99 protein-coding genes, 3 pseudogenes and 3 riboswitches (2 of these 105 cut by a window edge) are annotated in these 115,343 nt (G+C 34.7%); of the genes and pseudogenes, 19 read left to right on the forward strand and 83 right to left on the reverse strand.

Features of this window, described 5'->3' with window-relative positions; all coding sequences use genetic code 11:
- The 8 genes and pseudogenes from NST60_RS02860 to NST60_RS02895 form a co-directional block, all read right to left on the reverse strand.
- On the reverse strand, positions 1-2,076 hold the 5' portion of the coding sequence (locus NST60_RS02860; protein ID WP_341098117.1) for an SH3 domain-containing protein. 921 nt of this gene lie to the left of the window's left edge; only the first 2,076 of its 2,997 coding nucleotides appear in the window; the start codon lies at positions 2,074-2,076; its stop codon lies off the left edge, out of view.
- A gap of 391 nt (positions 2,077-2,467) precedes the next feature.
- Entirely contained in the window at positions 2,468-3,466 is a 999-nt protein-coding gene (locus NST60_RS02865) for an asparaginase (protein ID WP_224427846.1), read from the reverse strand.
- A gap of 216 nt (positions 3,467-3,682) precedes the next feature.
- On the reverse strand, positions 3,683-4,168 hold the full coding sequence (locus NST60_RS02870; protein WP_224427847.1) for a nitroreductase family protein: 486 nt from the start codon (positions 4,166-4,168) through the stop codon (positions 3,683-3,685).
- A 145-nt stretch (positions 4,169-4,313) separates the two neighbouring features.
- Positions 4,314-5,498 carry a Ger(x)C family spore germination protein gene (locus NST60_RS02875; protein WP_224427848.1) on the reverse strand — a complete coding sequence of 395 codons (1,185 nt, stop codon included), beginning with the start codon at positions 5,496-5,498 and terminating at the stop codon, positions 4,314-4,316.
- A gap of 180 nt (positions 5,499-5,678) precedes the next feature.
- Positions 5,679-5,917: pseudogene (locus tag NST60_RS02880) on the reverse strand (amino acid permease); the annotation flags it as partial.
- 275 nt (positions 5,918-6,192) lie between these two features.
- Positions 6,193-7,377, reverse strand: a complete 1,185-nt coding sequence (locus NST60_RS02885; RefSeq protein ID WP_016200871.1) for an NAD(P)/FAD-dependent oxidoreductase — start codon at positions 7,375-7,377, stop codon at positions 6,193-6,195.
- A 113-nt stretch (positions 7,378-7,490) separates the two neighbouring features.
- A complete protein-coding gene (locus NST60_RS02890; RefSeq protein ID WP_016200870.1) occupies positions 7,491-7,919 on the reverse strand; it encodes a DUF1641 domain-containing protein in 429 nt (142 codons plus the stop codon).
- Between the two features lie 520 nt (positions 7,920-8,439).
- Positions 8,440-9,684, reverse strand: a complete 1,245-nt coding sequence (locus tag NST60_RS02895; RefSeq protein WP_224427849.1) for an ATP-binding protein — start codon at positions 9,682-9,684, stop codon at positions 8,440-8,442.
- 232 nt (positions 9,685-9,916) lie between these two features.
- On the opposite strand from NST60_RS02895, the gene NST60_RS02900 reads away from it, so the two are divergent.
- On the forward strand, positions 9,917-11,260 hold the full coding sequence (locus NST60_RS02900; RefSeq protein ID WP_016200868.1) for an amino acid permease: 1,344 nt from the start codon (positions 9,917-9,919) through the stop codon (positions 11,258-11,260).
- A gap of 93 nt (positions 11,261-11,353) precedes the next feature.
- Here the strand turns inward: NST60_RS02900 and NST60_RS02905 are convergent, their stop codons facing one another.
- Positions 11,354-12,262 carry a TetR/AcrR family transcriptional regulator gene (locus NST60_RS02905; protein ID WP_016200867.1) on the reverse strand — a complete coding sequence of 303 codons (909 nt, stop codon included), beginning with the start codon at positions 12,260-12,262 and terminating at the stop codon, positions 11,354-11,356.
- A 276-nt stretch (positions 12,263-12,538) separates the two neighbouring features.
- Here NST60_RS02905 and NST60_RS02910 point away from each other — a divergent pair, with 276 nt between their 5' ends.
- Positions 12,539-14,071 (forward strand): DHA2 family efflux MFS transporter permease subunit, encoded by a 1,533-nt coding sequence (locus NST60_RS02910; RefSeq protein WP_016200866.1) that lies wholly within the window; start codon positions 12,539-12,541, stop codon positions 14,069-14,071.
- Positions 14,072-14,131: 60 nt separating this feature from the next.
- Here the strand turns inward: NST60_RS02910 and NST60_RS02915 are convergent, their stop codons facing one another.
- A complete protein-coding gene (locus tag NST60_RS02915) occupies positions 14,132-15,172 on the reverse strand; it encodes a 2,3-butanediol dehydrogenase (RefSeq protein ID WP_016200865.1) in 1,041 nt (346 codons plus the stop codon).
- 201 nt (positions 15,173-15,373) lie between these two features.
- Between NST60_RS02915 and NST60_RS02920 the strand changes: the two genes are divergently transcribed.
- Positions 15,374-16,261: a LysR family transcriptional regulator gene (locus tag NST60_RS02920; protein ID WP_101730122.1), complete on the forward strand. Its 888-nt coding sequence runs from the start codon at positions 15,374-15,376 to the stop codon at positions 16,259-16,261.
- A gap of 55 nt (positions 16,262-16,316) precedes the next feature.
- Here the strand turns inward: NST60_RS02920 and NST60_RS02925 are convergent, their stop codons facing one another.
- From NST60_RS02925 to NST60_RS02970, 10 genes and pseudogenes are all read right to left on the reverse strand, one after another.
- A complete protein-coding gene (locus NST60_RS02925; RefSeq protein ID WP_341098119.1) occupies positions 16,317-16,922 on the reverse strand; it encodes a VanZ family protein in 606 nt (201 codons plus the stop codon).
- Between the two features lie 16 nt (positions 16,923-16,938).
- Positions 16,939-17,226 carry an FtsW/RodA/SpoVE family cell cycle protein gene (locus tag NST60_RS02930; protein ID WP_084668570.1) on the reverse strand — a complete coding sequence of 96 codons (288 nt, stop codon included), beginning with the start codon at positions 17,224-17,226 and terminating at the stop codon, positions 16,939-16,941.
- Positions 17,227-17,292: 66 nt separating this feature from the next.
- Positions 17,293-18,573: an MDR family MFS transporter gene (locus NST60_RS02935; RefSeq protein WP_040342430.1), complete on the reverse strand. Its 1,281-nt coding sequence runs from the start codon at positions 18,571-18,573 to the stop codon at positions 17,293-17,295.
- Between the two features lie 203 nt (positions 18,574-18,776).
- Positions 18,777-19,421 carry an SGNH/GDSL hydrolase family protein gene (locus NST60_RS02940; RefSeq protein WP_016200861.1) on the reverse strand — a complete coding sequence of 215 codons (645 nt, stop codon included), beginning with the start codon at positions 19,419-19,421 and terminating at the stop codon, positions 18,777-18,779.
- Positions 19,422-19,692: 271 nt separating this feature from the next.
- On the reverse strand, positions 19,693-20,781 hold the full coding sequence (locus tag NST60_RS02945) for a metal ABC transporter substrate-binding protein (RefSeq protein ID WP_016200860.1): 1,089 nt from the start codon (positions 20,779-20,781) through the stop codon (positions 19,693-19,695).
- An 18-nt stretch (positions 20,782-20,799) separates the two neighbouring features.
- Positions 20,800-20,949, reverse strand: a pseudogene (rpmG, locus tag NST60_RS02950) (50S ribosomal protein L33).
- Between the two features lie 455 nt (positions 20,950-21,404).
- Positions 21,405-22,454 carry a Gfo/Idh/MocA family protein gene (locus tag NST60_RS02955; RefSeq protein WP_016200858.1) on the reverse strand — a complete coding sequence of 350 codons (1,050 nt, stop codon included), beginning with the start codon at positions 22,452-22,454 and terminating at the stop codon, positions 21,405-21,407.
- A gap of 59 nt (positions 22,455-22,513) precedes the next feature.
- Positions 22,514-23,482, reverse strand: a complete 969-nt coding sequence (locus tag NST60_RS02960) for a sugar phosphate isomerase/epimerase family protein (protein ID WP_016200857.1) — start codon at positions 23,480-23,482, stop codon at positions 22,514-22,516.
- A gap of 47 nt (positions 23,483-23,529) precedes the next feature.
- A complete protein-coding gene (locus tag NST60_RS02965) occupies positions 23,530-24,555 on the reverse strand; it encodes a Gfo/Idh/MocA family protein (protein WP_341098121.1) in 1,026 nt (341 codons plus the stop codon).
- Between the two features lie 20 nt (positions 24,556-24,575).
- Positions 24,576-25,292 carry a ThuA domain-containing protein gene (locus tag NST60_RS02970; RefSeq protein ID WP_016200855.1) on the reverse strand — a complete coding sequence of 239 codons (717 nt, stop codon included), beginning with the start codon at positions 25,290-25,292 and terminating at the stop codon, positions 24,576-24,578.
- A gap of 185 nt (positions 25,293-25,477) precedes the next feature.
- On the opposite strand from NST60_RS02970, the gene NST60_RS02975 reads away from it, so the two are divergent.
- From NST60_RS02975 to NST60_RS02995, 5 genes are all read left to right on the forward strand, one after another.
- The gene (locus NST60_RS02975) at positions 25,478-26,389 is read left to right on the forward strand and encodes a helix-turn-helix domain-containing protein (RefSeq protein WP_101730581.1); all 912 of its coding nucleotides are present in this window, start codon (positions 25,478-25,480) and stop codon (positions 26,387-26,389) included.
- Positions 26,390-26,627: 238 nt separating this feature from the next.
- Entirely contained in the window at positions 26,628-28,616 is a 1,989-nt protein-coding gene (locus NST60_RS02980) for a methyl-accepting chemotaxis protein (RefSeq protein ID WP_341098122.1), read from the forward strand.
- Between the two features lie 131 nt (positions 28,617-28,747).
- Positions 28,748-29,623 (forward strand): dipicolinate synthase subunit DpsA, encoded by an 876-nt coding sequence (gene dpsA, locus NST60_RS02985; protein WP_016200852.1) that lies wholly within the window; start codon positions 28,748-28,750, stop codon positions 29,621-29,623.
- Between the two features lie 129 nt (positions 29,624-29,752).
- Positions 29,753-30,595: an SPFH domain-containing protein gene (locus NST60_RS02990; protein WP_169188295.1), complete on the forward strand. Its 843-nt coding sequence runs from the start codon at positions 29,753-29,755 to the stop codon at positions 30,593-30,595.
- Between the two features lie 12 nt (positions 30,596-30,607).
- Positions 30,608-30,772, forward strand: a complete 165-nt coding sequence (locus NST60_RS02995) for a toxin-antitoxin system HicB family antitoxin (protein WP_341098123.1) — start codon at positions 30,608-30,610, stop codon at positions 30,770-30,772.
- Positions 30,773-30,863: 91 nt separating this feature from the next.
- Here NST60_RS02995 and NST60_RS03000 read toward each other — a convergent pair whose 3' ends face one another.
- From NST60_RS03000 to NST60_RS03085, 18 genes are all read right to left on the reverse strand, one after another.
- Positions 30,864-34,046 carry a DEAD/DEAH box helicase gene (locus tag NST60_RS03000; RefSeq protein ID WP_341098124.1) on the reverse strand — a complete coding sequence of 1,061 codons (3,183 nt, stop codon included), beginning with the start codon at positions 34,044-34,046 and terminating at the stop codon, positions 30,864-30,866.
- Between the two features lie 396 nt (positions 34,047-34,442).
- Positions 34,443-35,408, reverse strand: coding sequence for a S8 family peptidase (locus NST60_RS03005; RefSeq protein WP_016200848.1), 966 nt, complete (start codon positions 35,406-35,408; stop codon positions 34,443-34,445).
- Positions 35,409-35,833: 425 nt separating this feature from the next.
- Positions 35,834-36,724, reverse strand: coding sequence for a CPBP family intramembrane glutamic endopeptidase (locus NST60_RS03010; protein ID WP_016200847.1), 891 nt, complete (start codon positions 36,722-36,724; stop codon positions 35,834-35,836).
- Positions 36,725-36,755: 31 nt separating this feature from the next.
- Positions 36,756-37,766, reverse strand: a complete 1,011-nt coding sequence (locus tag NST60_RS03015; protein WP_016200846.1) for an asparaginase — start codon at positions 37,764-37,766, stop codon at positions 36,756-36,758.
- A gap of 22 nt (positions 37,767-37,788) precedes the next feature.
- A complete protein-coding gene (locus NST60_RS03020) occupies positions 37,789-38,553 on the reverse strand; it encodes a GNAT family N-acetyltransferase (RefSeq protein ID WP_101730131.1) in 765 nt (254 codons plus the stop codon).
- A 177-nt stretch (positions 38,554-38,730) separates the two neighbouring features.
- Positions 38,731-39,156: an ATP-binding protein gene (locus NST60_RS03025; protein ID WP_016200845.1), complete on the reverse strand. Its 426-nt coding sequence runs from the start codon at positions 39,154-39,156 to the stop codon at positions 38,731-38,733.
- Positions 39,157-39,335: 179 nt separating this feature from the next.
- A riboswitch (cyclic di-GMP riboswitch) is annotated at positions 39,336-39,418 on the reverse strand.
- Between the two features lie 316 nt (positions 39,419-39,734).
- The gene (locus NST60_RS03030) at positions 39,735-40,871 is read right to left on the reverse strand and encodes a glycoside hydrolase family 88 protein (protein ID WP_016200844.1); all 1,137 of its coding nucleotides are present in this window, start codon (positions 40,869-40,871) and stop codon (positions 39,735-39,737) included.
- A gap of 337 nt (positions 40,872-41,208) precedes the next feature.
- The gene (rhaM, locus tag NST60_RS03035; protein WP_224428355.1) at positions 41,209-41,523 is read right to left on the reverse strand and encodes an L-rhamnose mutarotase; all 315 of its coding nucleotides are present in this window, start codon (positions 41,521-41,523) and stop codon (positions 41,209-41,211) included.
- Positions 41,524-42,106: 583 nt separating this feature from the next.
- Complete coding sequence (locus tag NST60_RS03040) at positions 42,107-43,159, reverse strand: aldose epimerase family protein (RefSeq protein WP_224428354.1); 1,053 nt, start codon at positions 43,157-43,159, stop codon at positions 42,107-42,109.
- Positions 43,160-43,421: 262 nt separating this feature from the next.
- Entirely contained in the window at positions 43,422-45,047 is a 1,626-nt protein-coding gene (locus NST60_RS03045; protein WP_101730136.1) for a glycoside hydrolase family 13 protein, read from the reverse strand.
- Positions 45,048-45,112: 65 nt separating this feature from the next.
- Positions 45,113-46,120 (reverse strand): LacI family DNA-binding transcriptional regulator, encoded by a 1,008-nt coding sequence (locus NST60_RS03050; protein WP_224428353.1) that lies wholly within the window; start codon positions 46,118-46,120, stop codon positions 45,113-45,115.
- 122 nt (positions 46,121-46,242) lie between these two features.
- Positions 46,243-47,553 (reverse strand): DUF4179 domain-containing protein, encoded by a 1,311-nt coding sequence (locus NST60_RS03055; protein ID WP_169188292.1) that lies wholly within the window; start codon positions 47,551-47,553, stop codon positions 46,243-46,245.
- Entirely contained in the window at positions 47,546-48,064 is a 519-nt protein-coding gene (locus NST60_RS03060) for a sigma-70 family RNA polymerase sigma factor (protein ID WP_101730138.1), read from the reverse strand. Before NST60_RS03060 ends, NST60_RS03055 begins: the two co-directional genes overlap by 8 nt.
- A 163-nt stretch (positions 48,065-48,227) precedes the next feature.
- Positions 48,228-49,721 carry an aldehyde dehydrogenase family protein gene (locus NST60_RS03065; protein WP_169188291.1) on the reverse strand — a complete coding sequence of 498 codons (1,494 nt, stop codon included), beginning with the start codon at positions 49,719-49,721 and terminating at the stop codon, positions 48,228-48,230.
- 580 nt (positions 49,722-50,301) lie between these two features.
- Positions 50,302-52,893, reverse strand: coding sequence for an ABC transporter permease (locus tag NST60_RS03070; RefSeq protein ID WP_224428558.1), 2,592 nt, complete (start codon positions 52,891-52,893; stop codon positions 50,302-50,304).
- Complete coding sequence (locus tag NST60_RS03075) at positions 52,890-53,573, reverse strand: ABC transporter ATP-binding protein (protein WP_169188289.1); 684 nt, start codon at positions 53,571-53,573, stop codon at positions 52,890-52,892. Before NST60_RS03075 ends, NST60_RS03070 begins: the two co-directional genes overlap by 4 nt.
- A gap of 789 nt (positions 53,574-54,362) precedes the next feature.
- Positions 54,363-54,803, reverse strand: a complete 441-nt coding sequence (locus NST60_RS03080; RefSeq protein WP_169188288.1) for a hypothetical protein — start codon at positions 54,801-54,803, stop codon at positions 54,363-54,365.
- Positions 54,793-56,361 (reverse strand): hypothetical protein, encoded by a 1,569-nt coding sequence (locus tag NST60_RS03085; RefSeq protein ID WP_341098131.1) that lies wholly within the window; start codon positions 56,359-56,361, stop codon positions 54,793-54,795. Before NST60_RS03085 ends, NST60_RS03080 begins: the two co-directional genes overlap by 11 nt.
- A 436-nt stretch (positions 56,362-56,797) precedes the next feature.
- Here NST60_RS03085 and NST60_RS03090 point away from each other — a divergent pair, with 436 nt between their 5' ends.
- Positions 56,798-57,160: a DUF3888 domain-containing protein gene (locus NST60_RS03090; RefSeq protein WP_169188285.1), complete on the forward strand. Its 363-nt coding sequence runs from the start codon at positions 56,798-56,800 to the stop codon at positions 57,158-57,160.
- Positions 57,161-58,060: 900 nt separating this feature from the next.
- Here NST60_RS03090 and NST60_RS03095 read toward each other — a convergent pair.
- Together NST60_RS03095 and NST60_RS03100 are read right to left on the reverse strand one after the other, a co-directional pair.
- On the reverse strand, positions 58,061-59,065 hold the full coding sequence (locus tag NST60_RS03095) for a sensor histidine kinase (RefSeq protein ID WP_341098132.1): 1,005 nt from the start codon (positions 59,063-59,065) through the stop codon (positions 58,061-58,063).
- A gap of 1 nt (position 59,066) precedes the next feature.
- Positions 59,067-59,750, reverse strand: a complete 684-nt coding sequence (locus NST60_RS03100) for a response regulator transcription factor (protein WP_341098133.1) — start codon at positions 59,748-59,750, stop codon at positions 59,067-59,069.
- Between the two features lie 188 nt (positions 59,751-59,938).
- Between NST60_RS03100 and NST60_RS03105 the strand changes: the two genes are divergently transcribed.
- Entirely contained in the window at positions 59,939-60,973 is a 1,035-nt protein-coding gene (locus NST60_RS03105) for a DUF3231 family protein (protein ID WP_341098135.1), read from the forward strand.
- 103 nt (positions 60,974-61,076) lie between these two features.
- Here the strand turns inward: NST60_RS03105 and NST60_RS03110 are convergent.
- From NST60_RS03110 to NST60_RS03135, 6 genes and pseudogenes are all read right to left on the reverse strand, one after another.
- A pseudogene (locus NST60_RS03110) lies at positions 61,077-61,598 on the reverse strand (polysaccharide deacetylase family protein); the annotation flags it as partial.
- A gap of 112 nt (positions 61,599-61,710) precedes the next feature.
- Positions 61,711-61,875 (reverse strand): YozQ family protein, encoded by a 165-nt coding sequence (locus NST60_RS03115; protein ID WP_016200829.1) that lies wholly within the window; start codon positions 61,873-61,875, stop codon positions 61,711-61,713.
- Between the two features lie 87 nt (positions 61,876-61,962).
- Complete coding sequence (locus NST60_RS03120) at positions 61,963-62,745, reverse strand: ABC transporter permease (protein WP_254414895.1); 783 nt, start codon at positions 62,743-62,745, stop codon at positions 61,963-61,965.
- Positions 62,746-62,751: 6 nt separating this feature from the next.
- Positions 62,752-63,555, reverse strand: coding sequence for an ABC transporter permease (locus NST60_RS03125; RefSeq protein ID WP_040342407.1), 804 nt, complete (start codon positions 63,553-63,555; stop codon positions 62,752-62,754).
- A 5-nt stretch (positions 63,556-63,560) separates the two neighbouring features.
- Positions 63,561-64,538: an ABC transporter ATP-binding protein gene (locus NST60_RS03130; protein WP_016200826.1), complete on the reverse strand. Its 978-nt coding sequence runs from the start codon at positions 64,536-64,538 to the stop codon at positions 63,561-63,563.
- A gap of 641 nt (positions 64,539-65,179) precedes the next feature.
- Entirely contained in the window at positions 65,180-66,535 is a 1,356-nt protein-coding gene (locus tag NST60_RS03135) for an amino acid permease (protein WP_101730142.1), read from the reverse strand.
- Between the two features lie 347 nt (positions 66,536-66,882).
- Between NST60_RS03135 and NST60_RS03140 the strand changes: the two genes are divergently transcribed.
- The gene (locus tag NST60_RS03140) at positions 66,883-67,839 is read left to right on the forward strand and encodes a ribose-phosphate diphosphokinase (protein WP_101730143.1); all 957 of its coding nucleotides are present in this window, start codon (positions 66,883-66,885) and stop codon (positions 67,837-67,839) included.
- 149 nt (positions 67,840-67,988) lie between these two features.
- Here NST60_RS03140 and NST60_RS03145 read toward each other — a convergent pair whose 3' ends face one another.
- The 3 genes from NST60_RS03145 to NST60_RS03155 form a co-directional block, all read right to left on the reverse strand.
- Positions 67,989-69,188 carry a phosphoglycerate dehydrogenase gene (locus NST60_RS03145; RefSeq protein ID WP_101730144.1) on the reverse strand — a complete coding sequence of 400 codons (1,200 nt, stop codon included), beginning with the start codon at positions 69,186-69,188 and terminating at the stop codon, positions 67,989-67,991.
- Positions 69,189-69,300: 112 nt separating this feature from the next.
- Positions 69,301-69,380, reverse strand: a riboswitch (ZMP/ZTP riboswitch).
- Positions 69,381-69,472: 92 nt separating this feature from the next.
- Entirely contained in the window at positions 69,473-70,087 is a 615-nt protein-coding gene (gene nadD / locus NST60_RS03150) for a nicotinate (nicotinamide) nucleotide adenylyltransferase (RefSeq protein WP_016200821.1), read from the reverse strand.
- 22 nt (positions 70,088-70,109) lie between these two features.
- Positions 70,110-71,561, reverse strand: a complete 1,452-nt coding sequence (locus NST60_RS03155; RefSeq protein WP_016200820.1) for a nicotinate phosphoribosyltransferase — start codon at positions 71,559-71,561, stop codon at positions 70,110-70,112.
- A gap of 409 nt (positions 71,562-71,970) precedes the next feature.
- On the opposite strand from NST60_RS03155, the gene NST60_RS03160 reads away from it, so the two are divergent.
- Positions 71,971-73,086: an IS4 family transposase gene (locus NST60_RS03160; protein WP_100525938.1), complete on the forward strand. Its 1,116-nt coding sequence runs from the start codon at positions 71,971-71,973 to the stop codon at positions 73,084-73,086.
- Positions 73,087-73,478: 392 nt separating this feature from the next.
- Here the strand turns inward: NST60_RS03160 and truA are convergent, their stop codons facing one another.
- Positions 73,479-74,216: a tRNA pseudouridine(38-40) synthase TruA gene (gene truA / locus NST60_RS03165; RefSeq protein WP_101730145.1), complete on the reverse strand. Its 738-nt coding sequence runs from the start codon at positions 74,214-74,216 to the stop codon at positions 73,479-73,481.
- Positions 74,217-74,537: 321 nt separating this feature from the next.
- On the opposite strand from truA, the gene NST60_RS03170 reads away from it, so the two are divergent.
- Entirely contained in the window at positions 74,538-74,927 is a 390-nt protein-coding gene (locus NST60_RS03170) for an SET domain-containing protein (protein WP_016200818.1), read from the forward strand.
- Between the two features lie 329 nt (positions 74,928-75,256).
- Here the strand turns inward: NST60_RS03170 and NST60_RS03175 are convergent, their stop codons facing one another.
- The 6 genes from NST60_RS03175 to NST60_RS03200 form a co-directional block, all read right to left on the reverse strand.
- Positions 75,257-76,774 (reverse strand): glycine betaine uptake BCCT transporter, encoded by a 1,518-nt coding sequence (locus NST60_RS03175; RefSeq protein ID WP_169188279.1) that lies wholly within the window; start codon positions 76,772-76,774, stop codon positions 75,257-75,259.
- A gap of 97 nt (positions 76,775-76,871) precedes the next feature.
- Complete coding sequence (locus NST60_RS03180) at positions 76,872-77,936, reverse strand: Gfo/Idh/MocA family protein (protein WP_169188278.1); 1,065 nt, start codon at positions 77,934-77,936, stop codon at positions 76,872-76,874.
- Positions 77,936-78,577, reverse strand: coding sequence for a YesL family protein (locus NST60_RS03185; protein WP_016200814.1), 642 nt, complete (start codon positions 78,575-78,577; stop codon positions 77,936-77,938). The genes NST60_RS03180 and NST60_RS03185 overlap by 1 nt, the downstream gene beginning before the upstream one ends.
- 163 nt (positions 78,578-78,740) lie before the next feature.
- Positions 78,741-80,282: an extracellular solute-binding protein gene (locus NST60_RS03190; RefSeq protein ID WP_169188277.1), complete on the reverse strand. Its 1,542-nt coding sequence runs from the start codon at positions 80,280-80,282 to the stop codon at positions 78,741-78,743.
- 17 nt (positions 80,283-80,299) lie between these two features.
- Positions 80,300-81,220 (reverse strand): carbohydrate ABC transporter permease, encoded by a 921-nt coding sequence (locus NST60_RS03195; protein ID WP_235678810.1) that lies wholly within the window; start codon positions 81,218-81,220, stop codon positions 80,300-80,302.
- A gap of 16 nt (positions 81,221-81,236) precedes the next feature.
- Positions 81,237-82,199 (reverse strand): ABC transporter permease, encoded by a 963-nt coding sequence (locus tag NST60_RS03200; RefSeq protein WP_205835594.1) that lies wholly within the window; start codon positions 82,197-82,199, stop codon positions 81,237-81,239.
- Between the two features lie 238 nt (positions 82,200-82,437).
- Between NST60_RS03200 and NST60_RS03205 the strand changes: the two genes are divergently transcribed.
- Positions 82,438-84,144, forward strand: coding sequence for a sensor histidine kinase (locus NST60_RS03205; RefSeq protein WP_341098142.1), 1,707 nt, complete (start codon positions 82,438-82,440; stop codon positions 84,142-84,144).
- Between the two features lie 3 nt (positions 84,145-84,147).
- The gene (locus tag NST60_RS03210) at positions 84,148-85,770 is read left to right on the forward strand and encodes a response regulator transcription factor (protein WP_341098143.1); all 1,623 of its coding nucleotides are present in this window, start codon (positions 84,148-84,150) and stop codon (positions 85,768-85,770) included.
- 24 nt (positions 85,771-85,794) lie between these two features.
- Here the strand turns inward: NST60_RS03210 and NST60_RS03215 are convergent, their stop codons facing one another.
- The 3 genes from NST60_RS03215 to NST60_RS03225 form a co-directional block, all read right to left on the reverse strand.
- Positions 85,795-86,319: an NADPH-dependent FMN reductase gene (locus tag NST60_RS03215; RefSeq protein ID WP_016200809.1), complete on the reverse strand. Its 525-nt coding sequence runs from the start codon at positions 86,317-86,319 to the stop codon at positions 85,795-85,797.
- Between the two features lie 54 nt (positions 86,320-86,373).
- Positions 86,374-86,988, reverse strand: a complete 615-nt coding sequence (locus NST60_RS03220; protein ID WP_101730150.1) for a superoxide dismutase — start codon at positions 86,986-86,988, stop codon at positions 86,374-86,376.
- Positions 86,989-87,494: 506 nt separating this feature from the next.
- Positions 87,495-88,724 carry an IS110 family transposase gene (locus tag NST60_RS03225; RefSeq protein ID WP_100525939.1) on the reverse strand — a complete coding sequence of 410 codons (1,230 nt, stop codon included), beginning with the start codon at positions 88,722-88,724 and terminating at the stop codon, positions 87,495-87,497.
- A gap of 388 nt (positions 88,725-89,112) precedes the next feature.
- Here NST60_RS03225 and NST60_RS03230 point away from each other — a divergent pair, with 388 nt between their 5' ends.
- On the forward strand, positions 89,113-89,769 hold the full coding sequence (locus NST60_RS03230) for a helix-turn-helix transcriptional regulator (protein WP_016200806.1): 657 nt from the start codon (positions 89,113-89,115) through the stop codon (positions 89,767-89,769).
- 91 nt (positions 89,770-89,860) lie between these two features.
- Here the strand turns inward: NST60_RS03230 and NST60_RS03235 are convergent, their stop codons facing one another.
- The gene (locus tag NST60_RS03235; RefSeq protein ID WP_016200805.1) at positions 89,861-90,106 is read right to left on the reverse strand and encodes a DUF1450 domain-containing protein; all 246 of its coding nucleotides are present in this window, start codon (positions 90,104-90,106) and stop codon (positions 89,861-89,863) included.
- 627 nt (positions 90,107-90,733) lie between these two features.
- On the reverse strand, positions 90,734-91,213 hold the full coding sequence (locus NST60_RS03240) for a methylated-DNA--[protein]-cysteine S-methyltransferase (protein ID WP_341098146.1): 480 nt from the start codon (positions 91,211-91,213) through the stop codon (positions 90,734-90,736).
- 193 nt (positions 91,214-91,406) lie between these two features.
- On the opposite strand from NST60_RS03240, the gene NST60_RS03245 reads away from it, so the two are divergent.
- On the forward strand, positions 91,407-92,798 hold the full coding sequence (locus NST60_RS03245; RefSeq protein ID WP_016200803.1) for an L-cystine transporter: 1,392 nt from the start codon (positions 91,407-91,409) through the stop codon (positions 92,796-92,798).
- 46 nt (positions 92,799-92,844) lie between these two features.
- On the opposite strand, the gene NST60_RS03250 is transcribed toward NST60_RS03245, so the two are convergent.
- From NST60_RS03250 to NST60_RS03295, 11 genes are all read right to left on the reverse strand, one after another.
- Positions 92,845-93,537, reverse strand: coding sequence for a hypothetical protein (locus NST60_RS03250; RefSeq protein WP_341098148.1), 693 nt, complete (start codon positions 93,535-93,537; stop codon positions 92,845-92,847).
- A complete protein-coding gene (locus tag NST60_RS26725) occupies positions 93,527-93,664 on the reverse strand; it encodes a sigma factor-like helix-turn-helix DNA-binding protein (protein WP_445304404.1) in 138 nt (45 codons plus the stop codon). Before NST60_RS26725 ends, NST60_RS03250 begins: the two co-directional genes overlap by 11 nt.
- 56 nt (positions 93,665-93,720) lie before the next feature.
- Complete coding sequence (gene folE, locus NST60_RS03255) at positions 93,721-94,284, reverse strand: GTP cyclohydrolase I FolE (RefSeq protein WP_169188272.1); 564 nt, start codon at positions 94,282-94,284, stop codon at positions 93,721-93,723.
- Between the two features lie 32 nt (positions 94,285-94,316).
- Positions 94,317-95,045, reverse strand: a complete 729-nt coding sequence (gene queE, locus NST60_RS03260) for a 7-carboxy-7-deazaguanine synthase QueE (RefSeq protein WP_254414887.1) — start codon at positions 95,043-95,045, stop codon at positions 94,317-94,319.
- Positions 95,038-95,520: a 6-carboxytetrahydropterin synthase QueD gene (gene queD, locus NST60_RS03265; protein WP_254414886.1), complete on the reverse strand. Its 483-nt coding sequence runs from the start codon at positions 95,518-95,520 to the stop codon at positions 95,038-95,040. The genes queE and queD overlap by 8 nt, the downstream gene beginning before the upstream one ends.
- Before the next feature lie 4 nt (positions 95,521-95,524).
- Positions 95,525-96,202 carry a 7-cyano-7-deazaguanine synthase QueC gene (queC, locus tag NST60_RS03270; protein ID WP_263479765.1) on the reverse strand — a complete coding sequence of 226 codons (678 nt, stop codon included), beginning with the start codon at positions 96,200-96,202 and terminating at the stop codon, positions 95,525-95,527.
- A 35-nt stretch (positions 96,203-96,237) separates the two neighbouring features.
- Positions 96,238-96,280: riboswitch (PreQ1 riboswitch) on the reverse strand.
- Between the two features lie 107 nt (positions 96,281-96,387).
- Positions 96,388-97,278, reverse strand: coding sequence for a CPBP family intramembrane glutamic endopeptidase (locus NST60_RS03275; RefSeq protein WP_341098150.1), 891 nt, complete (start codon positions 97,276-97,278; stop codon positions 96,388-96,390).
- A gap of 166 nt (positions 97,279-97,444) precedes the next feature.
- The gene (locus NST60_RS03280; protein WP_016200795.1) at positions 97,445-98,299 is read right to left on the reverse strand and encodes a GNAT family N-acetyltransferase; all 855 of its coding nucleotides are present in this window, start codon (positions 98,297-98,299) and stop codon (positions 97,445-97,447) included.
- Between the two features lie 186 nt (positions 98,300-98,485).
- Positions 98,486-99,184 carry an SDR family oxidoreductase gene (locus tag NST60_RS03285; RefSeq protein ID WP_016200794.1) on the reverse strand — a complete coding sequence of 233 codons (699 nt, stop codon included), beginning with the start codon at positions 99,182-99,184 and terminating at the stop codon, positions 98,486-98,488.
- Between the two features lie 57 nt (positions 99,185-99,241).
- Positions 99,242-99,616 (reverse strand): hypothetical protein, encoded by a 375-nt coding sequence (locus NST60_RS03290; RefSeq protein ID WP_016200793.1) that lies wholly within the window; start codon positions 99,614-99,616, stop codon positions 99,242-99,244.
- 288 nt (positions 99,617-99,904) lie between these two features.
- Positions 99,905-101,350: an amidase family protein gene (locus NST60_RS03295; protein WP_224427532.1), complete on the reverse strand. Its 1,446-nt coding sequence runs from the start codon at positions 101,348-101,350 to the stop codon at positions 99,905-99,907.
- A 124-nt stretch (positions 101,351-101,474) separates the two neighbouring features.
- On the opposite strand from NST60_RS03295, the gene NST60_RS03300 reads away from it, so the two are divergent.
- Positions 101,475-101,948 (forward strand): GNAT family N-acetyltransferase, encoded by a 474-nt coding sequence (locus tag NST60_RS03300; RefSeq protein WP_169188268.1) that lies wholly within the window; start codon positions 101,475-101,477, stop codon positions 101,946-101,948.
- 279 nt (positions 101,949-102,227) lie between these two features.
- On the opposite strand, the gene NST60_RS03305 is transcribed toward NST60_RS03300, so the two are convergent.
- The 4 genes from NST60_RS03305 to NST60_RS03320 form a co-directional block, all read right to left on the reverse strand.
- Positions 102,228-102,962 (reverse strand): MBL fold metallo-hydrolase, encoded by a 735-nt coding sequence (locus NST60_RS03305; protein ID WP_169188267.1) that lies wholly within the window; start codon positions 102,960-102,962, stop codon positions 102,228-102,230.
- A 40-nt stretch (positions 102,963-103,002) separates the two neighbouring features.
- Positions 103,003-105,369, reverse strand: a complete 2,367-nt coding sequence (locus NST60_RS03310; protein WP_224427531.1) for a polyprenyl synthetase family protein — start codon at positions 105,367-105,369, stop codon at positions 103,003-103,005.
- 302 nt (positions 105,370-105,671) lie between these two features.
- Positions 105,672-106,457, reverse strand: a complete 786-nt coding sequence (locus tag NST60_RS03315) for an MFS transporter (RefSeq protein ID WP_341098154.1) — start codon at positions 106,455-106,457, stop codon at positions 105,672-105,674.
- The gene (locus NST60_RS03320; RefSeq protein ID WP_341098155.1) at positions 106,442-106,963 is read right to left on the reverse strand and encodes an MFS transporter; all 522 of its coding nucleotides are present in this window, start codon (positions 106,961-106,963) and stop codon (positions 106,442-106,444) included. The genes NST60_RS03315 and NST60_RS03320 overlap by 16 nt, the downstream gene beginning before the upstream one ends.
- Positions 106,964-107,083: 120 nt before the next feature.
- Between NST60_RS03320 and NST60_RS03325 the strand changes: the two genes are divergently transcribed.
- Complete coding sequence (locus NST60_RS03325; protein WP_169188264.1) at positions 107,084-108,328, forward strand: helix-turn-helix domain-containing protein; 1,245 nt, start codon at positions 107,084-107,086, stop codon at positions 108,326-108,328.
- Between the two features lie 100 nt (positions 108,329-108,428).
- Here the strand turns inward: NST60_RS03325 and NST60_RS03330 are convergent, their stop codons facing one another.
- From NST60_RS03330 to NST60_RS03360, 7 genes are all read right to left on the reverse strand, one after another.
- A complete protein-coding gene (locus NST60_RS03330) occupies positions 108,429-109,274 on the reverse strand; it encodes a glycerophosphodiester phosphodiesterase (protein WP_016200785.1) in 846 nt (281 codons plus the stop codon).
- A complete protein-coding gene (locus NST60_RS03335; RefSeq protein ID WP_016200784.1) occupies positions 109,267-110,028 on the reverse strand; it encodes a glycerophosphodiester phosphodiesterase in 762 nt (253 codons plus the stop codon). Before NST60_RS03335 ends, NST60_RS03330 begins: the two co-directional genes overlap by 8 nt.
- A 70-nt stretch (positions 110,029-110,098) precedes the next feature.
- A complete protein-coding gene (locus NST60_RS03340; RefSeq protein ID WP_169188262.1) occupies positions 110,099-111,436 on the reverse strand; it encodes an ABC transporter substrate-binding protein in 1,338 nt (445 codons plus the stop codon).
- Between the two features lie 59 nt (positions 111,437-111,495).
- Entirely contained in the window at positions 111,496-112,314 is an 819-nt protein-coding gene (locus NST60_RS03345; protein ID WP_169188261.1) for a carbohydrate ABC transporter permease, read from the reverse strand.
- Entirely contained in the window at positions 112,311-113,249 is a 939-nt protein-coding gene (locus tag NST60_RS03350; protein WP_169188260.1) for a carbohydrate ABC transporter permease, read from the reverse strand. The genes NST60_RS03345 and NST60_RS03350 overlap by 4 nt, the downstream gene beginning before the upstream one ends.
- Positions 113,246-114,358, reverse strand: a complete 1,113-nt coding sequence (locus NST60_RS03355; RefSeq protein WP_169188259.1) for an ABC transporter ATP-binding protein — start codon at positions 114,356-114,358, stop codon at positions 113,246-113,248. The genes NST60_RS03350 and NST60_RS03355 overlap by 4 nt, the downstream gene beginning before the upstream one ends.
- A 629-nt stretch (positions 114,359-114,987) precedes the next feature.
- On the reverse strand, positions 114,988-115,343 hold the 3' portion of the coding sequence (locus tag NST60_RS03360; protein ID WP_016200779.1) for a pyridoxamine 5'-phosphate oxidase family protein. Its footprint extends 127 nt past the window's final position; the window shows 356 of its 483 coding nt (coding positions 128-483); its start codon lies off the right edge, out of view — the gene reads right to left on this strand; the stop codon is at positions 114,988-114,990.

A 115,343-nucleotide genomic window follows, 5' to 3' on the forward strand; every position in this document is an offset into this window, starting at 1 on the left:
ATTCTTATTTATCGTTGCATTAGAGGTTCCATTGCCTTTTGTAGATAAAAATTCAGTACTTACATAGCCTTCTAAATTATTAACTTTTATTTTAGACCAACCATTTTCTTCTGATTGTACAATTACTACCGTTCCAGCCGAAAGCTTGCTAAGAATTGTACCGCTTGTTGATGGTGTAGATCTTAAATTTAAACTAGATCCCGGTTGAACATTAACAATTTTTTCTACGAGTGTTGGTGTTTCTTCTGGCTGTTCCCCATCGTTTTTGTCTGTTTCCTTTTCCGGCGTATCAGGAGCAGATGTAGAAATACTTGTTAAATATTCACTGCTTACATAGCCTTCTATGTTATTTGTTTTAATTTGAGACCAGCCATTTTTTTCTGACAATACTGTTACTATTGTCCCTGCAGCTAATTTACCTTTAATCGTTCCGCTTGTGGAAGCTGTCGATCTTACATTTAAATTAGAACCAGATTGCACATTGACTTTCTTTTCTACTGTTGGTGTTTTTTCTGGCTGCTTTTCTTCATCTTTTTGGCCTGTTTCTTTTTCTGGCGTAGTCGGTGTAGAAACGCTTGTTAAATACTCGCTACTTACATAGCCTTCTAAATTATTGGTCTTGATTTGAGACCAGCCATTTTTCTCCGACAATACTGTTACTACTGTCCCTGCAGTTAGTTTGCCTTTAATCGTTCCGCTTGTGGAAGCTGTCGATCTTACATTTAAATTAGAACCAGATTGCACATTGACTTTCTTTTCTACTGTTGGTGTTTTTTCTGGCTGCTTTTCTTCATCTTTTTGGCCTGTTTCTTTTTCTGGCGTAGTCGGTGTAGAAACGCTTGTTAAATACTCGCTACTTACATAGCCTTCTAAATTATTGGTCTTGATTTGAGACCAGCCATTTTTCTCCGACAATACTGTTACTACTGTCCCTGCAGCTAATTTACCTTTAATCGTTCCGCTTGTGGAAGCTGTCGATCTTACATTTAAATTAGAACCAGATTGCACATTGACTTTCTTACTGATTTGCGTTGTAGCTTTGTCCGTTGTGCTTTTCCCACTATCTTTTTCGGTTCCTGGATTATTGTTCGTTGTATTATCAGTTATTTTCTTATCAGACAAATAACTATTGCTTACATAGCCTGTCTTCCCTGATACTGTTACTTTATCCCAACCATTTGCACTTGAAAGAACACTTACTGCAGTCCCTCTAGAAAGCTTTGTTACAATAGAACTAGTTGTATTTGCATCCTTTCTAACATTTAAAGAAGAATTTTTATCAACATTTACATACTTCGTTGTTGTTTCTTTATTAGTACTTGTATTTGTTTCTTTCGCTTGTTCTGTACTAACACTTGATTTCTTTTCTGCAAGATATTGCGTTGCTACATATCCTTGTTTTCCATACACTTCTACTTTTGCCCAACCATTCGTTTCAGAATAAACGGTTACCGGTACATCCTTTGCCAATTTAACAATAATAGAAGCGGAATTTGATGGACTATTTCTTAAGTTCAAACTCGAACCAGCAGTGACATTTACGTATTTAGTTACTTTTTTTTGTTCATTTGCTACTTCGGTTGTTTTCTTTTCCTCTGTTGGAACAGCTTTTATGTATTCGGATGCTACATATCCTTTTATTCCATTCACTTTTACTTCTGACCAGCCATTCGATTCAGAAACCACTTCTACCTTTGTGCCATTTTTAAGCTTTGTAACCACATTTCCTTTTGTAGAAGCTGATTCTCTAACATTTAAAGTAGAAGAAGGGTCAATGGAAACATATTTGATTGTACTTTCTTGCTTTGATATTAAAAAGCTTGAAGAAACATAGCCAACTTTTCCATTCGCATCCACTTTTGACCAGCCATTTGTTTCGGAAAGGACATTTACTTTTGCTCCAGCTTTTAAAGTTGTTACAATACTTGTACTTACTGATGGACCGCCCCTTACATTTAATACCGATCCTGCATTTACTTCTACATACTTGGTGTTGGAAGCAGCTTGAACCTCTTCCATGAAAAGGGGAGAAGATAATGCTGCTAGAAATACTCCAGGTACTACTACTTTTTTCACTACTACATACCTCCTAGATCTATTATCTCGGTTCATTATTAGGCATTCTTAAAACTATCATCTTATTACTAATAAATACTATTACCCCGATTATGTATTCTTTGATACCTATGATATTATCTATTATTCTACTAGTATATAATCCTTTAGTCACGTTTTTTTATGGGTTTTTAACGTTTCAGGTCAAAAGTTTTAGATAAATTGATAATACATCCATATAAAACACGATAAAAGCTGTTTCTTTAGCCACGTTTATATATTTTCTAAATATTCATATAATAAATCCGAAACAAAATTAGGTAGATAATCCTAATCTAATCAAACCCTAACTAAAAAACCTCCTATCTATCGTAAATCACGATAGAAGGAGGTTTCAACAATAATCAAGCCTTTAATTCTCCCAATCTACTGAAAGGTCATAAGCAATTTGACTTTCCATGCGGTTTTTTATTTCCTCTATCGCTAACTCGCTGCCTAATACCCACATTAATTTAGCAACAATTGCTTCAGTATTCATATCTGCTGATAAAATAACATTGTATTGAGCCACTTTTCTTCCTACTTCGTATAATAACAAGTCTTGCCCTTCTTCCAAACATTGAGTAGATATAACAACAGCAACCCCTTGACTCACCATTTCTTCCATCTTCGGCAATAAACTTCTTTCCTCAAAGGGTAATCCTCCATTACCAAAGCTTTCGATAATAACTCCTTTATAGTGGTGTTTAATAAAGTCAAAGATTTCTGGTTTCGTACCTGGATGTAGTTTTAATAAAAACACATCTGGACATATACTTATATCCACCTTCAAGTCGGTCGTCGGCTTGTCCGGTTTCCATATATAATGAATCTGACCTTCCTCTATTGTCGCGACATAGGGATGATTAATACTAGCAAAAGCATCATAGCTTTTCGTACGCATTTTTACTGCTCTCGTGCCAATAATCACTCGCCCGTCAAAGACAACAAATACGCCACCTATATCTTCTTTAGCAAAGCGAATACTATCCATTACATTTTTCTTAGCATCTGTTTGTTTAAAACTTATCGGGACCTGTGAACCTGTAATTACCACTGGTTTTTTTAGATCTTGCAGCATATAAGAAAGGGCAGCTGAGGTATACGCCAATGTATCCGTACCATGTGTAATGACAAAACCATCGTATTCATGGTAATGCTCCGCAATTGTCTTAGCCATCATGACCCAATGTTCTGGCTGCATATTCGTACTATCTCTATTCATAATGATTTCGCAAGTTACATCCACTTCGAGAATATCATTTTTAAAATATTGAAGGAGCTCTTCTGCAGACAAACCGGGTACTAGCCCTTCCTTTCCTTCTACTGAGGCAATTGTACCCCCGGTTGCAAGTAACAGCAATTTTTTCATTTACAGTCCTCCTAAATGCATTACTCCTTAAAGTATACCACTCGCAATATATACCACGTTATTATATAGACTTATATCAGTTTCCGCAATAAGAGGATTCTATCCAATTTGTGGTCTAAAAGTTAGTTTGTTTAATATCTATTAAATAGAAAAAAGAGGCGTAAGATGTTCTATTACGCCTCTCCTTATATTAAGGAATATTTTCGACTTAATCAGTTAATCTAAATAAGTAATTTTCTCTTCAATTGATGCTCGTTCTTTAGGTGCCATAATTTCGTCAGGATAACCAATTGCCAGGACTCCAGCAACTTCATAGTCTTCACTCACTCCTAATGTTTTACGTCCTAAAGAAGAGGAACCAACAGAACTCCAAAACGTTCCAACTCCTTCATCCCAAGCCTGTAGCATGAAATTTTGAATAAAACAGGATACAGCGGACAAATTTTCATCTCGCTCAATTTGGTTCCTTCCTTTATGGGATAAAACTGCAATTATCTTTGATGCATCTCCGAAGTTTGTTTTATGTTTTAGTTCTGCTCGGGTCTTTTCGCCGACAAAAAGAATCTGCCACGGTTCTGTCATCTTATGGTTCGGAGCAAATCTTGCCCGTTGTAGCCATTCCAAAATAACCCCTTTATCTACCTCTTCAGATGTAAATTTTTTTATTGTTCTTCTACTTGTGATAACCTCAGATATATTCATTTTTACCTCTCCCCTTTTTGTAAAGTCTTATTTCTTTCTATAATAACCCTATTTTTATATTTTTTAAATAATACTATTTCTTACTATTTTATTGATTTATTTTGTACTTTAGCTATAAAGCAGTCCATTATTCAAGTAACTACATTTACTTTATATCATAGCTGTTGTTTCTAAATCCACTTCTCTTTATTTCTACATTTACATGGACGTTTATCTTTGCCTCTTTAAAACCTACATCCCAATTATCTTCATATTGTTTAAAATGCTTGTAATCTTGATCTCTAAATATTTCCCCCAATCCAAATATATCAGTCACATATTCTTTTTGCATTTTTTCAATTAATTGATTAAATTCTTTTTCTAAATAACTATTAGTCAGGTCTTCAAACTCTTCAAATGCTTTTACCTTTGCAACCTTTATTGCTTTATCCGATCCATCTAGCGTAGATTCAGCATGGACATATATATCAATTTGTGGACTGCCGTTTACTTGCCTAGCTTTAATCTTTGTCTTAGAATGAATGATTCGCAAAGCAAAAAATTTTTTTTCATTATATGGAACAGTTAGAGCAGTTCGTTCCAACTTATTTTGAATCCATAATAAAATTCTTGTATCATATAAATCTAGATACCCTTGCAGCTTCCCATATTTAAAAACAGCTAAAGAATCAATTTTTGCAACTGCTCCTGGGGTCGTCGTTTTCAAATTATCCATATTGCCGCCTTTTTCTTTATCACCCTGTATTTTCATTGCTGCTAAAACTGGAACTTGCCCCTGTGATGCGTATGTACGAATAAAATCATTTAATTTAATTCCAGGTGTCCCTCCCCATTCATCTAACATATTATCCAGCTGTGGAAAAATTTTCAAAGAAGAGACTTTTTGATATTCATTCGTTATTCGCAAAAAATCAACTGCTTCTGTGTCTTTAGCTACCACTATATTAAAGTCATCCCTTATTTCTCTATCCCTGTCGAAATAATCCATAAAACTAAGAATTCCCTCTTTGGCAACTTCTTCTCCAATAATAAGCAATCGCATATGTGAAAAAACCAAATGAGTGGATACAGCAATATTGAATTTATGGGTAATTTCTCCAATTGTATCTCCTTCTATGGTATAAACAATCGCAGGGGCTAAGCCTTGAGCGGTTTTCGGATTTAATTCTGTTGCAGAGGTGCTCTCTATGGATAGTTTATATTTATAGTCATCCCCTTTATCAATTGCTATCCCTGTAACAATTGCATTTTGATTTAACTCCGATTGATCCCAACAGCCAGTTAATAAAAAGATGGATAAAATAGATATACTCAATATGTAGCGTTTCATATTTTTACTACTCCCTTAGAATCATCGATAGCTTAATTTTGTCCATCACCGTTTCATGTTATGGTGGATGAGAAAAAAATAGAAAAAGGATAATTTTATCTTTTTCACAATTTACCAATAGCTTATGAAAAAGAATGAAAATTATCCTTTCTATCCTTATAATTCTATTTATTATTTTTTTTAATGGTAAGGAACAGTTGTGGCTATTATATTTCTCTTATATAAAAGATGGGCGTTTATCCACAGACTGGATTGATTGTGTAAAATATTATGCCAACTTTTCTTTGTGATGAATTGCGGAATAAGACCTGTTACATGGATATTTGTGGTCTTCAGCTTTTTCCTCTATCAATAATAAATCTTGCTAGTGGTTTAATTAAACTTCGATAGTGTGAATGGATCGTTACTAATCGGACTTTTACGGACAGTGGATCTCCCAGCTATCTTCCTCGTACACTCATAAGCTTGAGGAGGAGTCTTACTCCCATGAAAATAAACGGTTGTCACCTCGATTTTCATCCTTGTTGGTGAAGTTTGCTTCATGGATGGGATGGCTTTCCGTTAAGAGTGGGATAAAAACGCCGATTGCATATAAGTTGTTCTGTATGTCCACCAAAGAAAATTCAATCCCTAGTTAGAATAAAAAAAGATGAGTACGGTGCTATTGCACCATATCTCATCTTTTTTACTACTATTAATAAGCTAAGCTGAATAGCCCTTTGATATGTGATAAATAACGAATATTACTTGCTTCTTTCATTAAGGAAGCTGGTAATCCCTTTAATGGAGTTGAGCTTCCACCAACGATTGCTACTCCATCTTTTCTACCAAGGCTTGCAAGTGTACCAGAGTTAATTGGATCAAATGTATCTAATGCTTTGTTTTCAAGGTAAGCATATAAATTATAACCAATCAATTCTCCCATTTGCCAAGCAATTTGAGCAGTCGGTGGTGCTGGACGACCATCTCCATCAGCAGGGAAGTATACTGCACTATCACCTGCTACAAATACATCAGGGTGAGAAGTGGATTGTAAGAATTCATTAACAGTTGCGCGACCACGGTTTACTTCCAATCCAGAAACACCAACAAGTGGATTTCCTTGTACTCCGCCAGTCCATACAAATGTATTAGCAATAATTTGTTGACCATCTTTTAGATCAATTACATTGCCTGAAACATTTGTTACTGGTAAGCCAGTTAAGAAAGTTACGCCACGTCTTTCCAAGCTTTTTGTAGCACGTTCGATTAAGTCTTCTGGTAAAACCGGAAGAATTTTCGGACCAGCTTCTACTAATAGCAATTTAATATCACGGAAATCAACGCCATATTTTCTTGTTAATCCTGGTAGGATATCTGCAAGTTCACCAACAAGTTCTACACCTGTTAGTCCGCCGCCACCGATTAAAATAGTAGCATCTTCTTGTTTTCTTGATTTTGCATATTCACGAATTCGCTCTTCTACATGATTGTAGATTTTGTTTGCATCATCTGCAGATTTAAGAACCATACTGTTCTCTTCAAGCCCTGGAATACCAAAGTATGCAGTTACACTTCCTAAAGCTACAACTAATGCATCATAAGTTAATTTAGATCCATCGCCTAAAACAACTTCTTTTGTATCCACATTGAAAGAATCAACGGAAGCAATTTTCAAATCAATATCTTTTCCTTTAAATAATTTTTCTAGTGGCATAGCAACTGCTTTTTCAGAAACATTACCTGCTGCTAAACGGTGCAATTCAGTGATAATTTGATGTGTTGGGTATTTATTAATAACGGTAACTGTCGCTTCCGCTTTACTGTAAAATTTACGAACATTTAAAGCTGCTAATAGGCCACCGTATCCAGCACCTAAAATAACGATATGTTTTGACATAGTAAATCCTCCGTCCTTATTACATTTAAAAGTATTGGCAGGCTCCCTGTCAGTTTGACAAAACAAACTCCTTTTGAAATGGCATTTCTGACTAGGCAAGACTACTTGAAAGATTATTTATTATTACGTTCTGACATAATTTGAAGATAGCTCTGTAAAAAACGGAACATCTTTTGTGCTTGTGGGTCTTTTAACATTTTCATCAACCCGAATACACCGATTGTTTCATTGCTTGCATCTGCACGATCTTTTGCTTCAATTGTAGCTGAAGCCATTCCCTTAACGGAATGAATAACTGGCTCGAACATTTCAGTCGTTGCGCCAACAATATCGCTTTTAAATACTTGGTCTTGTGATAATGATTGAACAACATCATACGTTTTAGATAAACCATTAACCATTTCAGTTAACTTTGGTAATTGCTCGATTAATGTTGTCAATGATTCTTGTACCTCAGGCTTTAACAACTGATCCAATAGGTCTTGATTTGATGTTGCAGTCAGTTGTTGCTCAGCATTTGTTTGGGCAGTAGTTTCTGACATAACTGATTCTCCTTTACTATAAGCTCTTCGCTTAAATGTTATTAACAAATTTTTTGTGATTGAGTGCACAAAAATTTGCGAAAGATAATTTTTACCAACTCTAGTTAAAATGAATGAAGGTATGTACAAATACAAATACAAATACTCTATCATGCTCTTCTTTCTATCAGTAGAAGAGGATGTACAACCTCTCCATCATTAAACTCCTTTAATATAATACCACTTTTTGAATAAAAATAAATGTAAGTTTGACAAAAAAATAGAGTTTTTTTAAACAAAAGTGAAGTTTATCACGAATATAGAGTTTAACGTCACAAAATAATCAAAATAAACAATAACTCAAAATATTTCTATTTTTTTACTCTCTCATACTATTATGCTAAAAAAACATGCTATTATTCTTTCCCACTTTATTAACATTCTTCATATACCTTCTAATTTCCTGTAAGCGTTTTTATTTTCTTCAAAAAAAATGTATGGACGGTATTGTTTATACTCTATCCATACATGTTATATATTATTATTTACTTAAGATTGGTAAATAAACAGAACACGTAGTTCCTTTGTTCATTTTGCTTTTCATCTCTATTTTCCCATTCAAATGATGTACAATATTAAAACAAACCATCGTACCAATTCCAGTTCCTTGTGTTTTCGTTGAATAAAAAGGGGTACCTAATCTGTTCAGCTCCTCTTCCGTCATCCCTTTTCCATTGTCTGCAATATTTATTTTTACATAATTCTCTGTGGTTTTTTCAGAAACAATCACTTCACCTTTTCCCTCGATTGCTTCAATAGCATTCTTAATTATATTAATAAATACTTGTAAAATTTCATCTTGCCCTGCTTCAATAATACATTCTGTTTGAACTTGATTATAAATTTTCACATTATTCAAAAGCGCATAGGGACTCATAAGCTCTTCAACTTTTTTTATAAGCTTACCTAGATTGATCTGTTCTTTTGTCCCTTCATTCGTCCGAGCCAGTGATAAATAATCATTAATTATCTTTTCTGCCCGCACCAATTCGGATGACATAAGCATAAGCATATCTTTTTGCTTCTCCGTAATATTAGATGCTTCCTTTAATAAATGAGTATATCCTTTAACAACAGTTAACGGATTTCTTATTTCATGAGCAACTGATGCAGCCATTTCTCCTATCAACCTTATTCGTTCCGTTTGTTGCATTTGTTCCTTCTTGCGCTCTTGATAAGAGAGTGACTCTATTAGATAGACAGCAATACTTAATGTAACAATATGAGATAAGTATAAATAAATAACAAATGTCCAGGTCAGCTTATTCGTAAAAAATGAAGTAGCAATTAAATCGATGCTTATTGGGACAAGCGATATTAAACAAGCAATCATTATTTTTTTTCCATAGGATTCTGCTTGCTTGTACTTCTTTATAGCTACGTACAGAATAGGTAAAGTGAGTAAAACAATGATAAGCATAACTATTAGGCCCTCATTGTACCCAATCATATATCGATAAATTGCCATCACTATCGTTGTTAATAATCCAGCCGGAAATCCTCCATACAAAAAAGCAACTAACCAAGGAATTGTCCTTAAATCATATATATGACCTGGAGCTATCTCTAAAGGAAAAGACATGGCTAAAATTAATATGATGGAACAATATACACTTGTAAAAAGAACTGTATTCTTAGTTTTCATTTTATGGAAATAATAATAATAAATAAAAATTGGTACAACATTCAATAATAAAACAAATAAGTAATTGTCAAATCTAATCATTTTTTCTCCTCTATTAAAATGAAAATCCTCACCTTATCTAAGTTACCATCTTTTCTCAATTATTTCATCAGGAAATATTTTTTTCCTTTTAGAAAAGAATTTTGGAATAGATATTGTTTCATTACGGGTTATAAGTGAAACAAATAATTGCTGAAAAAGCTGACATACTAATAGTGGTTAACAGCTCTTAATCTTTTGTAATCCCCTATCATTATTTAAAGAGGAGAAAACAATGACAAATAAAAAAGCAAACTCAAAATCAGAAGATCTTAAGTGGTGGCAACTATCATTAATTGGTGTAGGTTGTACGATTGGTACGGGCTATTTTCTTGGTTCTAGTCTAGGAATAAAGGAAACAGGCCCCTCCATTGTTTTTACATTTATCTTAGCTGCTATCGGTACGTATATTGTTTTTAACCAATTAGCAAAAATGACTGCAAAGGATCCACAAGAAGGATCGTTCTGTTACTATGCAAACAAAGCATTTGGTCCATGGGCTGGCTTTAGTTGTGGGTGGAATTATTGGTTTTCTAATATTCTAATCATGGGAAGCCAATTAACAGCGCTTTCCCTTTTATCTCAATTTTGGTTTCCCAAAATACCATTATGGGTGTTTGCCTGTATTTATGCAGTTCTTTCCTTATTTGTTGTCTTTCTAGGAACAAAAGGCTTCGATCGTGTAGAAAATTATTTGGCCATTATTAAAACAGCAGCCATCATTATGTTTATCGGTTTAGCTGCCGCTGCTGTTTTTGGGTGGATTCATGGTGGAAACGGTGATGTCTCCATTCCTCGTTCCATGGATGACATCTTTCCAAAAGGCTATAAAGGCTTCTGGATTTCATTATTATTCGCATTTTACGCTTATGGCGGAATTGAAGTCATTGGATTAATGGCGATGCAGCTGAAGGATAAAAAAGATGCACCGAAAGCCGGCACCAATATGCTTATTATTCTTGTAATTATTTATGTACTTTCATTAGGATTAGCGACAATTTTAGCTCCGCTAGATCAATTTTCGGAAAAAGAAAGTCCGTTCGTAACTGCGTTATCGGACTATCATTTAAACTTTTTCCCCCATGTTTTTAATGGCGCTATCATAATCGCTGGATTTTCCACAATGACAGCAGCTCTGTTTGGAGTAACTAGCCTTTTAGTGACAATGGCAAAAGGTGGAGATGCCCCCAAAATATTTACAAAAAAGCTAAAAAAATTCAATCAGTTACCTCTTCCTTCCTTTATTCTCGGAGGAGTTGGACTCTTTGCCTCTGTCATTGCAGCACTATTATTGCCTGGGAAAATATTCGAATATATTACAACAGCAGCCGGAATTCTTCTATTATATAACTGGACTTTCATCCTCCTTTCTTCCTTTAAAGTACTTCAAGGAAATTTGTGGGATAAATTAAAGGCGTCCTTTGGTATATTGCTCATCGCCATCGCAGTAGCAGGTACTATTATAGAAAAAGCAGTACGAATCGGCTTTTTTGTTAGTTTAGCATTTGTTTTGATCATTGCAGCTGCCACATTTTTTATGCGACATAAATTAGGTAAAAATAAACCAAGTTGTTCGTAATAGGAGCATTGTTTATTCCTTAACTGCGTTAAGCTTGCAAACCAAAACGGGAAAAGTCAGTTAACACTTTGACTTTTCCCTTATCCGTAGGTATTAACGATTCTGTTTGGAGAATACTTTCTCAATTCTTGCCGCAAGTGTAACCACTGTTTCGGTAAATGGCGTATCTTTCACTTCCAGCGATAAGGATTTCAATGTACTTTCTAAAATAAAATACCTAGGATATCTCATCTCTATTTCTTCTTCAATAAACTCTAACAATTGATCCATTTTTTCTTGAGTTTGAAAAAATTCTTCAGCTCTTTTTAAATCTGCTTTCAATTTATAAAGCAAACAAAGAATTTCCTTTTTTCCAGAATCATGATCTTTTAATGATTGTACATTAATCAAATTGTAAAGCGTCTCTGGCTTTAAAAGAACATCCTTAGAATGAGATAATTGTTTTACCATCTCTAAAATTCGATTTACACAATACTGAACAATTTGATGAATATTGGCGTGCTCCTGATAAACTAAGCTATGCATATAAATAGTAGAATGAATCATTCCCATTAACAGGATGGAGCAATCTACTAAATAGTTTCTGCTTGTTGGTCCACAAACATCCATTAACCGATTGTACACCCAGTTTAACTCATGCACTCTTCTGTTTTTTATATAGCCTTTCAATTCTTCATCATTTGTAAAAAGAATTTCTTCAAATAAAGAAATTATCTTATATTGGTTATTTGTCTTAATTAGCATTTCTATTTGTTTTATAAATAGAACACTATCAGCTTTATCCTGCCCTATAAGCAATTGTTTCCTTTGCCATTCCAATTCTGTATAAATGTTTTTGAAAATAGAAATTAACAATTCATTTTTACTGGAAAAGTAATTATAAAAAGTCCCCTTTGAAATATTACTTGCAGCTAGTATATCTTGAATCGATGTGTGCTGAAATCCATTTTCAATAAATAATTCATGCGCTTTATCCATAACATGCTTTTTACGTTTGTTCATTTAACCACCTTGATAATAAATTTAGACTGCTGGTTCAATTTATATACTAGGTTATTTAGAGAAGAATTACAATCATTTCTCTTTAAGATATGGTGGTAAAACATTGTTTTAATAAGGTTTTTTTCAATTAAATAAAAGCGAATTGTAAAGAAATTATTTTTTATTTAGGGATTCTAAACATTTTTATTGCAATATTTATACTACAGGTATATTATTATTTAGGCTTAGATCCAATGGATAAAAAGAACGTAGAGTTCATAGGGAGGAATTGTTTTAATGAACACAAATGCAACATCGAATGAAAAAAAACCGCCATATGGCATTATCGTTATTTTAATGGCGGGTGCCTTTGTCGCATTTCTAAATTCAACACTATTAAATATTGCTTTACCATCTATTAGTGCAGACTTCAAGGTTGATCCTTCGGTTGGTCAATGGCTTGTTACAGGATATATGCTTGTAAATGGAATTATGATTCCAACCTCTGCATTTTTAATTCAAAAATACTCGACAAGAAGATTATTTATTACAGCAATGTCTCTATTTGTAGCCGGTACATTAATGGCTGGAATAGCACATTCCTTCCCAATTTTGTTGCTTTCTCGAATGATACAGGCTTCTGGTTCATCCATTATGATGCCTGTTTTAATGAACTTTTTGTTGACTAGCTTTCCAATAGAAAGACGCGGGAGTGCAATGGGGATTTTTGGTCTTATTATGACATTTGCTCCAGCAATTGGTCCTACTTTATCAGGATATATCGTGGAACATTATGAATGGAGAATGTTGTTCTATGTTGTATCGCCTTTTGCTATCATGGTCTTAGTCTTAGCAATTTTCAAACTTAAAGATAAAAAAGAAAAAACAGATATTCATATCGACCGCCTATCTGTCCTTTTATCAAGCTTAGGGTTCGGTGGATTACTATACGGATTTAGTTCTGCTGGAACAAAGGGATGGAGTAGCATTCATGTATATGGAACTTTAATTATTGGTCTAATAGCGCTAATTTTCTTTGTGCTTCGTCAATTAAAAATGACTGCTCCCATGCTTGAGTTCCGAATCTTCAAGTATCCATTATTTTCTTTGTCAGCGATCATTACGGTTGTAGTAAACATTGCACTATTCTCTGCAATGCTACTTATGCCAATGTATATTCAAACAGTTAGAGGTATCTCACCTTTCCATTCGGGTCTATTATTATTACCTGGTGCGATTATCATGGGGATCATGTCTCCGATTACGGGCAGGCTTTTTGATAAATATGGTGCAAGAACACTAGCCTTAGTAGGTTTAGCACTTACGGCTTTCACAACTTATATGTTTAGTCAATTATCCATGACCACAACTATTACTACACTTGTGATTATCTATTCCTTACGTATGTTTGGTATGTCTATGGTTATGATGCCAATTATGACAAATGGATTAAATGAATTACCATCTAGAATGAATCCTCATGGTACAGCTTTAAATAATACGTTGTCTCAGGTTTCAGGTGCGATAGGTTCTGCAGTGATGATAACCATCATGTCTCAACGTACAAAAACACATGGTGAGGAATTAGCGCAAGAAGCAATGCAAAAAATGAGTAATACAACTACTCAACCAAGCCCAGAAGCAATTGCAACCATGCAAGAGCAGCTTGGAATGAAAGCAATGCTTGAGGGAATTAATGATGCATTTCTTATTTCCGTTGGTATCGTAATTGTAGCACTTGTGCTTGCCATGTTTGTCAAACGTGCGGTTCCACCAAAAGAGTTAGATGAACAAACTGGTCCAACAGAAATGAATGAAGCAGTTGAATGAGAATATAATAGAAACAAGGATATCCATTTTCCGGAAATCCTTGTTTTTAAATTCTATCATTTATTCTGCACTTACTAAAATCTTCACTTGATTTTTTTCGGAAATCAATGATTGAAACCCTTCTTCAATAACATCATCTAATTTAATTTTTTTCGTCACTAATTTATCAGCTGAAAAATATCCTTTTCTCATTAAATTCAGCACACTAGGAAATACATCTCGATAACCAATAATTCCCTTAATAGTACGTTCTTTAATGACGATATCATTAGGAAGGATTTCCGCCCCTTTTTCCCAAATACTAACAATGACTGTTTCCCCTGCAATGGAAGTAGATTGAATAGCTTGTTTTAAAACTACTGGTACTCCAGTTACTTCAAAAGATACATCTACACCACCATTTGTACGATGAATAAGTTCTGCTACAACATCTTCGTATTCAGCTGGATTTATAACGATCGCTCCAAGTTCTTCTGCTTTCGCCTGACGTTCTGGAGAAAGCTCCACTGCATAAATATCTGTTGCACCTGCTGCTTTCAACGCTTCTATTACGAGTAAGCCAATTGGACCACAACCAAAAACGGCTGCCGTATCTCCTGCCTGAACTTTACTTGAACGAACAGCATACAAAGCTACAGCTGAAGGCTCCACTAATGCTCCTTGCTCATAGGACAATTCATCTGGCAATTTATGAAGTAATTCTGTATCGACAGAGACATATTCAGAGAAACCTCCACCTCCACCTGCTAAACCAAGGAATCCCATATTCTCATCTAAATTATAAGCACCTTGGTGGCCATGTGTCGCAAAAATAGGTTCAACAACCACACGATCACCTACTTGATAGTCGCTTACTCCTTCTCCAATTTCCACTATTTCTCCTGAAAATTCATGCCCTAATGTAACAGGTGCTATTTCATTTGTTAAAGGATGTGGTTGATCTACCGGAATAAAGATAGGTCCACCTAAATATTCATGTAAATCACTGCCACAAATACCACACCATTTTACTTTAATTTTCACCTTTCCTTGTGCTACTTGCGGTTCTTCTATATTTTCTAATCGAATATCCTTTTGATTATGCCATCTTAAAGCTTTCACTACCAAACATCCCCTGACTTAAATAGTTTTATAGCTTATCTACTATTTTTCCTAGCTATTTGTTATTTAAGGCCTTAAAAACTTAAGTTTCAGAAACAATTTAATTATAGTACTTATGTTATTAATTTAAAATTATATTATAATTAACTATAGTTAACTGTTACTTAACTATAATCTATCATTTTCGGAAAGGGATTATTTATGAATATAGAGCAATTAAAATATATAGTAGAAATCTCAAATGCTGGCTCATTAAAAACGGCTGCTCAAAAATTAAATATTTCTTTACCTGCTCTTAGTCAATCTGTGACAAAGCTGGAAAAAGAATTGAGCATTACCATTTTTCATCGTTCAAGAAAAGGAACACATCCAACAGGCGAAGGAAAAATTCTTATTCAAAAAGCTAACGAAGTACTGGAGAAATTACAAGCGTTTTTCGATGAAGCCGAAAAGTTTACACATACATTAAAAGGCGAGTTAAAAATCGCTACTTTTCCAGGTCCATTGGATTTGCTGGCAGATCAAATAACTTTGTATAAAAAAGATTTTCCGTTCACCAAGGCTTCTATAGAAGAGGATAATTCTCAGCATATTATTGAAAAAGTTATAAAGGAAGAAGTAGATATTGGTTTCATTCTATATACGGAAGAAGATATCAAGAATAACAAAAACATACGTTTTCATAAATTATATAATGGATGTATGGTTGTTGCAGTAAATAAGAAGTCTCCTTTAGCAAACAATTCGTACATCACCGAGAAAATGCTAGAGAATCAACCAATTATTTTATATAACGATCATTCTATCTTAGACTTTGTCCAAAACTTAGATGTTTTAGAACATAAAATGGAAATCTTATTTACCACCAACAATGTAGAAACTATTCGATATGCATTAGAAAGAAATACGGCCATAAATATAGGCTACGATTATGCTTTTAAAACAATAACTGGTTTAGCAAACAATAACAGCTATGTCACACTACCATTTGTAGATACGATAAAAAACAACTATTACTTTGGATATATTTATCCTGCGCATAAAGGAATTACTCAGGTTACTAAAGAGTTTTTAAAAAGGTTAACATAAGGTGTTAAAAATTAACCATTAGTGACACCGAAAGGGCACATATAAATCAATTTTGCTAGTCTTTAATATCAACAAATGCTTTTCCCTTATGAAAAAGATTATGGTGGATTTTATATAGGAAAAAACCAAAAATAATCCCTAACATATTTAAAATAACATCATCAATATCGGTACTTCTTCCAATAAATAATTGGGTAATCTCTATAAATAACGGAATGCAAATGGACATCCAAAGTAATGACGTAAACTTTCTAAATATGCTCCATAATAATGGCAGGAAAATTCCAAATGGGACAAAGACAAGAACGTTTCCCAATAGATTGACTAGAGAAACCTGTTGCCAATTAATAACTTGATCATTTGAAAAAGCTAAGTAAGAATAAATCGTTGAAAAAGGAATAAGATTAATGCTTCTTACCCCCTCTGTCATTTGAATAGAAAGTTGCTGTTTTCCATCCTCTCCAATCGTCATATACCAATGGGGAATAATGGTCTGTGATGCTACCCCAATACAGAACATGACAAATAGAAAGAGAAGGCTTTCCTTGATCCATTGTATTTGTTGTTTTTTACATTTGACATATAAATACCGAATTAATAGATAAATCGGTGCTCCCATTAATATATAAATAACCATTGCCTCAAGATACATTCGAATCATACCGTTCCCCCAAATACTATTGAAAATTTTTTCTGCGAATAACGCTTAATATTAGACCAATTAATAATGCATTAATAACGGTTGGCACAACACCATAACTTATAAATGGCAAGGATAAAGAAATAACTGGTAGAAACCCCATGCACATTCCAAGGTTATAAATGACTTGGACACTATACAACGTGATAGATCCTATTAATAGAAATTTTGCATATTGATTCTTTATTTTTTTGACATTAAACTTTCTTATCTTACTATTAGACGAAAGACTAAAGGAAAAAGTTTGGATAAAAAGGAAAATTATTTAAAAAAAACAAAACCTCCCCGTAATTGACTTATAGCCACTTGCGGGGAGGAAACTTGCAGTCCTTTATAATTGTTTCACAGCTTGTAGATTTCTTTTTTTCGTTTCGAATTGTTTGAACATCACATAATAAATAAAAGCACTTATTACGGCTAGTATTGCGATAATTAGGAATGTCCATTCGAATCCGAACCATGCACTCATTGGAATCGATAGTGGTGCAATCATTTTTGAAAAAGTAAACCTGAGACTTGCTGCTGCAAAATATTTTCCTCGTTGGTTATCTGGAGCAATTTCGGAAATAAAGCTTTGTTGAATTCCTGCTGTCATCAATTCTGCAAAACTAAATAGCAGCATTGCGAACATTAGTCCCCAAATTAAATTTGTTTGGCTAAACATAATAACAGCCGTTGCATAAATAAAGGAAGAAACAATAAAAACATTCTTCTCTTTGAATTTAGCCATCCATCTTGTCACCATAATCGTAAATAAAGCTACTACTAATCCATTTTCCGCTAAAATTAATCCAAAAGCCTGTGTACTTTGAATTTCTAACGACCAATTCCCGATGGAAATTAAGTTTTGCGTAGCAACCATTTCATCAACATATACTGGTAATAATAAATCTAATTGCATAAAGGTTTGCCCAATTAATATGCCTGCTAAAATGAACAATAAGAAAGTGCGGTCTCTTACAATTACTTGATAGTCTTTTAACTGCGTACCAAGTGCCATTATCCAATTCTTTTTCGTACGATCTAGCTCTTTATATGGCGGAGCTGTTTCAGCAATCCAAATTTTTAAAACAATACTTAATAGGATATTTAATAGTCCAGCTGCTAAAAGGAGAAAGAAGCGATAATCTTTATAAAAGAAGCCTCCTAGTATCGGACCAATTACTACTGCTATATTAGTAGACGTATAGAAAATAGCAAAAACGCTGCTACGATCCTTCTCTTTTACTACATCAGCCACCATCGCCTGACTTGCTGGCCAATAAATACTAGTAAACAGGCTAACAATAGTAAAACAGATAAAACTAATGGCCGGAGAATCAAGCCAAGGAGAACTTGCTAGAGCAAAAATTAGATATGCAATCCCTTGCGCCATGCTTGATATGACCATCATTTTCTTTCTACCGAATTTATCTGCATAATAGCCGCCAAGCAAATTAGCGACAACAGAAAAAGCTTGAGAAAGTATTAATAAGAACCCAGCAATTGATTTTCCAAAGGATTCAGTAAAATATATCGCTAAAAACGGAAAAAACATCCAAAATGTAACATTAACCGTTGATTCACCAGCAAGACGAATCTTTAAATTTCGATCCCAATCTCTAAGTCGCATCGCCATGATAGTTATTCACTCTCTTTCTATTTGCTTCCCCTATCATACCTTGATATTTCGGTTTAGGAAAGACTTTCTTTTCTAATAATGGAATCTTTGCAAAATTAGCCCAGCTGCTCTTTTTCTATTGCTTAAATCAGATATTTAATAGAAAAACAAAGAGGCTTGCTTTCTAGTAACAAGACCTCTTTTTTAAAGAAGATTTATAAAGTCTTCTTTTTTGCTTCCATATATTTGTTATAAGCTTTTAACCAGGTTTGCGCCATTAACATATTTCCAGCAGAATTCATATGTACACCATCTGTCGTTAATACTTGATGATTTTGTTTTTGTAAATACTCTATAAATACTTGATGTGTTGGGACAACTGTCGCACTATATCTTTCTGCTAGTTGATGAATCACTTCTACATAATCCTTTAATAAAATATTGCCTTCTGCTTCCATCTTTTCTTCAATAATTGTTGGTTCCATCAAAAAGATACTGGCTTCAGTATTCTTAGTTACCTGTTTTAATAACCGATCATAGATTTCTCTAAATCTCACTGGAGTCACTTGTTTCCATTCAGGATGATCTAATTGCCTCCACACATCATTAATCCCAATCGATATTGATACTAGATTGGGACATAAGGATAGAACATCCGCTTCCCAACGTTGCTCTAGATCAGGGATTCTATTACCATTTATTCCTTTATTAAAAATAATTGGTAATTCTTCTGGTTGATTAATAACAAAGTAGTCTTTAATATAACGAACGTATCCATAACCAATCTGCTCACTATCTTCAAATTTCCCTGCCTGTGTAATACTATCACCAATAAACACAATCCGTTGATTTGCGACCATCTATACCCCTCCATAAAACGGTTTCATTTATACAATAGCACGCTTATCTTGAGCAAATCAACAGCCAATATATACTACATTAAAAGCCTCTATTGGAGCTTAAGAAAACTCCCATAGAGGCTTAAATAAAGTGAAACTTCCTTCCCCACTGATGGTTAGTTGAACCAATCGGACCTTTACGGGCAGTTGATCTCCCACCTTTCTTCCTCGTGTTCTCCTAAGCTTGAGGGGGGAGTCTTACTGTCCGTTAAGAGTAGGATAAACGATTCGATTATTGTTGAGCTTGAACAATTTTTTCTAAATTGCGTTCCATTACCTTAATATAATCTAATCCATTTTCTTCATCTTCTTTACTTAACACTTCTAAAGTGCTTAGCACCTCAGTTTTTGCACCAATTTCAGATGCCAGAGTATCAGCTACTTTTTTAGATGCAGTTTCTTCAAAATAGATAACACTAATATCATGTTCTTTTGCAAATTCTTTTAATTCAGCTAATCTTTGTGCATTTGGTTCTTGTTCTGGTGATAATCCTGCAATCGGCACTTGTGTAAGTCCATATTCACTAGCCAAATACCCAAATGCAGCGTGCTGTGTAATCATTTCTTTTTTTTCTACTTTGCTTAAAGCATCGTTATATTTTTGGTCAAGTGCAGATAATTCAGCAATATATTTTTCACTATTTTGTTGATATGTTTCCTTATTATCTGGGTCTGCTTCGATTAAACTTTCAGTAATTGTTTCTACTTCTTTAATCGCTAATGCTGGACTTAACCACACATGCGGATCTTTCTCATGGCTATGCTCGTGGGCCTCTCCTTCACTTTCATGGTCATGTTCTGCCTCTTCACTCTCATGATCATGTTCTGCCTCTTCGCCCTCATGGTCATGGTCTGCTTCTTCACTCTCATGATCATGATCTGCCTCTTCACCCTCATGTTCATGGTCTGCTTCTTCACTCTCATGATCATGTTCATCGGTAATACCCTCTTTTAATGTTATACTTTTACTAGCCTCAACAAATACTGTTTCCTTATTATCAACTGCCGACTTAATTGTATCGATAAAACTTTCCATATATACACTGTTAAAGATAAATAAATCTGAAGCTTGTACATTAGCTATATCTTTCGGAGTTGGCTCCCAACCATGTGGTTCCTGATTAGAAGGAATAAGTAATTTTACATCCGCTTTATCGCCTGCAATATTTTTCGTAAATTCATACATAGGATAAAAAGTAGTCATAATTTGTAGCTTTTCTTTGTTTGCTCCACTTGACTCATCATTATTCCCTTTCCCACATGCTGCTATTACCAATACTGCAAGTAACATAATACTAACTAATTTAAATTTTTTCCCCATTTTTTTCACCCAACCTTTTTATTTACTTTCTTTATGCAAAGTTTTTCGTTTTAATCGTGGACTATATTTCATAAGTTCTAACCGATCTGGATTATTTCACTTATTTTTTGTTGTAATATAATTGCGGTCTCCTGTTTCTGTACAAACAAGTGTTATATTTACTCTCATAATTACCATACCTTTCTTTATTCATATCCTTATTATTCTAGTGCCATGCAGGAGTAGGATTCTTGAATAAATCCCATCCTGCATGGCAGTTATGTACTTTGACGGATCCTTCCCCCACCTAGTTTCCTCGATTCCCCTCAGTTTTGAGGTGGTGGTCTTACTGCACATTAAGAGTGGGATAAACTCCTATCCACACAAATCGAAATTATTACGATTTAAAATATTAAATTAGAAATATAAAAGATTGTTTCATCGACTATACTATATTAACCGTAACGATTACGATTTGTAAAGTGTTTTTTTATATTTTTTTTCGATAAGTTTCTCATTACAAAAAAGGTTTTTAGAGTAGCAGAATGACTTTTAAAAGAAAAAAGCTATATCTTCCGAAATTTACGGAATTAATATAGCTTTTTCGAAAATTTAAACTTTGAAATATTTAGTAATTAGTTTTTTTATAACGTTTCAACTGTCGATTTAAAATAAACACGTTCTTTTTTCTTCCCAGATTCATATACAGCACAGATCATTTTTTGTGTTTTTAATGCTTCTTCTCCTGTTATATCTAATGGAGTTCCATTTACTAACGAATCATAAAAATTATTGATTTGTTTTACATGACTTACTCCCCAATATCCTTTTACACCATTTTCATAATGAAAAGTTTCCTGAGGGTTATTGTCTGCAATAAATTCTCTTCCATCCAGTAGACGTACAGTTGCCCGATCCGCAACCATTTTGGCAATTCCCTTTTCACAGTGCAGCTCTATTTCAACCGGAGCATCATACGTATAATAATTAATTGCATGAAAAGCAGTCACGATCCCTTTTTTATAGGCAATAACTCCTTCTGCTGCATCTTCTACTTCAATTATTTCATGGGCCCGATTGCTTATGGATGCATCTACATACTTAATCTCATCATTTATAAACCATCGCATTAAATCCATTGTATGGATTGCCTGATCGATTATTACCCCACCTCCTTCTTTTTCCCATGTACCTTTCCAATCACTTTTTTGATAATATTCATCAGAACGATCCCATGTTACAGATAGCTTTCCGGACTTTACTGTACCAAGTTCTCCATTTTCTAACATTTTCTTTATTAGCTGTGATCCAGGATTATAGCGATTTTGGAAAATGACACCAAGGGTTACCTCATTTTCTTTCGCTGTTTCTACCATTTCTACAGCATCATCATAGTGAATAGACATCGGTTTTTCTGTTAAAATATGAATCTGTCTTTTCGCAGCTTCAATTGCCACCGGTGCATGCAGATGATGTGGTAAACAAATATGCAAAACATCTAGATTTTCTTTTTCAAACATTTCTTGATAGTTTGTATAGGCGGCACAATGATAGATTTTCGCTTTCTCTTCTGCTCGTTCAGACTTTACATCACAAACTGCAACTAACTCTGCATCTTCTCTTGATACGATTGATTGTGCATGCATAGGAAAAATATTACCACACCCGATAATCGCTACCTTTAATTTGGACATTTTTCTCCCCCGCTCCCATTTTTAAAATTGAATGTTAACCGTATTCTCTTTCCTAAAGCTTATACCCACCACATCTGGGAAGGTGTTTCTTCAATCAGAACAGATTTCAGGTTGGTAACAGCTCTTGTTAGTCCTTCTCGAATCGACATAATTGGATCCTCATGTTCAATGCTGACAACGTAGTCATATCCATAAGTTCGTAAAGCACTCATCATGTCCGACCATTCACTAACACTATGTCCGCATCCGACTGAACGAAATGTCCAAGCCCTAGTTTGGACTTCGCCATATGGTTGCATATCTGTTAAGCCATACATATTGGCATTATCCTGATCAATATACGTATCTTTTGCATGAAAATGGTGAATGGCATTTTCCTTTGCTAGAATTTTAATAGCTGCAACTGGGTTAATACCTTGCCACCATAAATGACTAGGATCCAAGTTTGCGCCAATCGCATCACATGTTTCCTCTCGCAATTTTAATAGTGTGTATGGGGTATGCACAAGAAATCCACCATGTAGCTCTAACCCAATTTTCACTCCATGTTCTTTTGCAATATTTCCTACTTCTTTCCAATACGGGATTAATTTTTCTTCCCATTGCCACTTTTTCACATCAGCATATTCATTCGGCCATGGTGTAACAGGCCAATTCGGATATTTCGCTCCGTCATGATCACCAGCTGTTCCAGAAAAACAGTTTACAACTGGAACCTTCATCAAAGATGCTAGTTTAATTGTTTTAATTAACGTTTCATGGGATTCCTGAGCAAATGCTTTATCTGGTGAAATAGGATTTCCATGACAACTGAATGCACTTATGATTAGCTCACGTTTCGCTACCTCTTCAAGATATGCTTTTCTTTTTTCTTCTGACTCCAATAATTCTTCTAAATTACAATGATTGTTTCCAGGATATCCACCTGTACCTATTTCAACAGCTTGAATACCAGCTTCTTTCACTGCATCAAGCATTTCTTCAAATGACTTCTCTGCAAATAAAACGGTAAATACACCTAATTTCATGAGAACTCTCCTTTCCATCCGTTCCAATTTACATGAATACGGTCTACCTATATTTTCGTAATAGTCTTCGTTTCTTGCGATTCTAATGCTGCAAGAATCATAGCTAACGATTTTTTCCCTTCTTCTCCACAAATAAGCGGCTCTTTATCTTCTACAATACTTTCAACAAAATGGTCAATTACACCAGTCTTATTCTGTCCACCTTCATTATTTGACTGAATTCTTCCTAACTCATAATTCACTTTTTCCCCATTTGTATATTGAATAATTAGCGAATAGTTCGGATCATCCTCTAAACGAATGACCGCTTTTTCTGCATAGATTACAGTGGAATTGTCTTCTTTTCCTCTATAAGCCCAGCTTGCTGTCAATGTTCCAATAACGCCACTTTCAGTTTTTAAAATACAAACAGCATTATCATCAACACTGGAGAATTCTTTTGCATTTGTTTCTACAAATGCTCCAACTTCCGTGAATTCTTCTCCTAATACATATCGTAATAGATCTGCTTTATGTACCCCTAAATCTCCCATAGCGCCAATAAATGCTTCTTCTTTTTTAAAGAACCAGCTTTCTTTTCCATCCACACTCCAACCTTCCGGACCACCGTGACCGAATGTAGTGCGGAAACTGTATATTTTCCCTACTTCTCCACTTTTAATTAACTCATGTGCCTTTTGATGGGATGCTACAAAACGTTGGTTATGTCCAATCATCAATTTTTTGCCGCTGTTTTTGGCAGCTTCTATCATTTGAGCTGCTTCTTCCTCTGACGTAGCCATCGGCTTCTCACAAAGAACATGTTTACCTGCATTCAAGGCATCGATGGAAATAGGTGCATGAAGATAATTAGGTGTACACACACTTACTGCATCTAGTTCCTCCATTTTTAATAGTTCTTTATAGTCTGTAAATGCTTGAACTTGATACTTTTCAGCAATTTCAGTTGCCCTTTCTTCGTTTATGTCACATAGTGCAACCAATTCTACCTGATTATTCCATAAATATTCTGGAATATGACGATGCTGTGCAATACTTCCACATCCGATTACGCCTACTTTTAATTTAGCCATTATTTTTTCCTCCTTATAATTCACTTAACTGAAATGGTTTCCAAAGGTTTTGCATTTCCATAAACAGGTTTTTCTCGCTTAACTGGTGTTGCCCATTTAACTGCGTTTATAATAACCTGTTGAATTTCTTGATGATGATAGGTTGGATATGTCTCGTGACCTGGTCTAAAATAAAATACCTTACCATTTCCTCTTGCATACGTGCAGCCGCTGCGGAAAACCTCTCCTCCTTCAAACCAACTAGTAAAAATTAGTTCATCTGGTGCTGGAATATCAAAATGTTCGCCGTACATTTCTTCCTTTTCTAATTCAATATATTCATTTATCCCTTCCACAATTGGATGATTAGGAGCTACAACCCATAAACGTTCACGATCGTCTGCCTCTCGCCACTTTAAGTCACAGCTAGTACCCATTAGAGATTTAAATATTTTCGAAAAATGGCCAGAGTGAAGAACGATTAGCCCCATTCCATCTAAGACACGTTGTTTCACTTTTTGTACGATTTCGTCCTGTACCTCGTGATGTGCTAAATGTCCCCACCATACCAATACCTCCGTATTATTCAGCACTTCCTCCGTTAGTCCATGTTCTGGTTCATCTAATGTTGCAGTATATGTTTCATAACCTGCCTTCTCCAAAAACGCAGCAATCGTACCATGAATGCCATTTGGATAAATTTCCGCTACTACGGGATTTTTCTTTTCATGACGATTTTCGTTCCAAACTGTAATCATTCTTTAGCCACTCCTTCTCTCTTTAAATATGGCTTCATTATATGAAATGTAAGCGCATAAAAAAATCCTTAATCCTGTCTTTTTTTTATGCAATTATGTCATTTGATTGCCAGCTTTCTGCTAAAATAGAGAGGAGAACATATACCACTGAGTCTCGTTGAACAGGAGGAGAATATAAAGTGGAAATGGAGACAAAGCATACCATTAATCAACCAGTTAATGAAAAAGTAATTTATCAGAATCCTCTATTGTCTTTAAAAGTATGGGAAATTAATGATGAAAGAGAGCATGTAATGACTCCGGTTGATTATTATCCTTGGCACTATCATAAAGAAGTAGAGTTACTTGCAATTATTGATGGAGATTTGACGGTACAAACGAAAGAAAATTATCTAACGATTTCTTCAGGGGATGTCCTTATCATGGGAGCGTCACAACCGCATAGAACAAGTAAAGTGAAGAAAGGTAAATTGCGCTATATTGTCTTACAAATCGATCTTCATAAACACTTTGATCAAAGTATTCTTCCCTATTTCTATTGCTTTTCCGAATTAACACATCCATTAGAAAGGATAAATTACATATTTGAAGATAATAAAGAAATAAAACAAGAAGTACATTACTTAATTAATGAGATACATAAAGAAAGCCAAACAAAAGAAAAAGGATACGAGATTGCTATCAATTATTCGATAAAAAGACTATTACTTTTGTTCGTGAGAAACGATACCAAAAATATGCTTCACTATTCAGAAGAACAAGACCTTACCAAACTAAAACCCGTTTTAGATTATATAGATAGCCATTTAGAAGACAGAATACTTGTTGAAGATGTCTGTAAGCTATTGAATTTCAGCTATCATTATTTTATCAAATACTTCAAAAAGGTAATGGGCATGTCTTTTGTCGATTATATAAACTTGAAGCGAATAAAAAAAGCAGAGTTATTACTTTTAACTACTGATAAAAGCATTCTAGAAATCAGTTATGAAGTTGGCATAACAAATATGGCGCAATTTTATAAGTTATTCAAGCGTGAAAATCAATGTTCACCAAAAGCCTTTAAAAATAGAATGTTAAAAGCTAACACCTTATAACGAATTTAAACAGCTGACTAACAGCTGTTTTTTATTTGTGACAATTTCGTTATTTTTTTCTGACTTTTCACAAATAAAAATGAGGGATTTTATAAAAACCCTTCATTTTTGTCAAAACTTGTCGAAATAATAATTAACTTTTATAAAGCAAATGCGAAAAGTGTTGCATAGTTCGGTTCTCTAATAAGTACTAGCAACTATGTAATTTATAAAAATGAATAGAAAGGAGATGGTGTTAATGAAAAAAATAAAATCATTAAACCGAAATTTAAATTTAAGCACAAAACTCTATATTGCTTTTGTCCTTATTCTAATTATTCCTACTTTGACTGTGGGTTACCTATCTTTTCAAAGCGCAAAACATGAACTTAGTGAGAAAATAATGGAGAGCACAAAAGAGAATGTAAAATTGTTGAATAGCAGTATTGACAACACGATCTCCCCAAAGCTTCATGATGCAGATTATTTGGCAGAAATCATTACAAATGAATTATATGATAAAAACGAGGACAGTCCAGAGGCACTTATGACAAAGCTTGAGCAATATAAAGGACTTCATCCAGAAACCGATGCCGTTTATTTAGGGACTCAGGATGGAAAAATGTATACCTCTCCTGCTTTAGATTTACCAGCTGATTATGATCCAAGAGAAAGAACATGGTTTAAACAAGCGATGGACTCCCAAGAAGATAAAGCAATTATAACAAGTCCTTATGTTGATGCTAGTTCAGGAGAAATGGTCATTACTATTACCAAGAAAACGAAAGATGGAGCTGGGGTAATAGGAATTGATCTTAATCTTTCTAAATTAGAAGAAACAACTAAAGAAGTAGAAATTGGAGAAAAAGGCTATATCCTTCTTTTAGATGCAGAACAAACATATGTTGTCAGCCCTGTAAACGAAACCGGTTCAAAGGTTGATGAAGATTTTCCTAATCTCTATGAAAAAAATTCTGGCGAACATCCCTACATTAATAAAGGAGAAAAGCGAACATTATCCTATTTAACAAATGAGCAAACAGGCTGGAAGATTGTTGGTTCTATGTTAGACACAGAAATAGATAATGCCGTAAAACCTATTTTACAACAAAGTCTTTTAGTAATGGCTCTTTCGATTATTATTGGTGGAGCAATTATTATTTTAATTATTCGTTCACTTGTTAAAAGACTAAGAGATATTCAGAATAAAGCGCAAAAAATTAGCAACGGAGATCTTACAGAAGTCATAGCTATAGAATCGAATGATGAAATTGGACAACTAGCCCAGTCCTTTACAACCATGCAAGCTAGCTTAAAAACACTATTAGGAACACTACAAAATCATTCCTTTGCAGTTGCCGCAACTGCTGAAGAATTAAATGCTAGTGCTGGTCAAACAAGTGAAGCTAGTGAACAAGTTGCAACTGCTATCCAACATGTTGCTGTTAGTGCTGAAAAACAGACAGAAGGCGTTGAAGCCAATATTCTCTCCTTAAATCAAATAGTAAGTGGAACAAATAACGTTTTACTAAATGCTAATGAGGTTTTAGAGCGTACACAAACAACTATTCAAAAAGCAGAAGATGGAAAATCGATTGTCCAAAAAACAGTAAATCAGATGAATGAAATTCATCATTCCGTATCAGATTCTAATACAGTAATTATTTCTTTAAATGATCGTACAAAGGAAATTGGCGCTATTCTAGATGTAATCACAGATATCTCCAATCAAACAAATTTACTTGCTCTAAACGCTGCAATCGAAGCAGCCAGAGCTGGTGAATCAGGCAAAGGATTTTCTGTTGTAGCAGATGAAGTAAGAAAATTAGCGGAACAATCCCAAAACTCCGCAAGTCAGATTACCGAAATCATCAAAGCAATACAACAAGATTCAATAGAGACAGTTCAAACCATGTCCACTGTAGAGAAAAATGTAATGAAAGGGCTGGAGATTTCAGACGAAGCCATCAACAAATTTATGGAAATATATGATAATATGAATCTAATATCACCACAGATGATTCAAGTATCTTCGACATTAAATGATATATTATCTTTTGCGCAAGAAACGGAAAAAACAGCAGAAGTAATATCAGATTTAGCTAAAAACAATGCTGCTTCTTCTGAAGAAGTTGCAGCTTCAACAGAAGAACAGCTTGCTGCAATGGAAGAAATATCTTCTTCTGCTAATACACTTGCTTCCATGACAGATGAGTTGATTCAATTAATAAAAAAATATAAACTTTAACTACAACCATTTTCAAAAACTAAGGAAACAAATAATATAAAACGAAAATAGTCTGAATACATCTACACCTCCATATATTTTCTTATATGGAGGTGTGCTATTTTACACATACAAGAAAGGAAGTGGAATGATTGAATCCTAAACAGGTACTATTAATCATCGGTGGTGACTTTAGACAGCTTGAAGTGATCCGCCTTTTAGCACCAGAATTAAGCAAAATTTATTTAATTGGTTTTGAAGATGCTTCCATTTCTTATGAGAATGTCATAAAAGTTAAGTGGCAAAGAGTCCCACTTCATGAAGTGGACAGTATCCTCCTTCCTATTCCAGGAATACAAGATAACAGAATTGCCGAATCGACATTTTCCAAGGAAAAGGTTCTTCTAACTAAAGAAATGATTAATAAAACAAAACCGAACTCCACTATGTATTCAGGCATTATAACGCCTTATTTAAAACAAATTGCAACAGAAACAAACCGAAATTTGGTTGCTCTCTTTGCAAGAAACGATGTAGCGATTCTTAATTCAATTCCAACTGCAGAAGGGGCGTTAATGCTTGCAATCCAGCATACGGATATTACGATACATAACGCTCATGTACTTGTTCTCGGTTTTGGAAGAGTTGGTAAGACTGTTGCCCGCCTATTTTCTGCCGTCGGTGCAAAAGTTACAGTTCTTGTTCGAAAAAAAGAAGATGAAGCAAGGGTGATTGAAATGGGATTGGCTCCAATTTTTGAAGCTGCATTAGAATCAAAAATCCCACTTCAACAGATTGTTATTAATACTGTTCCAACACTTCTTTTAACTTCTAACCTTCTAAAAAAATTACCAAGCCAGGCTTTAATCATTGACTTAGCTAGCAAACCTGGAGGAACAGATTTTGCCGCTGCTAAGGAACATCATATTCAAACCTTATGGGCCCTTGGTTTACCTGCAAAAGTTGCACCAAGGACAGCTGGCACCATTATTGGAAAGACGTTGATAGAATTACTACGAACAGAATAGTACTGGAAAAATCGGAGGTAGCCAGAGCTATCTCTTTTTTTTTGCATAAATCACCATATCATCCATTTACAATTTTATACAAAAGTGATATCATAATTATATCAAATTGAAATTATAGGAGTGATTCATTTGAAAGAAAAAAACGCATTTCATTTTAATGGATTTATCGGTGTTCTCCTTATTGCTATTTCCCTTTTTCTTGGTGTCTATTTACTTGTACAAGAACTTCCAGGTGTAGGCATTCCGTTTATATTAATAGCTGCACTTCTTAGTAGTGGGATCACCATTATTCAACCAAATCAGGCTGTAGTTGTAACCTTTTTCGGTAAGTATTTAGGTTCGATTCGCAGTAGTGGATTATTTTTAACAATTCCACTAACTTTAAGAAAAACCATTTCCTTACGTGTACGCAATTTTAACAGTAAGCGATTAAAAGTAAATGACGTCGATGGGAATCCAATCGAGATAGCAGCCGTTATTGTATTCAAAGTAATTGATTCAGCTAAGGCGATTTTCGATGTGGACAATTATGAGGAATTTGTAGAAATCCAAAGTGAAACAGCTATCCGCCATGTTGCCACGAAATATCCATATGATACCTTTGAAAATGTGGAATTGACATTAAGAGGAAATGCAGAAGAAGTTTCCAACGAGCTTACAACAGAATTACAAGCTCGACTTGATCTTGCTGGAGTCGAGGTAATCGAAGCAAGATTAACTCATTTAGCCTATTCTACTGAAATTGCTCAAGCAATGTTGCAGCGCCAACAAGCCTCTGCTATTATTTCTGCTCGTCAAAAAATTGTGGAAGGCGCTGTGGGTATGGCGCAAATGGCCATTAACCAATTAGAACAAGATAAAATCATTGAATTAGATGATGAAAGAAAGGTACAATTAGTAAATAATTTACTAGTAGCGATTGTTTCAGAAAATCCTACAACTCCTGTAATTAATACAGGTACTTTATATTAATGAGTGGTATAAATGACGAAGAAAAAAAGCTTTCCTTTACGCATTGATCCAGAGCTATACGAAGTGCTGCAAAAATGGGCTGCAGATGATTTCCGCAGTATTAATAGTCACATTGAGTATTTACTTCGTGAAGCTGCCAAAAAAGCCAAGCGATATCCAAAGCAAAAAGAAGAATGACTTAGCAGATGATTCGTTTCATCTAAAAAGGAGACTAGAGCTTTTATAAAAAGCACTGGCCTCCTTCTTTTTTTGCATTTCGCTATTTAGCTTAGCTTAATAATTCCATTAAATCCTCTTCTGTTATGGAAGATATCATTTTTTCATCTGAATCAATGATTTCATCTACTAAGCTTTTTTTCTTTTCCTGTAGTTCATACATCTTCTCTTCGATCGTTCCTTTTGAGAACAGTTTGATAACATCTACAATATTCTCCTGTCCCATACGGTGAGCACGATCGGCAGCCTGCTCTTCAACCGCTGGATTCCACCATGTATCATATAGAATAACCGTATCTGCAGTCATTAAATTCAGTCCTGTTCCTCCTGCTTTTAAGCTGATCAAAAAATAGTCCCGTTCTCCTAAATTATATCGATGACATAATTCAACTCTTTCATCTGAAGGTGTATTCCCGTCCAAATAAAAAAATGATAATCCCTTTTTCGCTAATTCCTGTCCTATAATGTCCAACATACTTGTAAATTGAGAGAAAATCAGTACTCTTCGATTGGAACGTTGTGCTTCTTCCATTAATTCCATTAAATGCGCTAGCTTAGCAGAGCCACCATCATAATTTTCTACAAATAAAGCAGGATGACAGCATATTTGACGTAGTCTTGTTAACCCAGCAAGAATTCTAATCTTATTTTTTCGTAATGTATCTTTATTTAAGTGCTTTAGTGCATCATGTCTTAGTTTTGCCAAATAGGCTGCGTATAATCTCTTTTGCTCTGGTAACAATTCCACCATTTCGCTCCACTGCCTTTTCTCAGGTAGTTCTGCTAAGACATCCTCTTTTAACCGGCGCAGCATAAAAGGTCTTATTTTTTTCGCAATCTGCTTATTTGTAAGATTTGCGTATTCCTTTAACCCCTTCAATAATTCAGGGAAAACAATATGGAAAATAGACCATAGCTCTTCAATGGAATTCTCAAGCGGCGTACCCGTTAAAGCAAAACGATTTATCGCTTTTAACCTTTTCACTGACTTAGCTGTTTGAGAAAGTGGGTTTTTGAAATACTGTGCTTCATCAAAGAAAACAGTGTGAAAAGCTTGCTGTTCATACCATTGTATATCTTGTCTAATTAATGGATAGGACGTAATCAAAACATCGATATTTTCTAAATCCTTTTGTAGCAGCGCTCGCTCCTTTTTATTCCCATCGAGGACAATACATTGAATAGTTGGAGCGAACTTCATGATTTCTCTCTGCCAGTTATATAGAAGGGAAGAAGGACAAACGACTAGCACTTTTTGTTTTTCTCTGCGAATCACTGGTAATTCAGATACGATAAAGGCAATACTTTGAAGCGTTTTGCCTAACCCCATATCGTCTGCTAAAATTCCGCCAAAATGAAATTGCGATAAAGTTTTCATCCACTTAAATCCATCTTTTTGGTAGGACTTCAGCACATCCTCTAAATCAGCGGGAACCTTAATCGTTAATGTTTCTGGATGTAGGAGAGAATTAATCAGTTCAAAATATGATTCGTCTAGTTTAAATATCTTTCTGTCTTCCTCTATAAACGATAGGCTTTCTAAAAGAGTGAGTTCAAATCCACTGACAAAATCCTTATCTTTTATTTGTGGGGAGTGAAGATAGCTTTGAATTTCCTCCATCTCCCTCGTTTGTAAGGCAAAAAGGGACCCATCCTGTAATCGATAATATTTACGCTTTTCTTCTAAAGCAGCTAACAGTCCCTTGATTTCACGTTCTGGAAAGCCTTCCATCTCAAATTTAAACTCTAGCCAGTTTATCCGGTCCTTCTTTAGCTTCACCGAAAAACGAGGCCATGTTTTCTCCTTGAAAATTCGAGTTCTAATCGCGGTTGTTGCATAAACTTTCACAAGCTTTTGCAGCTTTGGTAATACATAATATAGAAAATCAAACTCCAATTCTTCGTTAAAAAGCATATACCCACTATCCGTTTTCGCAAATGAACTTCCATCCATTAATTCTAAAATTACTTCTTCTTTTTTCCAATCTCTAATAAGCACTGCTTCTATGTCTTTGTCTCGTTCATGAACTGGATTGATAACGATATTTTCATAGCGGAATTCTAGGCTTGCCAACAATCGATTATTCACTCTATCTAAGTATAGCTCTGCTTGTAGAGGCGCTTTGCCAATTTTTTTTGAAAGCTCTCTCTCCAATTGAACTTCTCCCAACTTTTTCAAGCCTGGGGCAACCTTTTCCAAAAAGAAGTCTAATTGATTGTTTGCAATAGGAATATCATTCTTGCCAACTTTCTCCGTCATTTTCTTCATTTCTACAAGCCTGTTAAAATCCTCCGATTCCATTTGGATAACCTTTCCGTCTATCATTACTGCATAATATTGATGCAAGAATAAAACAGAATCTATTCCATGAACATTCAATTGATAGCTTCCTGTTTCCTCCTGATATAATTGAAAGGTAAGTGGAAGAGGTTCATGAGAAACTTGCAAGGGTATTCTCGTCTCGCTATATTCTTCTAAATAGATTAATTCCTTCCAGTGTGAACGGAGGGTAATCCAAGAGGACGGTGGTATTAATAGAGTATCTTTACCGCCTAGATTGCTTAATTCGTTGTGATGATTCAAAAAAATCGTTTCATCGCTTACCACTTTCCATAATTCCTGAAGGATTGCTTCCCTTTCTTCTTTTACACAGTGAAGCATTGGGTCAAATTTCTGCGATGGGGCATATTCATATGCTTTGCCTTCTTTCATTCGTTCTAAAAATTGGCGAATGTCTTTAATTTTATTAGATAAAAGGTGAATTTCGATGCCAAACATATTTGCTTCTGATCCAACTTGCATAACCTTTACCCAGAATTCAACCGGTACTACTTCCCTTTTTTCAAAGTGCCGTTGTTTCTTTGGTGAAGGAGAACGCGTCTGATTAAATAAGGCAAAAAAATCATTAGATACATTTGGATTCGTATCTTCCATTAAAGAAGGCTCCTTGCCACTCATCTGAAATTTCTTTATCTCCATCAAGACAGCTGCAATATGCTGACACTCCTTTTGGAAGGAAGCAAGCTTTGGACAAGAACAAGTCGCTTTTATTTCACCAGCCTCTAGAGCAACCATTACAGCAAAATCTTCAGATGCTTGAACGAATGCTTCACAGTAATCTTCTTTATATTCTTTAAACAACACCTTATGATTCTTCGAAAATGCCTCGCCCCTTTTCAAAGATACAGGACCACACATCTCCATGACCATTTTTCGTGTAATAACGATATTCAACAATCTAATCTCCTTCATTTAATATTACAAACTACGCACAAATACCTCCTTACACTTTACTACTTTTTTCGTAACATTTCTATTATGAGAGTATTGTAAAATTAGGTAGAAGTTGTTGTTGTTTGTTAGATGCTTTATTGATGGTGAATTGAAAATTTGGATTATATCCTTGTTTGGTTGATCATATATAGGGTTTGGATCATATATTTGATTTTTGGATCATTTCCTTGTTGGTTTTGATCATATATTTAATTTTTGGATCATTTATCCGATTTTTGGATCATATAATCTTTTTTTCATCCATCCCGCCACTCCGTTCTTCTTCCACTACTAAAAAAAGTGGACAATCTTCCCTTTTCAAGAAGTTTGTCCACTTTTAAAAATATTTCTTTCCTCTTAAATACTATTGGCAACAAGTAATTGCACAGCAGATTGGAGTTTTTCCGTCAATTCATCTGGAGCCGTTAAATAGAGAATCCCATTCCCTTCTAGGCTTGGTTTATTTCCTAATGGGATGGTTCTTTTAATCAATTGTGCATAAATTTCTGGTTCTGTTAAATTTCTTTCAAAAGCTTCATTGCTGATTATTTTAATTAATGCTAACGCACCGCTTACATGTGGTGCAGCCATCGATGTTCCTGTTAGGCTTGCATATTTCCCATCTAAAAAGGTAGAAAGAATCTCTTCCCCAGGGGCTACTAAATCGACTTCTCTATTTGAATTGGAAAAACGAGAAGAATTTCTCTCTAAATCGACAGCACCAACACTTATTACTTCATTATAGGCAGCGGGATACCCCAATTCTTCGGTTGAAGCGAGACCATCCCCTTCATTACCTGCTGCACATACGACGAGAATTTGCGCTTCGACTGCTTTTTTCACTGCCGCGTGTAATTCCTCTACATCTTCCGGTCCTCCAAGGCTCATGGAAATTATGTCGGCCCCCTGCTCAATGGCATAATAGATTCCATTTATAATCCAATCATATTGCCCGGAACCTTGTCCATTTAAAACTTTTACAATTAAAAGAGAAACTTCTGGCGCTACTCCTGTTAATCCACTGTCACTTCCAGACGCTCCAATTGTTCCAGCAACATGTGTCCCATGCCCATTATAATCCATATAAATTTCTGAATTTCCATTGTCATCATCCGTAAAGTTTTTACCACCTATAATACGTTCTTGTAAATCTGGATGATTAATATCACACCCAGTATCCAAGATAGCAATGGTAATCCCTTTTCCTTTTGTTTTATTCCATAAATCAGGTGCCTGAATTAGTTCAATTCCTTTTGGTATTTCTGTTGATAGGTCAACTACCTCTTTCACTTGATAAGGAATTACTCTACATTCTTTTTTCATATAACAGCCTCCTAATAATAGAATGAATAACACAAAGATAATTTTAACAATTCTGAATTATATTAATAAGAGGCTTAAGACTCATTTCAGAACATTTGTTCCTTTTCCTTATTTTAATAGACCATATTAATAGAAAAAAATAGCCTTACCAATAAAGACTATTTTTTCTTCGTCCTATTCTCTTTATTTAAAAATAAAGGCTGTTTTCTAAAAGATTGTTGCTTTCTCAATAGAAAAAATCAATTAATGAGGAAATCTGAGCAGCCTGAATACACGTAGACTCCTGTGGGATTAGCGAGACAGCCTGAGACCCTGCAGGGGGAAGCAGACCGCGGCACAGCGCGAGCCCCACGGAAAGCGGAGTGTATTCAGGCTGCGGGTCATAGCAACAAACTTTACGAAAATAGCCAAAATAAAAGAAACATTTATTTTACTCCATATTTTTTCCTAATCAACAAATAAAAAGAAACAAAAATGACAATCGACCAGATTAAGGAATACAATGGACTTGTATCGATAATTCTAAAAAGACTTGGGATATCTCCTGCAACAGAATCATCGTATGTAAATAATAAGAAGATCATCATATTATTCGCCGCATGTGCACCAATAGATAACTCTAAACTGCCTGTTTTTACAGCTATAAAGGTTAGAGCAAATCCTACAAACAAATAATCTAATCCCACTAATAGTGCAGAATGATTCATTTCAGGATTTGCAAAATGCAAGGATCCAAAAATCAGTCCCACAATAAGTGCTAATAGAACGGGATTCTTCAATTTTTTTCCAACCCATTGTAGCAATAATCCCCTAAATAAAAGCTCTTCTACCGTCGTTTGAATCGGAACAAACAGAATTACGACAAGGAATAAATAGACATACTCAGAAAATGAAACATTATTCCATGTATAATCAGCTGCATTTATTAAGAAATCCAAACCTGATGTAACTAGGAATAGTCCAGTAAATACGGCAAATCCCCAGCCTATCTTTTTCCAATTCACTCTTTTTTCGCCAGTAATCAATGTCCGGAATTTTCTTTTGTGAATAAAACGTACTCCAATCCATAGACCAACTAAAGAAATGATATAAATAATATGTGTCAATAATAAGCTGATAGTGCCATTTCCGCCAACTACCATTCCTGTATCTAGATCCAAATATGTAGCATCGTTCCCATCTAACTCCACGCGCAGTAACTCAATAATAAAATAAATAATGGAACCTGCTATCATAAAGCCAACAGCCAATAAAATGGAAAATAAATAGCGCGGCCATTTATTTTTTCCTTCTGTTACGTTCAAATAATGTTTCAATCTCTCTACTCCTTTGTATCATTTTTTCAAATCAGATTCTCTTTTCCAAAGCGAAATTTGCACGTATTTCGCCAATTTTTTCTTTTCTTGCATTGAGCACTGGAGCATGCACATATCTTTCTAAATCAGCAAAAATTTTCTCCTCTTTATAGCCTAGCTGACTTAGTACCTCCATTGCTGCAACATTTACTGCTCGTGCTCCCCCATCTTCCACCTTAATCGCAATTCCGATTCCTTCTTCGACAAGCCCCATACACTGAACGGCCTCAGCACCTGCTTTTGAAACAATCTGTCCTTGATATGCAGTCATTAAGTCCGTATCAAATCTCCTTGTACCACCAACCATTTCAGGAAATTCCATCATGCTATCTCTTATCCGTTTCACTATATTTCTGCGCTCTTCGGATTTAATAGCATCTGGGCTTGCTAGTCTTGCATAACCAAGTGCTGTATGATATAGAGGTAATTGATGGACTGGTACGCCACAACCATCTACACTAAGCTTTATATTTTCTTTCGGAAAATCACATATGTCTTCAATCGCCTCTAAAATTCGTTGTTGATGTGGATGCTCTATTTCCCGATAAGTGGAGATATCTTCTTTCATGTGAATAGCAGTTGCCAGCATACCAGTATGCTTACCAGAACAATTACTGAAAACAGGTGTCACATCTCCCCCATTTCGCAACAACTCTTTATAGCTTGTTAAGTTCCATGGTGTATGGGTTCCACATTGCAGATGATCTTCCTTAATGCCTAGTCTTTCTAACAGCTGAAGAATGGTTTCTCTATGGAAGGATTCTCCTGCGTGAGAAGCGCAAGCAATTGCTATTTCAGCATTATTATAAGAATAGGTATCTGCAGCTCCTGTTTCTAAAAGCGGAATCGCTTGAAATGGCTTCATCGACGACCTAGGAAATGTCATCCTATTTGGATTTCCATAGGAATATAGTAATCTACCTTCTTTATTTACTACAGCAACATGAATAGTATGTGTACTTTCCACATATTGTCCACGATAGACAAGCATCGGCTCATTCAAATCAATCTACTCCTTTTTCTTTTTAAGCATGGAAATTTTCCTTCAATGCTTCATATTGAAATCCTTGTTTTTGATAGTTTTGCATTTTATACATTTCTTTTGGCGTATCCTCTCCATCTGCTAATAAAATGATGGTCTTATTTGGAAATAAATCCATCACCATTTTTTGCATTCGAGCGGCAATCCCTTTTCGTTGATATGCTTCAATTACAAAAATTCCGTCAATTTCGACCGTTTTATCTGCTATAATTACTTCTAAAGCACCAGCTGCTTTTCCTTTATAATAAGCTATTACTTGCAAAAATTGAGGATTTTTAAAATTTTTCCGATAGATTTCTGTTTTGCCTTTAGCAAAATCTATTCCATATTCTAAATCCTGATTATATTCCAATTGTAAATAATCCTCAAAATTATCCTCCGTTACTTCCTTAATCAGAATCTCCTCTATATGCGACAATGCAGGAAATTCACTGGGATCAATTGCATAAAGCTCCGTCAATCCCACATCATAGTGAAGGTTACGAACAATATGGTCTAGTAGCTCTTTCGTAAATTTTTGATTTTCTGGAAAAATAAATTTAAGATGCTTCTGCCCAGTTCTTTGATGAAACTCTTTCAGGTATTCTTCTACCAGCTCAAATTCCATTATTGTAGGCATTGCTTTAAATTGGATGTAATTACTGTCATACTGAAGGAGCATTTCTGCATTATGAATATGTATCCAATTAGTAGTTTCCTTTATTTGATTTCCTTCCTTATGGATGTTGCTATAGGTCACTTTCTCCATGATGTTATTCCTACCCTCTCCCAAACTACTTTTTTACCGTAATATACTAATAATAAACGATTCATTTATAGAAATCAGTAGATTATAGAAAAAAATGACAATATTTCATTTCACCCAAACGCAAATAGGACTGCTCATAAAGGAACAGTCCTAACAAAATAATCATTCTCTCTACAATTATATGGCTTCTGCATTTTCCCTCCTTTCTCTCCATAAAAATACTTCGTTGCCTCTTTCATTATAGTGCACTTTTTGAAAGATTTTCATCATCATTAAAATACCTCTTCCTCGTTCCTCAAGCACAATATCACTCAAAAGCTTTTCTGTACCATATTTTTCGATATCATGAAATTTCTTTGCCACATTAAATCCTTTTCCATGATCTTTAATCCGCATATCGACAGTATGCTTTGTATATTGTAGTTCTAAAATAACAGGAAACTCCCCATGTTCAATAGCATTATTTACAGCTTCACCGATTCCCACACTAAGCATAAAATCCTCAGACAACCAATCTCTTAAATCCTTATTTAATTTATCTTTCCATTCTTTCTCTGTATGATCCTGTATTACTATCGTTTGATAGCTAATATGTTCACTCATATGTTGCCCCCCATTTTTAGAAAAGCACAAGCTCCTTATAATCGACAAATATCGTTAATACATATTTACAAGAAACGAAGATTTGATGTTTGTCGGCACATTGATGCTGGAACTGAACATTCATTAGAAATATGACTCTTTTGTGTCCATAAAAAAAGACTAACAAAACAAACAAGGATAGTTTGGTTAGCCGGTTGCGCTAGTAGCTCATAATCAACAAAGCGCCCAAATAAGTTGATTAATCAAAGCTTTCTACCTTTATATCTTTCTCCATAATATGAAGTTAATCAATTATATAGTATTATATACCCAGATAGAATCGTCATAAACCTATATTGTTAGAAAAATTATAGCAAACTACTCTTACTTATCAAAAAATGGAAAAAGCCAACTTTTTAAATGGATATAAAAGACCCGGAACTATGAAGGACCCTTGAGAAAAGATTACATTTAAACGAAATATACTAACTAGTTTATATTGCATTTACTTACTATAAAGGATAAATACAAAAAATCAGTGGGAATTTTAACTCCCACTGATAACAAAGTTACTTATACTCTTCATACCCACTTAATTATCACCAAAATAAAACATCCTTTTGCCGCAATACGTTAAGAGCCTCAACAAAAAAATAGTCTCCATAAATTAAAGGAACATCCACATTCTTTTGCTCTGGAAAATGACTTGTTCCGTTATTTAGTAAACCTTCCTCTTCTTTGTCTTCTTTTGTAGCACAAGTAGTGTAGAGAGTTTTTAATAAATTTGCTCCTGCCTCCTGATATATTGGCTTTTCAAAATCAGTTACAAGTTTCCCAAGCATGAGTAACCCACAAGCTGCAATCGAACCTGCCGATGAATCAGGGTAGGAATATCGTTTTTCTCCGTCTTCAGGAATACGAAAATCCCAAGCTGGACATTCATTTGGACGAAGATTAGAAAGAAAGAAATGGGAAACTGATTTTGCCGCATATAAAAATTCTATATTATTAGTATGCAAATAGGAAAGAGTCAAACCATATAATGCCCAAGCAGTTCCTCTTGACCAAGCACTATCTGGTGCATAGCCTTGACCACCAAGCTTATCTACTACTTCGCCTGTTTCTGGATCAAAGACAACAATATGATGCACAGAACCATCTGGCTGAATAAAATGCTTTTTAACAGTTTCTGCATGCTTTTCGGCAGCTATTTTGAAACGCGGGTCCCCAGTTTCTTCTGAAGCCCAATATAACAATGGAAGATTCATCATGCAATCAATTATTGCAACGCCTCGGTTATCCTCCTTCTTTGACCAAGCATTCCATGCACGAATATAATTGCCCTGTGCATTAAATCTACCTAATAAAAAATTGGCTGCTAATAAACCTCTTCTTCTTGATTCCTTATTACCAGTAAGTTTATAATTTGCTAGACTCGTCAGCGTCCACATAAACCCCATATCATGATCTAATTTTTCTGAATCAGACAATAAATAATCCAAGTTCGCTTCACACTGTTCTGCCGTTTTTCTAAGTGCGTCATCCTTATTTTCTTGATATACCTGCCATAAAAGTCCTGGCCAGAAACCAGCAGTCCACCATTCAGGATCTTCCAATACATATTTCTTGTCTACACTTGCATGTGGAAAATTCGCACCAATCGTTTCATTATTTCGAGTTGTTTTCTCTATTACAAACTCCCAAGCTTCTTCAAGCCATTTTTCGTTATCACTCATTATAATTGCACAACTCCTTTTATTCGAATCAGCCAACTCCAAAAAAAGAAAAGGTTTTCATTTTTTAAAAAAAATGTTAATAAGCCCTCTCTTTCTCTATGGTTACTATACTCTCATTATAGGAATTTCATTACCTATCAACAATGTACAATCTTTACTACTTCTCGAAATAATTTTACTCTTATTGCTATTCCTTTTATAAATCATTATTTATTTTGTGTAGTTTTTTTCCATACTACTACATTTTTTTCCTTTGAATAATCCATTGTAAATTACTCCAGATTTCCCTCAAATTTCAGCTCTCATAATCCGTTCCCCTTCATGGATAATTTTCTGCTTAGTCTAAATGAAAAACTTCTTCTAATTTATGGGTTACAGGACTATAATCTTCATTTGTTTCCATTATTGGCGCCATGTATTTCCACCATTTTCTGCATATTGCTGTTTGGGAGATAAGTTCATATGTATCTTCATCCGCTACTTCTAAATAAGCAAATAACACTTGCGATTCACGATGAAGGTAAATAGAATAATTGGTGGCACCATGCTGTTTCAACGCTTCCTCCATTTCTGGCCAAAGTTCATCATGCCTATTTTTGTATTCGTTTTCATATCCGGGTTTAATAAACATAATAGATGCTATTCTTTTCATTGAATCTCCTCCTTGTTTTTAACAAAAAAAAACTATCTTAATTAATACGCAAACTACTGCTTCATTGAATAAAATGGGCTGAGAGGGTGAAGAAGACTACTTTTTAACCAATGTTTTCTAATTGCCCAATTATTAGTTTCTGTTTAATAGTTGAATTCTCCTTCAAGAAAAGCAATAATCGTACAATTCCATACTTATTCATAGATTTATCTACCTATATAATTCCTTTAATGGAGAGGCATCCTTTTACCCCTTTATGCCGAATAATGCAATTCCTTCCCATACTTGTTTTTGCTATATCGGAAGTCTTAACTTCTGCGCTTACACTCTTTGCCTTTCACCTCTCTCCTCTTATTTTCTTTTTATTATAGTAAAAATTGCACTTACATTAACGTTATTTTGCTATATACAGAGACAATATTTACTTCTTTTTATTTCATAAGGTTTGGGTTCATGATTTTTAAGGCAGTAGCCATTAGGTTGAATTAGTGGTTTTTGCCATTATTAAGATCTTTCTATCCACAAAAATAGGAAAAAACCATCATGATGATTTTTTCCTATTTTTGTATTTATGCCTATTCTTTTATTCTGTTACTCGAAATTTCAATTTCGTTTCAGCATGATATGTTTCTTCAGGTTTTAAAACAACGGATGGAAATTCAGGATGGTTAATTGCGTCGGGAAATCCTTGTGTTTCTAAACATACCCCTAAGTATTTTCTTCCCGTTACGCCATTAAAATCATATTTATCTTCTAATTGGTTACCTGAATAAAGAATGAGTGCAGGCTGATTCGTTACTAAAGACATTTCTCTTCCACTCTCTTTATCTCTTAAAATAGCAGAATGGGATCCTTCTTCAGAGAAAATAAGGGGATGGTCATATCCATTACCTACTAAAGTATTTTGGTCAAAATCATTATCAATTCCTGCTTTCAACAGCTTTCCTTCCGAAAAATCAAATGGTGTATTTTCTGTATGTACCATTTTTCCTGTTGGAATAAATCCTTCATCTAGTTCTAAGAAACGATCAACATCAGCAATTAGTTCATGATTAGTTATATCTCTTTTATTATTCCCACTTAAATTAAAATAGGAATGATTGGTCACTGTTACAGGTGTTTCTTTGTCTGTTTTTCCGTGGTATGTTAGGACTATTTCATTCTCATTAGTCAGTAAATAATCTACAGTAAAGTCAAAATTACCTGGATAACCTTCTTCTCCATCTGGACTATGATATGTATAGCGAATTCCAATTGCCCCTTCCTCTTCTACAATACAAGAATCAAAGACTACTTCACTCCAACCAACATTTCCCCCATGTAAGTGATTAGGAGGAGTATTTGTATTTAATCGATACTCTTTTCCATTAAGTTCGAATTGACCACGATTAATTCTTCCTGCAACGCGCCCAACAATCGCCCCTAAATAAGGACCTGGATACTGTCTATACTCCTCTAATGTTTCAAAGCCAAGCACAACATTTTCCTTGTTTCCTTCCTTATCTGGAACTATAATTTTCGTGATAATGCAGCCATAATTCATACTAGAGAAACTCATTCCATTGTTATTCGTAAAAGTATATTCTGTTATCTTTGCTCCGTTTACTTCTCCCATTGATCTTTGACTATAATTCATATTAATCACTCCTTCTAATAATCATTCTTTCTCTCTTATTTTCCCACTTCTAATTTGAAATCGCCTTCATTTCCATGTTTTTAAATGAACATATATTGAAACGCTTTCAATAGTTTGTTTACCCTATTAACTAATCCCCAACTATATCTTACTTTATTTTATCAGAATTGATAATATTTTTTTTATTTTTTCTAGAGAAAATAAAAAAAGCTGTCAATATCTCACTTATCGATGATGTTGACAGCTTCCGTAATGTTTTCGATCAAATGCTTACAACAAAAGCTTCATATGGCTTTAAATGCACATTTCCAAAATCCACACTTTCACGATGATAATTACTAATAATCACCTCATCACACTCGTTAAATTCTGGTAAATGCAGCATTTTTTCTTGGTCACTAAAGTTGGCCACTACTACCCAAGTTTTTCCTTCAAACTTTCGTGTATAAGCAAAAATCTCTTCTTCCGTATCTTCGATTAGCTCAAAATCTCCCCATACTACGATTGGATTATCTTTTCTCAATTGAATTAAAGATTGATAACAATAGAAGACGGAATTAGCATTTTCTAAATTATTCTTAACATTAATATCCAAATAATTCGGATTAACATGCAGCCACGGTGTCCCGGTAGTAAACCCTCCATTCTCCGTATCATCCCATTGAATAGGTGTTCTTGCATTGTCTCTACCTTTTACATTAATCGAATGAAGGATTTCCTCTTTCGTATACCCTTGCTCTATTCGCTCATAGTACATATTAATACTCTCTATATCATTCACTTCACTAATATCCGAAATTGGGCAATTAGTCATCCCAATCTCTTCCCCTTGATAAATATATGGAGTTCCTTTCATTAAATGTAAAAGGATGGCAAACATCTTTGCACTTTCCACCCGATACTCTTTATCATTTCCCCAACGAGATACGATTCTTGGTAAATCATGATTATTCCAAAACAAACTATTCCAACCTTCATTCCCAAGAGAAGTTTGCCATTTTGCTAGTATGGATTTTAATTGCTTTATTTCTAATGGCTTTAAATCCCATTTTTGTTTCCCCTCTTGCTCGTCTAATCCAATATGTTCAAATTGAAAGACCATGGAAAGCTCATTTCTTGCTGGATTCGAATATAATTTAGCGATTTCAGGAGTTGCTCCCCAAGTTTCTCCTACTGTTAAAACATCATAATTACCAAACGATTTTTCATTCATTTCTTGAAGATAATCATGTAGCTTTGGTCCATTTCCAGTAATACCAAGATCTGGTTGTTTTCCTACTAAATCAATCACATCCATGCGGAAGCCACCGATTCCCTTTTCTAGCCAATAGTTCATCATATTCCAAACTTCTTCCCGCACTTTTTCATTTTCCCAATTTAAATCTGGCTGTCTTTTACTGAATAAATGCAAGAAATATTGTCCGCTATCTTCATCAAATTCCCAAGCAGAACCGCTAAAAGTAGATTTTAGTTCATTTGGTGCTTCGCCATTAACCGGGTCACGCCATATATAGTAATCTCGATATGGATTGTCTTTTCCTTTTTTTGCTTCAATAAACCATTTATGCTCATCTGAAGTGTGATTTACGACTAAATCCATAACAATTTTAATTCCTTTTTCATTCGCAGTTGCAATTAATTCATCCATATCTGCCATCGTACCAAATTCATCCATAATATCTTCATAATCACTAATATCATAGCCATTATCATCATTAGGCGATTTGTATACAGGGCTTAGCCAAATAACATCGATTCCTAGTTTTTGCAAATAATCAAGACGATTGATGATTCCTCTTAAATCTCCAATTCCATCTCCATTACTGTCTTGAAAGCTTCTTGGATATATTTGATATACGACTGACGTTTGCCACCATTTCTTTTCCATTATGTTACCTACTTTCTGTGAAAATATATTCTTTACATAAACGTTTATGTAAAGTTTAAAAAATTTTACTCCATCCTATTTATTACAGACGCCCTTTCTACTAATCGAAATGGCATCCTTTCTGTTTTCACTTCTACTTTTTGCTGAATAGCCTCAATCACTTTCAAGCAGCCCTTTTCTCCCATTAACTGAAATGGTTGCTCTATTGTAGTTAAGGGAGGAACAGCCATTTCTGCAACTCTCGTATTATCGTAGCCTATGACAGAAAGTTGCTCTGGTATTTTTATCCCTAAGTCAAAGGCTGCTGAAATAACACCAAGTGCTACTTCATCACTTACACAAAATACAGCTGTTATTCCAGCCTTTTCAGCATGGAAAGCATAGAGGGCTTCTTTTCCGGCAGAAAAACTATAATCTCCTGCTTTTATGTAGTTAGCCGAAATACTTAATCCGTGATCCATTAATGCCTTTTTATATCCTTCTATCCTCGGAATCCCAGCTACTCGATCAGCGTAATCCACACCTGCCAAGCCAATTTTTCGATGTCCATGGTCAATTAGATACTTTGTAGCAGCATAGGAAGCTTCAAAATCATCTACTTTAATAAAAGGTATTTGTTTATTTTGTGTATCTGTAGACAATAGCACATAAGGGATACTCAATGATTCAATAGCTTGAATTTGCTCCTCGGTTAGTGGGATAGATACAAGAACAAGCCCATCCACTTTTCTTTCTTCTAGCATTTTTAAGCAATCAATTAATCGATTACCTTTCTCCCCAGCATGGGAAAGAATGACACTAAAGCCATGACATTGCGCTACCTTCTCCATCCCATTTACAATATCAGCATAAAAGATGGTTGACACGTTTGGCATGATAATACCAATTAAATTACTAGATTTTTTCACTAAGCTTCTCGCCATTTCATTTCTCCGATAGCCTAGCTCTTCTGCCATTTGCAGGATTTTCTTCTTTGTCTCTTCATTGTAACCACCTGCTCCATTTAAAACTCTTGAAACAGTTGCTGTGGACACATTGGCGACTTTTGCTATGTCTTTAATTGTTATCGTCATTTATTTCACCCTTCACGTAAACGTTTACGTAACTTTACTTTAACACAAAAATGTAACGCTTACAATAAAAAAACGTGTGCTTTGGTAATGGTATGATGAATACCACTACCAAAGCATGCAGCTTATTTTACTTCTATCTTTACATCCCCTTCGATGTAATTAGGGTAAGCGAATAATTCAAGACGTAAAGGATTTTTATAAACAGTGTTTTCTAAATGTAACTCCCATCTCTTTTCATTATTGGTACTTGTCATTAGTTCAGTAGATATTGAGAGTTCTTTTCCATCAGCATCTATTGCATAACTAAAGAGACTAAAATGATTTTCTGAATTCGATTCCATATAAAATTCTATTTGATTCTCAGAAGTTTTTCCTAATTTAAGCTTACCGTCTTTCGGACTTTTTATTAATTTACTTGCTTCCGTGTCTACAATAACCATCGCGTCTTCCTTATCAATTGCCATCAACTTATTTATACACAAATAAATTTCCTTCGTTTTTTCAAAATAATTAGACTGCAAATAAAATGTTTTCTCATTTTCACTTATATGCCTCATTACAGTTCCGTTTTTAATAGAACTCCAAACTTCTTCTTTTTCATTTTCCAACCGCATATCTTCAAATCCCAAAATTTCTTTTGTATTAGCAGGATCAAATGCTACCTTCACTCCAATTCGTAATGGGTACACGATAATTTCTTCTATCGTGATTTTTTGATTCTCCACTTCCACAACCTGGTTTATTGGATAAGTTATATTCTTCTTTACATTTTCCTTGAGTTCAAAAGGAATCAGAAATTTTATTTCTTGATTGTCCATTACTGTAACTAATTCAAAGTTAAACGTTAATTCCTCAAAAGAAAAAGAGTTTACAAATTGGTACTCAACCATATCTTGAAATTCATTTTGAATATCATCAGGAAAATATACATTATAGCTACGTGAATGCTCAGGAAATTCTTCTTTATTTAGGAGATTAATATACTTTATCTCTCCGCCAGTTAGTGGCTTTGTCGATTTCAACGTATAAAATACATTCATTCCTGATTCATCCATAATTACTCCATCTATCGTTAACGTCAAATCTCCTTTTGTCTCAGAAACATCTACCTTTTGATAATAATCATTTTCTATAATGGCGGAAAAGCCTTTATCTTGTTCAATAAAACCAATCATCCATTCCATCCCAGGGATTGTTGAGAGAGCATTTGCAAAAGTTGGGGATATTCGAATGGAAGTTACAAAGAAAATGATAATAATGGCAGCAATCGCAAGCCCTACTAATCGTTTTTGTTTTTTCTTAACCAGATTTTTTTCTCGCTTAGCTTTTAAAAATCCACTTAAAATGGCTTCATCGGCTTTTTCGATCGGTAAACTTATTTTTTTTAAGTCATTCTTTAATTTAGACAAACTTTGTTCCTCTTGTTCATACATGATCACTCTCTCCTTTCTCCTTAAAATATAGCCTTAATGTTTTCAGTACTTTATGTAATCGAGACTTTACGGTTCCTTCTGGTATTTTTTCCATTGCGGCAATTTCTTTGATCTTCGTATTTTGAAAATATTTCAAATAGATTAATTGCTGATCTTCATTAGATAACAATTCAAGGGCTTCCTTTAGTTCAATCAAGGATTGGTCTTGGTAAACAGATATATCATATACTTGGTTATCAGAAATAACTCTGTTGGATCTCTTTACTTGATCTTGACAATAATTGATCATAATTCTTGTTAGCCATGTTTTTAAATAGGCTGGCTCTTTAATGGTATGTATCTTTTTATAAGCTCGATAGGTTACTTCCTGCAATGCTTCTATTGCCGCATCTTCATCTTTTAAAAATGCTAAAGCAGCTCTTAGCAATGATTCTTTATATAATTGCATTACTTCCAAAAAGGCATCATCATCTCCTTTAATAGCTTTCTTACTAATCTCTAACTCTTCCAATTAATCACCTCCTCTATTCTCCTATACATTAGACTTTATACTGGGGAAAAAGTTCACGAAAAATATAAAATAAATTCCTTTTTATCTAAAAGCAAATTATACATGAAATTTCAAGCATAAAAAAAGCCACCAAGACAAAGTCCTAGCAGCTTCCTACTTTACTTTAATACAATCCCTCTGTTTCTTCTTTCGTTACAATATAAATATTTTTCGTCTGTGTATACCCATCTAATATGCTCTTATATGTTTCCCTACCGATACCAGATTTTTTGTATCCTCCAAATGGTGCTCCTGCTGGAAGCTGATTATACGTATTCACCCACATACGTCCTGTCTCAACCCCTCTTGCGACACGAAGTGCTGTATTAATATCGCGTGAGAATACTGCTCCTCCGAGTCCAAATTCTGATTGGTTAGCGAGCTCAATCACTTCTTCTTCTGTCTTAAATTTTATAAGCGTTGCAACTGGACCAAAAATTTCTTCTTGAGCAATACGCATCTCATTCGTGGCATCTGCTAAAATCGTCGGTGCCATAAATGCTCCATTCTCTAATCCGTTATTTATAAGCCTGCACCCACCTGTTACAACTCTTGCTCCCTCTTCTTCTCCAATTTTTACATATTCTAAAATTTGCTCTAATTGGCGTTCATTTATTTGCGCGCCCATCACGACATCTTCTTCCCACGGCAAGCCAACTTTTACATCTTCGAATGCCAGCTTCATTTTTGCAAGGAACTCATCATAAATGCCTTCTTGAATGAAAATGCGGGAACCAGCACAGCACACTTGTCCTTGGTTAAAGAGTATTCCTAATTGAACCCCTTCTAATGCGCGCTCCATTGGTGCATCATTAAAGATAATGTTCGCTGACTTTCCACCTAACTCAAGTGTAGATGGTATCAGTCTCTTCGCTGCTGCAACTGCAACTTCTTGTCCTATTTCAGTGGATCCTGTAAAAGCAATTTTTGCAAAGCCCTCATGTTTTAGCATATAGTCTCCTGAATGAGAACCACGGCCGGTAATCACATTGACTACCCCTTTTGGTAAAACTTGATCTAAAAGCTTGGCTAATTCTAATAGGCTCAAAGAGGTAGTAGACGACGGATGAATAACTACTGTATTACCTGCAGCGATAGCAGGAGCAATTTTCCATGCAGCCATTAATAACGGGAAATTCCATGGAATAATTTGTCCAACTACTCCAATAGGCTCTTTAATCGAAATCGATAAGGTATCTTCATCGAAGGCTTGAGCAGTTCCCTCTTCAGAGCGGATTACGCCTGCAAAATAGCGGAAATGATCAGAGCTTAATGGAACATCAATATTTCTTGTTTCTCTTAGTGGCTTTCCGTTATCCAATGTCTCCACTAAGGCTAATTTTTCCGCATGTTCATCAATTAAATCAGCAATTTTTAATAATAAATTGCTTCTATCTATTAAACTTACTTTCTTCCATGTTTTTAATGCCTCTGCTGCTGCAGCCACTGCTTGATCTACATCTGCATAGGTAGCGTCCACAAAATCAGCCAACTTTTCTCCATTACTAGGGTTATAGCTGCTAATTAGCTTTCCTTCTGAACCTTTTACCCATTGCCCATTAATATATAGACCATATTCCTTGTCCAATACAGTTGTTGCATTTAAAGAAGTGACCATTTTTAAAACCCCTTTTCAAATATTTAAAAATAAGGTATTAATTAGGAAGAAGAATGCTTTAGTCTTTAAAATTCCAGACCTTATTTTTATCCTGTTTTTTAGAATGGCTGTTTTCGTAAAGTTTGTTGCTATTACCCGCAGCCGGAATACACTTCGCTTTCCGTGGGGCTCGCGCTGAGCCTCCTCAGCTTCGCCTCCGGGGTCTCAGGCTGTCTCGCTAATCCCGCAGGAGTCTTCGTGTATTCCGGCTGCTCCATTTTTCCAACTAATTCTTTTTTTCGATTGAAAAAACAACAATCCTTTAGAAAACAGCCTTTAGAATAGACCGTTAAGTATACGCTTGCAAAATTCATAGAAAATATACTACTAGTCTTATAGCTTACTTACCAATGTGAATACTTTAACAAGCTAGCAGTTAATTAAATTATAAATTCCAGTATAAGGAATGTCTATTAATAACCTTGTACTTCTTTTTGTTACATTTATAAATTAAAAACAACGTATGGTTTCCCCCACAAGTCACAAAAAAACCCGTCAATCTTGACGAGTTTTTATTTGAAATGCTCTATCGATTATAATTCTAAATATTCTCTTGCTTTAATCCATCAATAATATTTTCTTTCTTAATTTTGCTAACTGAATATAGCATAGCTGCCGCGACAATGATAAATATTGCAATAACTACAAATAGAATACTCAACCATGGAAGCTCAAAGCCATATTCAAATGTATTGCTTATGGACCAGTATAGTGCTGCTATGACTCCAATACTAATTGGAATACCATACATCAATGCTTTTATCCCATAAAAAATACTCTCAAAATAAATCATTTTATTAAACCCAGTTGGCGTCATTCCTACAGAACGCAACATTGCAAATTCCCTTTTTCGTAAGGAAATACTAGTTGAAATCGTATTAAAGATATTGGCAATACTTATTAATGATATGAGGGAAATAAAGCCGTACATAAAGACAGACATGATCATAATCATCTGTTCTGATTGCTTTCGATCCATTTCCACATTGTAAATATACATAGAGCCTGTTTTTAAATCTTCTAATTCCTCTTGCGCTTTCTCCGGATTATCACTGTTTAAATATAAATTGTAGTCCATATTAATAGTTTCATCTTCAAATAATTTCTCTGCTACTTCGTTAGAAATAATCATCGTAATGGTTCGATAATTATTAGAACTTATTCCCATTAAAGTTTCATCTGTAAATAAGCCAATTTGAATCTTATTAAAAAATTCTTCCTTGCCACTGTCTTCTCGATACATATAGAGATCAATAGAATCACCTGGTTTTGCATCAAGTACTTTTTCCTCAATAAATTTCTCTGCATATGGATCAAAATAAGATGCAGTCTCAAGCACAATACCTTTTGGAACATCTGAATTTAAATATTCATTGCTATTAAAGCCTGCTGCTTTAGCGTAATCTTTAAACGAGGAATCCGATAAAATAAAGAAATTCACATTAAATGACAGTTTACCATCATCTAACATCGTATTATCTTTCTCTACCGATTTTTTATTATTTTCACTTAATACATCCTTAGCTAAAAAGGTTGTTACATATATGTTCTTAATTAAATTACTTTGTGTAATACTCGGAGCATTTGCTAGAGGTAGCAGCTCTTCCTCTGTACTATTTGAACCAGCAGACACAGCAATATCGTAGTCAATATTTTCTTGTGATAGTTCCACTGACTTTTTCATATTATCTGAAAAAAAGGAAACGGTTAAGAAGAGTAAAATACTAATAACTAAAGAAAAAACGGTTGTTTGATATCTTCGTTTATTCCGTTTTAAATTTTTCAGACCGATTTCCGCTTCTATCCCGAATAGCTTACGCACAAGTTTAGAAGTTTTCACTTTTTTTCCGGATAATTTGATATCTTGTGTTTGTCTAATTGCATCTATCGCAGAGATTTTTGATGCTTTTCTAGCTGGTAAATAGGTTGAAATAAAGATGGTTACAAGTGAAATGAGAATAGAAAATAGGATGGAAAAAGGTGTAACCACTACATTTAATCCTTCTGCAGTGTTTAAAGCCTCTTGAAAATACTTATTTATAAATGAGAATGTAATTCCAATTCCCACTAGCCCAGCAATTATTCCTAAGGGAATGCTGATTCCACCTATAACTGCACCTTCAAAGAATACAGAATTTCTTTTTTGTTTCTTAGTTGCCCCTACGCTTGAAAGCATTCCTAAATGCCTTGCTCGTTCCGAAACACTAATAGCAAACGCATTGTAAATCAGTGCTACAGAACCAATAATGATAACAAGGATAATAATACCTAATAAAGAATACATCGTAAGAAGGAGATTATCATTCGATGATACTCCATAATAACGCAGTAACTCACTATTATAATTAACTTTTTCAATGTTTAATTTCTTAGCTAAGGATTCTGAATCCTCATAAATAGACTGCTTTACCTTTTTCATCACAACACTTGCATTTATACTACTATTACTCGTTAATTCACTTTTGTCCATGTAATTAACAATGGTATAACCTGGTGACCAAGTAGGTTCCCAAGATGGACTTTCCATGATCCCGACAATTTTAAATGTATAAGATTTTACACGTTGGATTTCCTCAACATTTTCTCCTTCTTCATTCCTTTGCAAAGGATCTGTTTGTGTGAGGATTGAATCTTCTTCCTCTAACTTAAAATGCCTTTCCCCAATACTAACTTTTAATTCGTCTCCGATGACATATTCTCTTTTCGCATTCTTCACCATTTCATCTGATATAATGATTTCATTAGAGGCTTTGGGATACGTTCCTTCTTTTAATGTAATCGGAAACTGCGTAAGTCCTTGTTCATCATATTGTCTAAAAAATAAATACGGCTTATATTCACTTTTTGAACCCTTCCAGTCCGCATAGCCTAGATCATTAGATAAGATTACCTTTTCTATTTTTTTATCCTCTTTTATCTCTTTGACTTGCTCACTATTAACTCCTATGAATTGTGCATGCCACTCTCCGTCTCTTGCCATACTATCTCTTTTTAATAAATCAATAAAAGAAACACCAAGTGTCGCAACAGCTGTCAGCATACTAACAGAAATAATAACACCAATGATTGTTACGAGTGTTCTTCGCTTATTCTCCTTTAAATTTCTCAAAGTAAGTTTATTCATAATGTTCATGGACGAATCACCTCATTTTTGGCGATTTTTCCATCTTCTACAGAGATAACTCGATCAGCTTGTAATGCAATCCGTTCATCATGCGTAATAACAATTAGTGTTTGATTATAGGTTTTATTAAACATTTTTAATAGTTCCATAATCTCTTCACTATTTTTACTATCTAAATTCCCCGTCGGCTCATCTGCGAGCATAATGGCAGGATTACTAATTAATGCACGTCCAATCGAAACGCGCTGTTGCTGTCCGCCTGATAATTGGTTAGGAAGGTGGTCTAATCTTTGTTCTAGACCTAATATAGAAACAATTCGATTAAATTGTTCTCTATCTACTTGATGATTATCTAATAAAAGAGGAAGCGTAATATTTTCTTCCACCGAAAGAATCGGGATTAAGTTATAGAATTGATAGATTAGGCCAATTTGTCTTCTTCGAAAAATAGCCAATTGTGTTTCATTTAATTGATAAATATCTGTATTATCAACAAAAACTTTTCCGCTAGTTGGTCTATCTACTCCACCTAACATATGAAGCAAAGTTGATTTTCCCGACCCAGATGGTCCTATAATTGCAACAAACTCACCCTTGTTAACAGAAAAGGAGACATTATCTAACGCTTTAACAGCTGTTTCTCCTTTCCCATACACTTTAGACAGATTATCTATTTTTAAAATTTCCATTTTATCGTCCTCCTATTACTTGATGCTCTTAGTCTACCTGTCTAAAGTGACTCTCGAGTGACTTTAAAGTGACAATTTAGTCACTTTGGTAGGAATAGGTGGTAGGTTCTTTTATGCTTTGTTCTTTTTTATGAGGTATGGTGCTCATTTTTTGATGAACGCTACTGATTTTCCGCAAGTAAAGTATCTTTAATGTCTATAAGTTCTCGATTTGCTTCTAATTCAAAAAGTTGAATTAATAGATTTGGTTGTATTTTAATTAATTTAAAATCAAAAGTGCTAAGCCAAACCCAAGTTATTCTCTCGTTAGATTCGGTTTTATTTATGATTTGCACTAGGGTGTTTTTTTCTCCATGACTCCTATCCTTTTTAAGCCATATGTTAATATAGCCCTCATTGTTTTCTTTATCTGGCTTAACGATGTATTTCCCCCACTTATTATTGACTATTCCTAATTTTGCTAATATGAATAAGATTACTCTAATTATTGTTTCAAATTGACAGCGTAGTTTTAATGGTTTGAATCTATGTTTTTAAATGACTTTATTATTTATCTACATATTAAACATTGTTGAAAAATTGCTAAAGAAAAATATTAATTATTTTTAAAGAATGAAGTTTGTAAATTATAATACTTAATTTTAAACATCGTCTATAAAAGTAAAAAAGTAAAATCGACTACGCGATTTCACTTTTTTACTTTTATAGACGATTTATGTCCCAGCCTCACTTAAATAATTCTAAAACTTTTTATCGTAAGGTACAGTATTTGATTTTACCTAAACCATACTAATAAGTTACATTCACTGTTTTTATCCCCCAATTATTCACACAACTTGTTCCATTTGCAGTAGTTCTTCCTCCCCAATATACATCAACAAAGTAAGGAGTTTGCTTCCATTCTATATCACCTGTATCATCTATTCGAAACCTTGATGTATTTCCTACTCCAGGTATAGGTGCAGGTTTACTTATAGTTACCCATGTGCCCCAAGGAATTTTTGGAGGTGCACTTTTATCATATTTAACATTAACTTGAGAAGCTGCAGTTACTCCCGCAACATAATTATATCCTTGCCTAGAAGGTTTTTCAGTAAGTGGATTTGCTAAGTAACAAGTACTTGTTTGATTAGTTCGAGTTACTGCTCCTGGTTCATTTGGAAAGAGATATATTACTGAAAGTAATACAGTAGTAAGAATTAAAAACCCTTTGTAAACTTTATTCTTCATTTTCTTCTTCCTCCTCTACCCAATTAAAATTTGGTACTGTAGATAAAAATAGTTTGCCGGATATAACAGTGACATTTGTTAACAGTTGGTCATCAGGTAATATTATTTCTTTTTTTTGAGTACTTACATCACCTCCTTCATTAAGGATATAAGAAATGAGTTTATTATTGTTTAATACAAATAGTTCCTCCGGTTTCATGTTCCTTGTTTTATCTATAATTAAAGTTTGATAGGATTTATCTACTTCTGTTATGTTAACTTTTTTCCATTCTTGAGATTTATTATTAAAAATCCAATAACTTGAAGGGGTGCTAATAAACAATTGATCTCTGATAATTTCAATTTGTAATATTGCATCAACTCCATTTGGTAAATCCAATTTTGATGATTTCTCAATTTTATCCTTGTAAACTTGCCCTTCTGCTAAAGCATAAATACTACCTAAACTGTCTAACTTAATTTGATTTACATTTCTTTTATTCTCTATTTCTTTCCAGTTTTCTCCTTCATCTTTGGATAAATATATTTTATTTTCTGATAAGACTGCTACCACATCCTTTAGAACATTTATATCTATTAACTGCTTTCCATGAAAAATAACATCAATTTCTTCTGTCAAAATGTTGAACTTTTTTATAGAATCATTTGTCGCAATAAAAATAGTATTATTTTCCATATATTTATCAGAAAACCAAATTTTACTTATATGTTCTTCGTTAACATTTATCAATTCCCAATTTGAACCTCCGTCCTTTGATATTTTTAGGAATGTTTTTGATAAAGTAGAACCTGTTTTTTGGTATCCCCATATAGCAATTGTTTTGTCCATTTTAAAATTAGGAGAGAGGTCTGAGCCAATTACTGCAGATCCTTTTTCAGTTACTAGAAGTACTTCAGAAGCGTTCTCTTTATAGTAACCGCCACCCACAGGAAGCTGATGTTCAGATTTAATATAATTACTTGATTTTGCATTGTAATGTATTTTGGTAAAATAACCGTCTACATTAGTTCCATAGACTGATAATATCGGTTCACCTTTTTGTTTATTTATTAAAACAAAATGATACCCTATAGCGATATTACCTGGTGCTAAATCGAAATTATCTTTTGCATGTTTTATCAAATCACTACTATCTACTTTTATATCTTTTGGATCAATTAAAATATCTAGGTTTATGTTCCCAGATGTATCATTAAATAACTCAGTAATCTCTCCGTTTTCAATTGTCACATAATAAGGATTTCCATTTTGAGAGTTAACGTAAGTGAGATTCCATTTATTTCTCTTTCCATTGGAACCTATATTTTTAAATGATTTTAATTCATCATCCACACTTGTCACTTCAAATAACTTAATATTAGGCCCAATTTCATTTTTAGCTTTTTTTAATCCCAAATTAATCGCTTGTTTTATTGTTAATTCATGTTCCTTAGTTTGTGAATTGGATTCTTGTATTATATAATTTGCAGTTGAATTACTAAATAAAATTATAGAGCCCCAAATAAGAAAAATAAGAAAAGCAATTATTGCAAACATATTTGTTTTATTAATTTGCATTAAAGTTCACCTCAAAAAGTTTAATTTACCATAATATACTAATTCTTCAACCAACTTAAAAAACCTCTATATTTTATCAATTTAGTAATATTTCACTATTATCCTTTCTTATGAAAAAAAGAACCCTGAAAATCAGGATTCTTTTAGCGTGATAACATATTCCATACATCTTATACCACTAATGATTTTTGAAATAAATTAAATTTGAACAAGATAAGAATATGAAATTTTTAATTAGGTAAGTTGTAGCCTAGTATTTTGATAGCGAGCTTCAGATAATTAGATTAGTATCACACAAAATTCATTTTATAAATTCCGAATGTTCAAGAACTAATGTCAACAATAAAAAAGTGCTGAAAACTCATTCGAAAAATGTATATTGGACCAATATTAAAGACATATTAGGTATAAAACTAATCTAGGTGGTGCTAATAAAGTGAAAAAGCTATTAACCGTTGCATTAATTATCCTCTCATTGTTGTTTATCATTCCTACTAATTCCCTAGCGCAGAATAACGAAAAAATACTTACTGATACCTTTTTAACAACTTTATATCCTTATATAAACAACGCTGTAACTGGTTATTATGGTCAATTAACACAATTTTCTCCTGCTGATGCTAAAGTAATAAGCATCACTAGAAAAAACGAGGGGGGATATGATTTTGATGTTGTTGTAACTATAATGCCATTTGAGAAAGCTCATATCTACTTAGGAACAGACACTGTAACTATGAACGTTAGTGCAGCAGGAGTTACAGTTATAAATTATTCTCATAAAAAAAGTAAATATGAATAATTGAGGAAGATGTTACCCCTAAATAACTATTGCAAGATCTACGCCACACAGAGTATAGTGACTTGCCTTTTTTGATGCTTTTCCTGAATATCCTTTTAACATTATGATTAAGCTAAATTAGCTAATTAATGCTACCCACGTATTCAATTATCGTACTAGAATTCTGGATTATACTGAAAAGAGTCTTCTGTAAATGACAATTTTATTAGCCAATCATAACGCTGAAGATATATACCCCTTTTATGTAATGTAGTTTATAAAAGGGATATGGGAAATTAACACTTCAATTAGAGGAAACAATTAGAGAGCTTCGATTTCAGAACATTAAAGTTAGAAGAGAAAAAATCTAACTCAAATGAATTACTCCATTAAATAAAGCAAAAGCTGATTTCTACAACAATGTGGAAAATCAGCTTTTATTTACGTTTGTTATCTTAATGTAGGTTTAATGTAAAATGTTGGAGTTATACCTAAAATATTTGCCTAGACATTTAAGGTGCTGTTTATATAGTTGCAAAAAAGAAAATTAATTAAACTTTTTTACTAACCTACATCCGTCTTCTTTGTCACTAGCCGAACAAGAACAAACGTTCTGTTATTATGTAATTAAAGGTCTATTAAAAATAGAATTAGAGGTAGTGTTAAAAGAATAAAGAGAATAGAAAGCAAAAGGGAATTGTTGCTCATCAATATAGTTGATAAAACCATATAAGAGAAAATTGAAAAAAGTAAAACTTTTTCTTTTATCTTTGCAGTTTTTAGCTTTCATTCCCTCTATGAACACCACTTTTCCTTGCAGCTCAGCGGATTCTGGCTTTCATTCCTTCTATGAACGCCACTTTTTCTTAAAGCGGAACAATTTTCAGCTTTCATTCCCGCTCCTAGATACCGCTATCCTCACTAAACCACCTGTTTATAAAACTTAATATGAAAAGTTGTTCCTCTTCCTAACTGACTTCTAACTTCAATATCACCATGCTGGCTTTTTATAATACTATACGCCATGGCTAAGCCTATGCCTATACTATCTTCGCTTGCATTTTCGCCTTTATAAAACCGTTTGAAAATATAGGGTAAATCGTTTTTGGCAATTCCCTTTCCATTGTCTTGAATAACAATTTCCGTAAACAAGACATTTTCCGAGAAGTGAATCTGAATTTCTCCACCTTCTTTTGTATGCTCCACACAATTTTTTAATATATTGATAATTGCTTCCACTGTCCATTTAAAATCTCCTATATAGGTAACACCTTCGTCTCCTACAATGCCAAAAGCCTGTCCCTTGATATCCATCGGAATTAAAACTGGTTCCACTGCCTTATAAAGCAGTTTTTTCACATCAACTTGCTCCTTTTTAAATAGAATCGTACCAGCATCCATTTTCGATAATTTCAGCAAAGAAGAGACTAACCACTCCATTCTTTCCAGCTGTATTGATAGATTACTCGTAAACTCTCGCCTTTTTCCCTCTTCTAAATGTGGATCACTTAATAAATCAGTCATCACAACCATGGATGTCAGCGGTGTTTTTAATTGATGGGATATATCTGAAATCGCATCAGTTAGCTTTAATTTTTCCTGACGAAGAAGCGCACTGTTTTCCGAAAGCATTAAGGTCACTTTGTAGATATTATTTTTTAAAACACTCAGCTCACCCTCCACATTATCACGAATATCTAAACTTTTATCCCCATTACTAATTTGCTGCAAGTAACTCGAAAGCTTTTCTATTTCCTTGTATCGAAACCTTGTAAATTGATAAAAACATCCGAAAATAATGATAATGACTACAAATAAATATACTGTGACAGAAATGGAATATGCAATAGTAGCATACACAATTGCTACTGTACTAATGAGAGCTAAAACTATTGTTAATTTCTTCACTTCTCGATTACGAAGCATGTTAGTCACCTACCTTATAGCCCAGACCGCGAATAGTTTTAATAATAGTCGGTTTTTGCGGATTATCTTCTAATTTCTCACGAAGCCTTTTGATATAAACAGTTAAGGTGTTGTCATTAACAAAATCTCCTGCTACATCCCATATGCGCTCCAATAGCTGTGTTCTTGTTAATACTTGTCCTAAGTTATTAGCGAAGATAAGAAATAATCGGTATTCTAAGGCTGTAACTACTACTTCTTCATTCCTTTTATAAATCTTTCCTTCCAATGTATTAATTCTAATATGATCAATTTCAATAATCGGATTATTTTGTTGCTGCTTATTATAGCGTCGCAAAACAGATTTAATTCTAGAAAGTAGCTCTCTTAAGCGGAATGGTTTTGTAATATAGTCATCTGCTCCCATATCAAGACCCATGACAACATTTACTTCGTCATCTAATGCAGTTAAAAAGATAACAGGCTTATCTGATTTACTTTTCACAATTTCGCATAGCTCATAACCAGAACCATCTGGCAGCGACAAATCAAATAGACATAAATCAATATTTATTAGCTCTTCTTCTATAGTCTTTCTAGCAGATTTTGCGTCATGACAAGTAATTGTTTCATACTTTTCACTTTGTAAACTATATTCTAAACCAGAGGCGATGGTTTTATCGTCTTCAACAAGTAGTATCTTCATTATCTACTCCCATAAATTTTCTTTTTTCTGTATTATACTAAACGATTGAAACAAGGAGCGAAAGTGATTCTATTTTTTCAAAAAAATTCTCACCATTAAAAAAGGATTCCCTATTAGTAATTAAGTTTAGCATATGATAATAAATGCTCGTGAATACTAAAACAAAATCCCTTTAAAGGAGAATGAAAATGGACACGCAAAAACCACTAAATATACGTTCAACAAACATAAACCATAGTGAAAAGCTTACATCAGCAGAGTTGGGTAAACTTTGGGCGACTTATAGGGGGAACAGCATGTCTACATGTTTTCTACACTATTATTTACAGCACGTCGAGGATACAGATATTAAAAAATTACTAGAAGAAGCGTTTACATTAACTACAGAATTCTTAAATACTTCAAAAGAAATATTGAAGAAAGAAAATTTCCCTATACCTAAAGGTTTCTCTATAGAAGAAGACTTGAACCCTCAAGCCCCTCGTTTGTTTGAAGATGAATTCTATGTTCATTATCTTAAATATGCTGCTAATGCAGGGATGAGCATTTATAAAGTAGCCATTCCACTTGTTTTTAGAAAAGATGTAGAAGAGTTTTATAAGTATTGTATGGAATCTACCATGGCTTTAATGGAGCAAATCAAAGAAGTATTAATGAATAAGGGATTTATTCGTAAACCGCCTATTATTCCGATACCAGAAAAAGAAGATTTTGTTGAGAAGGATTTTTTAAATGGATATGTTGGACATGTAAGACCTTTACATGCATTAGAGATAGCCCATCTTTATGATAATATTGAAAATAACGTTACTAGTAAAGCATTAATAACGGCATTTAGCCAAGTTACCGAACAAGAAGAAATTCGTGATTTATTTAAAAGAGGCAAAAACTTCACACATAAGCATATTGAGTTATTTGTGGAAAAATTACATAAAGAAGATTTACCAGCACCATCCTATCTAGATCATTTAGTAACAACTTCTACTGATACTCCTTTTTCCGATAAATTAATGTTATTTCATAAAATGGATATGTTTTCCATGATAATTAGATCCTTCGGAAACTCAGTAGCTGTTAGCGGAAGACATGATTTAGGAGTTATGTATACAAAAGGATTACTTCAAATTAGTAAATTTGCCGAAGATGCAGCAAAAATTATGATTGATAATGGCTGGATGGAGCATCCACCTTACGCAGCCGAGAGGGATAAGTTAGTTAAATAACTTAAAATTATGATTTTTCTGTAGGAAAGAAGCTGGGACATAAGTATTTTCAACCAAATAACCCCGAACGATTATACGTACAGACTAAGAAAAGTTCGTATGGCGTCTGATAATAAGTATCAGGCTCAATGTCCCAGAGAATCGTATCTATATTTGCTTGTTTTAAATAATATGGAAGTCCAAATAACTTCTTCCCATTTGGTGGTCTAAAATCTATTTCACCTGTGAAACCTGCCTTTTCAATTAATTGATTTGTTTCTTCCACTTCTTTCTTTATAAAAGCCTGTGATTTAAAAATCATCCGTTCATGAGAATATGTATGATTTCCAAGTTGATGTCCCTTTTCCACTATTTTCTCTGCTAATTCAGGATTTCTTTCTATCTCATTTCCAATAAGAAAAAAAGTAGCTTTTGCGTCATAAGTATCTAATAATGCTAATATGTCATCCACATTTTTTGTTGGTCCGTCATCAAATGTTAATGCAACTACTTTCTCCTTTGTCTCCACCTGATACGTTAAGCCCCCAAACAATTGAAAAGTCCGCGCATTCATTAATTTATAGGTAGCAACTAAAAGAAGAAACAGAACCAATAATCCTATTAATATAATCCATATTTTTTTCATTCTAACAGCCTTTCTCTCTATTTATTTAACCACTATCCATTATACGTGTCCCCTTCACCAGATACAAAAAGGAGAAAAATGAATAGTCATTTTTCTCCTTTTTAATACTAATTTATTTTTCTTCCTTTTCCTTCTTCTTATCAATTGTACCCTCTGTTAAACTATTATTTGCTTGCTCATGAGTTTCTTTCAAGCCTTTTGAAGCCTCATCTTTTTGATTCTTCTCGTTAGGCTGATGTGTTTTTCCTGCAGGGCTTGTTATTGATTCTTTATTCATTTTAAAACGCCTCCCATTATTTCTTGATGAAGTAAAATTAATCTATTAGATTTATACCACCATTCACGAAACAGGAAACATTCTCTATTAGGAACCGGTTGACCGATAGTGGCGAACACCCACTATCCATACAAAAATACAGGGAAGGATAAATATTATTCCTGCTAGGGGTGTCAGCATATATAGCCATTCTTCCTTTCCTCCTTTACCAAGCAGGTAAAGTAAAGGTAAATAATTAACACTTCCAAAAGGAATCACAAAAGTAAAAAAACGCGTCACCCATTTTTGATAAATATTTAACGGATACTGCGCCATCTCCCTACCACCATCAGTAAAAATATTGGCAATTTCTAACCCTTGAATCGTCCAAAAGCTGAGGGTAGCTGCTAAAATAAAAATGCCAGTAAAAATAAAAACCCCACTTATAATCATTAATAGTAACGTTAAAATTTTCAAAAAACTCCAATCGATTGCTAAGTTACTTACAGCCCAACCTAGCACGATAACACTCTGCAAAAGTCTCCCAACTCTCGTAAACTCGAATTTTGAACCAAGGACCTGTACAAAGGTTGTCCTTGGCCTAACAAGTAATCTGTCAAAATCACCACTCGCAACAAGACTAGAGAAATTATCAAACCCTCTTGCAAAGCATTCACTTAATGCAAATGCCATATGAATGATAGCAAAACAAAGTGCAACCTCATAAAAATCCCAGCCCTTTATTTGTCCAAATCGCTCGAATAAAAAATATAATCCGGCAAAGGCAGAAAAGGGGACCAGAAATTGTCCTAATGACAATAACCAAAAAGATGTTCGATATTGCATTTGTGATTTAAATAATAATAGAAGGTATTGAAAATATAGTCTCATCTAAGCTTACCCTCCCTGTACAATGACTTTTTTCATCGCTTTTTGTAAAGCTATTTTCCCAAAGAAAACGAGTACTAACAGCCAAGCAAGCTGAATGAAGATTCCTTCCATTGCTTCTCCATTTGGAATATGACCAGAATAGACCCGGAATGGAAAATCAGCTGTTAATCGGAACGGCAGAAGATAAACGATTTGTTGTAACCACTCTGGCATTAACGGAATAGGAACGACCATCCCAGCAAAAAACTCTCCTACAACACCAAATACTAGAAGAGAACCCATCGGGGATAATGTAATAAATACGGAAATATAGATAAACATTGAAATAGCCACTAAAACCAATAATCCCAATAAAAGCGAGAGACAAAATAACAAGAACGTTTTGACATCTGGGGGTAACATCATCCGATAAGCTGGAGGCAGCAAAAAAGCCAGCAACAATATCGGAAAACACCTTAATAATGCGCTAGCTAACCGCTGTGCTAGTAACTTGCTAAACCAATATTCATAAATCCCAATTGGTCTACATAATTCATATGCAATATTTCCTGTTGTAATTAAATCAAATAACTCATTGTCGCGAAACCATAGCATTATAAATGCTAAAAAAGATTGTTGTAGCCATAAATAAGTGACCAATTCTTCTAAAGAAATTGGTTGATTCGAGCTCGCTTGTGCATAAAATGCCTGAAAAATCATGATATAAATAAATCCCCAGAAAAACTGTGTAGCAACACCTGCCAATGCTGCAGCACGGTACTGCATACCATTTAATAAACGCAATCTTAATACAGCCATATATGGTTTCATTGTCCTCATATCTCATACTCCTTATAGAGTTGTACAATGATATCTTCAATCGGCTGTGACATGACGGAAATATCGACTAAATCTAGTGAATGAGACAACTCCATGATTACTTCCGATACAGATATTTGCGTCGTATCTACACTCAGGATTGCTCTTTCTTCTGTCCGGGAGAGATTAATGGTCCCGGGAATTTGAATAGGTATATTACTAGACTTATAGTCTACCGTTATTGTTCGATGAGATCCAAAGCGATTTCTTAGTTCCTGTAGATTCCCATCATATAATAGGCTCCCTTTTCCGATTAGAATAACTCGATCACAAAGTGCTTCAATATCAAACATATCATGTGTTGTAAGGATAACCGTTACATTCTTCTGTTTATTGATTTTTTTTATAAAGTTTCTTACTGCAATTTTGCTAACTGCATCAAGACCGATGGTAGGTTCATCTAAGAATAGAATTTGTGGATTATGTATAAGGGAAGCTGCAATTTCACAACGCATCCGCTGTCCTAAACTGAGCTGTCTTACTGGTGAATGTAGGATATCTTTTAACTCGAGTGTGTCAATTAATAACGATAACGTTTCATCATACTCTTTATCTGGTATATGGTAAATATCTTTTAATAAAGCAAATGAATCGATGACCGGTACGTCCCACCATAGCTGGGATCGTTGCCCAAAGACGACACCAATATTTTTCACATATTCTACTCGATCCTTCCATGGTGTATAGCCCATTATTTCACAACTTCCACTATCTGGAACTAAGATGCCGCTCATTACTTTTATCGTAGTTGATTTCCCTGCTCCATTCGGACCAATATAACCGACAATTTCTCCTGGATTTATCGTAAAACTCACATCATTTAATGCATGGACAATCGTGTGCTCCCTAGAAACAAGGGCTTTTAGTCCTTCCACCAATCCTGTTGCTCGCTTAGCAACCTTAAAGGACTTATTTATCCCGTCTACTTTAATCAATGCTTCTCCCTCCTTTTCAAAAGAAGAATATAATAGCATTTTATTGAAGAATTTGTCAATGGTGTTTTTTGATTTTTTAAAATTTTCTTTCGCTCAAAATCAAGGGATAATAAAAAGAGGATGGGACATAACCTAAATAGATACTCTGTAAAGACGAACAATTTCTAATATAGCTAGTAAATAGCGGCTGCTTTCGCATACTTTTTACAAGAGGAAATATAATTAGTTGGAAAAACAGAGCAGCCGGAATACACGAAGACTCCTATGGGATTAGCGAGACAGTCTGAGACCCTGCAGGCCACAGGCCGAAGCGGCTCAGCGCGAGCCCCATGGAAAGCGAAGTGTATTCCGGCTGCGGGGAATCGCACCAAACTTCATGGAAACATCCTTTGAAAAACAAATAAAAGCCCGAACAATTATACGGAACATTCATTAGCATCTTCGTATAATTGTTCGGAATTATCCTTGGCTGGAATACTTATGTCCCAGCCTCTTAATTATTGTTTAGAAAGAAAACTTCCTATCAGTGGGAGATTTTCCTTATCCCTGCTAACACTTAGTGGGCCTTTACGGGTTAATCCAACACCTGGCTTTCTCCATTTTCCGTAGCTTAAAGTGGGGATCATGAGCAAGATAAGATATTATCGATAAGAATGTCTAACCCATTTAAGATGATAAATTACCAATAGTAAAATAAACCATACTGGTGTCACAAACAATGCGATTCTTGTATCCTCTGCAAGTGCTAGCACAACAAGAACAAACGCTAGAAAAAGGAGGATGATATAGTTAGCTACTGGAAACAGTGGCATTTTAAACTTATTTTTTGCTGCAAGCTCTGGTCTTGTTTTTCGATATTTCAGATGACAGAGAACCGTAATTGCCCATATATAAATAAAACAAACAGTAGATATACTTGTAATTAACGTAAACACACCTTCTGGCATGATATAATTTAAAATAACAGCAATTAAAACGACAATAACCGAGAAGAACAAAGCATTAGAGGGAACATGATGTTTGGTTAATTTAGCTAGTGCCTCTGGTGCATTCTTTTCCTTTGCTAAAGCATACGTCATTCTACTTGTACTAAAAATTGCACTATTACAAGCCGATGCAGCCGAAGTCAAAACAACAAAGTTAACAATTCCTGCAGCAGCGGTTATACCGACCGCCAGGAAAACCTGAACAAATGGACTTTTTGCTGGATTAATAGCATTCCAAGGGTAAATACTCATAATAATAAGCAATGCCCCTACATAAAAAATCAACACTCGTATAGGAATATTGTTAATTGCTTTTGGAATAACCTTTTCAGGATTTTCTGTCTCACCAGCTGTTAAACCTACTAGTTCAATGCCTACAAAGGCAAAAACAACCATTTGGAAAGACAAAATAAATCCATTCATCCCATTCGGAAACATGCCATCATGGCTCCACAAATTAGTAAAACTTGATGGTCCTGCATCTGTTGAAAAACCTTTTACAATCATGATAAAACCAATGATGATTAAAGCAATAATCGCAATTATTTTGATTAAGGCAAACCAAAACTCCATTTCTCCAAATAACTTAACTGTCGCTAAATTCATAATTAGTAAGACAATCAAAGCTATTAATCCGGGTACCCATTGAGGAATATTCGGAAACCAAAATTGAGTGTACATACCAATTGCAGTTAGGTCCGCCATTGCAATGGAAATCCAACAAAACCAATAGGTCCATCCCGTTACAAAAGCGACTCTTCTTCCAAAATAATCATTAACAAAATCAACAAATGAATGATACTCTAGATTGGATAAAAGCAGTTCCCCTAAAGCACGCATAATCAAAAAACAGATAATACCCGTAATGATGTAAGCAAACAAAATGGAGGGTCCAGCTAAATGAATAGACTTACCCGCACCGAGAAACAGTCCTGTACCTATTGCTCCACCAATCGCAATTAATTGAACATGTCTGTTTTTCAAGCCTCTAGACAATGTTTCTTGTTGCATTTTAAATCACTCTCTTTTCAGTTGTACTATTTAAATATATTATGTAACAAAGTCAACGAATTATAGTTTAGCACATTCTAAGACAAGATACACGAATCTGTTTACTTCTTGATAGATATAGGAATTTATCTCTATTTAATGGCTAATTTTATTTTTTTAACATATGCTAAAAATAGGTATATACTAGTAATATTTCCATTCTATGTCATGAAAAATGATCTTGTTTTATGCGAAAAATCTATTAATTGGTTGCAATGCAAATATCAGTATCCTACAATATTTGATAGAAGTATCTTTAGGTAGAATGAGCATCGCTAAGTATGTTCAAAATATAGGAGGAAGCAATCATGCCCAATACATACCAAGGAACAAAATTAAAAGTATTCTCTCTTAATTCAACACCAGAACTTGCCCAAGAAATTGTGGAACATCTAGGTACAGAATTAGGAAAGTGTACAGTCAAAAAATTCAGCGATGGCGAAATTCAAATCAATATTGAAGAAAGTGTACGTGGTTGTGAAGTATTTGTTATCCAGTCCACTTCCGATCCCGTAAATCAAAGTATTATGGAATTGCTTATCATGATTGATGCTTTAAAACGAGCTTCCGTCAATACTATCAATGTGGTTATTCCTTATTATGGTTATGCGCGTCAAGATAGAAAAGCACAGCCGAGAGAGCCAATTACCGCTAAATTAATTGCCAATTTAATTCAAAAATCTGGTGCAGACCGTGTGATAACTTTGGATCTTCATGCACCACAAACGATGGGCTTCTTTAATATTCCAGTGGACCAATTAGTTGGTATCCCGCTACTTGCTGATTATTTAAATACGAAAGAATTTTCCCATGATGTTGTGGTAGTAGCGCCAGACCACGGTAGTGTTACTCGTGCACGTGAGCTTGCCGACCGCTTAAAAGCACCTATTGCCATCATTGATAAACGTGGTCCGAAAGATATTGGTCCTCGTGAAGTAAACGTTGTCGGTAATATTGAAGGAAAAACCGCGATTATTATCGACGATATCGTCGATACATCTTACCGAATTACGACTGCAACGAAAGCATTACTTGATAATGGAGCCGAGGAAGTATACGCATGTTGTATCCATCCCGTTTTATCTGAACCAGCTATTGATATGATTCAAGAATCACAAATTAAAGAATTGATTGTCACTAATAGCATACCGCTTCCAGAAGAAAAGAGAATCTCCAAAATCACACAGCTATCTATTGCTGAATTACTTAGTGATGCGATTATCCGCGTTTATGAGAATAAATCAGTTAGTGTCTTGTTTAAATAAGGCTATTTGTGCAAAGGTTGTCCAATTGGACAGCCTTTTTGTTTTTAGGAAATTCGTATTCTAACTACGTACAAATAGACTCCAAGGCAAAATACTTCCTCTTTTTTTGCCTTGGAGTCTATCGTTTTTACTTTACCTGTTTCCTAGCTTTAGATTACTCTCATCGTAACAATTCCATCAATTCCTTTTAGTTGCTGAGATAGCAGTGGAATAATGTGATCTGCTACTTGATTGTCAATATCGATCATCGTGTAAGCATAGTCACCGCGACTTCTATTTACCATATCTGCAATATTCAACTGATAGGTGGAAATTACTTGTGTAATCTGTCCAACCATATTAGGAACATTTAAATGGAAGGCTGTTACACGACGTTTCCCTGTGTATGGAATAGAGGCATTTGGAAAGTTAACAGAGTTCTTAATGTTGCCAGTTTCCAAGAAATCCTTTACTTGTCTTGCTGCCATTACGGCACAATTTTCTTCTGATTCTTCTGTAGATGCTCCAAGATGCGGAATCGCAATCGTATTTTTCATTTGGAGAACATTTTCATTTGGAAAATCTGTGATATAGCGTCCTATCCTTCCTTCTTCCAATGCGACAGCCATGTCTATTTCATTAACCAGTTCTCCGCGAGAGAAGTTTAAAATTTGTGTACCTGGTTTCATGAAATCAAATGCTTGTTTGTTAAACATTCCTTTCGTGTCTTCTGTTAATGGTACATGGACCGTTATATAATCAGACTCTGCAAATAGCTGTTCTAATGTCATTGCTCGCTGTACATTACGTGATAAATTCCAGGCTGTATCTACAGAAAGAAATGGATCATATCCAATAACATCCATATCAAGAGCAAGAGCATCGTTAGCAACAAGTGCCCCAATTGCTCCTAAACCAATTACACCTAGTGTTTTCCCTTTGATTTCATGACCAACAAATTGTTTTTTGCCGGCTTCCACAAGTTTTGGAACTTGATCACCTTCCGTAGCGATTGTTTTCGTCCATGATACTCCTTCAAATAAATTGCGAGAAGAAGCCATCAACGACATCAGCACCATTTCTTTTACCGCATTTGCATTCGCACCTGGTGTATTAAATACAACAATCCCTTGTGCTGTACATTGTTCAACCGGAATATTATTGACACCTGCCCCTGCGCGGGCGATTGCCTTTAACTTATCTCCCAGTTCCAGTCCGTGCATATTAAAACTGCGCAAAAGAATCGCATCAGGATTATTACTTGTATCATCCATTGTATAATTGCCTTTTTTAAATACATTTAGGCCACTTGCTGCAATATTATTTAAGGTCTTAATTGTTTTTACTTCTTTTACAGTCGTAGTGCTCATCTCCATTGCTCCCTTTTTCATCATTTATATTCTTTATAAGCTTGGAAAATACTCTTTCCTTTTTAAACCAAAATAGTTTAAAAAAGAAAAAGGCAAGGAGTTATAATTCCCTTACCTCTGCCCAGGCGAACGGCATACGACGCTATGTGCTCCCCTACGGTTATCCGTATTTCGCCAGTTACACACAGCCTTTAGATTGCCTTTATTCTATCAGACTATTCAGTAATCATCAATTACTAATTTCTTATGAATTTCGTTCTTTTTCATGCTTTTTTTAGAACAGTTTATTGATATAACTTATTTTTCTTTATATACTCATAGCACCTTTCTGGTAAAAGATACCTCGGTTCTCCTCCCATTGAAAGCTCCTCTCTTATATAGGTAGAACTTATTTCCATGGCTAACCCCTTATCTAACAAATGAAAAGTTTTTCCATCGTCATGATTGCGGAGGATCGGCGATCGGCTAATCGTAGATAACATATCAATTCCATTTCGTGCCATGACAATAAATCGATTTTCTGCTATCAATTCCTCTCCTTTGCTCCACTTACCTTGGCCAATATCAACAAGTAAATCCGCTCCCATAATAAAGTAGACTTTATCCTTAGGGAATAGCTTTTTAAAATAATTCATCGTATGATACGTATAAATTTCCCAGCCATCTTGCTTCATTTCATAGTCATCTATAGCAAACTTATCATTATTCTCAATAGCCATATTCACCATCTCTAGACGATGTTCATCTGCTGTTTCCATCGTTTTATCTCTTCTTTTACTCGAACAGGGTAGAAAGATAACTTTATCCAACCTGCAACGATGGACAACAGTACTTGCCGTCCATAAATGAACATTAGTAATTGGATCAAAGGATGATCCGTAAACCCCTATTTTCCCCAATTATTGCCTCTCCCCTTTCACGTTAATTTTGGTTAGCCTTCGCCTTCATTTTTTCGATATAGTTCCGCTTATTTTCCCAGCATGCTTTACTTAAATCTACTGGATACTCTTCTGGATTAAGTGTTCTTTTATATTCATTCCAAAGAAACTTTAAGTTCTCCTTAACCTTTATTTGAATAGCAGTTAATTCTGGTGTTTGAATTTGGACATGTCCATTCTTTATAACTTGCTGATGTAATTCAATTGCTCTATAATTTGTGACAACCTTATTCAAATACGGGTGAATTGGATGAAACATTTTTAAAGGTTCTTGCGTGATGCTTTCTGATGCTAGTGTAATATAATCTCCCTCTGCATGATTGTTCTCATTATTAATAATTCGATACACTCTTTTCTGCCCCGGTGTAGAAATCTTTTCCGGATTTCCAGATAATTTAATCGTATCCTCCATTACGCCGTTTTCACTTTCAAAACTAACTAATTTATAAACAGCGCCTAATGCAGCCTGATCAAATGCTGTAATTAGCTTTGTTCCAATCCCCCAAATATCAATCTTTGCTCCTTCTGCAAGCAAATTCATAATGGTGTACTCATCTAAATCATTAGAGGCAATAATTTTTGTATCTTTGTATCCTGCTTCATCTAACATTTCTCTTGCTTTCTTAGAAAGATACGCTAAATCACCGCTATCTAAGCGAATTCCTTTAAAGCGAATTCTATCACCAAATTCCTTTGCTACCTTAATTGCATTTGGTACACCAGATCGAAGCGTATCATATGTATCTACAAGGAAAACACATTCTGTGTGCGTACTAGCATAGCTTTTAAAAGCTTTGTATTCATCTTGATAAGCTTGAACTAGTGCATGAGCATGTGTACCAGACACAGGAATACGAAAGATTTTTCCAGCCCTTACATTACTAGTAGCCGAAAACCCGCCAATAAAAGCAGCCCTTGTTCCCCATATCGCAGCATCCATTTCCTGTGCTCTTCGTGTTCCAAACTCCATCGCCGTTTGATCTCCAATTACCTGCTTCATTCTGGCTGATTTTGTTGCAATTAGCGTTTGATAATTAACAATATTTAACAAAGCAGTCTCTATTAATTGCGCCTCTGCAATAGGAGCTTCTACTCTAAGAATTGGTTCATTAGCAAATACCAACTCCCCTTCCTCCATACAATAGATGTCTCCAGAAAAAGTTAAATTTTTCAAATAGGCAAGAAAATCTTCCTTATAACCAACTTCGTTTCTTAAGTAGGCAATATCACTATCTGTAAAACGACAATTTTGTATATAGTTTAAAATTCGTTCTAATCCCGCAAAAACGGCAAAACCATTACCAAATGGAAGCTTACGAAAATAAAGTTCAAATACTGCTTTTCGTTTATGTATCCCATCTCTCCAGTATGTCTCCATCATATTAATTTGATAAAGATCTGTATGAAGCATAAGACTGTCATCCGCATAGTTCATCTATTTTCCTCCTCTTGCTAAATTAATTTCTAGTTCTAAAAACATTGTCTATTGCCTTAGCATGTGACAAATCTCTCTTTGTTATATAAATATCCTTTTCATTGTCAAATCATTCTCTTTTGACAAAGCTTTTACACAGGTATAGAAAAATTATTTTTCCATAAAAGAGCGATTGGCCATTATCCAAGTGACTCTTTTCGATACTTTGTTGTGCTTCCACTAGGAGCTCGTCTTTTACTAAGGCTTTTTTCTACAGGATTGATGTTTTTTCACTAGTGTTGCGTTAATTTAATTTAACTATTAAAAATACTTGAAATGTTCAATTTTATCATTTTATGCAAAGAAAAAGTCCTTTATAATGGATAAGTTAGGTGGTAACCCGTCCAAATCCACTAAAAAGGACTATCGCATGGACAAGATTACACGAAAAACTTCATTTGGACAATGGTTTTCACCAATAAATCTTCAATTATTTGAAGAAAACGTGAAAACGTTGAAATTAGATTTCTATACGAAAAAACTAACGACAGAGTCATTTCTAAAATTATTACTTTTTGCGCAGCTAGAAGAAGTCGAAAGTCTGCATGCGCTGAGCGATTGTCTTTTCGATGATCAACTGCAAAAGGGCATTGATCTTGATTCTATCAGTATTTCCCAACTCTCACGCCGTTTAAATGGCATGAATCCAGACTTATTCCAAAAGCTTTTCCTTGATTTAGTTTCACAAATTCATGCCAAAACGCACAACACGAAACTTGTGATGCCATTAAAAATCATTGATTCAAGCACATTGCCTCTCAATTTGACTAATCATAAATGGGCAAAATTCCGCAAAACAAAAGCGGGTGTTAAATTGCACTTACGCCTTGTGTTTATGGAAAAAGGTATATCCTATCCCGAAAAGGCCATTATGACAACGGCCAAAGAACATGACCGCGGTCAGCTTGAAGTAATGGTTGATGACAAGGAATGTATGTATGTGTTTGACCGTGGTTACTTAGACTACGAACGCTTTGATCGGATGACAGATGACGGCTACTTTTTCCTTTCTAGGCTGCGAAAAAACGCAGTCATACGGGAGGTTTACGATTTTAAACTACCCGAGAATACATCTGTTTTGTCGGATCAAATGGTGTTGATTGGTACGACGCAAAACCGTGCCGAAAATTACTTTCGTCTTCTAAAAGTGATTGATTCAAAAGGAAATGAGCTTCATTTAATCACAAATCGTTTTGATTTAAGTGCTGAAGAAATCTCAAAGATGTATAAATCACGCTGGGCGATTGAGTTATTTTTCAAATGGATTAAACAACATCTCCATATCAAAAAGTTTTACGGCCAAAGCGAATGGGCAATTCAGAATCAAGTGTTTATCGCACTTATTGTTTTTTGCCTGCATGTTCTCGCACAAATCGAGACAAAAAGTAAACGAAAAACCCTACAAATTAGCCGATATTTACGGGCAGCTTTGTGGAAACCAGCACATATTTGGCTTCGAAAGATTGAAGGAAAAACCATTCCTTAATAAACAAATTGTCGTCGTCTCTTAAGTCTAATTGTAAAAAAATTTCCAAATGGATGGATCCACCTTTAGTTGGGTATTTACTTTTTTGGCTCTTAACAGGGGACATATTTAAACTGAATATTCTAACAACATTTATGCAACACTAGTGATGTTTTTTCAATAGAAAAAAAGAATTAGTTGGAAAAATGGAGCAACCGGAATACACGAAGACGGCCACGGGGACTAGCCAGACAGTCTGAAACTCCCGGAAGCGAAGCTGAGGAGGCTCAAGCGTGTATTCCAGCTGTGGGTAATCGCAACAAACTTTACGAAAACAGCCTTTATTAATGATTGAAACCAGCAAAAAAAAAGCAAGTAGGTCAAATATAACCACTTGCTTTGTCTCATTCTTTTTAAAACTTTACTTTTTCTAAAAATAATCCGTTGGCTTCTGCCATCATGCCTATCTGACTACGATCTTTTTCTGCAATAATAGTTGGAATAGTATCTCCATCTATTTTTCCTAGCCCAACCTCAATAAGTGTTCCAACCATTTTTCTGACCATATTGTAAAGAAAACCATCGCCGCTTACACGAATTTCAATAAATCCAGCTTCCTCTTTTATATCAATAAAATAAATTTCCCTAACCATTGATTTCTTCTTTGATTTCGCATTTGAAAAAGTAGTAAAGTCATGTTTTCCGACAAAATGAACTGCAGCTTGCTCCATTTTATTTTTATTTAATCGTTTCTCTACATGCATACTATATTTACGCATAAATGGATTGCTATACGATTTATTCCAAATTTTATACAAATATATCTTATCCTTTGCATTATATCTTGCATGAAAACGATCTGAAACATTTTCTACTTTCAAAAGGCTAATATCATTCGGTAAATAGTGATTAACATAATCCATTACTTCTGTTTCAGTCATGTCTTTATTCATCTTGAAATTCGCAACCTGAGATAAAGCGTGTACCCCTGCATCCGTTCTGCTGCAGCCAATAATTTCTATTTTTTCTCCAGCCATTTCTGTTAGGACATTTTCAATTTTCCCTTGAATCGATTGGTCTCCATTACCAAGGCGTTGCCACCCTTTGTAACGTCCACCGTCATATTGAATAAGCAATTTATAATTTTTCATTTGTTCTCCTGTTCTCTTCTTTTTTGTTCTTAAAGGATTATTGTTTTTCAATACAATAAATTTAAAAATACTGAACAGCTTGAATACCGGTAGGCTCATGCGAGAGCTATCAAAATATATTCAGGCTGCGGGTATAAACCTAAAGAATATCCCTCATTATACACTATTATCTCTATCATTATCATTGGCTGAAAAGTAAGATTATAACGGAAATACTCCTTTTTTATAAATTTTTTTATTTAATTTATTTCCTAAATAAAAGAATCAATGTTAGAGTAAGATATAGCAATAAACTATATAAAGAGTTGTAGGTGATCATTAATGATTGAAATTAAAACATCTCCTTTAAGTGATGGAGAATTTAATAGAGGCGTATTTGCTACATGCGATATTAAAAAAGGGACCTTATTTCATGAAGCCCCAGTAGTTCCTTATCCAAATGACCAACATAAGTATATTGAAAAAACAGTACTAGAAGATTATGTTTATGAATATGGCATTAATCACAGTGCAGTTGTTTTAGGCTATGGCATGCTTTTTAACCATTCCTATGAACCAAATGCCACTTATGAAATCAATTTTGATAAGCATACCTTTGACTATTTCGCTTATAAGGATATAAAAGCTGGCGAAGAAATTTTGATAAATTACAATGGTGAAGTCGATGATTATGAGCCATTATGGTTTAATAAAGACAAAGAAGAAGATTAAGAAGAAAAAAGGCTCGATGTTATATCGAGCCTTTAGTTTGTCGACAAAAAGATTTTTAGAAACTCACATTGAATTTTCATGCGTTGCTTGGAGTGGAAGGGTGAGTCTCCTGTGGGATTAGCGAGGAGGGCACAGAAAAATGGCTAGTTTATGATGATGGACAATAGCCACTTTTTAAACATAAGATGATGGCTTTGTTTTCCGAGGCGTCCGCTCGCTTTCCATGGGACGAAAAGCAACATCTCTATTCAAAGAGACTAATAAAATATACTATAGACAAACCTCTATTTCTATAATTCAGGGGTTTGTCTACAGCCTGAGGCTCGATGCTATATCGAGCCTTTTTTCTTCTTCCACTTTGATTCGTATTCCGCTTTTTCATGATGTACTTCCTTTAATAGACTTACCGTCATTAAAATCATAATAACAGAAAAAGGGAGAGCCGCAATGATCATCATATTTTGCAAGGCTTGTAATCCGCCAGAATAAAGCAACACAAGTGAGATCGTTGTAAGCAAGAGTCCCCAAATAATTTTGATTCTATTACTAGGATTTTGTATTCCATTTGCTGAGAGCATTCCTAATACGAATGTACCTGAGTCTGCCGAGGTAATAAAGAATACTCCTATGAGCACAATGGCCAAAATTGATAAAACAGAACTCAGAGGATAATGCTCTAAAAGTGCAAATAGTGTTTCTTCTGTAGCAAAAGTGGAGATAGAACCTAATCCTTTATGTTCTATCAACATCGCATTTCCGCCAAATACAGTAAACCATAAAAATCCAATTAAAGAGGGAATAAATAATACGTAAGTAACAAATTCACGAATTGTTCTTCCTTTGGAGATACGGGCAATAAAGATTCCAACAAAAGGCGACCATGCAATCCACCAAGCCCAATAAAAAATCGTCCAAGCATCTATCCATTGTCGATTTTCTCCATTTAAAGGAGCAATTCGAAAACTCATCCGAATGAGATTTTGCAAATACGTACCAATCGTATCTGTAAATAAATTTAGAATAAAAACAGTATTTCCTAATATAAAAACAAATAAAAATAAGATAAAAGCTAAAATCATATTGGCATTACTGAGGATTTTAATTCCCTTGCCTAAACCAGAAATTGCCGAAAGTAAAAATAACACGGTGACTATAATGATAATAATAAATTGCGTTAAAAAACTTGATGGAATGCCATAAAGAAAGGACAGTCCTCCGTTAATTTGCACTGCCCCAAATCCAAGCGTTGTGGCAATACCTGTGACAGTTGCAAAAACAGCAATAATATCAATGATCCTTCCCAATCTCCCATCCATCGAATCCCCTAATAAAGGCTTCAAAGTTGAACTTATTAATGAATTTCTCCCCTTCCTAAAAGTAGTATAGGCAAGGCTTAAGGCCACAATTCCATATACTGCCCAAGCATGGATTCCCCAATGGAAATAGGTAAATCTCATTGCATCTCTCATTCCTTGATCTGTGCCAATTTCATTCGTGGGAGAACTTATTGCATAATGGCTTAAGGGTTCGGCTGTCCCATAAAAGACAAGACCTATTCCCATTCCAGCACTAAAAAGCATCGCTAACCATACTAGTCGCGAGAACTCAGGCTTATCTTCTTGTTTTCCTAATTTAATTTTCCCTACAGGGCTTATCAATAAATATAAACAAATGATTACGAAAAACGTAACCACCATTAAATAATACCAACCAAATGAATCAGTAATAAAAGATTGCGCATTAGCTGAAGTTTGTTCAAGTGTTTCTGGAGCAAAAACTCCCACTAATACAAGCAATAATAAAATGATTACAGAAACATTAAAGACAAGATAATTTTTAAACTTCATATAAATAAATTCTCCTTCTAATCGAATAAAGATGTATGTAGATTTGTGCTTAGTTATTATATCCGTTATCAGGAGAATTAAACAAATACTAGTCTCTTCAGCTTTCTAAAGCAGATATCATTTTTCCTGGTTGCTTACTGGACTCGATAATAGCTTCTAAAACTTGTTGATTCAGGACACCTGCCTGAAAATCTGGAAAACCTAATCCTACCTCACCTTTTAGCATTTTGGCGAAATCTTCCCATTCGGTCAAGTATGCCGTTTTAGGAACATGCATTTTTTTCTCCACAAGTTCAGCCGTTTTTTCATCGAAATAGATCAAATGCACGATGTTTTCTTCCTTTGTACTTGCATGGATAGTTCCTTTATCACCATAAATGGACACTTCATGCTGATTCCCTGAGCCTATAGCATTTCTTGTAGTCTGAAACGTACCAACTATGCCCGTTTCCATCCTAGCCTGAAAACACGCAAAGTCATCAATAACGAATTCCTTCCATTCATTTGATTGTTCACTTCTCCTTTTTGTAATAAAACTTTCCATTTTAGCTGATACTTCTTGAAATGGACCAAATAAATAATGGGCCATATCAATCATATGAGAACCTAAATCACCTAATACTCCTGTTCCTGTGACTGTAGGATTAAAACGCCAAACATAAGGAGTATCATAAGGAGGCGCTCCCCAGCCTTGCAAATACTGAATGGAAAAACTCCTTACTTGACCGATTTCTCCTTTATCCAGTAATGCCTTTACAAATCGAAATGCAGGTGTATATCGATAACTAAACCCTACCATACAAGGAATAGGGTGTTTCTTATATTTTTCAGCAAGTTGTATAGCTTCCGCATAATCCAATGTAAATGGCTTTTCTGTCAAGATCGGCATATTCTTTTCCATACAATATGCCAAAATAGGTGCATGCACATTATTTGGTGTGATCGAAACAACAGCATCTACTTTTTGAGAATCAATTAACTTCCGGAAATCTCTATATTGGTTTTCTGATTTAATAGCTAATTGCTCGCCGACTTTTTGTAGGGTTAAGTTATTCACATCACAGATTGCCTTTATTTTAAACGTTCCGACATTTTGTAATCCCCTTATATGAGATTGGGCCATCCCACCAACTCCAATTAAACCTATACGTATTGGTTCCATCACGCTTCTTCTCCTTTTTTAATTTCATATTTTGAAAAAATCCTTTTAAATATAAATGAATTTACAAAAGCTAAAATGGAAAATCCACCGAAAGTAATAAAATAGACTCCTGTCAAAAACCCAGTAAAAGATGATAAAAAGAATACAATAGGCACTGCATTAATTAGGATTAACAGAAAAAGATATGGAAAATGAAAACCTCCCATCAATAAAGAATTTAGAATCGCTGTTTTTATTGAATCCTCAAATCTAGCTATATAGGGAAAAATAATTAGCAATAATGTAAGGTATAAAAAGCCAAAGAAAAGTGTCAGGCTCATAAAAATGACTTTCCAAATTCCATGTGCGTAGACAAGATAATAAATATCTCCAAGTAGAATAACAGCAATTCCTATCAAGAGAAACCAAACCAACGAACTTTGTTTTAAATTCTTTTTAAATGCTTTGGTAAAGTTTCTCCAAACTGATGGATCTTCTCCTCTTGCCATCTTAAAACTAACTGTATACAAAGCTGTAAGCGAAGCACCTATCGTCACAACTGGAAGAGAAAAAAGGATAAAAATAAGATTCAGCAAAAGAACATCTACGATTCTAGCTAAATTCCTGCCGATGGGACCTTCGAGTTGAAAGAATGAACCCATATTTCATTCACCTGCCATTTTCTAATTAAGTAACATACTTTTTACTTCTAGTTCTCTCAATTTTCCACACCAGGATCCAGCGTTCTTTCTGTCCGTTAAGAGTGAGATAAAGAAACAACAGCCAGAATATAAGCTCTAATCTGACTGCTGTACTTCTTACTTCCTACTTTAATGATTCTTGATAGCGGTTAAATGCAGTATTTTGGATTTCCATAAACTCATCGAATCCCATTTTCTTTAGTTGACTTATATAGTCATCCCAATCTTTTTCTATGCCGCCCTCAACAACCCACTTCGATTGCATCGAATTTACATACGAACTTAAGTCTACATTCAATGTATTTAAACGCTGCATTTCTTCTGCTGTAAAGCTAACTGTTGGAAATTGTTCTCTTGCGTATTCACTTATTTTTTTATCTAATTCTAGCTTCAATCCATCGCCACTATCTGTTGGCAAAGTTACCTTTTCATTAAACCCAGCTTCAATATACTTAGGACCGAAGTCACGGAATGAATTTGTCCATGCAAATATATCTGCTGATTCACCTTCTGGCGCATTCAATACTTGATACGTTCCATCATCCTTCTTTTCTACCCCAATACCAAATGACCCATAAAAGGTTTGAATACTGGCATCCTCTGTATAAAATTTATCTGCCCATTGTAATAATTTTGCTGGATCCTTAGCTTGAGTTGTAATAAGTAATTCATTTCTTGCATATGTTTCCGTATCGGAAATTACGTATCTTTCTCCATCCGGACCTTTAAGAGGCGCAAGCGGTACATATTCCTCTGCATTTGGACCAAATACAGCATCCGGGGTCCAACCAAAAGCGACACCCACTAATGCATCATTTTCATCTTTGCGCTTTGCCTCTGCCATAGAGTCATCTTGCGTAAACAGTTCTTGATCGATTAAACCATCTTTGTACGCTTGATGCATCCACGCAATCCCCTCTTTGTATTCTTCTTGTGTAGGAATGTAAGATGGCTTTCCATCTTTTAAAGTCATTAAGCCCGCTTTATCATTGCCCTTTGTTACGCCAAATGGCAATATAAACCCATAAATATTCCCTCCATAAGGAATTTCATCATTCAAATCCCCATTTCCATTTGCATCCTTTTCCTTAAATGCCTTGAGAACATTATAAAAATCTTCATACGTATCTGGCATTTCTAAGCCTAAATTATCTAACCATTTTTGATTAATAAATAATTGATTTCCCGTTAATGGTCTTAAAGGCAATTTTTTAGGCAAACTATAAATATGGCCATCTGGCGAAGTAACTAGAGCACGTAACGCTGGCTCTTTCTCAAATGCCGCCATTAAATTTGGCATATGTTCTGCGATTAAATCCTCTAACGGAATGAATAAACTTTGGTTTTGGGCAATGTCTCCATCACTTAAAGCCAACGATCCCCAAAAAGCATCTGGTAAATCTCCTCCCGCCATCAGGACTGATTTTTTATCTCCCCATTCTGAATTTAAGTAAATATCCCAATCTACTTTAATTCCAGCTTCTTTTTCCGTATCTTCTACAAATCCTTTAAGAAAATCATCGCCCCAATCTGACCAGCGAACGGTTGCAATTTTGTATTCTCCATCTTCCTTTTCTTTTGTGTTCGTGTTAGCATTACTGCAGCCAACAATTAAACTACTTGCTAAAACTACACTCCATAACCCTTTCCAGCTTCTCTTTAACATTACAATTCCCCTTTCTATTACTCTTTAATGGAACCAACCATGACACCTTGGTTAAAATATTTCTGCAAAAATGGATATAAGCACATAATCGGTGCAGTTGATACAACAATCGCTGCATACTTCATCATTTCAGATAATCTTCTTAATTCCGATGCAAGTTCTCCGGATGCAGTGCCAAGCAATGACTCATTAGAAATTAGAATTCTTCTCAAAACTAATTGAAGCGGCTGTAAATCTTCATTAGAAATATAAATCAATGCATTAAACCATGAATTCCAAATACCAACGGCAGTCCATAAACCAATTACAGCTAAAATTGCTTTTGACAACGGTAGTACGATCGTTAGAAAATACCGGATTGTTCCACAGCCATCAATTTGAGCTGCCTCCCACAATGTATCTGGTATACTATTTTTAAAAAATGTTCTAGCAATGATTATATGAAAGGAGGACACAGCAAAAGGTAGTACCATTACCCAAAAAGTATCAAGCAATCCAAACCCTTTTACGACTAGATAAGTTGGTACCAATCCTCCACTTACAAACATTGGGATAAGAATAAAAATAGCCAGCCACTTTTTTCCGAATAAATCAGCCCTTGATAAAGCATAGCCTGCAGGAATATTGACGATTAAAGCGATAATCGTTCCCACAACTGTATAAATGATCGTATTTAAATAAGATCTCCAAATAATTTCCTGTTTAAATAATTCCATATATCCATCCAACTTCCACTCCTTCGGCCAAAACCATACGTTTCCATTGGTAACGTCAGTTGGATTACTAAAGGAAGCGATAATAATAAACCATAAAGGATAGACAATCATTAAAATCATTAAGATAGCAATCGTATAAACAGCTATGTCAAACAAGCGATCATTCCAACTTTTTTTCCTTTTTGATTTCTTATTGAATTTTTGAATAAGTGCTCCTTCCAATTCTAATGCCTCCCTTCTATAATAAACTTGTTTTTGTTAGTTTCTTCGATAACCAATTCACAAGAAGTAAAATGATAACATTGACTACCGTATTAAATAGACCAATGGCTGTTGATAAACTATATTGAAAGTTTTGCATCCCAACCTTATAGACATAGGTTGAAATGACCTCACTTCCAGTTAAATTCAATGGATTTTGCAATAATAAGACTTTTTCAAAACCTACACTTAAAAGGCTTCCAGCACGCAAGATTAATAAAATCATAGCAGTAGGCATGATAAGTGGTAAGTCTATATGAATAATTTTCTGCAGTCGACTTGCCCCATCCATCGTTGCAGCCTCATAATAGGTTGGGTCAATTGCTGATAATGCGGCCAGAAAAATAATACTATCCCATCCTAAATGTTGCCATACATCACTCCATACATATACACTACTGAAAAGCGTTGGTTTCGATAAAAGATTCGGCATTTCCATCCCAAATAACGATAAAAAATTAGCTATTAATCCTGTGCTTGGTGATAAAAAAATTAATATCATTCCACACATTACCATCGTTGAAATAAAATGTGGCAAATATGTCGTAACCTGAAAAAACTTTTTAAACATTCCAATCCGCATTTGATTACAGAGAATCGCTAAAGCTATTGGAAGTGGAAACCCTACTAGAAGACTGTACAAACTAATATATAGGGTATTTTTTACCGTTAAACCAAATTGATAGGAATGAAAATATTGAATAAAATGCTTCATTCCCACCCATGGACTATTCCAAATCCCAAGCGCTGGGGAATAATCCTTAAACGCCATGATAATTCCATACATCGGAATATACGTAAAACAAATTAATAGAATGAGAGTAGGCAGAAGTAACACATATAATGGAAGACTTTTTTTCATCTGTTTTATATGTCTTAGCTTATTTGGGAAATCAGGTGTGATTTGCGTGTTTTTTTCTGTAGCGATCGTACTTTTCAATTCTTCCACCTCCTTTATTTGATATAATCATTATATGAAAGCGCATTCAATAAAAATAGAGCTATGCCGACCTAAAGTAATACTAAAAAGGACAGATTTTTATCATTGCTTTTCTATTCAGACGCAGTAATAGCAGTATTCCGTTGTATTTCTGCTACTTCCCCTTTTTCTAGACGGAATACTGCTAGAAATAGTCTGTTAACTTTATATAATGAAAATAAGCATTGGAGATGAGTAAATGATACGTTCCATTGATAAGAACCCATCGCGTTCCATAAATTATTATCTAAAAGTACTTTTAATCATTATAGTAATTATCTTACTAATCAATATGTTGATTAGTATGTTAACTCTCTCTATTACAAGGAAACAAAGCATTGATACCATTACCAATACCGTAAACCTTTATATAGAAAATGTTCGCTCTAATTTAAATGCTGTAGACCACTTTATGATTTGGACAGTAGTGCACGAACCATTGATTGAAGAAATGGAAGAGAATATGGGAATGGATAAATTTCCGCAAAATTTAACTAATTTTCGAACGAGAGTAAATGACTTTCAATACTCGATAGGAAAAGAATATCAGTTCTTTCTTGGTCTAAAAGAGGGATCTTTTTTTTCCAATGCATCGCCTATAAAACTACCTTATCAAGATTATCTTCAAGTAAAGAATTACTTTTTTTCTCAAAACGACTCCTTACATACATATGAAATATTTAGCACATGGAAAGCGATAAAAATAAACGAAACCTTTTATTTTTATCATCTAGTAAGCTATGAGAATCGGATTTTTGTTTGTTTAGTTTCTGCTGAAGATCTTTTAAAACCGTTAAATAGCTTTAATTTAGGGAGTAATGGTTCGATCGTTATAAAACAAGAGGGAAAAACAATTTTAACAACCAATCAACAAATGGGAGAAGAGGAAACGGCTTCCTATCACTTTTTTACAAGCAAGTTACTATTTCAAGAAAAAAATATATTACTGCCGTTTAGTTTACAAATAAACGTAGACCATTTTGGGGCATTTAAACATGTGGTCATCACTCAAGTAATCTTAATTTTGGCAACCATTGTTATTAGCATCATCTTATTTTTCATTCTGCTCTATATTAAAAATCGCTTGATCTTTCCTATTCAAAAGTTTTCTAAAAATCTGTCTGAGATAAACAATAATAGGAATATGATAAACTTCGAAAGTAATAGCATTATCGAACTCGAGCAAGCTAATACACAATTCAAAAACTTAATTCAAGAAATAAAAAAATTAAAAATTAATATTTATGAGCAGGAGCTTGAAAAGAAAAGAATAGAGATGGACTTTTTACGATTACAAATTAAGCCTCATTTTTATATCAATTGTTTATCAAGTATTCATAGTATGGCGGAAATGCAGATGTTTACTGAAATCAAGAAGATGTCGATTGCTACATCCCGTTATTTTCGGTACCTTTTTCAAACAAATCACCACTTTGTTTCGTTAAAAAAAGAACTCGATCATATTCGCGATTATCTTGCCATTCAACAATTATTGCATGGACCAACCTTTCAATATAAAACATCCATTCGACTAAACATAGAGGAAATGCAAATACCACCGTTGATTCTGCAAACTTTTATTGAAAATAGCATCAAACATGGATTTTCTGATATAAATTATGAGGAGACACTAATTATTTCACTAAGCATTACCCCTGCAAAAGACGAGCAAAAATTGAACATTACGATAAAAGATAATGGTCCTGGTTATCCACCTGATATTTTGGATAAGCTCCAAAACCAACTACCCATATCAGCAGCTAATGGCAAACAAATCGGAATAAATAATGCCATCCAAAGGCTTCAAATGCTTTATGGAAACAGTTTTTCCATCTCCTTTTCAAACGGAATGAATGATGGAGCTATTGTTGAATTAGTTATCCCAACACAATTAATGGAGGAATAATCAATGAATGTCTTAATAGTAGATGATGATCGATTTGTTGTTAAATTATTGAAAGAAAAAGTTGATTGGGGAAATTTAGGGATTGAACACGTTTATACTGCTCATAATATTCGCCAAGCAAAAAATGTTTTTATTAAACAAAATATTCACTTGCTAATTTCAGATATAGAAATGCCATACGGTAGCGGTCTTGAATTATTAGCATGGGCCCGTCAAGAAGGGTATACGATCCAAACGATTTTTTTAACAAACTTTGCTGATTTTCATTATGCTCAAAAAGCCATTGAGCTCCAAAGCTTTGAATACTATTTAAAACCGATTGAAATCGATAAATTAGAGTTTAGTATTTTGAAAGCGATTAAAAAGGTGAAAATTACTCAGCAAAGTGAAAAAGCTATCCAAGTAGGTCAGTATTGGCAGCAAAATAAACAAAAACTAGTGGATCATTTTTGGAGTTCCTATATAAGAAATCAAGAATGGCTTAAAGCAGAACTTGAAGAACAATTATTAAAAAATCATTTGAATTATTCCATAGATGACAGCTTTTTGCCTATTCTATTAAATATATTTCCATATAATATTTCGTTTAAAGAAAATAGCCCTGCTATTTTAGAAATAGACGAAAAACTGGTCTCCAAATTGATCGCCCATTTAAATTCCACCTTTAAAGATACTACCTTTACTTTAGAAAGCGTAGTCGGATTAGATATTAATAAAGAAAAGTATGTCCTTCTTTTAAGAAATAACGGGGTGCATTTAGAGTATCCACCATTAGTTCCATTATGCGAGAACTTAATCCAGACACTTAAGCATGATTTGTTAATAGATACCCAATTTAGTATTGGGTATTCAACCACTTTAGTTAAAATTCATACAGCAGTAAAACAACTGCAGCAAAAAAGCGAGGATACGATTGATTTTAGAAACACGGTTCATTACTTTCTATCTTATGAAAAGAAAACATATAAATATGGAGAACCTAATTTAGCCATTCTAGAAAAGTATCTTCAAAACGGTAATAAACAAAGTTTTCTAAACAAATGCAGACAATATTTAGTTCACTTAAAAGAGAAAAATAATCTTAACCTCAGTGTTTTATGCAATTTCCGTTTAGACATCACTCAATTATTGTTTACCTACTTAAAAAAGAAGGAGGTGCTTGCTCATAAGTTGTTTGATGGAAATACAAATAACTTATTACAAACGCAATCATTACGTTCAATCGATGATATGATGATTTATATTACCTACTTAATAGATGTCTCGCTTCATTATTTAGATTTCATTTATTCTCAAAAATCTGTTGTGAATACAATTTGTGATTATATTGATGAACATTATCAAGAAAATATTACAAGAGATAGCATTGCAAAAATTGTGTATTTAAGCCCAGATTATATTGCGAGAATTTTCAAGAAAGAAAAAGGACTCTCGCTTGTAAACTATATCATCAAAAAAAGAGTAGATATCGCTAAGGATTTACTCATTCAAACTACATTACCAGTACATATTATCTCCGATAAAGTTGGTTACGGGAATTACTCCTACTTTACTAAACTTTTTAAAAAAGAAACAAACTACACGCCCTATGAATATCGGCGCAAAGAAAAAGCCTCCACCCTTTAAGTAAGGGAGAGGCTTTATTTAAGTCTAGCGTTTTAAATAAATAATTTCCTCAGCTAATTTAGCCATTCGCTTTTTAGCATCTAAATCTGTAATTTCGTTCTCATCATCAAAATAGTCATTGTGCACAAATACATTTTGTACGGTAACTAATCCTTTAAAATACGTCAGTATTGGCTTTAATTGATATTCCATCACAAGAAAATGTTTATCTGTCCCACCTGTGATAACCATCCCCGTTACTTTTGATTTGAACGCATCAACTGGAAGATGATCAAAGAGATTTTTTAAAACACCTGTAATGGAAGCTTGATAGACAGGCGTTCCAATAACTAGAGCATCCGCGCCTAAAATAGTGTTTACTATTTTAATTGTATCATCATTATAATAGCTTAATGGTGCACCATTAACAAATTCCATCTCATACTCTCTTAAATCGATCAATTCCACTTGAATCGCTGGATCAAGCGATTTTGCAGCAACTAAAACTTCATTTACTGCCTTGGCAGTTTTCGAACCAATTAACGAGCCGGAAATCCCTACAAGCTTCATATTATCCTCCAAGCTTAAAGATAAGCATGAAACACTTTATCTTCAACAAACTTATTAATTATTTGCAAATTTATCAGCAACTATACTCCAATTAATGATAGAGAAGAAATTGGAAATGTATTCAGGTCTTCTGTTTTGGTAATTTAAATAGTAGGCATGCTCCCATACATCTAATCCTAAGATAGCACGTTCTCCATCCATAATTGGATTATCTTGATTTGGTGTGCTTGTTACTTTTAAATTGCCTTCTTGGTCAACAACTAGCCACGCCCATCCAGATCCAAATCTAGTAGTAGCAGCTACAGTAAATTGTTGTTTAAATTCATCATAGCTACCAAATGCTTTATTGATCGCTTCTGCTAATTCACCAGAAGGAGCATTCGTACCTGTAGATGGTGCAATAACCTCCCAAAATAAGGAATGGTTTAAATGACCACCTCCATTATTTCTTACAGCTGTTCTAATTTGTTCTGGTACTTCATTAAGATCGCTTAATAGTTCTTCTAGAGTTTTTCCTTGTAATGCATCTTGCCCTTCAAGAGCAGCATTTAAATTGTTTACGTATGTTTGATGATGTTTTCCATAGTGAATTTCCATTGTTTTCTGATCAATCTGAGGTTCTAAAGCATTAAATTCGTATGGTAAAGCTGGTAATGAATATGTAGTCATTTTGTAATTCCTCCAATTTTTTATACTTATTGGTTTAAAAAGTATAATTAAACATTAACCCATTAATAAAAAAAAATCAATTACTTTATTTCAAATTTTGGATATTTTATCACAAAACTAATTTAATTCTATGCAAGCAATCTTGTACAAAGTAACTACTTTCAACATTTTATACTTTCTGGTATAATTAATTTCTCTACACTTTTATTTAGGCTGTTTGTATGAAAACTCTTTAGGTAAAAGGCAACACTAAGCTGAACCTTCTAAATTTGAACTTTTTTAAAAGGCTAGGAATGATTAAATATAGTGCTTTTGTTATTCATTAAGCAATTTGTTCATTAGTGGGTTCAATACGATACCCTTTCCTTTTTAAGTATTGAATCATTTTTTGTTCTTTACTTTTGTATGAAAACTCTTTAGGTAAAAGGCAACACTAAGCTGAACCTTCTAAATTTGAACTTTTTTAAAAGGCTAGGAATGATTAAATATAGTGCTTTTGTTATTCATTAAGCAATTTGTTCATTAGTGGGTTCAATACGATACCCTTTCCTTTTTAAGTATTGAATCATTTTTTGTTCTTTACTTTGTTCGAGATCAACATAATCAGGGCCTAGTTCCTGATATGGTTGCCTTGTTTTTAAAATATTGTAAGCAATTGTTAGGATTAAATGAGCGGAAGCGATCCGTGCTTTCGATTTTCCTTGTCGTTTCATAATTCTTTTTCTATGTGCAGATATGCGATTATACTGTCTATCTGTAGCCATGGAACATTCAACAGCGGTGGTTCTTAATGATTTGTTTCCGTACTGAGTTTTACCTGTTTTTTTTTTACCGGCACTCTCATAATTTCCTGGACTCACTCCAGCCCATGAGGCTAGATGTTTAGAACTTTTAAATACTGACATGTCTACACCCATTTCAGCTATAAAGATTGCGGATGCATTTTTATCCACACCCGGTATGGTATCTAGTAGTTCGCACTCCTCTTGATAAGGAATAAGCGCTTGGTCTATGCGTTCAACTACTTTTTCGATTGTTTCATCGATGTGATTGATATGGTCCCAATGGAAACGTAACATATCAATATGATGTTTACGTATTCCACCGTTAAGGGCTTCTGCAATATCTGTTGTGCTCGCCTTAACTCTTGAATCAACCATTTGTTGAAGTTCAAACACACCTATTTTTTCGCCGTTTATTAGGGCTTCAATAATGCGACAACCAGTGACACCAAAAATGTCAGATAAAACAGAAGTTAGTTTAATATTTGCATCCTGTAGAATTTTGTGGATTCGATTGCGCTCAGAAGTTCGTGTATGGATGAGTTTTTTACGATACCGGGTTAAATCTCGCAAATCACGAATTTCTTTGGGCGGTACAAAATTTTTTTCAATTAGTCCAGAACGCAAAAGTTTAGCTAACCACTCCGCATCTTTTACGTCTGTTTTCCTTCCGGGAACATTTTTAACATGTTGGGCATTGGCGAGGATTAATTGGAAGTCACATTCTATAACATTCCAAACGGGCTTCCAATATACACCGGTACTTTCCATTACAGCATCCGTTATTTTGTGTGAGGATAGCCAGTCGCTAAGTGCCAAAAGGCCACTTGTGGTTGTTGGAAAGGTTTGAATCTCTTTATTTGGTTTTTTATCTAATGAACCAAATAAAACACAAGCAACTACTGTTTCTTGGTGTACATCTAGGCCTGCACACCGTTCAATCATAGCTTCCATATAATCACCTCAAAGATTTTTAATACAATACAAGCGACAGAAGTCATCATACAAAATTTTTGTATTCGTGTTTATAAACACATTAGACGGTTCTTTTAAACTGTCACAACCAGTTTTTCTAACGGGGTATCAACTTGTATTGATCCACCAAACAGTCTTCGGACTGGTCGTATTGTACTATTAATTATGGTCAGGTGTTAAGTGGTTTAGACTTTCTATCATGGGATAGGAGCAAGTTTTCATGATAGACGGTGGCGGCGGGTAACGCCGCCATGAGAGTTTTTCTAAAAGGTTATTGTTTTTTCTATAGACAAAAAGAATTAATTGGAAAATAAAGTAGCCTTTATTTATAATTTTTCTCTCCACTGAAATAGAATGGAGGTTTATAATGGTTAATACAAAAACGACAAAAGATAAAATTCTTCATCTTCTCAAAAAAGAAGGTTCCTTAACCGTAAACGATTTTACTGATCGTCTGCAAATAACACATATGGCCGTGCGAAAGCACTTAACGATATTAGAAAAAGATGATTTGATTCAATCCGAACTAGTAAAACAACCAATGGGACGCCCTATTCAAAGCTTTACATTGGCGGAAAGAGCAGAATATTTTTTTCCAAAAAGCTATGAAGGAATTAGCATCGATTTATTACATGATGTAAAAGAACTATATGGAGAAGATTCAGTGCAACAGTTATTTAATAAACGGGAAGAACGTCTAACAAAAGAGCATATTTCTCGCATGGAAGACAAAAAACCTTCTGAGAAAATGCAGGAAATGGTTACTATTCAAAATGAAAAAGGCTATATGGCTGATTTATCACAAGTGGACGACTATACTTTTGAAATAACAGAATATAATTGCCCCATCTTAGAAGTTGCTAAGGAGTTTAAGATTGCCTGTCGATGTGAGACAGAAATGCTGAAAAAAGTTCTCGGCACAAATGATGTTGCTAGAACATGCTGCAGAACGGAAGGAGATAATCACTGTAAGTTTTTAGTGAAGTTTGTTCCACAACCTGCTTCTTCCTTAGTAGAGGTATAACAGCTATTTATTGCAAGCTAAGTAGTAATAATAGAAAAAAGGGAAGTCTTAAAGAAAATGATTCTTAAGACTTCCCTTTTTTCTATTACTATTATGCAAAAACAGCTAATTCAGCTTCAATTTGTTTCATAATTAGTTGAAGACATTCTTCTGTAGTTTTCGCAAATATTCTTTTTCCGTTAACAATTGCGTAAGGCCGTTTCGCACACATTCCACAAAATGAAAGACAGCTACTTTCAATCACGGCAACTTCTGGATATTTAGATTCTATTATTTCTTCTAAATTTATTGCTGTAATCAAACTTCCATCGCAAATTTCTACCACTACAATGCCCACTTTTGTGTTCCTCCCCTCGATTGATTATTTCTTAAACTATCTATATCGAATTAAGTATGGTTCTTATTTATAGGTAAAATACTGAATCATTTTCATAGACGATTCCTTTTACAATATACGAAAATAATTATTTATTGAGTTTTTTATACCATAAAGTATAAAAAACAAGTATATACATTTAATCATTTTCCACCTAAAAAAGCAAGTAAAGAAGCACTCAACTGACCTAGTAAACTTTTCTTCCATGAAAAATAAAAATACTCCTTTGTAGCTGAAATGTAATGTAATAACAGGTTCATGATCATCTACAGAAGGAGTTTTTGCATTAATATTATTTGTTCAATGGATAATTCTTCTATTATCTTCCAAAAAAGAAATAGAAAATATCCTTTTTAAATATTATTGGAAATATCACCCTAAAAAATAATAATATTCGGACAATTAGTTCACCGATTCACAATGTTTGATTTTGAAATCGTTTTCAAATATAATGTAAATTAGGTTGGATAACATTAGTGGTTATCATTGTATACAGCGTAGGTGGAGCTGATACTATAAAGGAGCTTTTTTAAGTTCTAATGAAAAGCAGAAAATCTTTTATAAAAAGGATTTTCTGCTTTTCCAAAATTACCTTATTGCCATTTTCCATTTTTGCTCATGTCTAAGCAGCCACTCTTTTCTCCATAAGCCACCCGCATACCCAGTTAACGTTCCATTGGCACCGATTATTCGGTGACATGGAATAATTATGCATAGCTTGTTTTTTCCATTGGCACTTCCAACTGCTCTCACTGCCTTTTCGTTACCGATGTTGTTAGCAATATCCTTATAGGATCCGGTTGCGGCATAAGATATAGTAGTTAATGCATTCCATACTTGCTTTTGAAAAGGAGTTCCTTCCATTTCAATTGGAAAAGAAAAATCAAAATATTTCCCACTAAAATAGGCATCTAACTCATTGAAACATGTAACTAAAACAATTGGTGTCTGATCATCTATCTTATTTTCTGGTAACTCTTTTTCCGAAAACAAAATAGAATAAACAGCTTTATCCGTCCCGCTTATCTCTATTACTCCAATTGGAGATTGGTAATCAATTGTAAACATCCTATTCCCCCATAAAACGCTTATTTGCTCTTTATTTTAACAGAAAAACAAATATTGTTGCTTCATTAAATTTCCCTTTGTTTATTTTTCAAATTATTGTTTACAAATTAGTAAAATAGTGTTAGTCTTTTAAAGAATTTACTTAATTCCTATTTAACCTATAGGAATTACAATTTTAAAGGAGGACTTAGCATTGAACTTTTTCGCTATATTAAACATTCTTATCTTACTTATTTTGCTTAGTGTTCTTTTCTACATGCAAAAGAAACATATTTCCTTTTCTAAACGCGTCTTTACAGGGTTAGGACTTGGTGTTTTATTCGGGGCAATCTTACAGTTATTTTATGAACCAAGTTCTGAAGTAATCACTGTTACAAATGATTGGTTTGGATTAGTCGGAAGCGGATACGTAAAACTATTGCAAATGATCGTTATGCCACTAGTTTTTATCTCCATTGTCGCTGCATTCACAAAGCTTGAAAAATCAGCAAACCTTGGTAAAATCAGTGGTCTTGTAATCGGAACATTATTAATCACTACAGCTATTTCTGCTGGAATTGGGATTGCAGCAACAGCTGGCTTTGACTTAAAGGCTATTGATGTAAATGCTGGCGATGCCGAAATTCTTCGCGGACAACAATTAGAAGAAACTTTAGGAGAAGTACAAAGCACAACTGTACCACAAAAAATCCTGAGCTTTTTACCTGCGAACCCATTTCAAGATTTAACAGGGGCAAGACCAACTTCTACTATCGCAGTAGTTATTTTCGCAGCATTTGTTGGGGTTGCATTCTTAGGAATTAGAAGAAAAAATCCTGAGCAAGCTGCATTTTTCCAAAAGATTGTTGAAGCTTTACATACAGTTGTTATGCGAATAGTTACATTAGTGCTACGACTAACTCCATATGGAATACTTGCACTAATGGCGAAGACTGTTGCGGGAAGCAACTTTGATGCGATTGTGAAGCTAGGTAAATTTGTTATTGCTTCCTATGTAGCATTAATTGCCATGTTTATTGTTCATTTAATAATCCTTGCTGTTATGGGACTTAGTCCAAAACAATATCTTAAAAAAGTTTGGCCAGTTCTGACATTTGCATTCACATCACGTACAAGTGCAGGAACAATGCCATTAAACATTGAGGCACAGAAGAATAAATTAGGTGTACCTGAATCGATTGCTAACTTTTCTGCATCCTTTGGGGTATCCATAGGGCAAAACGGCTGCGCTGGAATCTATCCTGCAATGCTTGCAGTCATGATTGCACCAACCCAAGGCATTAACCCTCTATCCCCTTCTTTTATTGCAACATTGATTATTGTTGTCATGATTAGTTCTTTCGGGGTAGCTGGAGTTGGTGGTGGAGCAACTTTTGCAACATTAATTGTTCTGTCTACTTTAAACTTACCAGTTGCTTTAGCTGGGGTATTAATCTCCGTTGAACCATTAATTGATATGGGTCGTACTGCTCTAAACGTAAGTGGATCTATGGTTTCTGGTGTCGTAACAAGTAAAACACTTGGTGAATTAGATACGAAACAGTATCATTCAAATGAAGTGGATACTGCTGAGAATATTGCGTAATAGAAAAGCAAAGCTCCTCCTAAGGTGCTTTGCTTTTTTAGTGTATTCACTCAAATTCATTAATAAGATCAAAATAATTAATTAACATTACTTCTATTTTGTGTTCTTCATTTAAATTTGCTTGCCCAGTAATTGTTCCAACTTCTGCTGTACTGCTGTCCTGTTTACGGTACTCTATTTTTGCAGAAAAATTATATATAATCTCATCAGAACTGGTCTTTTCACAATTAATTTCCAATACTCTTAAAGTGTAATGATATCTCGCAGGTTCATTCCATACTACGGACCCATATCTTGAAACGTATTCAACATACGCTCTATCACTTGCAAAATACTCTTTATATAAGCCCTCTTCATATTCGCTTAATCCCTTTATTTCTCCCTCTTCTACCGAACTCATATTATTCATTAATCTTAACCATTTCTCGTCAGGTCCCGTAAAGTTATTTTTTATAACAGCTTCTATTGTTCTTATATCCGCTTCTTCTTTCGCTGCTATACTATCACTTGGATTTCGTGCCGAATCAGAAGAAATTAAACTTAACCCAAGCGGAATTAATATAATGATAAACGTAGCTACAGCCATAAAAGGAAAAATTTTTGAATAAATCCTCCTTTTTTTTCGTGTTGTAGAAATCTGTGTCCACAATTCTTCTTTTAGTCCACTAGGTATTTTAATAGAGTTATACTCCTTCTCTAACTGCGCCTTTAATCTTTCATCTTCTTGATTATTCTTCAACTCTACTTTCACCTCCTGATTGATACTGTCGATACATTTTTTGTTTTGCACGATATATTCTTGATTTAACTGTTCCTAATTTAATAGAAAGCAATTTAGCAATTTCTCTAAAAAATGGTAAGTAAATTTAATAAAAAAAATCCTGCTCTCACAGGATTTTTTAACCTTTCTCAATAGTTCATCTTATTTTATCATCGCAAATACTTCTGCTCGCTTGTCACTGTCTGTTTGGAAAACACCACGAACAGCAGAAGTAACTGTTTTAGCACCTGGCTTTTTCACTCCACGCATTGTCATACACATATGTTCTGCTTCTACCACGATCATCACTCCATGAGGCTCTAAAGTTTCCATCATTGTATCTGCTACAGTGGATGTAATTCGTTCTTGCAGCTGCGGGCGTTTCGAAACTGCCTCTATTGCTCTTGCAAGCTTACTTAATCCTGCAACCCTTCCTCCTTTAGGAATATAGGCTACATGTGCTTTTCCATAGAAAGGAACTAAATGATGCTCACACATAGAGTAAAAAGGAATATCTTTTACTAATACAAGTTCTTCATGGTCTTCATGGAAAATGGTTTCAAAATATTCTTTTGGATCGATTGTAAGACCTGAAAAAACTTCTTCATACATTTTTGCTACACGTTTTGGAGTATCCAATAATCCTTCTCTATTTGGATCTTCTCCAACCGCTTCTAATAATAAACGAATTGCCTCCTCTATTTGAGGAGTATTAATTTTACTCATTCCAAAATCCTCCTAAATGCCTTCCAGATTATCTACACGCCACGCTTATTTCCCCAAATATACGTATGTAGCTGTGGGAGTACCTTTACATTTTTGAACTTATGATCAAGCATTGTTTTACCAATCAACCACTTATACTTAGTCAATAATTGCTCTACTAATTGAATGTTATCAGTCGTTTTGTTATCTTCATTACCGACTTGCAGAAAAAAAGGAATATCTGAATAACGCAGATGCACTTTCTTGGCATAGTCATAATCTTCATCTGAAAATACAACGACTTTTAGACTAATATGATTACTTCGATTTGCATCTCTTAATCTTTGCATAATCGAATCTAATATGTCAAAATCAGTATTCATTTTAGAACTTGGTGGTTTTGGTGAAATAGTCAATTCATCGATATCTACAAACCAATCCTGCCATTTACTTCCCTGGGTTTCAAGTCCTATTTTTATTTCCTTTTCCTTTAAAAAATCAACCAAATACGAAAGATTTTTCAATAGGGCTGGGTTTCCTCCAGAAAGGGTGACATGAGAAAAACCATCGCCGCCTAATTGCACTAGCTCCTGCCAAATCTCTTCTGCCTGCATTTGCTTGATTAGTCCCTTGCCGCTGCCATCCCATGTAAAGGCAGAATCACACCAAGCACAAGAATAATCGCAGCCTGCTGTTCTGACAAACATCGTTTTTTGGCCAATGACCATTCCCTCTCCTTGAATCGTTGGTCCGAATATCTCCATTACAGGTACTTTACTCATACTCCATCCACTCCCTTTTCATTTCTGCAAAACTAGTAGGAGTTTCATAGAGGCGAACAAATTCCACTCTTGCCCCATTATCTACTTGTTTCATCTCATCTTTGTTCAAGGCTTCTTCCATTTTTTTGAAAATCCAATAAACAATATTCTCTGCTGTAGTATTCATTGGTGGAAGTGTCTCATTTAAATAGCGATGATCCAAGTAAATTTCAATGTCGCTTTTCCAAATCTTTTTAATATCGCCAAAATCTATCATTAATCCGCGGTCATCTAAATAGCCACTAATTCCAAAAACAACCTTGTACGTATGTCCATGCAGATTCATGCATTTCCCTTCGTAGGCATGCAAATGATGTGCTGCATCAAAGGTAAACTCTTTACTAACCATCACACGCTTATGATGATATTTTAATTGCTTTGAAGAAATATCTTCCCCAAATTTTTGCAGTTTATCTACTACTCGAAAGTCATGCATCCTATTATACCCCCTTTCGACCAGCTAAATAATCATCTAAGCCCTTTTTGCGCAACTTACAAGCTGGACATTCCCCACAGCCATCTGCAACAATTCCGTTATAGCATGTCAATGTCTTTTCACGAACAAAATCGAACGCATTCAGTTGATCTGCGAGTCCCCATGTCTCTGCTTTATTTAACCACATTAGTGGAGTATGAATAACAAATTGATTGTCCATTGAAAGATTTAACGTTACATTCAATGACTTAATAAAGATGTCACGACAGTCCGGATATCCACTAAAATCTGTCTCACAAACGCCAGTTACGATATGTTTTGCTTGTATTTGACTTGCTAATACACCTGCAAATGACATAAACAATAAATTACGTCCTGGAACAAATGTGGAAGGCAATGCGCCATCCTTACCTTCTTCTACCGCAATATCTTCCCTTGTTAAAGCATTTGGCGCAAGCTGATTTAGTAGCGACATATCAAGAATATGATGTTTAATGCCAAGTTCTTCAGTAATCTTCTTCGCACATTCAATCTCTGTAATATGCCTTTGGTTATAGTCAAACGTGACAGCCACTACTTCTTTGAAGTTTTTCATCGCCCAAAATAAACAAGTAGTGCTATCTTGACCACCACTAAATACAACAACCGCTTTTTCGTTTTTCATTTCTAAAATCTCCTTCATATAGAAAAAACAGCACTACTAAGAAAGCAGTCCTGTTTTTCTTAGTTTTTTAAAGAGGGTAGCTAGAACCTCCACCGTAGAAACGGATTTTACTATGCTATTGTTTTAGCTCGACTTATTATATCGCATATTCGACAATTATTCTATGAGAATATTATTTTTTCGCTAAACAAAACTTATATGAATTACATCACTCTTTTCTTTGTATATAGATTAGTAACAACAAAACCTAGAACAATCATTAAAGTAGCTAGTAAACCGCCTTCCAGGCCAAAAGAACCGCCCGTTAGCCAATTATTTCCCATGGACACATCGATTCCATAAAGACCGTGCGGAGTAGTACCACTAACTGGAAAACCAAACACATTTCCTTGAAAATAATTCCACGTTATATGGTAACCAATTGGCATCCATAGGCTTTTCGTCTTATCATACATATAAGCAAACAGGAGCCCAACAAGAAAAATATTAATAATTCCAAGAACCGCCACATTCGGATTTAATAAATGTGCCACACCAAAAATAAGCGAGGAAACGATATACACGACCGTCTTAGAGTTACCGTTATCTGCAAGTGTTGTCATAATGTAGCCTCTAAATGTTAGTTCCTCTGAAAACCCTACTAAAATAAAAAACAGAAGATAAGATAGCGTGTAGGCAGAAAAATCTGGTGAAGCAAAAGAATTAGCCATCTCTATATTTTTGGTGAATAATAGAATTAAAAAAATAAAGACGATAGACACTGCACCAAGTCCTAAACCAGTAATAAAATCTGGAGAAAACCTTTTAAATCCCATTTCTGAAATTCTCTTCTTATTAACAAACTTCCATAAAAGAAACAAGATTGCGATACCACCGATTAATCCTAAACCTTGAGACAAGAGAGATAGCGGAGAACTATCTAAAACCTGATCAATCATTTCATCCGAAATATTAGGATGAATTTGTGATTCAATAATTACGGCGATAATCATACCTGGGGCTGAAAGAATCATTTGCGCTATCATTGTAGCTGTTATAGCTAACAAAATAATCCAGCCCGACCTCACTTTCCCCATTTTATTTTTATACATCATTTTCCTCCTCTTTTCTTCACAATATATTCATAGAATTTTTTCCTCTATTCATTATATCTATTTCTTTTTGGACAATATATACTCTAATTCAATATTTTTCTACTATTCATATCATAGAAAAAAGATTCCCCTTAATATAGAAAAATCTAAAATAAGCATACATTATTCATCCATAAGCCTGTGCCGCAATTGCATATAAGCTATTATTTCTTTTTGGAAATGCTTCAAGATTCTTGACCATTACCGGGGGACGATCGTTTACTTGAAATCCTACTGTCTCTAATTCTTTCATTAATGATGTCTTCCCATCTAATACATCTATTCGTATACTTCCCTTATTGGTCGCAATTATTGTTTGAATAAGGAGCATCGCTTGTTTATCATTTTGAGCAACTACTGGACCAAGTACGAGATTAGCAGGTTTTTTAACAGCAAGAGCATATCCAACAATTATGCCTTGTTCCTTTAGCACAAGTGTATCCTTTGCCTGCTTTATCCTATTTTTTAGAAATAGTTCTCTCCCACTTCCAAATGCCACTTCGTCTAACTCCATCATTTCTTTTATATCAGTTTTGTTTAACGGACTAATGGAATAACCATCCGATGCTACCTCAAATATTTTTCCTTCCCCTAGAAGCTTTGTCACATGACTATATTCTTTAAAGCCTAATTTTTCATATACAGGTCTACCTTCTTTTGTAGCAATTAACATAAGTGCGGTATTTTGTGTTACTTGGCTCATACACTGAATCAATAGCTCTTTCGCTAATCCTCTTCCTCGATAGTCTGGATGGACAATAACCATGCCGATCGAGGCTAATTTAGCTCCATAAGGAATAATGGCCGCACAGGATATAACCATCTTATCGATATTTACATGTCCATAAACACTCCCTGAAGCGAGCAAAGTTTGTATTTCCTCTCTATCATAATCCCAACCAACGATCGTGGCTAAGGATAGCAAGTCTCCGATATGTAATTGATTTAACTGCTGCCTTGTTACTACCTCTTCCTTTTTCATTAGTTACTCCTTCCTCAATAAATCAACAGAATATTATAAATAATATTTCTATTATAATGGAAATTTCCATCCATGGGGATTTTTTTCTTTTACTGAGAAGGAAGATTTTCTTTTTATATAGAAAAGAATCAGAAACTTTTTGCGTGGTGCACAAAAGTCTGATTCTTTCCCTAAACACATTTCTAGCTAAATTTTCATTTCTTGTCCTTTAAAATCAATAAATCCTAGTTCACTTTTTGCTTCTATCTTTCCTTCTAGAATATCTAGTATGCCATTTGCTGATTCTTCTGGATAGCCTGTAGCATTTTCGCCGCCCATATCCGTTTTGATCCAACCAGGATGGACAGCATGTACAGCAATATCCTTTTCTTTCACATATCTTGATAATTGTACACTAAACATGTTCAGCGCAGCTTTCGAAATGCCATAGGGAAAATCACCACCATAAGCATTATGAATACTACCAGCTTCAGAAGAAATATTAATAATCGTTTTCTTCTTCCCTTTATATAAGAGTGGTAGAAAATGTTTCATTACTCTCATTGGTCCTAATACATTAACATCCATTGTGAACTTCACATTTTCAAAGTCTAGCTCTTCGATTATTTTTCCCCGCTCTGTCAAAACTCCGGCATTATTAATAATTCCATCGATAGAACCGACATCCTCTGCTGCTAATTTAGCTGCAGTTGCAACAGATTCCTCGTTCGTTACATCAAGGAAATATGTATATACTTTATCTGGATATTGTTTTTTCAATAGATTAATAGGGGAATCCTCTTGTATTGTTCGCACACCTGCAAGCACAGTATGGCCTCGTTCCAAAGCCGTTTTGACTAGATGAATCCCCAATCCCCGATTAGCTCCTGTAAGAATAATTTTCATTCACTACACTCCTATTCCTTTTCACAACAACTAAATGTATTTGCAGCTGATGGATTCTTATCCTTTCTCTGGCTGAATCTCTGTATGAAGCGCTTTAAAAAATTGCTGAATATATTTATAGCTGGATCCGAAATCTCCTAAAGCCCCTTCCTTTGAACAATAAACATCAATTGCAGATTGCATTCCGGCCATCTTATAAACCGTAATAATCATTAAACTCGATCCCTTACTTAGGACAATTTCGCCACGATCCGTATCGATTTTTTTCAATTCCCAATTCGTCATTTTTCTTTCTATCACGGTTTTTACCGTTTCCATTAATCGATCACGACTTTTTTTATAATAGCGTGTCTTTAATTCAGGAACTTTAGGCTGTTCCTTCGTCTCTTCAAAACTTTTAAAAATCCCTACCAGCACACGTGTTAAAGACAATTCCTTTTCCTCCTCAAAACATGAATTCCTACTATTTTGCTAACAAACACTAGTACAAAAATGGCTACTAGCAGCTGTTTCAATAGCTACTTATGGGTTGTGCCAGTCAAATGTAAGAGCTTTCTTTTTGTTTTATTATAGCTTATATCTGAAAATCAATCTAGGACAAACTGTATAGACATATTAAATAAGAACAAATATTTCTATTAATATATTGTCCTACTCTTTAGCTTATGCTTAAGAAAGCCATGTACTTTTGGCACACTGCTTCCTTAAGCTACTTTTTTGTTATTCCTTATTTAATTCAGGTGGAATGCGAAGGTTTGTCGCTTGTTCATAACTAAATGCCATTTCAATTAATCTAGGTTCACTATAGGCTAATCCTGAGAAGGTGATTCCCATAGGCTTTCCTTTGGGTGTATATCCTGCTGGAACAGTAATAGATGGATATCCTGCTTTTGCAGGCATCTCACATCCTAAATATTTCGCAAACACTAAGCCATCCAATTGATATTCTTCCATTGCCACATCGATTCCTTCTGTTGCCGAAAGTCTAATATCCTTTTCTCGGTGTTTCTTGTATTTTGGATCGTCCAAATCTCCGTTTAACGTTTGGCAGTATTCAAGAATTGTTTGCCCATACTTAACAGCATCCAAATGTTGTTTATTAAATGCAATTACTTCACTTAATGAATGAACGGGAACTTCCTCTGAAAGTTTATGTAAGTAGTTATTTATACCATGCTTAAACTCATGATAGAGAACGATCGACTCAAACTTTTCTCGAGGAATTGTCACATCAAGCAGAATAGCTCCTTGCTTTGTTAATTCTTCCAATGCTGCATTAAACAACACAACTTCGTCTTCCTCTTCAGGCAAGAAGGAACGATCAACGCCAATTCTTTTTCCTTTAAGACCGTCCGTTTTTAAAAATGTTGTATAATCACTCGGCTGCCCTTCACATGTTTTAGTCACTTCATCTGCTTCGTCTACACCTGCAATTATTCCTAAAAGAATAGCAGCATCACAAACTGTTCTCGTCATTGGCCCCGCCGTATCCTGACTATGTGCGAGCGGAATAATGCCGGAACGGCTAACAAGACCAAGGGTTGGTTTAATTCCGACAAGGGAATTATTGCTAGCAGGACTAAGAATAGATCCAGACGTTTCTGTCCCTATCCCAACAACAGCAAAATTGGCGGCAATGCTTGCGCCAGTGCCAGAACTTGAACCACCAACATCCCATACAGCAGGACCATATGGATTCATTACTTGGCCACCTAATGAGCTATAGCCGTTGGGCATATCTAATTCAGTAATAAAATTAGCAAATTCTGAAAGATTTGCCTTTCCAATAATAATCGCTCCTGCCTCTCTTAGCTTTTTGACAATAAAAGCATCTTCTTTTGCAAAATTATTTTCCAATGCAATCGAGCCGGCAGTTGTAGCCATCGCATCCTTCGTATCAATATTGTCCTTAATAATAACAGGAATACCATAAAGTGGTCCAATTTGATTGATTTCCTGTCTTTTTTTATCTAGTTCTGCTGCAATCTCTAATGCATCAGGATTAATTTCTCTAATAGAGCATAATGTAGAATCATACGCAGCTATTCGCTCTAAATATTGCTTTGTCAGTTCCCATGAAGTAATAACACCCGAATCAAGTGCCTTTTGCACTTCTAAAATTGTTGCTTCTTCTATATTAAAGGGAATTCGATTATCAATTTTCATGTCCCTTCTACCCCCTTCTCATTTTCTTAAGTATAGCTTGTTCCAATTGTTCAGAGAAGAAGAAATTTTTCGTTTTATCACAATGTTTTGATATAGTATAATTTTATAAAAAAGGGAGAAAAAAATGACCTATACACTCCAACCTATCACACAAGAACAAGCAGAAGAAATAGCTTATAACTGGCATTATGATGGAAAGTATGCTTTTTATGATATGGAGGCGGATGAAGAAGATTTAGCAGAATTTCTTGATAATAATAAAAGAAATAACTCTATTTATGCTGTTACTGAAAAAAAGCAGCTCATTGGTTTTTTCAGTATATATCAAGAAGAAAATAATACAATTAATATAGGACTTGGTCTTAGACCTGATTTAACAGGTCAGGGGAATGGATATACATTTTTAACAACTGGAATCAATTATATAAAAGAACGGTATTCCCCAGCCTTTATCTCTTTGGCTGTCGCAACTTTCAACACTCGGGCCATCAAAGTATATAAGAAAGCAGGTTTTAAAGAGACAACGACATTTATGCAGTCGACAAATGGAGGAGAATTTGAATTTGTTAAAATGATTTATACCTGTTCGATAGCATGAAAAGGAAGCCGGGACACAAGTATTTTCAACCAAATAACCCCGAACGATTATACGTACATGCTAAGAAAATTCCGTATAATTGTTTGGGGTTTTATTCATTTTAAGAAAGAAGGTTTGTGGTGATCACCCACAGATTGAATACACTTCGCTTTGTATTTCCTACTCATTATATTTTCTTTTAAAAAAATGATGGAACGAGCTGGTTTCGCTACTAAAATGAGAGATTGTTCGTCTTTATCTATTATATATTTTGTTCTATCCCAGTCTTATTATTTGAAGTTATTTAAGGTCTATTACCATACCGGGATTTACCAACTGAACGGGACCACTATACCCTTGTTTTGCTTCTTCCACAAGTTTTTCTTGTTCACCATAATGGGGAAGATGGGTTAAAAGGAGTTGCTTTACACCCGTTTGTTCAGCAAGTTTTCCGGCTTCCTCTCCAGTTAGATGTCCTTTAACTATACCGAATTGTTCTTTATAAATGCTTGCTTCACTTATTAGAACATCCGCATTTTTTGCAAACACAACTAAATCATCCTTCCACTCGGTATCTGCGGTGTAAAGAATGGTTTGGCCACTTGCCTGTATTTTCATAGCCAAACAATAGGCAGGATGAATCGTTTCACAAAAAGATAGGCTGAATGGTCCTATGTTAGACGTTTTTCCTACTGAAATTTCCCGTCCTTCTGTATAAATATCATTGGTTAATTCGTCAAACTTAGCATCTCTTTTATGCCCATAGATTGGGAAAGGTTTTGTTCGGTTTCCGAGTTTTGTCTCAACTAGCATAGCATATTGCAGAACTCCCACATCAGCGATATGGTCATGATGATAGTGGGAAAGAATGCATGCATCTAAATCTTTTAAATCGACATATGATTGAACTTTTGATAACACCCCACTCCCACAATCAACCAATAAATGAAATCCATTAGACTCTAATAAAAATGAAGAAGTAGCACTGTCCTTGCCTGGATATCCTCCGTATTTTCCTAAAAAGGTAATTTTCATTTTTCTATCCACCTATCCTTTCGAACTTCTCCAATCATTATTACCGATTTCGATTCACGATATAATCTACTAAACACTTTAAAAAGCTTGTCTTCTTTGGCAAGGAATTAACAATTTCCAAGGCCATACAATAATGCTCCCACATTTCCTTTTTCGCACCTTCCAAACCAAGTACTGTAACAAAAGTAGATGCATCGTTGTCTTTATCCATACCAGCTTCTTTTCCTAATATTTCTTTACTTCCTTCCGCATCCAGCAAATCATCCTTAATTTGAAAAGCGATGCCAGCATGGTAAGCATATTTCTTCAATTGATCCTTAACTTCTTCTGAAACTCCTGCTAAAATAGCAGGCATAAGAAGAGCGGCTTCAAAGCCAATGCCTGTTTTATAAAAACAAAGGGTATTCAATTCTTGAAGGGATAATTGTTTTCTTCTGGATTCTAAATCCATCACCTGTCCTTTACACATATCAGCAGTAGCCTTTGTTGTATATTGAATCAGTTTTAACACAATAGAACCAGCAAAATCCTGTAAACTAGCTTGTTCCTCTATTGCCTTTTGTGTAAGAAAGAGGCCTGTTAACTCAGCTGTTGCAGCATTATATACTTCATGTAAAGTTGGGCGCCCTCTTCTCATCACAGCATTATCCTGTGTTGGCAAATCGTCAAATATAAGAGAAGCTGTATGCATATACTCTACAGATCGCAACAATGGAACGATTTGAGCATCATCTAACTCCAATTCCTTTACCCCGATAAACCATGTAATAATCGGTCGCAATCTTTTCCCATCCCCTGCAAGACTATAATTTGCTGCTTCTGTCACGATATCCTTCTCTAACATTGTGTTTTCTGTAATTGGCAGCATCTTCTCAATAGGTGAACGAATAGATTGAATCATTTCTGAAAACTCCGTCTGCTCGCGACGATTTTCCTTCAATGTGGCAATCATATGATCACGAAGCAGCTTATCGAAAAAGTCAACATCATCGGCTTTTGCAACCATTTGTTGGAGTAACCGATTAAAGGTAGGAAATCCCTTTGTTAAAATCCCCATTAAATCACTATACTTCTGTTCCCCCAATTTTTCCTTTAACCGTTTTAACCCATTGATTGCCCGGTCTAATATAACTTCCTGTGTTTTGGAATCAGAATGGTATACATCGTGAATCAAATAGGAAATGACTGTCCAATACATTTCAAACGGATTAATTAAATCCTTTCTTGTTTGATAATAAGTAAGATAATACGTATAAGGTGTAACTGCCCCATCTTTTTGATCATCAAACATATCTGCTAAATCATCGGCTAGCTGATTATAAATACCATAATAAAAGGTTCTTTGATCATACCCTTCATCTTCTGGAGCATTCATTAATGACCGAACAATCTGCCTAGAAGCGGAAGATTTAAGAATTACCGGTATATATAACTCTTCATTAGAATAAGTACTATTGGTCAATTCCTTTTTTCTATCTACCTCTTGTGAATGAAAAAAGATATAGGATTGGTTTAAAAATAACTCCCATGTTTGATTATCATGCTGTTTCTTCATATATTCGAACGCTTCTTTTAGTTCTTTATGAATGAATTGAATGAGTTCTTCATTTTTTCCAGACCATTTACCTAAGTCAGGAACTTCACCTGTTTCTAATGTATGTCGTATTAAATTGGAATACTGTATTTCTTCTTCCAACGATAAAATTTTTGCATCAAGCAAATCATCAATTAAAGGATAGGTTAAACCATAATAAAAACCTAGTTTTATCGCTTTTTCTAATCGAGTCTGGCGCTCTTGATTTGAAAGCTCTAGTTCTCTTCTTTCCTCCAATTCATGCATTAAAACTCCTGCAAGGATTTTCAGTATTTTTCGTTGGGCATGCTCTACACTCATCCCAGCAGGTATATGAGAAGTCACTTGCTTCAGTCTTTCCAATACCCAAATCATCGTATGTTCGACCGCTTCTTTTTTAGCTAACTTATATATACTGGATACACTAAAATTTCCCTCCTCTGCATCTTTCTTTAATAAATGATTTTTCATATTTTTAACTACTTCATTTATTCTTTCTTGAGTAGATTGAGAAGAGAGGGCCTTTCCTAAATCACGCATATAAAGATAGGAAATACTCCGATTTAAATAATCATCTAATTTCCCTACATAATTTAGCCATTCTATATAGGTTCGATATCCTTTTACAACTGGTTTTCTTTTTTTTCGGGAAAAATAAGTAAGGATGGATGGAGAATGAATATGACTTATCTTCCAAGTTTGAAAGTCATTCGTTAAGCGTGACACATAAGACTTATCCGTTAACTGATTTTGAAGGGAATGGAAATAACGGGCTGCTTTGTGCTCCGCCGATCGATATTCCTCATTTATTTTTACTTTTATTCTTTTTTTCATATGAACATTACCTCTGCTTTTACTTTAAGTTCGTTTAACTAGTTTAATATAATCACCTATCTTCTTTATTATAACTAGAATGTTCATTATCTCCTATTAATCTTAATTTTTTATTAAAAAACCCTCCTGTTTTGGAAGGAGAGTTTTTGGATTAGATACATTTTCTTGTGTACTATGTTTTGTTAAACTTTTTGTTCATTGTAGAAAGGGAGAGAGGTTATTTAGTAAACAAACTAACTGTCTATTACCTTTTCTCGTCGATTTTCTTCTACTGAGTACCGGATAGCACTCCTCAAGATTCTTCAAACAGAAGTAGCTTTTTGTTTTGGAATAGATGGTATTGGCTTTGATTCATTTGCTTTTTCTATTATTGATGGTCTTGCCAATACTAATACAGAAACAATAAACATAGATCCTGCCACGATTAGAACCCACTGTGCTGGTACATGATCATATAGTACGCCAAATAATAAGGTACCAACAGGCATCATACCCATAGCAAATGTCTCTAATATCGTAAAAACTCTTCCTTTGTATTCATTCGCAATTTTTTTTTGCATAAGTACCATGATTGGAATATTCACCAAAATGTTAACCGCTCCAAATATAAACATGAGGACAAAATAATAGATAAAAACAGACAAAGAAGTAAATGGAATAAGCATAGGAACAGCTGCAGCGATAACCAGTAATCCTAAAGTAAAAATTCCCATTTTACTAACTGATAAGGGCTGTTTAAATTCCTTTCCAAAAGACAGATAGATCGACAGGAGTAGCGTCCCAACTGCAAAAGCACCTTCAACAATCCCAAACTGCACGGATGGCATATGTAATTTCGTATTAACGATAAAAGGGAACCCTACATTAAATGCTGTAAAAATAAAATTAACGATCAAACTTATACTGATGATCGTCATCAATAATGGTTGCAGCCTTACATAATTTAAACCTTCTTTTAAACTTTGAAAAACAGATTCTTTCTTCTCCTGTTTATCCCGTTCTTTTTCAAAAAGGGTAAAATTCATGGTGGAATCGAGTATAACCGCAATCAATGATGCGATAAGATAGATCGTTAAAAACACAGACATAGAAACCAACCAAATAATATTCCACCGATAGCAGGACTTGCAATTTGCGCAATGGAAATAGCAATTTGATTTAAAGAGGATGCTTTCTGGATGCGAGTTTCATCAATTAATCCTGTTAATGATGAAGTAAAGGCATTACTTGCAAACATAGAGGTGATCGACAAGATACAAGACGTTGTATAAATGGCGGGTAATGACAATCCCATTGTTATGCTATAAAGTAGTAATCCACCTATTGCCATTGTAGTAACCGTTTGAGCGGTAATAGCAATTATTTTTCGAGGATACCTGTCAATAATGGACCCAGCAAAAGGAGCAACGATTGTTCTAGGCAAGATATTACATAACATATTCACGGCAAAACTCATCGAAGAACCAGTCAAATGCAAAATATACAAACTAATGGCAAATGTGTAAATTTGCGAGCCGGCTGTTGCAATTAATTTACTACTTACAAATGTCCATAAATGATAGATCGCTCTCTTTTCTAACTGATATTCATCCAACAAAATCCCATCCTTCCCCAATAAAGTTTAATTAAATTAAACAAATCATATCACACAAAAATTTCCCTTTCAAGAAAAAGTTTAATATAATTAAACTATCGAATAAAGGAGTGTACTATTATGCTAGGAGAACGAATTCGTACATTAAGAAAACAAAGAAAAATGACACTGGAAGCATTAGCTGGAGAAAGATTAACGAAAGGCATGCTTAGTCAGATTGAAAATAATAAAGCAAAACCTTCGATGGAGAGTTTGGAATATATTGCTGAGAGACTTGGAGTAGAGATTACGGAACTACTAGGGACTATCAGTTATGTGGAATTAAGAAAAGTATTAGAGAAAGCAGAAAGAATTTATGAAGAATTTCGCATCTATTTTAAACACTCAGAGGAGACCATTCAACAAAGCAACAAGCTAATTGCACTTATTGAGCCTTATATCCCTAATTTGAATGAAAGCTATGAATCAGCTCGCTTGTTGGAAATTTATAGTCGCAGTTTATTTTGTCTGAATAGAGAAGAGTGGAAATTATATTGTGATAAAGCAGCATTAATTTATGATTTACTTAATCTGACTGCTAATCGTGCAGACATTGCAATCTTTAGAGGCATAACCTTTTTTTTGGAACATCGTTATCAAGAAGCTCTACAATATTATTTGGAAGAACGAAAACACATTGAAACAACCCATATAAAGATTGATCCTATGACTCAAGTCAATATGGATTATTATACTGCCGCCATTTATTCAGCACTCGGTGACATAAAAGCAACATCAGAAGCAGTGGAAAAAGCATTGGAATATTCTAAAAAAGAAAAACTCTATTACAAAACAGACGACATCTATAAACTTGCTACAGTAGTCTCTTTATTAGTAAAAGAAGAAGAAAAATTCCATTACTACTTAAAAAAATTAAAGCAATATGGAGAATTTGTAGAAGATAAAATTTTTGAGGAACTCTGTGATGTACTATATGCGGAATACTTACTTCATGTAAAAGAAGAATATCAAGAAGCTATGTCTATAATTGATCAATATTTAACTTTTGATGAAAATAACCAAAAAGTAACCGGTGATAATTGGAATATGCTTCAAAAAGGAAAAGTGATGTATTATGTAAAAGAATATAAAAAAGCACTCAACATTTTAAAAACTATTTATGTTCCAAAACATATTAATCATCCAGTTGACCTAGCCATTTATTATACAAAAGATACCTTTATTGCTCTTTGTTATAAAGAACTCCATAATATAAATAAAGCACTAGAGCATGCAAAAATTTCCTATGACTGCTTTTTACCCCTACCTGACTCTATATTTAAGACACTTTGTATAGAAACATATGAAAACATGCGTCTAATCTAAATGTGCTAACTTCTGAGAAAGTTCAATAATCTCTCTCCTTATGTTAGCTTATCAAAAAAATAAAAAAGGGCGTGAATAAATTCCTTCATACCCTTTTTCTCTATATCGCTAAAATCTCTTTCGTAAAATGAATATAATCAGTGAAATAACCATCCACTTCATATTCCAATACTCTTTCTTGTTCCTCTTTTTGTGTTTTCTTATTTATAAAATATACGTGAACTTCTTTTCCCTTCTTATGTAATTCCTCTACCACTTTTTTTGTAACATCAGTAGACTCTATTCCGATAATAGGGAAATCAACCGTATGTGCCTTTTCCAAGGAAAAAGAGCCTTTTCGAAAAAGAAGGGCTAATTCAGTATCTGGTGCTAATTCTTTTATCTTCATTAAGCTTTCTTCTGAAAATGACTGAATCGTTACTAACTCTTTATCTAAAAGCTGATACTCTTCTAACAACTGAATCAGTTTTTCCTCCATTGCTAGTTTCTCATCAACGAGCCTTGTTTCTATATAATAGTTTTGAGTATCATGAAAAGTTTCTAATATTTCTTTTAAAGTTGGGATTTTTTCTGTTATTTCCTTGCTATCATCCGATTCCATCGTTCGAAACGCTCTTATTTCTTCTAATGTATAATCAGAAACCTTCCCTTTTCCATTTGTCGTACGATCCATTGTCTCATCATGCATGACAATTAATTCGCCATCCTTAGTCATTCTCAAGTCCATTTCTAGTGAATCTACACCTGTCTCTGCTGCTATTTGATAAGCGGTAATAGTGCTCTCGTTATACCATTCATTCGCCCCTCTGTGTGCAATCACTCTTGGAGTGTCATCGATTTCTATCGCAGATTGACTCACCATGGCTACCGACTGATTATTATCGCAGGCAGAAAGAGTAACAAACAAAAAAGAGATTACAATGCTTCCAATCAAGTACTTACTCAACCGAAACAGCCCTTTCTTGTCTAATCGCTATAGCCAATTCTGGATAATCAGTTATCACTGCTTCCACTTCTGCATCAATAAGATTAGTCATCTCTTCCTCTTGATTTACAGTCCACACTCTTACTAGCTTTCTTAATTCCTGCCAATCTTGCAAATTATCTATCACCATTTCTTTATGAAGATGCAAGGCCTCTAATTCCAAGCTTTTTATATAATCAAGAGGATTGGAGATTACTTGATTTAATAACCAGGCAATCGAAGCAGAGGAATCTATTGCTTTGATTCTTAGCAAGGTCGGCAAATGAAAGGAAGAATAGACTACCTTACGACCATTCCCATATTCGTTTACAAGTGCAAGCGTCTTTTCTTCTATTCCTTCGTATTCAAACGTATAGGTTTTAAGTTCAATATTTAATTCGATATCGTATGGCACAAGCAGTTGTAAAACTTCTTTTAAAGTAGGTACTTTTTCTACTATCCAGCTTTCTTCATAATCAGGAAGAGAGGAGAACTTGCTTCCCGCACTAAATTGTTTAATTTCTTCCAAAGTATATGCTCTTACAAAGCCGGTTCCATCTGTTGTCCGATTTAAAAATTCATCATGAATAACAATAACTTCCCCATCTTTTGTTAAATGGATATCTAATTCAATCCCATCAACTCCTTGTAAAATCGCTTGTTGGAAACTAAGAAGAGTATTTTCAGGGAATCTTCCTTTTGCTCCTCTATGTCCATATATTTTTGTTTGGTTCATGCTCTTCTCCTCCTTTTTGATGGAAAGAAACAGACCAACAAGTATTCAATTAGTCTGCTTTCCTAACGTCCTATTTTCTAGCTCGATTCGCCTTTTCAATTGCTTCATTAAATTGTTTTACCATATTGCTATAGGTTTCATCGACATCTCCACCGTTATAAACAGTCTCAAGTGCCGTTTCACTAATGCGGCGTCCTTCTGGAATCATATCCATTAAAGCACCTTGGGTAGCATAAGAAGACGTCGTTGATTGTAATTGATCTACCGTTACCTTTAATTGTGGCATCTTCTCGTATGCCTCTTTTACAACTTGTTCGTCGTAAGCATCTGGATTAATGGCAAAGTAGCCTGTACCAACATGCCATTTTGCTTGCACTTCTGGAGTTTGTAAATATTTCATAAATTCCCAAGCAGCCTTTTTCTCTTCTTCACTTTTATCTTTCATCATCCAAAGACTGGCTCCGCCAATAACCACACCTTGTCTCTCTACTGCTTCTGGATGTGGAATAAATGCAACCCCTACTTCAAATGGTGCATTATCAATAACGTCTCTCGCACTAGCGGAAGATTGCATAAACATTGCTACATCCCCTGCAAGGAAACCAGCTACCATGTTATCTCCATTTGTACCGTAGTTAGCAAATGTTTTATCATTAATCATTCGTTTTACCCACTGAAAAATGGATTTGCCTTGTTCATCTGTAAATCCTACTTCTGTTGGTGTGTCTGTTCGGCCATTATCATTATTCATTAATAATGCTCCTTGATTCGCCAATAATTGCTCATATAACCAGCCATATGCTTGGAGCGCAAATCCTTTCATTTCTGGGTTTGCTTTCGCTATTGCCTTTCCTGCCTCTTCTACTTCTTCAAAAGTAGCTGGAGCTTTCTCAGGGTCTAGACCCGCAGCCTTAAAAGCGTCCTTATTGTAGTACATAACTGGTGTAGAAGAGTTAAATGGCATCGAATAAAATGTATCTTCCATTTTATAGTAGTTCGTAATATTTTCCTCTAATCCACTCATATCATAACCATCTTCATCAACAAGTGTTTGAATTGGTTCTACAAATCCACTATTAATCATCGACTTTGTGCCAATCTCAAAAACCTGCATCATAGCCGGTGCACTATCTGTCCCTGCAACCGTATGGAATTTCGTTAAGGCTTCATCATATGTACCTTGATACTCTGCATTTATTTTCACCTTATCTTGCGAACGGTTGTATTCTTCCACAATATTATTTAATGCCTCTTGGGCTGCTCCTCCCATTGAATGCCAGAATGTAACGGTAGTCGGACCATCCTTCTCTTCTCCATTAGTGGAAGATTCTGCATTATTGCTACATCCTACAATAAATAAAACTAGTGTTAGCATAAACATACTTAATAGCTGCTTCCTTTTCTTCATTTTCTTCCTACACTCCTTTATTTAACCGTTAATAAAAATGGTTACTTTGTTTGCAAAGATTATTTTAAGGCTCCTTCGGTTAATCCTTTCTGGAGCTTTTTCTGACCTAAAAATAATAGAATTAATGTTGGCAAAACAACAATAATTGCTCCTGCCATAATGACGCCCCATTCATTTAATTGTTCTTGTGATTGAAGCTGCCTTAATCCTATTTGCACAGTACGTACACTATCATTTGTTGTCGCCAACAGCGGCCATAAATACATATTCCAAGAGGTGACAAACCCGTACACACCAAGTGTAATCAAACTTGTTTGGGCCATCGGTAAAACAACTGTTAAATAAAATTTAAAGTCACCAACCCCTGCTATTTCGCTAGCTTCCTTTAACTCTTTCGGGATTTGCTTGAAATTCTGCCGCAAGAGAAAAGTCCCAAATGCTGTCGCGAAAAACGGAATAGTCAATCCATTAAAATGATCCAGCCAGTTTAGGTTTCTTATCGTCTGAAAGTTTGGAATAATTGATGCTTCAAACGGCACCATCATTGTGGCAATAAAGATAAAAAAGATAAAATCTCTCCCTTTAAACTCTAAAAATACAAATGCATATGCTGCTAAACTAGCAAGAATTAATTGGCCCACCATAATAACAATGGAAACAATGAAGCTATTTATTAAATAGTGCATTAACGGAAAACGCTCAAACACTTTCAAATAATTGTCCAAGGTTAATCCGGTCGGTATTATTTTTCCTGTCATAATATCCTGAGAGGACATAAAGCTCATCAAAAACGCGATAATCGCTGGAGAAAAAATAAGCAATGCTGATACAGTCAACAATAGATAAAAGATAACTTTTTTATGGATTGGCAATGTCACTGATAATGAACCTTCCTTTCCCCAAGCTTAAATTGAATGATGGTTAAAACAAGGATAATCACAAAAAGAATAATTGCTTGTGCGCTCGCTGTACCATATTGGTAATTCATAAACGCCTCCTGATAAATGGAATAGACGATTAAATTAGTTTCATTCTGTGGTCCTCCTCTCGTTAACATATCTACTTGGCCAAATGTTTGAAAGGCATTAATTAGCGTAACTGTCATTACAAAAAATAAGGTAGGAGACAGCATCGGAACCGTTATTCTTCTCAGCTTATAAAAGTAACCTGCTCCATCTATATCGGCACTTTCATATAGGTAGGAATCAATGGATTGCAGTCCTCCTAATAAAATCAAAAATGTAAAGCCGACATTCATCCAAATGGTTGAGACAGATACAGAAAAGAGGGCCCAATTGGGATCGGTTAACCAACCAATTGGCTCCAATCCGAATATTTTCACAATACGATTTAACCAGCCAATCGTAGGATGAAATAAGAATATCCAAAACACGGAAGCTGCTGCAACAGAAATCCCCATAGAAGAGGAAAAGACAGTTCGAAAAGCACCGATCGCACGAAGTTTTTCATTTGCAAGGATTGCCAGGAATAAACTGACGATAATAGTTCCCGGAACAGTGTATAAGGCAAAAAGCAAGGTCGATTTTAAGCTTTGCAAAAAGATTGGTGATTTAAAAATTTCGAGATAATTATCCATGCCGACAAATACAGTTGTATCCCCTCGATTATCTGTTAAGAAAAAACTTAAATAGACTGTTTTCCCCAATGGATAAAATAAGAAGACACTGAATAATAGAATTGAAGGTAATAGAAATAACACCCCTTTGTATAAATGCTGTAAACGCTGTTTCTTTTTTTCTTTTATAAAATCTACGGAATGCTGTACTTCCTGTTGATAAACGATACCACTCATAAGCCAACAACCTCTTGTTCTCTCATAGCAACAGCAGGTCGAATTAATGCGCCTGATTCAGAATCAAAAAAGCAAATATTCTTTGAGGACAACTGGACTGGTACATGATCTCCAGCTTGAATTCTCCATTGTCCTAACCATTTTGCTGTCCAAAGCTCTTTACCCACTTCAAATGTTAATAAGGTTTCATTCCCTAGCTGTTCTACATTTACTACTTCTAAAGTATGGCTCGTCTGTTCTGTTGTTCCTGGTAAAATATGTTCCGCTCTTATCCCCATCGTAAGATTTGGATAAGACAGTAACGATAAAATATCTTCTTTATCCATTGTAATTTGCAGTCCACTCTCCAGAACTAATTTATGGTCCATTAGCTTTGCCTCACTCAAATTAATTTTTGGTGAACCGATAAAGGATGCAACAAATAAATTAGCAGGCTGATTATATAAAGTTATTGGTTCACCTACTTGTTGGATTTTCCCATCATTTAAAACCATGATTCGATCTCCCATTGTCATTGCCTCTACTTGATCATGGGTCACATAAATCATCGTTAACCCAAGCTTTTTTTGTAAGCGGCGAATTTCTATTCTCATATGAGCACGAAGTTTTGCATCTAAATTAGAAAGCGGCTCATCCATTAAACAAATAGGTGCTTCACTTACAACCGATCTCGCTAATGCCACTCGCTGCCTTTGACCGCCAGACAATTGCTTTGGTTTACGTTTTAATAAATCTGATAACCCCATCATCTCAGCTGTTTCTTGTAATCTTTTTTGTTGCTCCATCTTGTCTACTTTCTTGGCACGTAAACCGAAAAGAATATTTTGTTCAACTGTTAAGTGAGGGTATAATGCATAATTTTGAAATACCATCGATAAATTGCGATCCTTTGGAGGCAGATGATTTACAACTTGATTATTCATCTTCAAGACACCACCTGAAATTTCTTCGAGACCAGCAATCATTCGTAGTAAAGTGCTTTTTCCAGATCCCGATGGACCTACTAAAACAAAAAATTCTCCCTCTTCTATGGAAAGACTAATCTGGTCGATCACTGATTTTTGCTTATCGTATGATTTAGAAATGTCCTTCATTTCTACTGCTACCACTAACAAACCCCTCCCCAATTAAATTACATTCCTATTTAACCATAGAATTTTAGGAAAGAAACCGAATTTACCAATCATTAACAAACTCCTAATAACCGCTTGACAAAACTACAATTTCCCTTTACGTTCTTCACAATTTGGGCCTCAAAGGACGGTTCACTGCTTCCCATAAATGTCCTCATAAGAACCGTCCCACTGTTTCCCCATGAAAAAAAGAGGCTGGGACATAAGTATTCCAGCCAAGGATAATTCCGAACAATTATACGAAGATGCTAATGAATGTTCCGTATAATTGTTCGGGCTTTTATTTGTTTTTCAAAGGATGTTTCCATGAAGTTTGGTGCGATTCCCCGCAGCCGGAATACACTTCGCTTTCCATGGGGCTCGCGCTGAGCCGCTTCGGCCTGTGGCCTGCAGGGTCTCAGACTGTCTCGCTAATCCCATAGGAGTCTTCGTGTATTCCGGCTGCTCTGTTTTTCCAACTAATTATATTTCCTCTTGTAAAAAGTATGCGAAAGCAGCCGCTATTTACTAGCTATATTAGAAATTGTTCGTCTTTACAGAGTATCTATTTAGTTATGTCCCATCCTCAAAAAGCTCAGAGTAAACTCTAAGCTTTTTACGTGCACTTATAATTCTAATGTTTCATTAATATTTGTGTTTTCTGCTTCTTGGCCTGTCATTCTTTTATAGAAAAAGGCGATATTCTTTGTGAAGCTTCCCGTATCCCAATACTCTGCTGCCTCAGTTTTCACTTTAATTAAAACGACATTCGGATCGTCGTAAGAAGTTTGCATGATTTTTTCATAGGATTTACTCCATAATTCTTTTTTCTTTGCGAGATCATCTACAAGTTCAGCTCTACCTCTAATAGAAACAAAAGATTTACCTGCATAAGAGATATTCACATCATTTTCATGTAAAATCTCTTCATACTTATCGGTATCTTTCTTTGTAATAAACCATAAATCTCCATCAAACTCTA

This window comes from Niallia sp. FSL W8-1348, from assembly GCF_038006745.1.
In the GTDB taxonomy this organism is placed as follows: Bacteria; Bacillota; Bacilli; order Bacillales; family Cytobacillaceae; genus Niallia; species Niallia alba.

Bases quoted from the DNA above. Each gene is read 5' to 3' on its own strand.
- NST60_RS02865 (WP_224427846.1), bottom strand. From the start codon at position 3,466: ATGAAAAAATTGCTGTTACTTGCAACCGGGGGTACAATTGCCTCAGTA.
- NST60_RS02870 (WP_224427847.1), bottom strand. From the start codon at position 4,168: ATGAATATATCTGAGGTTATCACAAGTAGAAGAACAATAAAAAAATTT.
- NST60_RS02875 (WP_224427848.1), bottom strand. From the start codon at position 5,498: ATGAAACGCTACATATTGAGTATATCTATTTTATCCATCTTTTTATTA.
- NST60_RS02885 (WP_016200871.1), bottom strand. From the start codon at position 7,377: ATGTCAAAACATATCGTTATTTTAGGTGCTGGATACGGTGGCCTATTA.
- NST60_RS02890 (WP_016200870.1), bottom strand. From the start codon at position 7,919: ATGTCAGAAACTACTGCCCAAACAAATGCTGAGCAACAACTGACTGCA.
- NST60_RS02895 (WP_224427849.1), bottom strand. From the start codon at position 9,684: ATGATTAGATTTGACAATTACTTATTTGTTTTATTATTGAATGTTGTA.
- NST60_RS02900 (WP_016200868.1), top strand. From the start codon at position 9,917: ATGACAAATAAAAAAGCAAACTCAAAATCAGAAGATCTTAAGTGGTGG.
- NST60_RS02905 (WP_016200867.1), bottom strand. From the start codon at position 12,262: ATGAACAAACGTAAAAAGCATGTTATGGATAAAGCGCATGAATTATTT.
- NST60_RS02910 (WP_016200866.1), top strand. From the start codon at position 12,539: ATGAACACAAATGCAACATCGAATGAAAAAAAACCGCCATATGGCATT.
- NST60_RS02920 (WP_101730122.1), top strand. From the start codon at position 15,374: ATGAATATAGAGCAATTAAAATATATAGTAGAAATCTCAAATGCTGGC.
- NST60_RS02925 (WP_341098119.1), bottom strand. From the start codon at position 16,922: ATGATTCGAATGTATCTTGAGGCAATGGTTATTTATATATTAATGGGA.
- NST60_RS02935 (WP_040342430.1), bottom strand. From the start codon at position 18,573: ATGCGACTTAGAGATTGGGATCGAAATTTAAAGATTCGTCTTGCTGGT.
- NST60_RS02940 (WP_016200861.1), bottom strand. From the start codon at position 19,421: ATGGTCGCAAATCAACGGATTGTGTTTATTGGTGATAGTATTACACAG.
- NST60_RS02945 (WP_016200860.1), bottom strand. From the start codon at position 20,781: ATGGGGAAAAAATTTAAATTAGTTAGTATTATGTTACTTGCAGTATTG.
- NST60_RS02955 (WP_016200858.1), bottom strand. From the start codon at position 22,454: ATGTCCAAATTAAAGGTAGCGATTATCGGGTGTGGTAATATTTTTCCT.
- NST60_RS02960 (WP_016200857.1), bottom strand. From the start codon at position 23,482: ATGAAATTAGGTGTATTTACCGTTTTATTTGCAGAGAAGTCATTTGAA.
- NST60_RS02965 (WP_341098121.1), bottom strand. From the start codon at position 24,555: ATGGCTAAATTAAAAGTAGGCGTAATCGGATGTGGAAGTATTGCACAG.
- NST60_RS02970 (WP_016200855.1), bottom strand. From the start codon at position 25,292: ATGATTACAGTTTGGAACGAAAATCGTCATGAAAAGAAAAATCCCGTA.
- NST60_RS02975 (WP_101730581.1), top strand. From the start codon at position 25,478: ATGGAGACAAAGCATACCATTAATCAACCAGTTAATGAAAAAGTAATT.
- NST60_RS02980 (WP_341098122.1), top strand. From the start codon at position 26,628: ATGAAAAAAATAAAATCATTAAACCGAAATTTAAATTTAAGCACAAAA.
- NST60_RS02995 (WP_341098123.1), top strand. From the start codon at position 30,608: ATGACGAAGAAAAAAAGCTTTCCTTTACGCATTGATCCAGAGCTATAC.
- NST60_RS03005 (WP_016200848.1), bottom strand. From the start codon at position 35,408: ATGAAAAAAGAATGTAGAGTAATTCCTTATCAAGTGAAAGAGGTAGTT.
- NST60_RS03020 (WP_101730131.1), bottom strand. From the start codon at position 38,553: ATGGAGAAAGTGACCTATAGCAACATCCATAAGGAAGGAAATCAAATA.
- NST60_RS03025 (WP_016200845.1), bottom strand. From the start codon at position 39,156: ATGAGTGAACATATTAGCTATCAAACGATAGTAATACAGGATCATACA.
- NST60_RS03030 (WP_016200844.1), bottom strand. From the start codon at position 40,871: ATGAGTGATAACGAAAAATGGCTTGAAGAAGCTTGGGAGTTTGTAATA.
- rhaM (WP_224428355.1), bottom strand. From the start codon at position 41,523: ATGAAAAGAATAGCATCTATTATGTTTATTAAACCCGGATATGAAAAC.
- NST60_RS03040 (WP_224428354.1), bottom strand. From the start codon at position 43,159: ATGAATTATAGTCAAAGATCAATGGGAGAAGTAAACGGAGCAAAGATA.
- NST60_RS03045 (WP_101730136.1), bottom strand. From the start codon at position 45,047: ATGGAAAAGAAATGGTGGCAAACGTCAGTCGTATATCAAATATATCCA.
- NST60_RS03050 (WP_224428353.1), bottom strand. From the start codon at position 46,120: ATGACGATAACAATTAAAGACATAGCAAAAGTCGCCAATGTGTCCACA.
- NST60_RS03055 (WP_169188292.1), bottom strand. From the start codon at position 47,553: ATGTATGAACAAGAGGAACAAAGTTTGTCTAAATTAAAGAATGACTTA.
- NST60_RS03065 (WP_169188291.1), bottom strand. From the start codon at position 49,721: ATGGTCACTTCTTTAAATGCAACAACTGTATTGGACAAGGAATATGGT.
- NST60_RS03070 (WP_224428558.1), bottom strand. From the start codon at position 52,893: ATGAACATTATGAATAAACTTACTTTGAGAAATTTAAAGGAGAATAAG.
- NST60_RS03075 (WP_169188289.1), bottom strand. From the start codon at position 53,573: ATGGAAATTTTAAAAATAGATAATCTGTCTAAAGTGTATGGGAAAGGA.
- NST60_RS03080 (WP_169188288.1), bottom strand. From the start codon at position 54,803: ATGAAGAATAAAGTTTACAAAGGGTTTTTAATTCTTACTACTGTATTA.
- NST60_RS03085 (WP_341098131.1), bottom strand. From the start codon at position 56,361: ATGCAAATTAATAAAACAAATATGTTTGCAATAATTGCTTTTCTTATT.
- NST60_RS03095 (WP_341098132.1), bottom strand. From the start codon at position 59,065: ATGCTTCGTAATCGAGAAGTGAAGAAATTAACAATAGTTTTAGCTCTC.
- NST60_RS03100 (WP_341098133.1), bottom strand. From the start codon at position 59,750: ATGAAGATACTACTTGTTGAAGACGATAAAACCATCGCCTCTGGTTTA.
- NST60_RS03105 (WP_341098135.1), top strand. From the start codon at position 59,939: ATGGACACGCAAAAACCACTAAATATACGTTCAACAAACATAAACCAT.
- NST60_RS03115 (WP_016200829.1), bottom strand. From the start codon at position 61,875: ATGAATAAAGAATCAATAACAAGCCCTGCAGGAAAAACACATCAGCCT.
- NST60_RS03120 (WP_254414895.1), bottom strand. From the start codon at position 62,745: ATGAGACTATATTTTCAATACCTTCTATTATTATTTAAATCACAAATG.
- NST60_RS03125 (WP_040342407.1), bottom strand. From the start codon at position 63,555: ATGAAACCATATATGGCTGTATTAAGATTGCGTTTATTAAATGGTATG.
- NST60_RS03135 (WP_101730142.1), bottom strand. From the start codon at position 66,535: ATGCAACAAGAAACATTGTCTAGAGGCTTGAAAAACAGACATGTTCAA.
- NST60_RS03140 (WP_101730143.1), top strand. From the start codon at position 66,883: ATGCCCAATACATACCAAGGAACAAAATTAAAAGTATTCTCTCTTAAT.
- NST60_RS03145 (WP_101730144.1), bottom strand. From the start codon at position 69,188: ATGAGCACTACGACTGTAAAAGAAGTAAAAACAATTAAGACCTTAAAT.
- NST60_RS03155 (WP_016200820.1), bottom strand. From the start codon at position 71,561: ATGAACTATGCGGATGACAGTCTTATGCTTCATACAGATCTTTATCAA.
- NST60_RS03160 (WP_100525938.1), top strand. From the start codon at position 71,971: ATGGACAAGATTACACGAAAAACTTCATTTGGACAATGGTTTTCACCA.
- truA (WP_101730145.1), bottom strand. From the start codon at position 74,216: ATGAAAAATTATAAATTGCTTATTCAATATGACGGTGGACGTTACAAA.
- NST60_RS03170 (WP_016200818.1), top strand. From the start codon at position 74,538: ATGATTGAAATTAAAACATCTCCTTTAAGTGATGGAGAATTTAATAGA.
- NST60_RS03175 (WP_169188279.1), bottom strand. From the start codon at position 76,774: ATGAAGTTTAAAAATTATCTTGTCTTTAATGTTTCTGTAATCATTTTA.
- NST60_RS03180 (WP_169188278.1), bottom strand. From the start codon at position 77,936: ATGGAACCAATACGTATAGGTTTAATTGGAGTTGGTGGGATGGCCCAA.
- NST60_RS03185 (WP_016200814.1), bottom strand. From the start codon at position 78,577: ATGGGTTCATTCTTTCAACTCGAAGGTCCCATCGGCAGGAATTTAGCT.
- NST60_RS03190 (WP_169188277.1), bottom strand. From the start codon at position 80,282: ATGTTAAAGAGAAGCTGGAAAGGGTTATGGAGTGTAGTTTTAGCAAGT.
- NST60_RS03205 (WP_341098142.1), top strand. From the start codon at position 82,438: ATGATACGTTCCATTGATAAGAACCCATCGCGTTCCATAAATTATTAT.
- NST60_RS03210 (WP_341098143.1), top strand. From the start codon at position 84,148: ATGAATGTCTTAATAGTAGATGATGATCGATTTGTTGTTAAATTATTG.
- NST60_RS03215 (WP_016200809.1), bottom strand. From the start codon at position 86,319: ATGAAGCTTGTAGGGATTTCCGGCTCGTTAATTGGTTCGAAAACTGCC.
- NST60_RS03220 (WP_101730150.1), bottom strand. From the start codon at position 86,988: ATGACTACATATTCATTACCAGCTTTACCATACGAATTTAATGCTTTA.
- NST60_RS03225 (WP_100525939.1), bottom strand. From the start codon at position 88,724: ATGGAAGCTATGATTGAACGGTGTGCAGGCCTAGATGTACACCAAGAA.
- NST60_RS03230 (WP_016200806.1), top strand. From the start codon at position 89,113: ATGGTTAATACAAAAACGACAAAAGATAAAATTCTTCATCTTCTCAAA.
- NST60_RS03240 (WP_341098146.1), bottom strand. From the start codon at position 91,213: ATGTTTACAATTGATTACCAATCTCCAATTGGAGTAATAGAGATAAGC.
- folE (WP_169188272.1), bottom strand. From the start codon at position 94,284: ATGAGTAAAATTAATACTCCTCAAATAGAGGAGGCAATTCGTTTATTA.
- queE (WP_254414887.1), bottom strand. From the start codon at position 95,045: ATGAGTAAAGTACCTGTAATGGAGATATTCGGACCAACGATTCAAGGA.
- queD (WP_254414886.1), bottom strand. From the start codon at position 95,520: ATGCATGACTTTCGAGTAGTAGATAAACTGCAAAAATTTGGGGAAGAT.
- queC (WP_263479765.1), bottom strand. From the start codon at position 96,202: ATGAAGGAGATTTTAGAAATGAAAAACGAAAAAGCGGTTGTTGTATTT.
- NST60_RS03275 (WP_341098150.1), bottom strand. From the start codon at position 97,278: ATGATGTATAAAAATAAAATGGGGAAAGTGAGGTCGGGCTGGATTATT.
- NST60_RS03280 (WP_016200795.1), bottom strand. From the start codon at position 98,299: ATGAAAAAGGAAGAGGTAGTAACAAGGCAGCAGTTAAATCAATTACAT.
- NST60_RS03285 (WP_016200794.1), bottom strand. From the start codon at position 99,184: ATGAAAATTATTCTTACAGGAGCTAATCGGGGATTGGGGATTCATCTA.
- NST60_RS03295 (WP_224427532.1), bottom strand. From the start codon at position 101,350: ATGAAAATTGATAATCGAATTCCCTTTAATATAGAAGAAGCAACAATT.
- NST60_RS03300 (WP_169188268.1), top strand. From the start codon at position 101,475: ATGACCTATACACTCCAACCTATCACACAAGAACAAGCAGAAGAAATA.
- NST60_RS03305 (WP_169188267.1), bottom strand. From the start codon at position 102,962: ATGAAAATTACCTTTTTAGGAAAATACGGAGGATATCCAGGCAAGGAC.
- NST60_RS03310 (WP_224427531.1), bottom strand. From the start codon at position 105,369: ATGAAAAAAAGAATAAAAGTAAAAATAAATGAGGAATATCGATCGGCG.
- NST60_RS03315 (WP_341098154.1), bottom strand. From the start codon at position 106,457: ATGTCTGTGTTTTTAACGATCTATCTTATCGCATCATTGATTGCGGTT.
- NST60_RS03325 (WP_169188264.1), top strand. From the start codon at position 107,084: ATGCTAGGAGAACGAATTCGTACATTAAGAAAACAAAGAAAAATGACA.
- NST60_RS03335 (WP_016200784.1), bottom strand. From the start codon at position 110,028: ATGAACCAAACAAAAATATATGGACATAGAGGAGCAAAAGGAAGATTC.
- NST60_RS03340 (WP_169188262.1), bottom strand. From the start codon at position 111,436: ATGAAGAAAAGGAAGCAGCTATTAAGTATGTTTATGCTAACACTAGTT.
- NST60_RS03350 (WP_169188260.1), bottom strand. From the start codon at position 113,249: ATGAGTGGTATCGTTTATCAACAGGAAGTACAGCATTCCGTAGATTTT.